The sequence below is a fragment of the Streptomyces sp. ICBB 8177 genome, from assembly GCF_003144095.1.
Classification (GTDB): Bacteria; Actinomycetota; Actinomycetes; order Streptomycetales; family Streptomycetaceae; genus Streptantibioticus_D.
Genome location: NZ_NSKH01000023.1, coordinates 531,155 through 645,909 on the forward strand (window position 1 = coordinate 531,155; position 114,755 = coordinate 645,909).

General features: G+C 73.0%; 96 protein-coding genes and 2 pseudogenes (1 of these 98 cut by a window edge). 42 read left to right on the top strand and 56 right to left on the bottom strand.

The window, feature by feature from the left end:
* Positions 1 to 172: 172 nt before the first annotated feature.
* The 4 genes from CK485_RS22795 to CK485_RS22810 all read left to right on the top strand — a co-directional run bounded on the left by CK485_RS22795 (position 173) and on the right by CK485_RS22810 (position 3,528).
* Entirely contained in the window at positions 173 to 574 is a 402-nt protein-coding gene (locus tag CK485_RS22795) for a hypothetical protein (protein ID WP_109453726.1), read from the top strand.
* Complete coding sequence (locus tag CK485_RS22800) at positions 571 to 1,026, top strand: roadblock/LC7 domain-containing protein (RefSeq protein WP_109453727.1); 456 nt, start codon at positions 571 to 573, stop codon at positions 1,024 to 1,026. The genes CK485_RS22795 and CK485_RS22800 overlap by 4 nt, the downstream gene beginning before the upstream one ends.
* 101 nt (positions 1,027 to 1,127) lie before the next feature.
* Entirely contained in the window at positions 1,128 to 1,502 is a 375-nt protein-coding gene (locus tag CK485_RS22805; protein ID WP_109454353.1) for a hypothetical protein, read from the top strand.
* A gap of 136 nt (positions 1,503 to 1,638) precedes the next feature.
* Complete coding sequence (locus tag CK485_RS22810) at positions 1,639 to 3,528, top strand: chloride channel protein (RefSeq protein WP_241968540.1); 1,890 nt, start codon at positions 1,639 to 1,641, stop codon at positions 3,526 to 3,528.
* A gap of 54 nt (positions 3,529 to 3,582) precedes the next feature.
* Here the strand turns inward: CK485_RS22810 and CK485_RS22815 are convergent, their stop codons facing one another.
* The gene (locus tag CK485_RS22815) at positions 3,583 to 4,029 is read right to left on the bottom strand and encodes a MarR family transcriptional regulator (RefSeq protein ID WP_241968601.1); all 447 of its coding nucleotides are present in this window, start codon (positions 4,027 to 4,029) and stop codon (positions 3,583 to 3,585) included.
* A gap of 206 nt (positions 4,030 to 4,235) precedes the next feature.
* Here CK485_RS22815 and CK485_RS22820 point away from each other — a divergent pair, with 206 nt between their 5' ends.
* The 5 genes from CK485_RS22820 (at position 4,236) to CK485_RS22840 (ending at position 10,561) form a co-directional block, all read left to right on the top strand.
* A complete protein-coding gene (locus CK485_RS22820; protein WP_109453729.1) occupies positions 4,236 to 4,622 on the top strand; it encodes a RidA family protein in 387 nt (128 codons plus the stop codon).
* A 46-nt stretch (positions 4,623 to 4,668) separates the two neighbouring features.
* Positions 4,669 to 5,433 carry a GNAT family N-acetyltransferase gene (locus CK485_RS22825; protein ID WP_109453730.1) on the top strand — a complete coding sequence of 255 codons (765 nt, stop codon included), beginning with the start codon at positions 4,669 to 4,671 and terminating at the stop codon, positions 5,431 to 5,433.
* 162 nt (positions 5,434 to 5,595) lie between these two features.
* Positions 5,596 to 8,385, top strand: coding sequence for a SpoIIE family protein phosphatase/ATP-binding protein (locus CK485_RS22830; protein WP_109453731.1), 2,790 nt, complete (start codon positions 5,596 to 5,598; stop codon positions 8,383 to 8,385).
* A 107-nt stretch (positions 8,386 to 8,492) separates the two neighbouring features.
* A complete protein-coding gene (locus CK485_RS22835) occupies positions 8,493 to 9,767 on the top strand; it encodes a VWA domain-containing protein (protein ID WP_109453732.1) in 1,275 nt (424 codons plus the stop codon).
* The gene (locus CK485_RS22840; protein WP_199239481.1) at positions 9,767 to 10,561 is read left to right on the top strand and encodes a hypothetical protein; all 795 of its coding nucleotides are present in this window, start codon (positions 9,767 to 9,769) and stop codon (positions 10,559 to 10,561) included. The genes CK485_RS22835 and CK485_RS22840 overlap by 1 nt, the downstream gene beginning before the upstream one ends.
* Positions 10,562 to 10,660: 99 nt before the next feature.
* Here the strand turns inward: CK485_RS22840 and CK485_RS22845 are convergent, their stop codons facing one another.
* On the bottom strand, positions 10,661 to 11,248 hold the full coding sequence (locus CK485_RS22845) for a hemerythrin domain-containing protein (RefSeq protein WP_109453733.1): 588 nt from the start codon (positions 11,246 to 11,248) through the stop codon (positions 10,661 to 10,663).
* 186 nt (positions 11,249 to 11,434) lie between these two features.
* Between CK485_RS22845 and CK485_RS22850 the strand changes: the two genes are divergently transcribed.
* Positions 11,435 to 11,758: a DUF6479 family protein gene (locus CK485_RS22850; RefSeq protein WP_109453734.1), complete on the top strand. Its 324-nt coding sequence runs from the start codon at positions 11,435 to 11,437 to the stop codon at positions 11,756 to 11,758.
* 129 nt (positions 11,759 to 11,887) lie between these two features.
* Here the strand turns inward: CK485_RS22850 and CK485_RS22855 are convergent, their stop codons facing one another.
* On the bottom strand, positions 11,888 to 12,475 hold the full coding sequence (locus tag CK485_RS22855) for an NAD(P)H-dependent oxidoreductase (protein WP_109453735.1): 588 nt from the start codon (positions 12,473 to 12,475) through the stop codon (positions 11,888 to 11,890).
* Between the two features lie 161 nt (positions 12,476 to 12,636).
* On the opposite strand from CK485_RS22855, the gene CK485_RS22860 reads away from it, so the two are divergent.
* Entirely contained in the window at positions 12,637 to 12,942 is a 306-nt protein-coding gene (locus CK485_RS22860; RefSeq protein WP_109453736.1) for a 4a-hydroxytetrahydrobiopterin dehydratase, read from the top strand.
* A gap of 307 nt (positions 12,943 to 13,249) precedes the next feature.
* On the top strand, positions 13,250 to 14,767 hold the full coding sequence (gene glpK, locus CK485_RS22865) for a glycerol kinase GlpK (RefSeq protein WP_109453737.1): 1,518 nt from the start codon (positions 13,250 to 13,252) through the stop codon (positions 14,765 to 14,767).
* 60 nt (positions 14,768 to 14,827) lie between these two features.
* Here glpK and CK485_RS22870 read toward each other — a convergent pair whose 3' ends face one another.
* From CK485_RS22870 to CK485_RS22880, 3 genes are all read right to left on the bottom strand, one after another.
* A complete protein-coding gene (locus CK485_RS22870; protein ID WP_109453738.1) occupies positions 14,828 to 16,381 on the bottom strand; it encodes a GMC family oxidoreductase N-terminal domain-containing protein in 1,554 nt (517 codons plus the stop codon).
* A 52-nt stretch (positions 16,382 to 16,433) separates the two neighbouring features.
* A complete protein-coding gene (locus CK485_RS22875; RefSeq protein ID WP_109453739.1) occupies positions 16,434 to 18,008 on the bottom strand; it encodes an amino acid permease in 1,575 nt (524 codons plus the stop codon).
* Positions 18,009 to 18,132: 124 nt separating this feature from the next.
* On the bottom strand, positions 18,133 to 19,602 hold the full coding sequence (locus tag CK485_RS22880) for an aldehyde dehydrogenase family protein (protein WP_109453740.1): 1,470 nt from the start codon (positions 19,600 to 19,602) through the stop codon (positions 18,133 to 18,135).
* 209 nt (positions 19,603 to 19,811) lie between these two features.
* Here CK485_RS22880 and CK485_RS22885 point away from each other — a divergent pair, with 209 nt between their 5' ends.
* From CK485_RS22885 to CK485_RS22895, 3 genes are all read left to right on the top strand, one after another.
* Entirely contained in the window at positions 19,812 to 21,875 is a 2,064-nt protein-coding gene (locus CK485_RS22885) for a peptidoglycan recognition family protein (protein ID WP_241968541.1), read from the top strand.
* Between the two features lie 373 nt (positions 21,876 to 22,248).
* A complete protein-coding gene (locus CK485_RS22890) occupies positions 22,249 to 23,205 on the top strand; it encodes a hypothetical protein (RefSeq protein ID WP_109453741.1) in 957 nt (318 codons plus the stop codon).
* 207 nt (positions 23,206 to 23,412) lie between these two features.
* Positions 23,413 to 24,864, top strand: a complete 1,452-nt coding sequence (locus CK485_RS22895) for an amino acid permease (RefSeq protein ID WP_109453742.1) — start codon at positions 23,413 to 23,415, stop codon at positions 24,862 to 24,864.
* Positions 24,865 to 24,925: 61 nt separating this feature from the next.
* Here CK485_RS22895 and CK485_RS22900 read toward each other — a convergent pair whose 3' ends face one another.
* A complete protein-coding gene (locus tag CK485_RS22900; RefSeq protein ID WP_241968542.1) occupies positions 24,926 to 26,626 on the bottom strand; it encodes a hypothetical protein in 1,701 nt (566 codons plus the stop codon).
* A complete protein-coding gene (locus tag CK485_RS22905) occupies positions 26,623 to 27,354 on the bottom strand; it encodes an ABC transporter ATP-binding protein (RefSeq protein WP_109453743.1) in 732 nt (243 codons plus the stop codon). Before CK485_RS22905 ends, CK485_RS22900 begins: the two co-directional genes overlap by 4 nt.
* 246 nt (positions 27,355 to 27,600) lie before the next feature.
* Between CK485_RS22905 and CK485_RS22910 the strand changes: the two genes are divergently transcribed.
* Positions 27,601 to 28,956: a chloride channel protein gene (locus tag CK485_RS22910; protein WP_109453744.1), complete on the top strand. Its 1,356-nt coding sequence runs from the start codon at positions 27,601 to 27,603 to the stop codon at positions 28,954 to 28,956.
* Here the strand turns inward: CK485_RS22910 and CK485_RS22915 are convergent.
* From CK485_RS22915 to betA, 5 genes and pseudogenes are all read right to left on the bottom strand, one after another.
* On the bottom strand, positions 28,945 to 29,592 hold the full coding sequence (locus CK485_RS22915) for a sarcosine oxidase subunit gamma family protein (RefSeq protein WP_241968543.1): 648 nt from the start codon (positions 29,590 to 29,592) through the stop codon (positions 28,945 to 28,947). The two genes, CK485_RS22910 and CK485_RS22915, sit on opposite strands and share 12 nt — an antisense overlap.
* Positions 29,582 to 32,727 (bottom strand): annotated as a pseudogene (locus tag CK485_RS22920) (sarcosine oxidase subunit delta family protein). The gene CK485_RS22915 and the pseudogene CK485_RS22920 overlap by 11 nt, the downstream one beginning before the upstream one ends.
* A gap of 14 nt (positions 32,728 to 32,741) precedes the next feature.
* Complete coding sequence (locus tag CK485_RS22925; RefSeq protein WP_109453745.1) at positions 32,742 to 33,980, bottom strand: sarcosine oxidase subunit beta family protein; 1,239 nt, start codon at positions 33,978 to 33,980, stop codon at positions 32,742 to 32,744.
* An 80-nt stretch (positions 33,981 to 34,060) separates the two neighbouring features.
* Positions 34,061 to 36,496 (bottom strand): annotated as a pseudogene (locus CK485_RS22930) (FAD-dependent oxidoreductase); the annotation flags it as partial.
* 76 nt (positions 36,497 to 36,572) lie between these two features.
* On the bottom strand, positions 36,573 to 38,252 hold the full coding sequence (betA, locus tag CK485_RS22935; protein WP_109453747.1) for a choline dehydrogenase: 1,680 nt from the start codon (positions 38,250 to 38,252) through the stop codon (positions 36,573 to 36,575).
* Between the two features lie 87 nt (positions 38,253 to 38,339).
* Here betA and CK485_RS22940 point away from each other — a divergent pair, with 87 nt between their 5' ends.
* Entirely contained in the window at positions 38,340 to 39,137 is a 798-nt protein-coding gene (locus CK485_RS22940; protein WP_109453748.1) for an IclR family transcriptional regulator, read from the top strand.
* Between the two features lie 14 nt (positions 39,138 to 39,151).
* Here CK485_RS22940 and CK485_RS22945 read toward each other — a convergent pair whose 3' ends face one another.
* Positions 39,152 to 40,297 carry an aromatic ring-hydroxylating dioxygenase subunit alpha gene (locus CK485_RS22945; RefSeq protein WP_109453749.1) on the bottom strand — a complete coding sequence of 382 codons (1,146 nt, stop codon included), beginning with the start codon at positions 40,295 to 40,297 and terminating at the stop codon, positions 39,152 to 39,154.
* Positions 40,294 to 40,659, bottom strand: coding sequence for a bifunctional 3-phenylpropionate/cinnamic acid dioxygenase ferredoxin subunit (locus CK485_RS22950; RefSeq protein WP_109453750.1), 366 nt, complete (start codon positions 40,657 to 40,659; stop codon positions 40,294 to 40,296). Before CK485_RS22950 ends, CK485_RS22945 begins: the two co-directional genes overlap by 4 nt.
* Positions 40,660 to 41,059: 400 nt before the next feature.
* On the opposite strand from CK485_RS22950, the gene CK485_RS22955 reads away from it, so the two are divergent.
* Both CK485_RS22955 and CK485_RS22960 read left to right on the top strand, forming a co-directional pair.
* A complete protein-coding gene (locus CK485_RS22955; protein ID WP_109453751.1) occupies positions 41,060 to 42,658 on the top strand; it encodes an amino acid permease in 1,599 nt (532 codons plus the stop codon).
* 165 nt (positions 42,659 to 42,823) lie between these two features.
* Positions 42,824 to 43,462 (top strand): cyclodehydratase, encoded by a 639-nt coding sequence (locus CK485_RS22960; RefSeq protein WP_109453752.1) that lies wholly within the window; start codon positions 42,824 to 42,826, stop codon positions 43,460 to 43,462.
* A gap of 79 nt (positions 43,463 to 43,541) precedes the next feature.
* Here CK485_RS22960 and CK485_RS22965 read toward each other — a convergent pair whose 3' ends face one another.
* Entirely contained in the window at positions 43,542 to 44,699 is a 1,158-nt protein-coding gene (locus CK485_RS22965) for a glycoside hydrolase family 3 N-terminal domain-containing protein (protein WP_109453753.1), read from the bottom strand.
* A gap of 317 nt (positions 44,700 to 45,016) precedes the next feature.
* On the opposite strand from CK485_RS22965, the gene CK485_RS22970 reads away from it, so the two are divergent.
* Complete coding sequence (locus CK485_RS22970) at positions 45,017 to 46,450, top strand: amidase (protein ID WP_109453754.1); 1,434 nt, start codon at positions 45,017 to 45,019, stop codon at positions 46,448 to 46,450.
* Positions 46,451 to 46,474: 24 nt separating this feature from the next.
* Here CK485_RS22970 and CK485_RS22975 read toward each other — a convergent pair whose 3' ends face one another.
* Positions 46,475 to 47,587, bottom strand: a complete 1,113-nt coding sequence (locus tag CK485_RS22975; RefSeq protein ID WP_109453755.1) for an XdhC family protein — start codon at positions 47,585 to 47,587, stop codon at positions 46,475 to 46,477.
* Between the two features lie 118 nt (positions 47,588 to 47,705).
* On the opposite strand from CK485_RS22975, the gene lpdA reads away from it, so the two are divergent.
* Complete coding sequence (gene lpdA, locus CK485_RS22980) at positions 47,706 to 49,106, top strand: dihydrolipoyl dehydrogenase (RefSeq protein ID WP_109453756.1); 1,401 nt, start codon at positions 47,706 to 47,708, stop codon at positions 49,104 to 49,106.
* Positions 49,107 to 49,164: 58 nt separating this feature from the next.
* Here the strand turns inward: lpdA and CK485_RS22985 are convergent, their stop codons facing one another.
* From CK485_RS22985 to CK485_RS23010, 6 genes are all read right to left on the bottom strand, one after another.
* Complete coding sequence (locus CK485_RS22985; RefSeq protein WP_109453757.1) at positions 49,165 to 49,638, bottom strand: nucleoside deaminase; 474 nt, start codon at positions 49,636 to 49,638, stop codon at positions 49,165 to 49,167.
* A gap of 293 nt (positions 49,639 to 49,931) precedes the next feature.
* Complete coding sequence (locus tag CK485_RS22990) at positions 49,932 to 51,227, bottom strand: glycoside hydrolase family 3 N-terminal domain-containing protein (RefSeq protein ID WP_241968544.1); 1,296 nt, start codon at positions 51,225 to 51,227, stop codon at positions 49,932 to 49,934.
* Positions 51,228 to 51,395: 168 nt separating this feature from the next.
* Complete coding sequence (locus CK485_RS22995; RefSeq protein ID WP_109453759.1) at positions 51,396 to 52,310, bottom strand: MBL fold metallo-hydrolase; 915 nt, start codon at positions 52,308 to 52,310, stop codon at positions 51,396 to 51,398.
* A gap of 137 nt (positions 52,311 to 52,447) precedes the next feature.
* Entirely contained in the window at positions 52,448 to 53,191 is a 744-nt protein-coding gene (locus CK485_RS23000; RefSeq protein ID WP_109453760.1) for a L,D-transpeptidase family protein, read from the bottom strand.
* A gap of 244 nt (positions 53,192 to 53,435) precedes the next feature.
* Positions 53,436 to 54,347 (bottom strand): helix-turn-helix transcriptional regulator, encoded by a 912-nt coding sequence (locus tag CK485_RS23005; protein WP_109453761.1) that lies wholly within the window; start codon positions 54,345 to 54,347, stop codon positions 53,436 to 53,438.
* A gap of 108 nt (positions 54,348 to 54,455) precedes the next feature.
* A complete protein-coding gene (locus CK485_RS23010) occupies positions 54,456 to 54,704 on the bottom strand; it encodes a DUF397 domain-containing protein (RefSeq protein ID WP_109453762.1) in 249 nt (82 codons plus the stop codon).
* A gap of 250 nt (positions 54,705 to 54,954) precedes the next feature.
* Between CK485_RS23010 and CK485_RS23015 the strand changes: the two genes are divergently transcribed.
* A complete protein-coding gene (locus CK485_RS23015; RefSeq protein ID WP_109453763.1) occupies positions 54,955 to 55,479 on the top strand; it encodes an ATP-binding protein in 525 nt (174 codons plus the stop codon).
* A gap of 91 nt (positions 55,480 to 55,570) precedes the next feature.
* Here the strand turns inward: CK485_RS23015 and CK485_RS23020 are convergent, their stop codons facing one another.
* From CK485_RS23020 to CK485_RS23100, 17 genes are all read right to left on the bottom strand, one after another.
* Positions 55,571 to 56,413, bottom strand: a complete 843-nt coding sequence (locus CK485_RS23020) for an SAM-dependent methyltransferase (protein ID WP_109453764.1) — start codon at positions 56,411 to 56,413, stop codon at positions 55,571 to 55,573.
* A gap of 104 nt (positions 56,414 to 56,517) precedes the next feature.
* Positions 56,518 to 57,573 carry a LacI family DNA-binding transcriptional regulator gene (locus tag CK485_RS23025; protein ID WP_109453765.1) on the bottom strand — a complete coding sequence of 352 codons (1,056 nt, stop codon included), beginning with the start codon at positions 57,571 to 57,573 and terminating at the stop codon, positions 56,518 to 56,520.
* A 77-nt stretch (positions 57,574 to 57,650) separates the two neighbouring features.
* Positions 57,651 to 59,852: a discoidin domain-containing protein gene (locus CK485_RS23030; protein ID WP_109453766.1), complete on the bottom strand. Its 2,202-nt coding sequence runs from the start codon at positions 59,850 to 59,852 to the stop codon at positions 57,651 to 57,653.
* Between the two features lie 301 nt (positions 59,853 to 60,153).
* Positions 60,154 to 62,271 carry an ABC transporter ATP-binding protein gene (locus CK485_RS23035; protein ID WP_109453767.1) on the bottom strand — a complete coding sequence of 706 codons (2,118 nt, stop codon included), beginning with the start codon at positions 62,269 to 62,271 and terminating at the stop codon, positions 60,154 to 60,156.
* A gap of 33 nt (positions 62,272 to 62,304) precedes the next feature.
* Complete coding sequence (locus CK485_RS23040) at positions 62,305 to 63,228, bottom strand: ABC transporter permease (protein WP_241968545.1); 924 nt, start codon at positions 63,226 to 63,228, stop codon at positions 62,305 to 62,307.
* 67 nt (positions 63,229 to 63,295) lie between these two features.
* A complete protein-coding gene (locus tag CK485_RS23045) occupies positions 63,296 to 64,243 on the bottom strand; it encodes an ABC transporter permease (RefSeq protein ID WP_109453768.1) in 948 nt (315 codons plus the stop codon).
* Between the two features lie 96 nt (positions 64,244 to 64,339).
* Complete coding sequence (locus CK485_RS23050) at positions 64,340 to 66,217, bottom strand: ABC transporter substrate-binding protein (protein ID WP_158288237.1); 1,878 nt, start codon at positions 66,215 to 66,217, stop codon at positions 64,340 to 64,342.
* 1,044 nt (positions 66,218 to 67,261) lie between these two features.
* Positions 67,262 to 67,918, bottom strand: a complete 657-nt coding sequence (locus CK485_RS23055; protein WP_109453770.1) for an LUD domain-containing protein — start codon at positions 67,916 to 67,918, stop codon at positions 67,262 to 67,264.
* Complete coding sequence (locus tag CK485_RS23060) at positions 67,915 to 69,402, bottom strand: lactate utilization protein B (protein ID WP_109453771.1); 1,488 nt, start codon at positions 69,400 to 69,402, stop codon at positions 67,915 to 67,917. Before CK485_RS23060 ends, CK485_RS23055 begins: the two co-directional genes overlap by 4 nt.
* On the bottom strand, positions 69,399 to 70,178 hold the full coding sequence (locus tag CK485_RS23065; protein WP_109453772.1) for a (Fe-S)-binding protein: 780 nt from the start codon (positions 70,176 to 70,178) through the stop codon (positions 69,399 to 69,401). The genes CK485_RS23060 and CK485_RS23065 overlap by 4 nt, the downstream gene beginning before the upstream one ends.
* 57 nt (positions 70,179 to 70,235) lie before the next feature.
* Entirely contained in the window at positions 70,236 to 71,537 is a 1,302-nt protein-coding gene (locus tag CK485_RS23070; RefSeq protein WP_109453773.1) for a cytochrome P450, read from the bottom strand.
* A 136-nt stretch (positions 71,538 to 71,673) separates the two neighbouring features.
* Positions 71,674 to 72,783 (bottom strand): NAD(P)-binding domain-containing protein, encoded by a 1,110-nt coding sequence (locus tag CK485_RS23075; protein ID WP_109453774.1) that lies wholly within the window; start codon positions 72,781 to 72,783, stop codon positions 71,674 to 71,676.
* A gap of 130 nt (positions 72,784 to 72,913) precedes the next feature.
* Positions 72,914 to 74,083, bottom strand: a complete 1,170-nt coding sequence (locus CK485_RS23080; RefSeq protein WP_109453775.1) for an LLM class flavin-dependent oxidoreductase — start codon at positions 74,081 to 74,083, stop codon at positions 72,914 to 72,916.
* Between the two features lie 46 nt (positions 74,084 to 74,129).
* Positions 74,130 to 75,173 (bottom strand): ABC transporter substrate-binding protein, encoded by a 1,044-nt coding sequence (locus CK485_RS23085; RefSeq protein WP_109453776.1) that lies wholly within the window; start codon positions 75,171 to 75,173, stop codon positions 74,130 to 74,132.
* A gap of 93 nt (positions 75,174 to 75,266) precedes the next feature.
* Positions 75,267 to 76,070: an ABC transporter ATP-binding protein gene (locus CK485_RS23090; RefSeq protein WP_109453777.1), complete on the bottom strand. Its 804-nt coding sequence runs from the start codon at positions 76,068 to 76,070 to the stop codon at positions 75,267 to 75,269.
* Positions 76,043 to 76,924 carry an ABC transporter permease gene (locus CK485_RS23095; protein ID WP_109453778.1) on the bottom strand — a complete coding sequence of 294 codons (882 nt, stop codon included), beginning with the start codon at positions 76,922 to 76,924 and terminating at the stop codon, positions 76,043 to 76,045. The genes CK485_RS23090 and CK485_RS23095 overlap by 28 nt, the downstream gene beginning before the upstream one ends.
* Positions 76,925 to 77,228: 304 nt before the next feature.
* Positions 77,229 to 77,804 carry an Lrp/AsnC family transcriptional regulator gene (locus CK485_RS23100; protein WP_109453779.1) on the bottom strand — a complete coding sequence of 192 codons (576 nt, stop codon included), beginning with the start codon at positions 77,802 to 77,804 and terminating at the stop codon, positions 77,229 to 77,231.
* Positions 77,805 to 78,084: 280 nt separating this feature from the next.
* Here CK485_RS23100 and CK485_RS23105 point away from each other — a divergent pair, with 280 nt between their 5' ends.
* Together CK485_RS23105 and CK485_RS23110 are read left to right on the top strand one after the other, a co-directional pair.
* On the top strand, positions 78,085 to 79,581 hold the full coding sequence (locus CK485_RS23105) for an FUSC family protein (protein ID WP_109453780.1): 1,497 nt from the start codon (positions 78,085 to 78,087) through the stop codon (positions 79,579 to 79,581).
* Between the two features lie 113 nt (positions 79,582 to 79,694).
* Positions 79,695 to 80,756 (top strand): lactonase family protein, encoded by a 1,062-nt coding sequence (locus CK485_RS23110; RefSeq protein WP_109453781.1) that lies wholly within the window; start codon positions 79,695 to 79,697, stop codon positions 80,754 to 80,756.
* Positions 80,757 to 80,846: 90 nt separating this feature from the next.
* On the opposite strand, the gene CK485_RS23115 is transcribed toward CK485_RS23110, so the two are convergent.
* From CK485_RS23115 to CK485_RS23135, 5 genes are all read right to left on the bottom strand, one after another.
* On the bottom strand, positions 80,847 to 81,749 hold the full coding sequence (locus tag CK485_RS23115) for a hypothetical protein (RefSeq protein WP_199239482.1): 903 nt from the start codon (positions 81,747 to 81,749) through the stop codon (positions 80,847 to 80,849).
* A gap of 137 nt (positions 81,750 to 81,886) precedes the next feature.
* On the bottom strand, positions 81,887 to 82,888 hold the full coding sequence (locus CK485_RS23120) for a BadF/BadG/BcrA/BcrD ATPase family protein (protein ID WP_109454359.1): 1,002 nt from the start codon (positions 82,886 to 82,888) through the stop codon (positions 81,887 to 81,889).
* A complete protein-coding gene (locus tag CK485_RS23125; protein ID WP_109453783.1) occupies positions 82,885 to 83,916 on the bottom strand; it encodes a phospholipid scramblase-related protein in 1,032 nt (343 codons plus the stop codon). The genes CK485_RS23120 and CK485_RS23125 overlap by 4 nt, the downstream gene beginning before the upstream one ends.
* A gap of 27 nt (positions 83,917 to 83,943) precedes the next feature.
* Positions 83,944 to 84,621: a uracil-DNA glycosylase gene (locus CK485_RS23130; protein WP_109453784.1), complete on the bottom strand. Its 678-nt coding sequence runs from the start codon at positions 84,619 to 84,621 to the stop codon at positions 83,944 to 83,946.
* 92 nt (positions 84,622 to 84,713) lie between these two features.
* Positions 84,714 to 85,328 carry a TetR/AcrR family transcriptional regulator gene (locus tag CK485_RS23135; protein ID WP_109453785.1) on the bottom strand — a complete coding sequence of 205 codons (615 nt, stop codon included), beginning with the start codon at positions 85,326 to 85,328 and terminating at the stop codon, positions 84,714 to 84,716.
* A 507-nt stretch (positions 85,329 to 85,835) separates the two neighbouring features.
* Between CK485_RS23135 and CK485_RS23140 the strand changes: the two genes are divergently transcribed.
* The 3 genes from CK485_RS23140 (at position 85,836) to CK485_RS23150 (ending at position 88,769) form a co-directional block, all read left to right on the top strand.
* On the top strand, positions 85,836 to 86,930 hold the full coding sequence (locus tag CK485_RS23140) for a hypothetical protein (protein WP_241968546.1): 1,095 nt from the start codon (positions 85,836 to 85,838) through the stop codon (positions 86,928 to 86,930).
* Positions 86,931 to 87,066: 136 nt separating this feature from the next.
* Positions 87,067 to 88,152: an S-(hydroxymethyl)mycothiol dehydrogenase gene (locus CK485_RS23145; RefSeq protein WP_109453786.1), complete on the top strand. Its 1,086-nt coding sequence runs from the start codon at positions 87,067 to 87,069 to the stop codon at positions 88,150 to 88,152.
* Entirely contained in the window at positions 88,149 to 88,769 is a 621-nt protein-coding gene (locus CK485_RS23150; RefSeq protein WP_109453787.1) for an MBL fold metallo-hydrolase, read from the top strand. Before CK485_RS23145 ends, CK485_RS23150 begins: the two co-directional genes overlap by 4 nt.
* Positions 88,770 to 89,038: 269 nt before the next feature.
* On the opposite strand, the gene CK485_RS23155 is transcribed toward CK485_RS23150, so the two are convergent.
* The 4 genes from CK485_RS23155 to CK485_RS23170 all read right to left on the bottom strand — a co-directional run bounded on the left by CK485_RS23155 (position 89,039) and on the right by CK485_RS23170 (position 92,665).
* Entirely contained in the window at positions 89,039 to 89,746 is a 708-nt protein-coding gene (locus CK485_RS23155; RefSeq protein WP_109453788.1) for an HAD-IA family hydrolase, read from the bottom strand.
* 99 nt (positions 89,747 to 89,845) lie between these two features.
* On the bottom strand, positions 89,846 to 90,781 hold the full coding sequence (locus CK485_RS23160) for a M56 family metallopeptidase (protein WP_109453789.1): 936 nt from the start codon (positions 90,779 to 90,781) through the stop codon (positions 89,846 to 89,848).
* A 139-nt stretch (positions 90,782 to 90,920) separates the two neighbouring features.
* Complete coding sequence (locus CK485_RS23165) at positions 90,921 to 91,571, bottom strand: DUF5134 domain-containing protein (RefSeq protein ID WP_109453790.1); 651 nt, start codon at positions 91,569 to 91,571, stop codon at positions 90,921 to 90,923.
* A gap of 206 nt (positions 91,572 to 91,777) precedes the next feature.
* Positions 91,778 to 92,665 (bottom strand): DMT family transporter, encoded by an 888-nt coding sequence (locus CK485_RS23170; RefSeq protein ID WP_109453791.1) that lies wholly within the window; start codon positions 92,663 to 92,665, stop codon positions 91,778 to 91,780.
* Here CK485_RS23170 and CK485_RS23175 point away from each other — a divergent pair.
* On the top strand, positions 92,664 to 94,118 hold the full coding sequence (locus CK485_RS23175) for a PLP-dependent aminotransferase family protein (protein WP_109453792.1): 1,455 nt from the start codon (positions 92,664 to 92,666) through the stop codon (positions 94,116 to 94,118). The two genes, CK485_RS23170 and CK485_RS23175, sit on opposite strands and share 2 nt — an antisense overlap.
* 34 nt (positions 94,119 to 94,152) lie before the next feature.
* Here CK485_RS23175 and CK485_RS23180 read toward each other — a convergent pair whose 3' ends face one another.
* A complete protein-coding gene (locus CK485_RS23180) occupies positions 94,153 to 94,539 on the bottom strand; it encodes a VOC family protein (protein WP_109453793.1) in 387 nt (128 codons plus the stop codon).
* A 55-nt stretch (positions 94,540 to 94,594) separates the two neighbouring features.
* A complete protein-coding gene (locus tag CK485_RS23185; protein ID WP_109453794.1) occupies positions 94,595 to 95,020 on the bottom strand; it encodes a CBS domain-containing protein in 426 nt (141 codons plus the stop codon).
* A 212-nt stretch (positions 95,021 to 95,232) separates the two neighbouring features.
* Here CK485_RS23185 and CK485_RS23190 point away from each other — a divergent pair, with 212 nt between their 5' ends.
* Positions 95,233 to 95,769 carry a GNAT family N-acetyltransferase gene (locus tag CK485_RS23190; RefSeq protein ID WP_109453795.1) on the top strand — a complete coding sequence of 179 codons (537 nt, stop codon included), beginning with the start codon at positions 95,233 to 95,235 and terminating at the stop codon, positions 95,767 to 95,769.
* Between the two features lie 31 nt (positions 95,770 to 95,800).
* On the opposite strand, the gene CK485_RS23195 is transcribed toward CK485_RS23190, so the two are convergent.
* Positions 95,801 to 96,487 carry a glycerophosphodiester phosphodiesterase family protein gene (locus tag CK485_RS23195; protein ID WP_109453796.1) on the bottom strand — a complete coding sequence of 229 codons (687 nt, stop codon included), beginning with the start codon at positions 96,485 to 96,487 and terminating at the stop codon, positions 95,801 to 95,803.
* A gap of 215 nt (positions 96,488 to 96,702) precedes the next feature.
* Here CK485_RS23195 and CK485_RS23200 point away from each other — a divergent pair, with 215 nt between their 5' ends.
* The 3 genes from CK485_RS23200 to CK485_RS23210 are packed head-to-tail and all read left to right on the top strand — an operon-like array spanning position 96,703 to position 99,955.
* Entirely contained in the window at positions 96,703 to 98,100 is a 1,398-nt protein-coding gene (locus CK485_RS23200; protein ID WP_109453797.1) for a DUF6421 family protein, read from the top strand.
* A 23-nt stretch (positions 98,101 to 98,123) separates the two neighbouring features.
* Entirely contained in the window at positions 98,124 to 98,882 is a 759-nt protein-coding gene (locus tag CK485_RS23205) for an SDR family NAD(P)-dependent oxidoreductase (RefSeq protein ID WP_109454361.1), read from the top strand.
* On the top strand, positions 98,861 to 99,955 hold the full coding sequence (locus CK485_RS23210) for a low specificity L-threonine aldolase (protein WP_109453798.1): 1,095 nt from the start codon (positions 98,861 to 98,863) through the stop codon (positions 99,953 to 99,955). The genes CK485_RS23205 and CK485_RS23210 overlap by 22 nt, the downstream gene beginning before the upstream one ends.
* A gap of 79 nt (positions 99,956 to 100,034) precedes the next feature.
* On the opposite strand, the gene CK485_RS23215 is transcribed toward CK485_RS23210, so the two are convergent.
* Positions 100,035 to 100,760, bottom strand: a complete 726-nt coding sequence (locus tag CK485_RS23215; protein WP_109454362.1) for a lysophospholipid acyltransferase family protein — start codon at positions 100,758 to 100,760, stop codon at positions 100,035 to 100,037.
* 362 nt (positions 100,761 to 101,122) lie between these two features.
* Between CK485_RS23215 and CK485_RS23220 the strand changes: the two genes are divergently transcribed.
* The 5 genes from CK485_RS23220 (at position 101,123) to CK485_RS23240 (ending at position 105,656) form a co-directional block, all read left to right on the top strand.
* Positions 101,123 to 101,464: a thioredoxin family protein gene (locus CK485_RS23220; protein ID WP_109453799.1), complete on the top strand. Its 342-nt coding sequence runs from the start codon at positions 101,123 to 101,125 to the stop codon at positions 101,462 to 101,464.
* Between the two features lie 261 nt (positions 101,465 to 101,725).
* The gene (locus tag CK485_RS23225) at positions 101,726 to 102,244 is read left to right on the top strand and encodes a flavin reductase family protein (RefSeq protein WP_109453800.1); all 519 of its coding nucleotides are present in this window, start codon (positions 101,726 to 101,728) and stop codon (positions 102,242 to 102,244) included.
* 189 nt (positions 102,245 to 102,433) lie between these two features.
* The gene (locus tag CK485_RS23230) at positions 102,434 to 103,219 is read left to right on the top strand and encodes an electron transfer flavoprotein subunit beta/FixA family protein (protein ID WP_109453801.1); all 786 of its coding nucleotides are present in this window, start codon (positions 102,434 to 102,436) and stop codon (positions 103,217 to 103,219) included.
* Positions 103,220 to 103,263: 44 nt separating this feature from the next.
* Positions 103,264 to 104,226 carry an electron transfer flavoprotein subunit alpha/FixB family protein gene (locus tag CK485_RS23235; RefSeq protein ID WP_109453802.1) on the top strand — a complete coding sequence of 321 codons (963 nt, stop codon included), beginning with the start codon at positions 103,264 to 103,266 and terminating at the stop codon, positions 104,224 to 104,226.
* 161 nt (positions 104,227 to 104,387) lie between these two features.
* Positions 104,388 to 105,656, top strand: coding sequence for an aldolase/citrate lyase family protein (locus CK485_RS23240; RefSeq protein ID WP_109454363.1), 1,269 nt, complete (start codon positions 104,388 to 104,390; stop codon positions 105,654 to 105,656).
* 36 nt (positions 105,657 to 105,692) lie between these two features.
* On the opposite strand, the gene CK485_RS23245 is transcribed toward CK485_RS23240, so the two are convergent.
* The gene (locus tag CK485_RS23245) at positions 105,693 to 106,682 is read right to left on the bottom strand and encodes a LacI family DNA-binding transcriptional regulator (protein WP_109453803.1); all 990 of its coding nucleotides are present in this window, start codon (positions 106,680 to 106,682) and stop codon (positions 105,693 to 105,695) included.
* A gap of 370 nt (positions 106,683 to 107,052) precedes the next feature.
* Between CK485_RS23245 and CK485_RS23250 the strand changes: the two genes are divergently transcribed.
* Both CK485_RS23250 and CK485_RS23255 read left to right on the top strand, forming a co-directional pair.
* Entirely contained in the window at positions 107,053 to 108,045 is a 993-nt protein-coding gene (locus CK485_RS23250) for an ROK family protein (RefSeq protein ID WP_109453804.1), read from the top strand.
* A 201-nt stretch (positions 108,046 to 108,246) separates the two neighbouring features.
* Complete coding sequence (locus CK485_RS23255) at positions 108,247 to 109,299, top strand: NUDIX hydrolase (protein ID WP_109453805.1); 1,053 nt, start codon at positions 108,247 to 108,249, stop codon at positions 109,297 to 109,299.
* 81 nt (positions 109,300 to 109,380) lie between these two features.
* Here CK485_RS23255 and CK485_RS23260 read toward each other — a convergent pair whose 3' ends face one another.
* Positions 109,381 to 110,754, bottom strand: coding sequence for a dipeptidase (locus tag CK485_RS23260; RefSeq protein ID WP_109453806.1), 1,374 nt, complete (start codon positions 110,752 to 110,754; stop codon positions 109,381 to 109,383).
* A gap of 142 nt (positions 110,755 to 110,896) precedes the next feature.
* Between CK485_RS23260 and CK485_RS23265 the strand changes: the two genes are divergently transcribed.
* Positions 110,897 to 112,123 carry a geranylgeranyl reductase family protein gene (locus CK485_RS23265; protein WP_109453807.1) on the top strand — a complete coding sequence of 409 codons (1,227 nt, stop codon included), beginning with the start codon at positions 110,897 to 110,899 and terminating at the stop codon, positions 112,121 to 112,123.
* A 169-nt stretch (positions 112,124 to 112,292) separates the two neighbouring features.
* Here CK485_RS23265 and CK485_RS23270 read toward each other — a convergent pair whose 3' ends face one another.
* Complete coding sequence (locus CK485_RS23270; protein WP_241968547.1) at positions 112,293 to 112,790, bottom strand: nitroreductase family deazaflavin-dependent oxidoreductase; 498 nt, start codon at positions 112,788 to 112,790, stop codon at positions 112,293 to 112,295.
* A gap of 173 nt (positions 112,791 to 112,963) precedes the next feature.
* Between CK485_RS23270 and CK485_RS23275 the strand changes: the two genes are divergently transcribed.
* Both CK485_RS23275 and CK485_RS23280 read left to right on the top strand, forming a co-directional pair.
* Positions 112,964 to 113,656, top strand: a complete 693-nt coding sequence (locus CK485_RS23275; protein WP_109453808.1) for a TetR/AcrR family transcriptional regulator — start codon at positions 112,964 to 112,966, stop codon at positions 113,654 to 113,656.
* Positions 113,657 to 113,960: 304 nt separating this feature from the next.
* Positions 113,961 to 114,755: the 5' portion of a sensor histidine kinase gene (locus CK485_RS23280; protein ID WP_109453809.1), read on the top strand. Its footprint extends 660 nt past the window's final position; only the first 795 of its 1,455 coding nucleotides appear in the window; the start codon lies at positions 113,961 to 113,963; its stop codon lies beyond the right edge, outside the window.

Here is a 114,755-nt window from a genome sequence, read left to right on the forward strand (position 1 = left end):
GATGCCTCGGCGCATATGCCCGGGCAAAAGGCCAAGAGCATAGCCATCCACGCGGCCCCGCACCGGGAAACCGGCGAACCGCCGCCGGGCGGTGGCACGTTGCGTAACCTCTTCGTCACTCGGCACCACCGGGTCCGGCCCGGTCAGGTGTGCCACGCACGGAGGGAGACGTGTGCCCGGAATCGACGAGTGCCTGCTGGAGGCGATGCTGCTGCCGGGGGCGCGCGGTGCCGCGCTGGTGGACTGGGTCAGCGGCCTGCCCATCGGCACGGTGGGGGAGTCGCCGGGCGGTGACCACGAGATCACCGCGGTCGAGACGGCGGAACTCGCCCGGCTGGCCGGCGAACACCACGTCTTCACCGCTCCGGCCGGGCCGGGCGCGGCCGCGGACGCCGACATCGCGGTGGAGGACGTGGTGGTCACCACCACCAACGGCTACCACCTGCTGCGGTTCGTCGACTCGCCACTGGACACCTGCGTCGTGGCCTACCTGTGGCTGGACCGCGACGAGGGCAACCTCGCGCTGGCCCGCATCCGCCTGCGGTCGCTGGCCGAACGGCTGGTGCTGGTATGAGACGCGTGCTGCGTCCCCGTCCGGAACGCGGGCTGCCGGTGGTGGAGGCGGCGCTGGGGGAGGAACTGCGCAGGCTGCGGGCCCGGGTCCCGTCGCTGACCGGGTCCGTGGTGGCCGCCCGCGACGGCCTGGTGCTGGCCCGTGACCTCGCCACCGGTGACGCCGACGCGGCGGCGGCGCTGACCGCCGCGGCCATGGGCGTCGCGGTCCGGATGTCCGACGACGCGGGCCACGGCGCCCTGCGCGAACTGCTGGTGCGCGGCGAGAACGGCTACGTCGCCTGCTACCTGGCGGGCTCGGCGGCCGTGCTGACGGTGCTGGCGCAGGCCCGCATCAACGTCGGACGGCTGCACCTGGAGTCGCGCGTGGCGAGCGGCCGCATCGGCCGGCTGGTCGACGCCGCCCTGCGGGAGCCCCCGGCCTCCCTTCAACTCCCTTACCGGCAGTGGTAGTCGGCATATCCGGCGACACCACTCACCCATTTCCCACCCGACACATCGCACCGCCAACGCCACGCGGCGATGACGCGTGCCAGAAAGGACCCGTGAACGACATGGCCAACGTCGAGGCTGCCCTGAAGGAAGCGATGACCGGCATCGAGGGATCCCTCGGGGTCGCGCTGGTCGACTACACGAGCGGCATGGCGCTCGGCACGCTGGGCGGCGGCAAGGACCTGGACCTGACCGTCGCCGCCGCCGGGAACACCGACGTGGTGCGGGCCAAGGTCCGCACCATGGAGATGCTGGGCCTGAAGGAGGAGATCGAGGACATCCTGATCACCCTCGACACCCAGTACCACCTGATCCGGCTGATGAAGGCGCGCGGCAGCAAGGGCCTCTTCCTCTACCTGGCGCTGGACAAGACGCGCGCCAACCTCGCCATGGCCCGCCACCAACTGCGCTCCATCGAGGGTGACCTGGAACTCTGACGCCCGGCAGCCCGGCGTTCCCCGGCGCACCTCGGCGCCGGGGGCACGCCGCTGAGGGTCCGGCTGCCGGACCGGCGGACGTCCCGCCAGGTGGACGCCCACTGGATTAAATATTGCGCTCTGCAATACTTGCATCATGGACGCAATACCCGTGGACCCCACGACCCGGCGCCGCGCGGCCCACCTGGGCGACTTCACCGTGCGGCCCAGGATGCTGCTGATCACCGGCTTGGCGCTGCTGGTCGGCGCCGCCGGAGCCGTGGCGGCCCTGGCCCTGCTGCGGCTGATCGGGCTGGTCACCAACCTCGTCTTCTACCAGCGGTGCGCCACCTCGCTGGTGGCACCCGGCCACGCGCACCACCCCTGGTGGCTGGTGCTCGGCGCGCCCGTCGTCGGCGGCCTGGTCATCGGCCTGATGGCACGCTACGGCTCGGAGAAGATCCGCGGTCACGGCATGCCCGAGGCGATCGAGGCGATCCTGACCGGCGGCAGCCGGGTCGCGCCCCGGGTGGCCCTCCTCAAGCCCGTCTCGGCGGCCATCAGCATCGGCACCGGCGGCCCCTTCGGCGCCGAGGGCCCGATCATCATGACCGGCGGGGCCATCGGCTCGATCCTCGCGCAGGGCATGAAGCTGTCCGCCGACGAACGCAAGACCCTGCTGGTCTCGGGTGCGGCGGCGGGCATGGCCGCCACCTTCAACTCCCCGGTGGCGGCCGTGCTGCTCGCCGTCGAGCTGCTGCTGTTCGAATGGCGTCCGCGCAGCTTCGTGCCGGTCGTCGGCGCGGTGGCGGTCAGCACGGTCTGCCGCGGCTTCCTGCTGGGCACCGCCCCGATCTTCCCCGTCGCCACCGCGGGGCTGAAGGTGACGGCGGGCGACACCGCGTTGTGCGTGGTGGCCGGCGTGCTCGGCGGCGCGCTGGCCGTCGCGGCGACCTGGCTGGTCTACCGCGCGGAGGACGGCTTCGCCCGGCTCCCGTTCCACTGGATGTGGTGGCCCGCGATCGGCGGCGCGATCATCGGCCTCGGCGGCCTGGTGGAGCCCAGGGCGCTGGGCGTCGGCTACGACGTCATCGACCAGCTGCTGACCGGGCGGGCGACCGTCTCCCTGATCATCGGCATTCTGGTCGTCAAGACGCTGATCTGGGCGCTGTCGCTGGGCTCCGGCACCTCAGGAGGCGTGCTGGCGCCGGTCTTCATGATCGGCGGTGGCGTCGGTGCCGCCGAGGGGCTGGTCTTCCCGCACGTCGTCCCCGGTTTCTGGGCGATGACGGGGCTCGCCGCGGTGGTCGGCGGTGTGATGCGCTCACCGCTGACCGGTGTGGTCTTCACCCTGGAGCTGACGCACGCCTGGGGAGCGTCGCTGCCGCTGCTGGTCTCCTCGACCGCCGCCTACGCGCTGTCCGCGCTGCTGCTCAAGCGGTCGGTGCTCACCGAGAAGATCGCCCGGCGCGGACTGCACCTGACCCGCGAGTACTCCGTCGATCCGCTGGAGGGCTTCTTCGTCGAGGAGGTCATGGACCGCGACCCGACCGTACTGCGCGGCGACGACAGCCTGGACGCCGCGATCGCGGCGATCCTGCGCCCCGGCGAGGCGGCGCGCGACGGCCGGCGGCTCTTCCCGGTGGACCTCGGCGGCGAGGACGCCCCGCTCGCCGTGGTCACCCGCCGCCGGCTGCTCGACGCCTCCGCCGAGGCGCCCGCGGTGAACCCGGCGGCGACCGTGCGGGACGTGAGCCGCCCGGCCGCGGTCGTGCTGCGCCCCGACGACACCCTGCGGCGCGCCGCCTACCTCTTCGCCGAGCACGGCGTCACCCAGGCCCCGGTCGTCGGCCACGGCCCCGGTGGGCGGGTCGTCGGCACGATCGCGCTGCGGCACCTGCTGTACGCGCGGCGGCACGACCTGACCGAGGAGGTCCACCGCCAGCGGCTCCTGCCCCGGCAGGGCCCCGGGCGCTCGACCGTCGTCGGCGGCTCCGGTGCTCGCCGCGCGGTGGAACCGGCGCGCCGGGAAGCCGCCGACGTCTGACGCGGCCCACGCCGCGGGTCCCGCCGCCTCCGCGGTGTTCGCGGCCCGGACGCCTCAGATGCTCCGGGCCGTGCGCTCCGCGGGCCCCGGCTCCGGGCCCGTCAACGCCTCGTCGGCCGCCCCCGCCAGCGCCCGCAGCGAGCGGACCAGGCCGGTGCGCTGGTCGGCGGGCAGACGCGAGACGATCGCGCGGATCTCCCGGCGCCGGTGGTCCATCACCCGTTCCACCAGCCCGGCGCCCTCGGGCGTCAGGCGCAGCAGGACCTCCCGGCGGTTGTCCGGGTTGACCTGGCGGTCCACCAGCGCCTGCGCCTCCAGCTTGTCCACCGTGCGCATCGCCGTCGACGGATTGACGTCCAGCGCGGTGGCGAGCGCGGCGAGCTTGACCGGGCCCTCGCCGTCCAGCACGACGAGCGTCCGCAGCTGGGGCAGCGTCAACGTGGTGTCGATGGCGGCCAGCGAACGCGCCGAGATCGCCACGAACAGCCGCGAGGCCGCCATCACGACCTCGCCGACCTCCTCCACCGCCGCGTCGTCCAGCGCCTCCCGAGGCGTCTGTCGAGGTGTCTCACGGGACGTCTGCCGGGTCGGCGGAGCATCGCGATTCGCCTGTCGCACCATGAGGCTGTTATACCGCTTTCGAACGCGCGTCCCGGCGGACGCGGAGGCCAGGGGCCCCGGGCGCCGGGCAGGTGAGGAGAGATCGCATGCGGCACGTCACCCGTCCCGACGGCATGCCCCCGGTGAACGGCTACAGCCACGTCGTGGCCGCCGCCGGCACCCTCGTCGCGGTCTCCGGCCAGGTGCCGATGGACGCGGACGGGCACGTGGTCGGCGAGGACGACGCCGCCGCGCAGGTCCGGCAGGTCTTCGCCAACCTGCGCACCGCGCTGGCCGCCGCGGAGGCGTCGCTCGCCGACGTGATCAAGCTGACGGTCTTCCTGACCGACCTGGCCGACCTGCCCGCGTTCCGCGCCGTACGCGACGAGTTCCTCGACCCCGAGCGCCTTCCGGCCTGCTCCCTGGTGCGGGTCGCCGCGCTGGTCCACCCCGCCTTCCGGGTCGAGATCGACGCGCTCGCGGTGACGCCGTGACCCCGCCACTTCCCGACCCCCGCACCGCAGTTCCTGGAGTGATCAGATGACCGACGCCCGGCACCCGCTGGACAACCCGGCGCGCTCCGCCCTTATGGGCCCGCACGCGCACCTCGCGCAGCGACGCGGCAGGGTGCTGCGGTACCCGGCCGACGTCTGCCCGTTCGTCGCGCTGCCGGACGACCCGGACGCGGCGGACTGGGCGGACGCCGCCGCGCTGGCCGGGCCGGGCGGCACCGTCGTGCTGGCCGCGGTGGACACTCCGGCGCCCTCTGACTGGCCGGAGACGTTCGCCATCGGGTGCGTCCAGCTCGTCGACGAGAGCGTGGCCGCCGAGCCCGACCCGGAGGCGGTCGTGCTCGGCCCGGCGGACGTGCCGGAGATGCTGGACCTGGTCGAGCGCACCCGCCCCGGCCCCTTCCTGCCCCGCACCGCCGAACTCGGCACGTACCTCGGCATCCGGCGCGGCGGGGTGCTCGTGGCGATGGCGGGGGAGCGGATGCGCCCGCCGGGCTGGACGGAGATCAGCGCCGTGTGCACCGACCCGGGCCACCGCGGTCAGGGCCTGGCCGCCCGCCTGATCCGGGCCGTGACGGCGGGCGTGCGCGAGCGCGGGGACCGCGCGTTCCTGCACGCCGCGGCCGACAACACCGGGGCGGTCCGGCTGTACGAGGCGCTGGGGTTCGGTCTGCGGCGCATGACGGCGTTCCGCGGGGCGCAGGTGCCGGACGACGCGACCGTACGGTGGGCGCGGCGCGCGGACGACGCGGCAGGCGGCCTGCCCGAAGGGCCTCGCGAGCCGGTCGGCTGAGTCACCCGTACAGCCCCGCCCGTCCGGCCCGTCCGGCCCGTCCGCACGGCCCCGGGCGGGTCCTGGTCGCCGCACAGGGAACGCACAGTGCGCCGGGTCCGGCCCGGCGACGTCTCACCTCCTGCGTTGGCCTGTCGCGGTCGGGCAGTGTAGACATGGCGTATGCCCCGTTTCCGGGGCCGGTCCTGGGCTCCGTCGGCCCGCCGTGCCACTGATCGGCGCCCACGGGGTCGGCCTGATCACCCGAGTCGAGCCGGCAGCCAGGACGCACGCGAGCGCCGGGTCCGGCGCCCGGACGCCGAGCGGCGCCGATGGCTGGGACTGAGCGTGCGCAGCCTGGCCGGCCAGGTCTTCGTGCTCCAAGTGGTCATCGTGCTGCTGCTCATCGCCGCCGCGGTGGGCGAACTCGTCGCGCAGTCGCACCACGACAGCACCCAGGAGGCCCGCAACCGCTCGCTCGCCGTCGCCCAGACCTTCGCCAACTCACCGGGCATCGTCGCCGCGCTGGCCTCCAAGGACCCGACCGCGATCCTCCAGCCGAAGGCCCAGCAGGTGCGGGCCACCACCGGTGTGGACTTCCTCGTCGTCACCAACACCAAGGGCATCCGCTACACCCACCCGATCCGCAACAGGATCGGCAAGAAGTTCGTCGGCGACATCTCCCAGCCACTGGCGGGCCACCCGGTCACCCAGACCGTCAACGGCACCATCGGCCGCCTGGTACAGGCGGTCGTCCCGGTCTTCGACGCCAGGGGCAAGGTCGTCGGCCTGGTCTCCGCCGGCATCACCATCAGCAAGATCAGCAACGTCACCGACCGGCAGCTGCCCATCCTGCTCAGCGGCGCGATCCTGGCGCTCGGGCTGTCCACCGCGGGCACCGCCCTGGTCAGCCGCAGGCTGCGCCGCCAGACCCACGGCCTGGGCCCGGCCGAGATGACCCGGATGTACGAGCACCACGACGCGGTGCTGCACTCGGTGCGCGAGGGTGTGCTGATCGTCGGCGAGGACGGCCGGGTGCTGCTGGCCAACGACGAGGCGCGCCGCCTGCTGGACCTGCCGCCCGACGTGGAGGGCCGCCCGCTGGACGAGCTGGGCCTGCCGGGGCAGCTGGCGGAACTGCTGCGGTCCGGCTCGGCCGTCACCGACGAGGTCTTCAGCGCCGGTCCGCGGCTGCTGGCCACCAACATCCGTTCCACCGACCGCGACGGCGGCCCGCCCGGCACCGTGGCCACCCTGCGCGACTCCACCGAGCTGCGGGCGCTGACCGGCAAGGCGGACCAGGCCCGCGGGCGGCTGCGGCTGCTGCACGACGCCAGCATGGCCATCGGCACCACCCTGGACGTGCGCCGCACCGCCGAGGAGCTGACCCGGGTGGCCGCCCCGAGCTTCGCCGACTACGTCACCGTCGACCTCGCCGAGGGCGTCCTGCTGGGCGAGGAGCCGACCCCGGGCGAGGCCATGCAACTGCGCCGGGTGGCGTCCGGCGGTGTCCGCGACGACGCGCCGCTCTACCCCGTGGGCCAGACCATCACGTTCGCCCCGAGCACCCCGCAGGCCAACAGCCTCAGGACCGGGCGCGCGGAGCTGGAACCGTCGCTGGCCGACGCCCCCGACTGGCAGGCGCAGGACCTCGAGCGCACCCGGCAGGTCATCGACTACGGCATCCACTCGCTGATCGCGGTGCCCCTGCGGGCGCGCGGCGCGGTGCTGGGGGTGGCCAACTTCTGGCGCTCCGAGCAGCCCGCCCCGTTCGAGGACGACGACCGGTCGCTCGCCGAGGAACTGGTGGCGCACGCCGCGCTGTGCGTCGACAACGCCCGCCGCTACACCCGCGAGCACGCGATGGCGGTCACCCTCCAGCACAGCCTGCTGCCACGCGGACTGCCCGAGCAGAACGCCCTGGAGGTCGCCTACCGCTACCTGCCCGCGCAGGCCGGGGTCGGCGGCGACTGGTTCGACGTCATCCCGCTGCCCGGCTCACGGGTGGCGCTGGTCGTCGGCGACGTGGTGGGCCACGGACTGCACGCCGCCGCCACCATGGGGCGGCTGCGCACCGCGGTGCACAACTTCTCCTCCCTCGACGTGCCTCCGGACGAACTCCTCGGCCACCTGGACGAGTTGGTCAACCGCATCGACCAGGAGACCCCGGCCGCCGGGGACGAGGCCGCGATCACGGGCGCCACCTGCCTGTACGCCACGTACGACCCGGCGAGCCGGCGCTGTGTCATCGCCCGCGCCGGGCACCCGCCGCCCGCGGTCGTCCACCCGGACGGCCGGGTGGAGTTCGCCGAGGTGCCCGCGGGCCCGCCGCTGGGCCTGGCCGTGCTGCCGTTCGAGACCACGGAGGTCTTCCTGGAGGAGGGCAGCCGCCTGGTGCTCTACACCGACGGCCTGGTCGAGAACCGCGACGAGGACATCGACGTGGGCCTGGAGCGGCTGCGCGGCGTGCTGGCCGAGGGCGAGCGCACCCCCGACGAGACCTGCTCCGCCGTGCTCGACTCGCTGCTGCCCGCCCACCAACGCGACGACATCGCGCTGCTGGTGGCCCGCACCCGGGTGCTCAGGCCGGACCAGATCGCGGACTGGGAGGTGCCGTCCGACCCGGCCGCGGTCGGCACGGTGCGTGCCGACGTCACCCGCAAGCTGGAGGAATGGGGCCTGGAGGACCTGGCGTTCACCACCGAGCTGATCCTCAGCGAGCTGATCACCAACGCCATCCGCTACGCCACCGGGCCGATCCGGGTGCGACTGCTGCGCGACCGCAGATTGACCTGCGAGGTCTCCGACACCAGCAGCACCGCACCGCACCTGCGGTACGCGGCGAGCACCGACGAGGGCGGGCGCGGGCTGTTCCTCGTCGCGCAGTTCGCCGAACGCTGGGGGACGCGCTACACGCCGGAGGGCAAGGTCATCTGGACCGAGCAACAGCTCGAACCCTCCTGGGAGTTCTGACCGGCGGGCGAGGCGGCAACCTTCCGGCCGCACGGAGACGCCGGCGCCAAGCGGTGCTTCACGGGCGGGATTTGGGCTGACCACCGGACCTTCAATAACATCCGGCGATGATCACAAGAAAGCGGTTGGCGGCCTGGCTGGGCACCGCCCTGCTCACCGTCGCGACCTGCGGCGCGCTGCCCGCGCCGGCGTCCGCCGACGCACCCGGTCCCCAGGCGGCTCCCAAGGTCGAACTCGTCCTGGACGTCAGCGGTTCGATGAGCACCGAGGACATCGACGGCCAGTCGCGGATGTCCGCGGCCAAGCAGGCGTTCGACGAGGTGCTGGACTCCACGCCGGCCGACACCCAGCTCGGCATCCGCACCCTCGGCGCCAACTACCCGGGCAACGACCGCCGGGTCGGCTGCCGCGACACCGCCCAGCTCTACCCCGTCGGGCCGCTGAACCGGGACCAGGCCAAGGCCGCGGTCGCCACCCTCAACCCGACCGGCTGGACCCCCATCGGCCCCGCGCTGCTGGCCGCGGCCAAGGACCTCAAGGGCGGCACCGGCAGCCACCGCATCGTCCTGATCACCGACGGCGAGGACACCTGCGGGCCCACCAACCCCTGCGAGATCGCCCGGCAGATCGCGGCGCAGGGCGTCGGCATGACCATCGACACCCTCGGCCTGATCCCCGACGCCACCACCCGCGACCAGCTCAGCTGCATCGCCGAGGCGACCGGCGGCACGTACACCACTGTGCAGCACCGCCAGCAACTGACCAACCGCGTCCAGCAGTTGGTCCAGCGCGACACCGACCCCACCGTCAACCCGGTGCCGGTGCAGGGCGGCCCCGACTGCGCCGACGCGCCCACCGTGCGGCCCGGCCTCTACAGCGACCGCGAGACGTTCTCCGAGAACCGCTGGTACAAGGTCGACGTCGACCCCGGCCGGGAAGTGCGCGCCGCGGTGAGCGTCTCCGACGACCGGGCGGTCGACCCCGACTACGGGGTGCTGCTGCGCGCGGTCACCACGCACGGGCGGGAGATCGTCCGCGACGCGGAAGCCGGCAGCGGCCGCACCGACATGGTCTCCGCCGGGGTGCGCTACCCCAAGCCGAAGACCGACTCCGGCTCCGGCGACCAGCCGACGGCCGAGACGGTGTGCCTGGAAGTCGGGAACTCCTTTTCCGCGCCGCCGTCCGTCAGGACAACCCCGGGCCTGCCCGTCGAGTTGTCCATCGGCCTGGTCGCCTCCCCGCACCAGGCGTCCGACGTCGCCTCCTTCGGGCTGGGCGACGGCTGGTGGCTGCTCGGCCTGCTCACCCTCACCGGGTTCATGGCCGGCGTGCTGTGGGGCTGGCTCTCCCGCTGGCGCGTCGCGATCTGGAGGACGAACTGATGCGTGCCGCTCGACCGACCCCGATCGCCGGAACCGGTGCCGCGCTGCTGACGGCGGCGCTGTTGGGCCTTGGCCCGGCCACCCCCGCGCTCGCCGACGACAGCGCGAGCCCGAACCCGTCCGCGAGCGCGAGCGCAGGACCGCCCACCGAGGCCGGAACCGACTTCCGTACCGCCACCGCGATCCAGCAGGGCGAACGCGCCACCGCCGACGCCTCCACCGGCGACTACCTGTACTGGGCCTTCCCCGGCGACACCGGCCAGGACATCACCGTCAAGGCCACCGTCACCTTCCCCTCGACCTCGGTCACCCACGCCGCGTCCACCTGGCAGATCGACGTCTACGACGGACTGCGCCGCCACCAGCCCTGCCGCTACGGCATGGCCTCGCGGCAGGCGGACCCCGGCGCCACCAGCGTCGAGCTGTCGTGCACGCTGCGCACCGTGCAGTCGTACGCGGACACCTGGTCGAACGACCCGCTGCGCGGCGCGTACTACATCCGGCTCACCGCGACGGACATCGCCCAGACGGACCTGGGCCTGCCGGTCCAGGCGGCCGTCGAGGCCACCGCCTCCGACGCGGGCGGCTCGGCCGCGGCCGACGGGTCGGTGACCCCGCTGGTGCCCGGGGAGTCGGCCTCCGTGGTGCCGTCCGGCGGCTGGTCGTCGACCTGGTGGTCGGCCCGCTGGCTGTGGAGCGCGGGCGGCGCCGTCCTCGCCGCCCTGGCCGGGATCGGCGGCTACGCGCTCACCCGCGGTCGCGGCAGGCCGCGCGGCATACCGCGCGAGAGGTGAGCGGCGCCGCGGTGCCGTGTCGTCGGTGAACACCTCGCGCACACGCGGGCACCGGCGGCCTCCAGGTCCGCCGGTGCCCGCTGCCGGTGATCCCTCGGGTCACGCGCGGCCGAGGCCCTCCATGGCGTCCTTCACCCGGTCCAGCAGTGAGGCGAACGGCCCGATCATCCACTGGGAAGCGGCCGAGCCGACCACCCCCGGGTGCGGGCGGGTCGGCGCGAACTTCTCCACGGTGCGCAGCCGGTGCCCCATGTGACGGCGCTGCTCGGGCGTGCACCCTTCGAGGACCTGCGGGAACTCCTCGCGTTCCTCCATCTCGGCGTGGTGCGAGACCATCCGCTCCAGCCGCCGCAGCGCCGGGTCGAACTCCAGCCGGGAGACGTCGAACACCTCCAGGTCCGCGAGCGCCCTGGTGATGTGCTCCTCCTCCTCGTTGCGGGCCTCCGTCACGTCGGATCCCACGCACTTGCAGGACGCGCGGCGCAGCACCATCTCCTCGCCCGCCTCGTGCACCGCGAGCGTGGCGCGCAGCTCGTGGAAGAGCCGCCGCTTGTCCGTCTCGTCCTCCGCCCCCAGCACGGCGCCGAACAGCTCCCGCACCCGTGCGTGCTGCTCCAGCAGGATGGCGATCACGTCGTCGTCCGGGAGCCGGTCGGCCGGTGCGCGGTCTTCGGTCGCGTGGTTCATGACACCCCAAGCCTTCCGTCATCGGCGGTGCCGGACCGCCGCCGAGCCGAGCGCGGCGCCTCGCACGCGCCTGTCCGTTCTACCGTCTGACCGGTGGAGGGCCCCCGCAAACCGGTCGCAGGCCCGGCGGATGAGCCGACCGGGGGATGTCCGAATCATCCGGACCGGGCCGGGTAAGCGCTCGGCATGAAGGCACTCAGCGTGAACCTCGCCGCGCAGGACCTGGACGGCATCTGGCCGATGCTGGTCTTCGGCGGCCTCGCGGTCATCATCCTCATCGGAGCGGTGGTGCTGGGTCTGCGCCGCCGCGAGCCCCCGGTGCCGAAGGAACCCCAGCTCAGGGCCGGTGCCTGGCACACCAGGCAGGAGTACGGCGAGCAGACGCCGCCGGACCACGGCCCCGGGCACCAGGACTCCCTGCCGCACGGACCGCAGGAGCCGCCGCAGCCGCCGCCCGAGGTGGCCCGCGGCCACCGGCGCCGTCCGCACGAGTTCCGCGACCACGCCTGAGCCGGCCCCGCGACCGCGGCCGTTCACGGGCGGCCGCGGTCGCCGTCGTCCACCGGCAATGGGGCCCGCGTCACGAAGACGGTGCCCACGGCGGCGGCCCGCACGCGAGCGTCCGCGCGGCCGCGGTGCTCAGGAAGGCGGTCGCTCCAGGGGATGTGCCTCCAGGGCCCGTGCGGTGGTCACGAGGTTCGCCGCGAGCGCCCCGGCGGCCCGGAGCGCTCTGGGGCGGTCCCTGGCCGCCTCACGCGGGTCGCCGGGCGCGTGGATCCAGGCGTGGCCCGGGATCGTGTAGCCGATGTCGGCGAGCGCGCCGCAGATCCCGCACGCGGCGTGGCGGGCGCCGTCCTCCTCACCCGTGGCGACGACCCCCGCGACCCGGTCGTACGCCAACGGGCGGCCGTCCTCACCGGTCTCGGAGCGCATCGCGGACATGCGCTCCAGCACCCGCCAGGCCAGCGACGAGGGGCGCCCCAGGCGGGCGGGCGAGGCCACGAGGAGGACGCTGGCGCCGGTCAGCAGGTCGTGCACCCCGGGCCAGGCGTCGCTGCCGCCCATGTCGGTGGCCGTGCCCGACGGCAGGCTGAGGTCGGCGGCACGGAACGCCGACACCTCGACGCCGCGTTCCCGCAGGGAGTCCGCGACCACGTCGGCCAGCGCCTCGGTGGCGGACAGCTGGGGCGTCGCCTTGAGAGTGCAGTTGATGACGACGGCGCGCATGCCCGGCGGGTACCCGGGAAACGATGGACATCACGACCGGTCGGCGCCCGGCCCGGACGCTCACCCGGGTGCCCGCCACCCCGCGCGTGAAGAGCGCGCGCGGCGGACAATGACTTCCGAAAGCTGCGGACCGCGGCGTACTGCGATTGGCAGGTGGCAACGTGACCAGGCTGCTCGACGACGATGAGGTCGCCAAGAGGATGTCCCACTACGACCTCGTGGACTGGCGGCGCGAGGGTGGCACGCTGCGCCGCACCATCGACGCCTACGACTTCCCCACGGCGGTCCACATCGTGCAGAAGATCGTGGTCGAGGCCCAGAAGCTCGACCACCACCCCGACATCGACATCCGGGGCCGGACCCTGCACTTCACCCTGAGCAGCGAGGGCGGGCTGTCCGACGCCGACGTGGAGCTGGCGCAGCGCATCGAGACCGCCGCCGGCACCCTGGCCAGGGGCCACGACTGACGCCTGGGCGCGCCGCACGGTGAACCGGTGAGGTCCGTCGCGACCAGGCAGCAGCCGGTGCAGCGCGCCCTCGACCAGGCCGCCTCCGCGGCCTCGTCGTGCCCGCCGAGCGCGCAGACCACCGTCGCGCCGGGTCGTCGTTCCTCGTCCCGCAACGGCCGGGTGGCCAACCCTCGTGGCCCGGACGATGATGGTGGTGGCTCCGTCGTGGGTGACATCAAGGCCGCCGGGCGGCGGAGTGAGCCGTTGCAAGGCAGACGGGCGGCGCACCGTCGCCCGCCTCTCGCCCCCAGGGAGGCAGCGAGCCATGGCGGACTTCGTCGGCGCGGTGGACCAAGGCACCACCAGCAGTCGCTTCATGATCTTCGACCACGATGGCAACGAGGTGGCCAAGCACCAACTCGAACACGACCAGATCCTGCCGCGCCCCGGATGGGTGGAGCACGATCCGGTGGAGATCTGGGAACGCACCAACGTCGCCATCCAGAACGCGGTGCGCGCCGCCGGCATCTCCGCCTCCGACCTGGCCGCCATCGGCATCACCAACCAGCGTGAGACCACGGTGGTGTGGGACCCGCGCACCGGGCAGCCGTACCACAACGCCATCGTGTGGCAGGACACCCGCACCGACCGCATCGTCTCCGCACTGGAGCGGGCCGGGCACGGCGACCTGATCCGGCGCCGCGCGGGCCTGCCGCCCGCCACCTACTTCTCCGGCGGCAAGCTCCAGTGGATGCTGGAGAACGTCGATGGCCTGCGCAAGGCCGCAGAGGAGGGCAACGCGCTGTTCGGCACCACGGACTCGTGGGTGCTGTGGAACCTCACCGGCGGACCCAACGGAGGCATCCACGCCACCGACGTCACCAACGCCAGCCGCACCATGCTGATGGACCTGGAGACGCTGGACTGGGACGACGAACTCCTCGGCCTGTTCGGCATCCCGCGGGCCATGCTGCCGAAGATCAACTCCTCTTCGCACCCCGAGGCGTTCGGCACCTCGCGCACCAGCCGCCCGCTGAACACCCCCGTTCCCATCACCGGTGTGCTCGGCGACCAGCAGGCCGCCACCGTGGGCCAGGTCTGCTTCGCGCGCGGCCAGGCGAAGAACACCTACGGCACCGGCAACTTCCTGCTGCTCAACACCGCGACGGAGCCGGTGCGTTCGGAACACGGACTGATCACCACGGTCTGCTACCGCTTCGGCGACGAACCGGCCGTCTACGCGCTCGAAGGCTCGATCGCGGTCACCGGCTCGGCCGTGCAGTGGCTGCGCGACCAGATGCGCGCCATCCGGGACGCCGCCGAGAGCGAGACGCTCGCCCGCACCGTGGACGACAGCGGCGGCATCTACTTCGTCCCGGCGTTCTCCGGCCTGTTCGCGCCCTACTGGCGCTCCGACGCGCGCGGCGCCATCGTGGGCCTGGCCCGCTACCACACCAACGGCCACCTGGCGCGCGCCACGCTGGAGTCCATCTGCTACCAGACCCGCGACGTGGTCGAGGCGATGGCACAGGACTCCGGTGTCCACCTCGACGTGCTGCGCGTCGACGGCGGCGTCACCGCCAACGACCTGTGCATGCAGACCCAGGCCGACATCCTCGGTGTCCCCGTCAGCCGTCCGGTCGTCGCCGAGACCACCGCACTGGGCGCCGCCTACGCGGCCGGTCTCGCGGTGGGCTTCTGGCGCACCAAGGAGGAACTGGCCGAACACTGGCACGAGTCGAAGCGCTGGGAACCGCAGTGGACCGAGGAACAGCGCGACGAGGGCTACGCGGGCTGGAAGAAGGCCGTCGAGCGCACCCTGGACTGGGTGGACGTCTCCTGAACGACCGTGGCGGGGGCGGCCAACGCCGCCCCCGCCACCGCGCGGTGCGGACCGCCGTCGTCAGGCCCGGGCGTCCTCCTTGATCATGTCGGCGCACTTCTCGCCGATCATCATCGTGGTGATGCACGGGTTGACGGTGACCAGTTCCGGCATGGCCGAGCCGTCCGCGACCCGCAGGCCGCGTACGCCGCGCACCCGCAGACGGGGGTCGAGCGGGGCGTTCGGGTCGCTGTCCGGGCCCATCTTCACGGTGCACGCCGGGTGGTAGACGGTGTTGTGCGTCGTGACGATGTAGTCGCGCAGCTCGTCGTCGGTCGTCACGTCGGGGCCCGGCGCCAGTTCCGCGCCGGCCCACTCCGCGAGCGCCGGCCGCGCCGCGATCTCGCGGGCCAGCCGCAGCCCGTACGTCATGACCCGCATGTCCTCCTCGTCGGTGAAGTAGCGCGGGTCCACCCGGGGCTTGTCACGGAAGTCGCGGGTGCGCAGCCGCACCGTGCCGCGCGAGCGCGCGTGCGTGACGTTGGGGGTCAGGCAGAACGCGTTCTCACTCGTCGGGTAGCCGCGCCGGTAGGTGTTCATGTCGAACGGCATCGAGCCGTAGTGGAACATCAGGTCCGGCCGGTCCAGACCCGGGCGGGTCGTGGTGAACAGGCCGATCTCCCACCACTGGTTGGAGCTGGTCACCATCGGCCGCTTGGCGTCCCACATGATGACGCCCTCCGGGTGGTCCTGGAGGTTCTGCCCGACCCCGGGCGCGTCCAGCACGACGTCCACACCGACCTCCCGCAGGTGGTCGGCCGGGCCGATGCCGGAGAGCATCAGCAGCTTCGGGGTGTCGATCGCGCCGCAGGAGACGACCACCTCGCGGCGGGCCCGCACCGACCGGGTGTGCACCAGGTCCGGGTCCAGGTACTCCACACCCGTGCAGCGCCGCTCCTCGTCGATCAGCAGCCGCCGGGCGCGCAGCCCGGTGCGCACCTGAAGGTTGGGCCGCTTGCCCAGGATCGGATGGAGGTAGGCGACCGAGGAGGACTGCCGGATGTTGTTCTCGTCGGAGTTGATCTGGAACCAGCCCGCGCCGTTGACCACCGTGCGGCCGGTGTTGAACGTCGTCGTGGGAATGCCCTGCTGCTCGCACGCCTGAAGCAGGGCCGCGCCGCACGGGTCCTTGGGCTCGACGGTGCGCAGCTTCACCGGGCCCGAGCGGCCGTGGTGGTCACCGGGCGCGTCGTTGGTCTCGAGCCGCTGGTAGAGCGGGTACGTGTCGTCCGCGCCCCACCCCGTACAGCCCTCCGCCGCCCAGCCGTCGAGGTCCTCGCGCGGCGCCCAGAACGCGATGCACGAGTTGTGCGAGGAGCAGCCGCCCAGCACCCGGGCGCGCGCGTGCCGCATGAAGCTGTTGCCGCTCGCCTGCGGCTCGACCGGGTAGTCCCAGTCGTAGCCGGACTCCAGCAGGCCCATCCAGCGCTCCAGCCGCAGCACGTTGTCGTCGCCCACGTCGCTCGGCCCGGCCTCCAGCACGCAGACGGTCACGTCCGGGTCCTCGCTCAGCCGCGCGGCCACCACGTTGCCCGCCGTGCCTCCGCCGACCACCACGTAGTCGAACTCCTCCACGTCACTTTCCTCCTGTAGCAGTCGGTCGTCTTCCCACGGATCGCGGGGCGGTTCAGGGCGCGCCGTGCGCCGTGTCGGGTTCACCGAACGGGCCGCCGCCCAGGGCGTGTTCGGCCAGGACACCGGTGTGCCTGCGCTGCACGAACCAGTAGTAGGCGAAGCCTCCGGCGGCGACGACGCCCACGAACAGCACGCCGCCCCAGCGCAGGTACCAGTGCTGCGGACCGGTGGCGTTGTAGACCGACGCCCTCGGCCACAGCAGGTTCACCGTCATCGCGGTGCCCCACAGCACCGCGAGCGCGTTGACCGGCAGTCCGAAGCGGCCCAGCGAGAAGCGTCCCGGGGCCGGGGTCCAGCCGCCGCGCAGCCGCTGCACCAGCATGGGCAGCGTGACCAGCAGGTAGGCCACGTAGATCATGACGATGGCGATGCTGGTGACGACCGAGAAGATCTGCGGCTGCTTGATGTTGACCACCAGGATGGCGATCGCCACCAGGCCGATCAGGCAGGTCGCCAGCACCGGCGTCCTGAACCGGGGGCTGACGCGGGCCAGATGGGTTCCGCCGGGCAGGTTGTTGTCGCGTGCCATGGCGAACGCCAGCCGCAGCCCCGCGGTCTGCACCGACAGCGCGCACACCGTGATGGCGATGACCACGCACCACAGGATCACCTGGCCCATGGTCGAGCCCAGCGTCGCCTTCACCACGTACTGCAGTCCGTGCTCGGCGAGCTGCGGGGAGCTGAGGTTCGGCGTGGCCAGCAGGGCGAACAGCAGGATCAGCCCGCCCAGGACGAACGAGGCGACCAGCGCGCGCAGGATGGCCCGCGGGGCGTTGCGCGCCGGGTCCTTGGACTCCTCACCCAGCGACGAGGCGGTGTCGAACCCGTACATCACGTACGCGGACGCCAGCGACGCGGTCAGGAACGCGCCCAGGTAGCCGAGCGTCTGGCCGTTGCCGAGTCCGTGGGTCTGCACGATCGCGCTGGGCCCGCGGGTGATGTGGGCGGCGAGCAGGACGACCAGCACCACGGCGGCGACCAGTTCGACGAACACCCCGCCGGAGTTGATGGTCGCCATCAGCTTGACGCCGAACGCGTTGACCAGGGTGGTGAAGACGATCAGGATCGTGCCCAGCAGCACGGCGTTGGCGGCGGCGTCGTACTTGCCGGTGCCGTTCCCGACGATCTGGAAGACGCTGGAGATCTGCGGCAGCGTGAGCTGGTACGCGAGCGCGACAGCGGCGAGCGAGACCATGGTCGCCACCGTCATCATCCAGCCCGCGAGCCAGCCGACGTGCGGTCCGCCCATCCGCTTGGACCAGTTGTAGACCGAACCGGCGACCGGGTAGCGGGCGGCCAGCTCGCAGAAGCACAGCGCGACCATCAGCTGGCCGAGGAACACCATCGGCCACGACCACCAGTAGGCCGGTCCGCCGAAGCTGACGCCGAAGTAGAACAGCTGGAAGGTGCCGGTGAGGATCGAGATGTAGCTGATGCCCGCGGCGAAGGTGTGGAAGTTGCCCAGGGTGCGCTTCAGCTCCGGCTTGTAGCCCAGCTCGGTGAGGGCGTCGTCGTCGGACGCCTCGGTGGGGCCGGACAGCGGGCCGGTCGGCGGATGGGGCGGCATAAACGTTTCTCCTGGGGTGGTGCGGGGTGCGGCCGCCGACGGACCGGGGCCGGGACGGATCACCCAGCCGACGAGCCCGCTCGCGGGGAGCGGGCTCGGGCCGGTACCGGTGAGGCGCGCCGGCTCATTCGAACCAGCGCTGCGGCTGGGGGCCGGTGTTGCGCCACACATGCTTGGCCTCGGTGTACTCGTGCAGGCCTGAGGGGCCGAGTTCGCGGCCCACGCCGGACTGCTTCATCCCACCCCACTCGGCCTGCGGCACGTACGGGTGGAAGTCGTTGATCCACACGGTTCCCGCCCGCAGCGCCGACGCCACTCGGCGGGCCCGCCCCTCGTCGGTGGTCCACACCGCGCCCGCCAGGCCGTACTCCGTGGCGTTGGCCAGCGCCACCGCCTCCTGCTCGTCCCGGAAGCGCTCCACGGTCAGCACCGGCCCGAACGACTCCTGCGCCACCACCGACATCCCGGCGGTGCACTCGTCCAGCACGGTCGGCGGGTAGTAGAAGCCGTTCGCGAGCGCCGGGTCGTCCGGGCGGGCGCCGCCCAGCCGCAGCACCGCGCCCTCGGCGACCCCGGCCGCCACGTACGCCTCGACCTTCTCGCGGTGCGCCGCCGAGATCAGCGGACCGGTCCTGGCCTGCGGGTCGAACGGGCCGCCCAGCCGGATCCGGGAGGCGCGCGCCACCACCTCGTCGACGAAGCGGTCGTGCAGCGAGTCCTCCACCAGCAGCCGGGCGCCCGCCGAGCAGACCTGACCGGAGTGCAGGAAGACCGCCATCAGGGCGTAGTCCACCGCGGTGTCGAAGTCGGCGTCGGCGAAGACGATGTTGGGGTTCTTGCCGCCCAGCTCCAGGGCGATCTTCTTCACCGTGGGGGCGGCGGCCGCCATGATGCGCCGCCCGGTCGCGAGTCCGCCGGTGAACGACACCATGTCCACTCGGGGGTCCTCGGTCAGCGGCGCACCGGCCTCGGCGCCGGTGCCCAGGACCAGGTTGGCCACGCCGTCCGGCAGGCCCGCCTCCTTCAGCAGCCGCATCAGCATGATCGCGGTGTGCGGGGTCAGCTCGCTCGGCTTGAGGACGAAGGTGTTGCCCGCGCCGAGTGCCGGGGCGACCTTCCAGGCGGTCTGGAGCAGCGGGTAGTTCCACGGGGTGATCAGCGTGCACACGCCGACCGGTTCGTGGACCACCCGGCTGTCGATCGCGGGGTCGCCGGTCTCCACCACGCGTTCCGCGCCTCCGGCACCCACCAGGTTGCCGAAGTAGCGGAAGCAGTTGGCGATGTCGTCCATGTCGTACTCGGACTCCACCAGCCGCTTGCCGGTGTCCAGCGACTCCGCCCTGGCCAGCGCGTCCTTGTCGCGCACCAGCAGGTCGGCAACCCGCAGCAGCAGGGCCGCGCGCTCGGCGGGGGTGGTGCGTGGCCACGGCCCGTGGTCGAAGGCCTCCCGGGCCGCCGCGACGGCCGCCGCGGCGTCCTTCGGTCCCGCCTCGTCCACCTCGGCGACCAGGGTCCCGTCGGCGGGGCAGTGGATCTTGCGGGTCCGCCCGTCCAGGGCGGCGATCCACTCGCCGCCGATGAACAGATCGGGCATGTCGTACCTCCGTCGAGCGAGCGTCCGGCCCCGGAGTCGGCACCGGCGCGCCAGCACCTGCCCGGATAGGTCCACGTCACGCCTTTTGTGATGTACAACACGTAACACGATCCGTCGTCCGATGCGCGCGGAACCCACGAGCCGGGCGCGTCCGAGCCCCACCTGACGGCCGATCAGCTGACGGATACGACCGCAACCAGGGGGTACACGTGCGCATCGCCTCTCACCGACCGGGCCACTCCTCCACCCCGCGCCGCGCCGGACCCGCCGCCCGCCGCGCGGCCCTGGCCGCCCTCGCCGGCCTCGCACTGGTCGGCGGCGGCCTGGTAGCCGGCCCGGTCACCGCCCACGCCGCGCCCGCGCACCCCGCGGGCGCCGGCGGCTCCTCCGCCCTCCAGGGCGACTTCGCCGCGGCGAGCCGCGAGTTCCACGTCCCGCTGCCGGTGCTGCTCGCCGTCTCCTACCAGGAGTCCCGCTGGGACTCCCACGCTGGCCGGTACAACACCGGTGCGGGCTACGGCCCGATGGACCTCACCGACGCCACCGCAGCCATGGTCGACGGCTCCGGCGCGGGCGCCGCGGGGCGCCGGGACACCGCCGCCATGGTCTCCGCCCCGGCCCTGCACACACTGGAGGCCGCCGCCCGGCTGGTCCACGCCTCGCCGGCCGCCCTGCGCGACGGCACGGCGGCCAACATCCGCGGCGGCGCCGCGCTGCTCGCCTCCTACGAAAAGGCGCTGACCGGCGGCACCACGACGGATCCGGCCGACTGGTACGGCGCCGTGGCGCGCTACAGCCAGGCGGGCGACGAACAGGGCGCGCGCGACTTCGCCGCCGCGGTCTACGCGCTGATGGCCGCCGGGGCGCAGCGCACCACGCAGGACGGCCAGCGGGTACGGCTGGCCGCCGAGCCCCGGCTGGTGCCGCACCGCAGGAGCGTGCCCGGGCTGCGCGCCACCCCTGCGGCGGACACGGAGGCGGACTGCCCGGCCGCCATGCACTGCTCGGTCGTCCCGGCCGCCCCCGAGGGCTACCAGCAGGCGAACCGCCCGAAGGACGGGCTGGCCATCCGCTACATCGTCGTCCACGACACCGAGAGCACCTACCAGCAGGCCATCTCCGCCTTCCAGGACCCGGCGGGCGGGGTCGCGGCCAACTACGTGATGCGCTCCTCGGACGGCGCGGTCACCCAGATGGTGCCGGACGCCGACCTCGCGTTCCACGCGGGCAACTACTGGTTCAACATGCACTCGGTCGGCATCGAGCACGAGGGCTTCGCGGCCTCCGGCGCCACCTGGTACACCGAGGCGCAGTACCGCGCCACCGCCGAACTGGTGAAGTACCTCGCCGCCCGCTACGGCGTCCCGCTGGACCGGCAGCACGTCATCGGCCACGAGAACGTGCCGGGACCGCAGTCCGCGGGGGTCGCCGGGATGCACTGGGACCCGGGGCCGTACTGGGACTGGACGCACTTCATGCGGCTGCTGGGCGTGCCCGTGCCCGAGGGCGGCTCGGGCGTCGGCCCCGTCGGCACCGCCGTCACCATCACCCCCGACTTCGCGCACAACCTCCAGACCGTGGAGGTCTGCGGCCAGCCCACCGGCGAGGCCCGGACGAAGGGCGGCAAGCACGACAAGACCACCGTCCACACCCGCCCCAAGGGCGCCGGCCACACCCGCCCCAAGGGCGCCGGGGGCGAGGCCGCCGCGCCGCCGTGCACGGCGCAGACCCAGCCGTCGAACTTCCTCTACCTGCGCACCGCGCCCGCCCCGACCGCGCCGCTGTACGCCGATCCCGCGCTGCACCCCGGCGCCGCGGCCGGCACCGACCACATCGACGACTGGGGCGACACGGTCACCGAGGGCCAGCAGTTCGTGGTGGCCGCCCGGCGGGGCGACTGGACGGCGATCTGGTACGGCGGCGCCGAGGTCTGGTTCGACAACCCGCACGGCGAGAACACCACACCGGCTCCCGACGCGGTCCTGGTGACCCCGAAGGCGTCCTCGGCGCCCGCGCCGGTCTACGGCGAGGCGTACCCGCAGCCGTCCGAGTACCCTCAGGGCCTCAAGCCGTCCACCCAGGCGCCGCTGAGCATGTACTCCGTGCCGGACGGACAGGCCTACGTGGCCTCGCCGGTGCCCTCGCGGTCGGACGACTTCTTCACCAGCCCGCCTGACACCGTCGTGAACGGCTCGGAGTGCTACTACACCGTGCAGTACGACCACCGGCTCGCCCTGCTGAACGCGGCGGACGTGACGGTACGCCGGCGCTGAACCAGGTGCGTAGGGCTGTGTGTCGGGCGGCACGGTATTCCGGATACCGCGCCGCCCGCACGTGCGTTTCCGGCGCCGCGCATTCTTGTGGCATATGCCAGACACATGTCCTCACCATTGCGAACGCCCCGTGAAGCCTTGAAGTCCGGTCCGTCGAGGCGCGGGGAATGCCCGTACGGTCGGCCGCGAGCGCCTTCAAGGCCCACATCGGAAATGATGTGCAATCAGGTATACCGGGCGACTGGTTTCACCATGAGATGAAGATGAGTAGGGTGTGCCTGACCGCCAGGTGATCAGTGGAGTCGATCCGCTGAACTCCATGGCGACTTCGTGTGCGTTCGCGTGTGATCGGTGTCGTCGGGAGGGGGGGGACATGGCCGCTGGCTCGTTCGAGGGGCAGTACGTCTGGCATCCGGCGGCCGACGACAGCCAGCTGGCCCGGGCCTGCACCGATGTGCGGGCGGGACGGTACTTCGGCGCACAGCAGGTGCTGCTGGACGCGCGGGACGACTTCGACCTGCGGGCCCACCGCTCACTGGTGCTCGCCTCCGAGGCCGCCGACTCCGACCTCGCGGAACGCTGGCTGGCGGAGGAACCCAGCGCCGAATCGGCCCTGTTGTGGGCCCGGGTGGCGATGCTGCGCGCGTTGCGGACGGCCGACGCGGGCGATCACCGGGCACCGGCGCTGACCCGCATAGCGGAGACCGCGTGCGAACGCGCCGCGGCCCTGTGGCCGCAGGACCCGACGCCCTGGGTCGCCCAACTCGCCCTGGCACGGCTCAACCGGCCCGCCGACCCCGCGCCGCAGGGGCTGCTGACCGGGCCACCGGGACCGTGGTATCTGTTCGCCCGCATCCTGCGGCTCGACCCGTGGAACCGCGAGGCGCACCACCGCTTCCTGTCCTTCTTCTTCACCCGCTACGGCGGCTCGGCCAGCGCCCGGTGGGACGTCGCCTCCTTCCTCAGCCACCGCGCCCCGGCCACCTCGGCCCTGCGCTTACTCCCGCTGGTGGCGCTGGTCGAGGAGTACAACTCGACCGCCCCGCTGGCCGACCGGACGTGGGAGCAGAGCCAGTGGCGGTCCACCGCGATGGCCATCTACCACAACTGGCTTCCCACGGTGAGCGGTTACCGCTTCACCCCGGTGCTCGACCTGGCCTACCTGGCGCACGCGCTGTTCATGGCACGGCGTGAACTGGAGGCCCGCGAGGTCTTCACCGCCATGGGGCCGTACGCCTCGCGCATGCCGTGGAGTGTGTTCGGCGCCCCGGACGAGCAGTTGACGAAGGCCAGACGCTCCTGCGGGCTCCCGGTCCCGGCCGGGACGTGACCGCCCACTCCCGATTTCCCCCGCGACTCCCCGTATTCGCCCGCGCATTCACCCCGGTGATGTCCCACGGCGACGCCCGTAACCGTCCGTCCCCCAGAAAGGTCCGCGGTTGTGTCCGAGCGCATCTCTCCATCCCGCGTTTCCCGTCCGAAAACCGGCCGGCACGCCCCGCCGGCCACCCTGGACGACGACGCGACGCTGCACGCGATGGGCTACCCGCGGAAACTCACCCGCAGATTCCGCGCGTTCGACAATTTCGCCATCTCGTTCACCATCATCAACATCATCTCCGGGATCTTCTCCTCCTTCGGCCTGGGGATGAACGCCGGAGGCCCGCGCGTCCTGGTCTTCGGCTGGATCGGCGTGGCCGTGATGGTGCTGTTCGTGGGAGCCGCGATGGGCGAGATAGCCTCCGCGTATCCGACCAGCGGCGCGCTGTACTTCTCCGCGGGCAAACTGGCCAAGCGGCACCGCGGCGCGTGGTCGTGGTACACCGGCTGGCTCAACTTCGTCGGACAGGTGGGAGGCACGGCGGCCACCGACTTCGCCGCCGCCACCTTCATCCAGGCGTTCGTCGCCATGCAGTGGCCGCACTACCACGCCACCACCCAGCGCACCGTGCTGATCACCGCCGTGATCCTGCTGCTCCAGGCCCTGGCGAACACCTACACCGTGCAACTGGTCGCCCTGCTCAACCGGATATCCGTGTGGTGGCTGCTGGTCGGCATGGTGGTGATCGTCGGGTGCCTGATCGCCGTGCCCTCGCACCACCAACCGCTCTCGTTCGTCGGCCACTTCGCCAACAACACCGGTTTCTCCTCCAGCCTGTACGCCGGAATGCTCGGACTGCTGGTGACCAGCTGGACGTTCACCGGCTTCGACGGCAGCTTCCACATGTCGGAGGAGACCGTCCAGGCCACCGTCAACGCGCCCAAGGGCATCATGCGCGCCATCGGCTACTCGGCGCTGACCGGTCTGATCCTCATGCTCGCCCTGGTCTTCGCCATCCGCGACTACGCGGGCGAGGCGTCCGACGCCGCGCCGCCGGTGCGCATCCTCGTCGACGCGCTCGGCGACGGCACCGCGAAGCTCCTGCTGCTCATCGTCATCGGCGCCATGCTCTTTTGCGGACTGGCCAACATGACCAGCAACACCCGCCAGATCTTCGCCTTCTCGCGGGACGGCGCGATGCCCGGCTCCCGCTGGTGGCACACCGTCTCGCCGCGCACCCGCACCCCCGTCAAGGCCGTCTGGCTCGCCGCCGTGTGCTCCCTGATCCTGGTGGTGCCCGGCTGGTGGTCCGACACCGCCTTCTACGCCGTGGTGTCCGTGAACGTCGTCGGGCTCTTCCTCGCCTACGCGGTGCCGATCTTCCTGCGGCTGCGGCTGGAGACCTTCGAGCCCGGCCCGTGGAACCTGGGCCGCTACGGCAAGCCGGTGGCGGGCGTCGCGGTGGTGTGGATCGTCCTGAGCAGCGTGCTGTTCATGCTCCCGCAGGCCTCGCCGATCACCGCGAAGTCCTTCAACTACGCCCCCGTGGCACTCGGCGCGGTCCTGGTCATCGCCACCGTCTGGTGGTTCGCCACCGCCCGCAGGCGCTTCAAGGGCCCGGTGAGCTACGGCACCCCCGACGAGGTCGCGGCGATGGACCTGATCTGACGCAGCGTCAAGCCAACTGCTGAAGGCGGCCGGTGCCCCCCGCGCCGGTCGCCTTCGTGTCCTATGCCGTGAGCGACCTGGCGCGGTCGGTCGTCCAGCGCAGGAGGGCTGCCGCCAGGACCGCGGCCATCACCGCCGCGGTCACCACCGAGCCCGCGGTGCCGTGGCGCAGGGCGAGGGTGAAGGGCAGGGCCATCGCGACCAGTGCCGTCAGCGAACCGGCCGCGTACCACAGCAGGAACAGCAGGGGGCCCATGCTGCCGGTGGGGGACTGCGCGGGCGACAGCAGCAGATGCTGCCTGTTCGCGCCCCGGCAGGCGTTGACCAGCCCGGCCGCGATTAGCGGCGGCACCGCCGCCGGGGCGAGGAAGGCCCGCGCCCCCGCCCCCAGCCACAGCGTCACCCCGCACACCCCGCACGCCCCCAGCAGGGCCAGCGCCCCCGGCAGGATCGCGTGCCGCAGCATCAGCGAGCGGTACGGGTACGGCGACCAGGAACCGCGCCGGGTGTCGTCGGTCTCCAGCCGCGCGGGCTCCAGCACCTGGGCGACCGCGCCGTAGGCGAAGGCCAGCGCGACCACGGTCGCCCCCACCGCCGTGCCGCCGTGCGCCCCGGCCGCCACGACCGCCGCCAGGGTGGCCAGTGCGGCGTGCACGACCGCGCGGCCCAGGCGGCCCGGGGTGCGCAGCAGCGCCAGCGCGTCCCGCCACGGCACCGCCAGCCATGCCCGGCGCGGGGCGGGCAGCCGGAAGCGGGCCGGACGTCCGCCGCCCGCCGCACCGGAGGCCACCTGGCGCGCGGTGCGCAGTTCCACCGTGAGCAGCGCGGTCATCACACCGGTCGCGGTGCGGGAGCGCTGACGTACCGTCGCCAGCGGCAGCGTGCCGGCCGCCCGGTGGGCCGCGGTGACCGCGGCGGCGACCACGACGAGCAGCAGCCCGGCAGCGACCGGTCCGCCCGGCACCGCCGCCCGCGTCGGCGACAGCGCCGCGAGCCCCGCCCAGCCCCACGGCCCCGACCACAGCTCGGCCCGCTCCAGCCAGCCCACCCGGTGCCCTGCGACCGCCAGCCCGCACTGCGCGACCAGCGCCAGGAACAGCCCCGTCGCGTACGGCGTCAGCCTGCGCGTCCAGGCCGCCACCCGGGGGCTGTGCTCGACGCCCATGCCCAGAGCGACGGCCAGCAACGGCAGTCCCGCGGCCCCCACGAGGCACCACCCGAAGGCGGCGGGCAGCCCGACCCGGCAGGTCAGACCCAGGGCGACCATCCCGATCGCCGCCGCGAGCACACCGGCCGCCGCCGAGACCGACGAGGTGATCCACAGCCACGGCCGCAGCACCCGCCCGACCCGCACCGGCTGGGCCAGCAGCCAGTCCACGCTCTCCCGGGGCGGCACCACGGGACCGCGCCACAGCGCGTCGCGCGCGCCCAGCAGCAGGCACCCCACGCCCAGGGCGCAGGCCCCGGACGGCAGCGCGGCCAGCAGCCCGGAACCGTAACCGGTGTAGTCGGCGCCCATGGACGCCTGGAGGAACAGCCCCAGACTCGGCAGCGCGCCCCACACCACGAGCAGCAGCAGGACGCAGTACAGGACGTACGCGACCTGGCCCGCGCGCTTGCGGCGGTGCGGCGCGCGCAGGTCGCGCAGCAGCCGCAGCGACTCGTCCGTCCAGTCGTCCTCGGCCGACCAGGCGGCGGCGTGGCCGTCCGCCTCGTCGGCGTTCGCGGCTCCGGCGGCCCCGCTCGTCAGGTCGTCGCTCACCGGCCGTCGCCCTCCGCGTCCCCGCCGAGCCAGGTCAGCCCGCCGGCGCCGCCGGTCAGCACCTCGTCGGGGGGGCCGTCCGCGATGAGCGCGCCGTCGCGCAGCACCAGCACCCGGTCGGCCACCGAACGCGCCAGCTCCGCGTGGTGGGTGACCAGCAGCACGCCGACCCCGCCCTCGGTCTCGGCCGCGATCAGCTCGGCCAGCCGCCTGCGCGCGTCCGGGTCGAGGCGCTGCTCGGGTTCGTCGAGCAGCAGCAGGTCACGCGGCCGCACCAGCGCGGTGGCCAGCAGCAGCGACTGCAACTGCCCGGAGGACAGCGCGGCCGGCAGCGACCGGGCGTGCTCGGTCAGCAGCCGGTCGGCGAGGACGTGGTCGATCCAGTCCTCCGCCTCGTCCACGCCGTGCGCGACGGCGACGAGTTGCAGGTGCTCGCGGACGGTCAGGTCCGGATAGCAGGCGGCGGTGTCGCCGACCACCGCGACCCGGGCGCGCACCCGCGGGTCGTTCTCGTCCATCGGCAGACCGTCGAAGGTCACCGTGCCGGTGGTCGGGGTGTCGCGGCCCGCGGCGATCCGCAGCAGGGTGGACTTGCCCGAGCCGTTGTGGCCGAGCAGCGCCACGCACTCGCCCGCCGACAGGTCGAGGTCGATCCGGTGCAGCACCTCGCGCCGCGTGTAGGTCCGGCTGACGCCGGTCAGCCGTAGTAGCGGTGCGTCCTCGGGCATGGGCCGGGCTCCTCGTCAGACCACGGGCGGAAGGGGCCGCCCGCCGTGGTCTGGCTGGGGCGGCCCGGCCATTGTCCACGGTCGGCGGACGCGGGCGGGCACCGGCCGGGGTCACACGAACGGACCGCCCGCGGCGGCGCCCCGCCGCGGGCCGTGCCAGGGTGGCCGGGAGGCTCCCCGCGGTGGACCGGTGTCCGACTGCCGGACGGGGCCTCGCGCTCACCCGGCGGCGAGGAGGCACGGCAGATGTCGCAGCCCGCACCGGACGGCACGCCGTCGCACCCCGCCGCGCCCGACCCTCGCGACTCCGTGCGCACCCGCGGCTACCTGATCGTGCTGCTGGTGGCCGCGGTCATCGGCGTTCCGGTCTCGGCCGCCGCCTACGGATTCCTGGCCCTGGTGCACGAACTCCAGGACCTCGTCTTCCACGACCTGCCGCGCGGTCTCGGCTTCCACGGCACACCGGTGTGGTGGCCGGTGCCCGCGCTCGCGCTGAGCGGCGCCCTGGTCGCGCTGACCCTGCGCCTTCTGCCCGGCACCGGAGGCCACGAGCCGGCCGACGGGATGTCCACCAAGGGCGTCTCGGCGCTGTCCGACCTGCCCGGCATCGTGATCGCCGCGATCGCCTCGCTGGCGCTGGGCGTGGTGCTGGGCCCCGAGGCGCCGCTGATCGCGCTGGGCGGCGGGCTGGCCCTGGGCGCGGTCCGCCTGACCGGCCGCGACCTGCCCGGTCAGGCGACACGGGTGGTCTCGGCGGCGGGCAGCTTCGCCGCGGTCAGCACGCTGCTGGGCTCGCCGCTGCTCGGCGCGTTCCTGCTCATGGAGGCGTCCGGCCTGGGCGGCACGATGCTGGGCGTGGTGCTGGTGCCCGGGCTGCTGGCGGCCGGCATCGGCGCGCTGATCTTCACCGGCCTCGGCTCCTGGACGGGCCTTGGCACCTATTCGCTCGCCCTCCACCACGTGCCGTCCGCCCGCACCCCGGACGCCGGACAGTTCGGCTGGGCGCTGGTCATCGGGCTGGGCGCCGCGCTTGCGGGGGCCGGGGTGCGGTGGCTCGCGCTGACGATCCGCCCGCACGTGGCCCGCCGCCGGCTGCCGCTCAGCGTGCTGGCGGGCCTGGCCGTGGCCGGGCTGACCGTCGCCTACGCGCAGGGCACCGGCCACGGCATCTCCGACGTCCTGTACTCCGGCCAGAACGCCCTCGACCCGCTGCTCGAGCACCGCGCCGGGTACACCGTCGGGGCGCTGGTGCTCCTGCTGGTCTGCAAGGCGCTCGCGTACGGGGTGTCGCTGAGCGCCTTCCGCGGCGGCCCCATCTTCCCCGCGATGTTCGTCGGCGCGGTCGGCGGCACCGCGCTGTCGCACGCGGGCGGGCTGCCGGTCACCGCGGGCTTCGCCATGGGCATCGGCGCGATGTGCGTGGCGATGCTGGGGCTGCCGATGACCTCGGTCCTGCTGGCCACGCTGCTGCTGGGCAGGCCGGGACTGACCGTGATGCCGCTGGTGATCGTCGCGGTGGTGGTCTCCTACGTGGTCTCGACCCGCCTGCGCCTGCGACAGGAGGCAGCGAGCCCACTGCAGCAGACCGCCTCACACAATTGACGCGACGTCAGGTACTACTGACCCCGCGTCAGGCACGTACTCCGTCGTCGCGTCCAGCAGCCAGTCGGCCACATACCCGGCGAACGACGAACGCGTCATCAGCCAGTATCCGGGCCGCCTTTCGTCCCGTGCCGCCAGCAGCACGCCGGCCCGCGCCAGCGTGGTCTGCGCGCAGCGGCCCGCGCCGAAGGCCCGCGGATGCAGGTCCAGGGGGCAGCCGTGCGCCAGCAGATCGCGGGAGCGGGCCCCGCCGACCAGCACGGTGGCGCGCTGCGCGGAGACGTCGGTGACCGCCGCGTACTCCCCGGCGACGGCGGTCCGCAGCCGCTCCTCCAGCCACGCCGCCGACCCGGGCCGCCCGACGACCAGCCACTCGTCGGGTCCGAGCCACAACGCCGCCAGCTCACCGCAGGTCGCCATGGTGTTGGGCTGCGCGGGCAGCGCCACGCCCAGCGTGAACCGGACCGTCTCGGCCGCGGGCCCCTTGGCGTCCAGCCGCACCGACAGCTGGGCCAGGAAGGGGAGTTCGGCCAGCCGCACCGCGCCCGCCGAGGCCCGGGTGACGGCGGCGAAGCGGCCCGCGTACGACGCCAGCGGGCTGACAGGTGCGGGGGTGCGATCGATGTCAGCCGTCACGGCGGGCTCCTTGCGGGTCGTAGAGGACGGGTTCCGCGACCGTCACCGGCACGAGGTCCGGCCCCACCGGCACGTACGCTCGCTGCCCGACGCGCTCGCGGCCGCCGCGCACCAGGGCCAGCGCGAAGGTGCGGCCCAGCACGGGGCTGCGGTAACTGGACGTGACGTGCCCGAGCATGGGAACAGGCGGTGCGGGCAGCGGGGCGTCGGCGACCACCTGCCCGCCCTCCGGCAACAGGGTGTCCCGGTCGTTCGGGAGCAGCGCCACCAGGTGCTTGCGGTCCGGGCGGGCGGTGTCGGCGCGGGCGTGCGAGCGCTTGCCGACGAAGTCTAGCTTCTTCGCCGAGACCGCCCAGCCGAGCCCCAGGTCCTGCGGCGTGACCGTGCCGTCGGTGTCCTGGCCGACGACCGGGTACCCCTTCTCCGCGCGCAGCACGTGCATCGTCTCGGTGCCGTAGGGGGTGATGCCGTAGGGTGCGCCGGCCCGTGCGATCGCCTCCCACACGTGCGGCGCGTACCACGGCGGGACGTTGACCTCGTAGGCCAGCTCGCCGGAGAAGCTGATCCGGCACACCCGCGCGGGCACGCCCGCCACCTGGGTGTCCCGCCACGTCATGAAGGGGAAGTCGGCCGCAGAGACAGGGAGTTGGGGTGCCAGCGCGGACAGGACCTCGCGTGAGCGGGGGCCGACCAGGGCGACGGTGGCCCACTGCTCGGTGACCGAGGCGCAGTGCACCCGCAGGTGCGGCCACTCCGTCTGGAGCCACTCCTCCATCCAGTCCAGCACGGCCGCAGCGTTGCCCGTGGTGGTCGTGGCCAGGAAACGGTCGTCGGCGAGCCGCAGCACCGTGCCGTCGTCGAAGACCATGCCGTCGGCGCGGCACATCACGCCGTACCGGATCCTGCCCGGCTTCAGGGTGCTGATCATGTTGGTGTAGAGCCGGTCGAGGAACACCCCGGCGTCCGGCCCCTGCACGTCGATCTTCCCCAGGGTGGAGGCGTCCATGAACGCCACGGCCTCCCGCGCCGCCCGGCACTCGCGCTCGACGGCCGCCGCCATGTCCTCCCCGCTCAACGGGTAGTACCGGGGGCGCTTCCACTGGCCGACGTTCTCGAACTCGGCCCTGAGCGCGAGGTGCCGGCCGTGCAGCGCGGTGACCCGCACCGGATCGTGCAGCGTGCCCCGGTCCCGTCCGGCGAGTGCGGCGAAGGAGACCGGCGTGTACGGCGGCCGGTACGTGGTCGTGCCCAGGGCGGACACCTCCACGCCCAGCAGGTGCGCGACCACTCCGGTGGTCAGGACGCCCGAGGTCCTGCCCTGGTCGTGCGCGGTGCCCGCGGTCGTGTAGCGCTTGACGTGTTCGACGCCGCTCAGCCCTGCGCCGGTCGCCCGCGCCAGGTCGGCCACGGTGACGTCGCGTTGCAGGTCGACGAAGTGCGTACGCGCCTCGTCCGGTCCGGGGACCAGCCACAGTGGCATCGGGGGAGCGCCGCCACCGATGTCGTCGCGATCGGCCGGCGGGGTCGGCACATCGCTCAAGTCCGCTTCCCGCCCAGGCCTGTTGGCGGCGCTCGCGCCCGCGCGCGCTCCGGCCGCCACGCACTCGGCGAGCGTGACCGCGCCCGCCGCGGACCCCACGACCTCGACCACCTGACGGCACTGTCCGGGCAGGAACGCCACCCGCGCCGGGTCGTAGCGCAACGTGCCGCCCGCCTGGCTGAACAGGTGCACCGCGGGATTCCAGCCCCCGGAGACGAGCAGCGTGTCGGCGTCGAACACCTCGGCGGGACCGGTGGGTTCGCCGTCGCGCAGCTCCCGCACCGTGACCGACGTCAGGCACGGGTCACCGCCGGTACGCGTGACGACGTGGCCGGTGCGCACCGGCAGACCCGCCTTGCGCGCCCGCCGCGCCCACGGACCAGGGTCCGGGCGGGCGTCCACGATCGCGGAGACCTCGACCCCGGCCGCCGCGAGGTCCAGGGCGGCCGGATAGCCGCTGTCGCAGGCGGTGAACGCCACCGCCCGCCGCCCCGGCGCGACTCCGAAGCGGTTGACGTACGCCCGCGCGGCCGAGGCGAGCATCACACCGGGGCGGTCGTTGCCCGCGAAGGCGATCGGGCGCTCGTGCGCGCCGGTGGCCAGGACGACCCGGCCGGCCCTGATCCGCCGGACGCGCTCGCGTGCGACGTGGGCGGGGGCGGCGGCGCCCAGGTGCGCGGTGCGGCGTTCCACCGCGAGCAGGTAGTTGTCGTCGTAGTAGCCGAAGACCGTCGTACGCCGCAGCACCCGTGCCTGCGGGAACCCGGCCAGCTCCTCGTGCGCCCGGGCCACCCACTCGTCCGCCGCGCCCCGGCCCAGCAGGTCGCCGCCCAACTCCCCGTGCTCGTCGGCGAGCACGACCCGGGCCCCGGTGCGCGCGGCGGCCAGCGCGGCGGCGAGTCCCGCCGGGCCCGCGCCGACCACCAGCACGTCGCAGTGCGTGTACACCGCGTCGTAACGCGCCGGGTCGGGCCCGCCCGGCAGCCGGCCGCGCCCCGGCAGACCGAACGCCACCAGGTCCTCGCACAGTTCCACGGTGGTCGCCGTCAGCATCGCCTCGGCGTACGGCGCCTCGACCCGCACCAGCGCGTTCGGCTCCTCGCTTCCGACGCCGAACACCCCACGCGCACGTCCGAGTTTCACACTCGTCGCCACCTGCCGCACACCACAGGCCAGCAGTGCGGAGGCGAGCGTGTCACCAGGATGGCCGGTGTACTCCACGCCGTCGAAACGGAAGGTGAGCGCACGTGAGCGGTCGATGCGCCCACCGTGCGTCAGGCGGAAAGGCTGGGCCGGGGAAGGAGTTTGATGGCTCGTCACAGGATCACCGGCCTGGACTCGCCGATGCGGTAGGCGGCGAGGATCTCGTTGGTGGCGGTGTCCCGGACGACGTTGAACCAGCGGCGGCAGGAGATCGTGTGGCACCAGCGCTCCGCGTGCGGGCCCTTCGGGTTGTCGCGGAAGAACAGATGGCGTGCCCATTCCTCGTCGGTCAGAGCCGCCGGGTCCCGCGGATACGGCACGTGTGCCTGGCCGCCGTACGTGAACTCGGCCTCGTCGCGCGGGCCGCACCAGGGACAGGGGACGAGCAGCATCGGTGTCACGCTCCTCAGTGGGCCACCGCGGCGGCGCCGTGCTCGTCCACGAGCGCGCCGGTGGTGAATCGTTCGAGGGAGAAGGGCCGGGCCAGCGGATGGGGTTCGTCGTGCGCGACGGTGTGGGCCAGGACGGCGCCCGCGCCCGGTGTCGCCTTGAATCCGCCCGTTCCCCATCCGCAGTTGAGGTAGAGGCCCGCGACCGGGGTGCGGCCGACGATGGGTGAGGCGTCCGGTGTGACGTCGACGATCCCTCCCCAGGTGCGCAGCACGTGGGCCCGGGCGAAGACCGGGAACAACTCCAGCGCGGCGGCCATCTGCCGCTCGATGACGTGGAACGCGCCGCGCTGGGTGTACGCGGTGTACGCGTCGATGCCCGCGCCCATCACCAGCTCCCCCTTGTGCGCCTGACTGACGTAGACGTGAACGGCGTTGGACATCACGACGGTCGGGTGCACCGGCTCCAGCAACTCGGAGACCAGGGCCTGCAACGGATGGCTCTGCAAGGGGAGTTCGAGACCCGCCATCGCCGCCAGCACGGAGGTGTGCCCGGCCGCGCACAGCGCCACTCGGCCCGCCGCGATCGGTCCGCGCGTGGTGCGCACCCCGGTCACCCGGCCGCCGCGCACGTCGATGCCGGTGACCTCGCAGTCCTGGACCAGGTCGACCCCGGCCGCGTCCGCCGAACGGGCCAGGCCCCAGGCCACGTGGTCGTGCTTGGCGATGCCCGCGCGCGGCTGGTAGGTGCCGCCCAGTACGGGGTGGCGGGCGTCCGGAGAGGTGTCGACGATCGGGCACACCTCGCGGACCCCGTCGGCGTCCAGCCACTCGGCGTCGATCCCGGCAAGACGGTTGGCCTCCACCCTGCGCACGCTGTCGCGCACGTCCTGGAGGCTGTGCGCGAGGTTGAGCACACCGCGCTGCGAGAACAGCAGCGGGTAGTCGAGTTCCGCCTCCAGTCCCTCCCACAGCTTCAGCGCGAACTCGTAGACGGCGGCGCTCTCGTCCCACAGGTAGTTGGACCGGATGATGGTTGTGTTGCGCGCCATGTTGCCGCCCGCGAGCCAGCCGCGCTCCAGCACGGCGACGTCGGTGATGCCATGGGTCCTGGCGAGGTAGTGCGCGGTTGCCAGGCCGTGCCCGCCGCCGCCGACGATCACCACGTCGTAGGAGCGCTTGGGATCGGGACTGCGCCACAGATGGCCGGGGTGCTCGGGAAGGTCCGCGCCGGGCGGCCGGGTGCCCGCGCTCACCGCGTCACCGCCGGCGGCGTGACCTCGCGCGGGCCGGGCGTGCGGGGATCGGGCGTGCCCGGGGCGGGCGTGCGCGGCGTACCTCGCATACGGCTCATCGACGGGTCGAACAACGGCTCCTCGGCGACCCGGGCGGCAACGTCACGGTCGAAGTAGCGGATCGTCAACTCCCGGCCCGGCTTGGACAGTTCGCTCGGCAGCCAGGCGTAGGCGATCACCTTGCCGACGGTGTGACCGAAGGCGGCGCTCGTGACGTGGCCGACGGGGCGCGATCCGTCCAGGACCGGCTCCTTGCCCATCACCACCGACGCCGGGTCGTCGACGGTCAGGCAGGTCAGCCGGCGCCGCACCCGCTCGCGTCGGCGCTCCAGCGCGGCCTGCCCGATGAACCCGCTCTTGCCCGCCCGGACCGCGAACCCGAGCCCAGCCTCGTACGGGTCGTGCTCGAAGGTCATGTCTGTGCCGAAGGCCCGGTACCCCTTCTCCAGCCGCAGGCTGTTGAACGCGCCGCGCCCGGCCGCGGTCCCACCGTGCGCCACGACCGACTCGTACAGCGTGTCCCACAGCTTCAGGCCCAGGTCGGCCGTGGTGTACAGCTCCCACCCCAGCTCTCCCACGTAGCTGAGCCGCATCGCGGTGACCGGCACGGGGCCGACGTAAGCCGGCTGCGCGCGGAAGTAGCGCAGCGCCGCGTCGGAGAAGTCACGGTCGGCCAGCGGCGCCAGCACCTCCAGGGCCCTCGGCCCCCACAGCCCCACACAGCACGTCCCGGCGGTGACGTCGCGCAGCACCACCGAACCGTCGTTCGGCAGGTGCCGGCGCAGCCAGTCCAGGTCCAGGTTGCCGCCCGCGCCGACCTGGAAGCGCTCGGGGCCGAGCCGGGCCACCGTGATGTCCCCGCGGATGCCCGCGTCCTCGTCCAGCATCAGGGTGTACGTCACCGACCCCACCGACTTGTCCATGACCCCGGTGGTCAGCCGCTCCAGGTATCCCACCGCGCCCCGGCCGGTCACCTCGATCCGCTTCAGCGACGACATGTCGTACAGCGCCACCGCCTGCCGGGTCACCATCGCCTCGGCCCCGACCACCGGCGACCAGTACCGTGCCGCCCAGTCGTTGGGCGTCGGCACCGAAGGCCCATGAAGCAGAGGCGAGTTGGACTCGTACCACTGCGGGCGCTCCCAGCCGGACGCCTCAAGGAAGACCGCGCCCAGCGCCTCCTGCCGGGGGTGGAACGGGCTGGTGCGCAACGGGCGCGGCTCGCCCGCCGGTTGCAGGGGATGGATGATGTCGTAGACCTCGGCGAAGTTGCGGCAGCCGCGGGCGGTCACGTAGGACGGCGCGAGCTGGTGCTCCTCGAAGCGGTTGACGTCGCACTCGTGCAGGTCGTACGAGGAGCAGTGGCCGTCCACCAGCCACTCGGCCATCGCCCGGCCGACGCCCGCCGAGTGCGTGACCCACACGGCCTCGGCCACCCAGAAGCCCCGCACCTCGCACGACTCGCCCAGCAGCGGCATGCCGTCCGGGGTGAACGAGAACAGTCCGTTGAGGCCCTCCTCGATCTTCGCCTCCCGCGTCGCGGGCAGCAGCGCGCGGGTCTCGGCCCACGCGTCGGCGAAGTCGTCCTCGGTGAAGCGCAGGACCGACGGCATGACCTCGGCGTCCGCGACGGAGGCGATGGCGTCGGGGGAGACCGGCATGGGGCGGTGTCCGTAACTGCCGATGCCCAGGCGGTCGAAGCGGTCCCGGAAGTACAGGTCGGCGTCCTGGTGGCGCAGGATCGGGTGAACCGCCTCGTCGGTCCGGCCTGCGAGCGCGGGCACCGGCCCGGTCCACGCCAACTGGTGGGCGAGCGGGACCAACGGCAGCTCCATGCCCACCATGCGCGCGACGCGCGGGCCCCAGATGCCCGCGCAGCACACCACGACGTCCGCCGCCATCTCCCCCCGGTCGGTGACGACACCCGTCACGCGGCCGTCGCGGGTGCGCACGTCCAGCACCTCGTGACCGGGCAGGAAGCGCACCCCGCGCGAGCGGGCCGCCCGGATCTGCGCCCGCACCGCGAGCACCGCGCCCGCCAGGCCGTCACTGGGTACGTGCAGCCCGCCCAGCACCCGCTCGCGGTCCAGCAGCGGATGCAGCGCCACGCACTCCTCGGGCCCGACGACCCGCCCCTCGACACCCCATGCGGTCAACCAGCCGTGCCTGCGGTGCAGTTCGGCCAGGCGCTCGGGAGTCGTGGCCACCTCCAGGCCACCGACCGGCAGGAAGCAGGGCCGTCCGTCGACGTCGAGCGAGCGGAACTTCGCCACCGTGTCCCTGGCCATCCCGGTCATCGCCTTGGAGGGGTTGGTCTGGAAGACCAGGCCGGGCGCGTGCGACGACGAGCCCCCGGTGGCCGGCAGCGGGCCCTGGTCCACGACCGTGACGTCGCTCCAGCCGCGCGCGGAGACCTCGTCGGCCACCGCGGCGCCGACGACTCCCGCCCCGATGATGACCACTCGCGGACCAGCCATCGCCACTCCCTTGCCCTTCCGGTGTGCGTTGCGGATGTCTCACGTCAGCCTCACTGCGTGTCCAGGTGACGCAGCGTCAGGAGGACTCCGATGCGGTGGCGTCCGGGCGGCGGTAGTACGGCTCCTGAACCGGAGGCAGCGGCTCGGCGCCCAGGATGAGGTCGGCGGTCTTCTCGGCGATCATCATCACCGGCGCGTAGATGTTGCCGTTGGTGATGTACGGCATGACCGAGGCGTCGACCACGCGCAGGCCGTCGAGGCCGTGCACCCGCAGGGTGTCCGGGTCCACGACCGCCATGTCGTCGGTGCCCATCCGGCAGGTGCACGAGGGGTGCAGCGCGGTCTCCCCCTCCCTGCGCACCCAGTCCAGGATCTCCGCGTCGCTCTCCACGCCCGGCCCCGGCGAGATCTCGCCGCCGTTGTACGGGTCGAGCGCGGGCTGTCCCAGGATGTGGCGGGCGGTGCGGACGGCCTCCACCCACTCCCGCCGGTCCTGGTCGGTGGACAGGTAGTTGAAGCGCAGCGCGGGTTTGACCCGCGGGTCGCGGCTCTTGATCCGCACGCTGCCGCGCGCGTCGGAGTACATCGGCCCGATGTGCACCTGGTAGCCGTGGCCCCCGGCCGGGGCGGAGCCGTCGTAGCGCACGGCGATCGGCAGGAAGTGGAACATCAGGTTGGGGTAGGCGACATCGTCGTTGCTGCGGGCGAAGCCGCCCGCCTCGAAGTGGTTGGTGGCGCCCGGGCCGCTGCGCAGGAAGAGCCACTGGAAGCCCACCCACGGCCGGTACCGCCACTTCAGGTACGGCTGCACGGAGACCGGCTGCTTGCAGGCGTGCTGCACGTACACCTCCAGGTGGTCCTGGAGGTTGGCGCCGACGCCCGGCAGGTCGCGGACCACCTCGATGCCCAGCGCGCTCAGGTGGGCCGCGTTGCCCACCCCCGAAAGCTGGAGCAGCTGCGGGGAGTTGATCGCGCCGCCGCACAGGATCACCTCGCCGGCGCGCACCCGCCGCACCGGGCCGCGCCCCTGCCGGAACTCCACACCGGTGGCCCGCTTCCCCTCGAACACCACCCGGGTCACCAGCGCCCGGGTGCGTACCTGGAGGTTGGGCCTGTTCATCACCGGGTGCAGGTAGGCGCGGGCGGCCGAGAGCCTGCGGCCGCGGTGCACGTTGCGGTCGAAGGCGGCGAAGCCCTCCTGGCGGTAGCCGTTGACGTCGTCGGTGAGCGGGTACCCCGCCTGCTGGACCGCGTGCAGGAACGCGGGGAAGAGCGGGTTGGTGGCGGGCCCGCGCTCCAGCACCAGCGGCCCCGACCGGCCGCGGAGGGGGTCGTCCCGGTCGGCGGCCAGACAGCTCTCCATGCGCTTGAAGTACGGCAGGCAGTGCGCGTAGTCCCACGCCTTCATGCCCGGGTCGGCCGCCCAGCGCTCGTAGTCCATGGGATTGCCGCGCTGGAAGATCATCCCGTTGATGCTGCTGGAGCCGCCCAGCACCTTGCCTCGCGCGTGGTGGATGCGCCGCCCGCCCATGTGCGGCTCGGGCTCCGACTCGTACCCCCAGTCGTAGAAGCGGCTGCCGATGGGAAAGGTGAGCGCCGCGGGCATGTGGATGAAGACGTCCCACGGGTAGTCGGAGCGGCCCGCCTCCAGGACCAGGACACGGTTGCCCGGGTCCGCGGAGAGCCGGTTCGCCAGCGCGCTGCCGGCCGAGCCGCCGCCGACGATGACGAAGTCGTAGGCCGTCTGGAGCGTCATGTGCCCTCTCGTCTCCCTCGTGTAGCGTGATGCGCATCAGGTTGCGCTGAACGCAACAAACATCCTGCGCGCGCGTATAGTTGCGCCATGACCAACCGCACCGGAGCCGCCGGGTCCGACGGGCAGGGCACCGCCGGAGTCCAGTCCGTGGACCGCGCCGTCAGCGTCCTGGAGATCCTCGCCCAGCGCGGCGAGGCCGGGGTGAGCGAGGTGGCCGCGCAGATCGACGTGCACAAGTCCACCGCGTTCCGGCTGCTGGCCGCCCTGGAGGCCCGCGACCTGGTCGAGCAGGCGGGGGAACGTGGCAAGTACCGCCTGGGGTTCGGCATCGTGCGCCTCGCGGGAGCGGTCACCGACCGCATCGACATCACGCAGGTCAGCCGCCCGGTCTGCGAGCGCCTCGCGGAGGACCTCGGCGAGACCGTCAACGTCGCGGTGCTGGAGGGGACGTACGCCGTCAACCTCTACCAGGTGCGCGGCCCCGGCGCGGTCACCGCGCACAACTGGGTCGGCCAGCTCACGCCGCTGCACGCCACCTCCAGTGGCAAGGTGCTGCTCGCGCAACTGCCCGACGAGGAGCGCGCCCGGCTGCTGTCCGAGGCCGGTCTCGAACGCTTCACCCCCGCCACCGTCACCTCGCGGGGCAAGCTGGACAAGGACCTGGCCGGCGTCCGGGAGCGCGGGTACTCCACCACCCACGAGGAGTTCGAGGTAGGGCTGAACGCGATGGCCGCGCCCGTGCGGGCCCGGGACGGCGCGGTGGTCGCCGCCCTCAGCGCCTCCGGCCCCGGCTACCGCTTCTCCGAGGAGCGGATGCGTCAGCTCGCCCCGGTCCTGCTGGAGGGGGCGCGGGAGATCAGCCATCGGCTCGGCTGGCTGGACTGAACCGCCCGCCGCCCTCATGCCTCGCCGCCCAGCCGGCCGCGCACCCACGTGTGGAAGTCGCCGATGTGGTGTTCGCTGGGCACCAGCACACCGCCCGCCTCGTACAGCCGTGACGACATCCCCGGCTGGCAGCGCTCGCAGGCGGCGAAGTCCTGCCGGTTGACGCGGTCGAACAACTCCACCGAACGGCGCAGGTCACGGCCCTCGGCGACCACCTCGGGCAGGTAGAGCCAGTCGCACTCGACCACCGTGCGATCCGGTGCGAGCGGGAACATCCGGTGCACGATGACGTGGTCCGGCACCAGGTTGACGAAGACCTGCGGCCTGATGGTGATGGCGTAGTAGCGGCGGTCCTGGTCCGGTGCCACCGTGGGAATGCGCTCCAGGCCCGCGGAGCCGTCCACCGTGAAGCCCTCGACCCCCTCGCCGAACTCGGCGCCGTGCCCCACGTAGTACTGCGCGGCGTACCCGTCCGCGAACTCCGGTAGCACCTCGGTGAGTTCGGGGTGGATGGTGGCGCAGTGGTAGCACTCCATGAAGTTCTCGACCACGAGCTTCCAGTTGGCCCGCACGTCGTAGGTGATGCGCCTGCCCACCGCGAGGCCCTCGACCGCGTACCGCTCGATCGAGGCCGCGTCCCCGAGCCGTGTCACCACCTCGCCGACCACCTGCTCCTCGAACGAGGGCGGCTCGTCGGCCAGGCAGACCCACACATACCCCAGCCACTCGCGCACCGCGACGCCCGCGAGCCCGAACGCGGTCCGGTCGACGTCCGGCATCCGCGTCAGGTTGGGCGCGGCGGTCAGCCTGCCGGTGAGGTCGTAGGTCCAGGCGTGGTACGGACACTGGAACGCCCGCCTGACCTCGCCCGACTCCTCGGCGCACAACCGGGCGCCGCGGTGCCGGCACACGTTGAGGAACGCGCGCGCCCGGCCGTCGCGGCCCCGGACCAGCAGCACCGACTCGCGGCCCACGGTGACCGTGCGGTACGCCCCCGGCACGGCCAGGTCCGTCGCCCGCACCGCGCAGAACCACATCGCCTCGAAGATGGCGCGCTGTTCCGCGGCGAAGACCTCGGGCGAGGTGTAGTGGCCGCCCGGCAGCGTCGCGACCAGGCTCCGGGGAAGCGCGGTTCGCGTCGCGGCGCGCCCCGCGTTCACGTCGCCTCCCCGAGCACGCGTCGCCGCAGCCCGCACGGCGGCAGGTTCGGCGGCGCGTCGGACAGCACCACGTACACCGTCTCCCCCTCGACCACCACCTGGTGGGTGCGGACCGGCAGCCGGGCGGGCGGCGCGTCGACGGCACCGGTGCCGAGGTCGAACTTCGAGGAGTGCAGCGGGCATTCGACCTCGCGTCCCTCCACCCAGCCGTCGGACAGCGCCGCGTCCTGATGGGTGCAGGAGTCGTCGATGGCGAACAACTCGCCGTCCTCGGTGTGGAACACCGCGACAGGGGGGTCGGTCTCCAGCCTGGCGGCCTCGCCTCGCGGCAGATCCGCGAGCCGGCACACGGGAATCATCATGACACCTCGGTGCGTATAGTGAAACGAAGTGCAGGATCCGCAACTCGGGCCAGTGTGGGGGCCGCCCCGAGGCGCGTCAAGACACGGGAACCGGTCGTGTGCGCGCACCCCCGGGTGGGCCGGACCCGCGTCCTGCCCGCCCTGGACGAACCTCAGCGGATTCCCAGGTTCGGCCCTCGCGTGCTGGGTAGCAGCCGGGCGGCGCGCGCGCCGGGGGATTCCCGGACGGACCCTTGACGTCCTGAAGGGGGATGCCCATGCTGGTCGGATTCGGTTGCGCGACAGGGAATCGTTCCGCCATGCGCAACGGAGGAGGAAGCGGTACGGACCCGGACGTCGCGGTCGTCCCCGGCCGACGCGCGCCATCCCGTAGGTGACCCCTTCCGTCATGGAGCGACGCATGAGCCAACCCGCGAATCCCGCCAACCCGAGACCGGCCACGCCTTCGTCACCGCGGACCCAGGGTCCGCCGGGCGGCGACAGCGACGACCTGGCCCGGTTCGGGTACCGCCAGGAACTGGAGCGCTCGCTCGGCTCCTTCTCCAGCTTCGCCGCCGGATTCAGCTACATCTCCATCATGACCGGCGTCTTCCAGCTCTTCGGCTTCGGATTCGCGTCCGGGGGACCGGCGTTCATCTGGTCCTGGCCGCTGGTCTTCATCGGGCAGGGCGCGGTGGCGCTGTGCTTCGCCGAGGTGGCCGGGCAGTTCCCGCTGGCCGGCGGCGTCTACCAGTGGTCCAAGCACATCGCCCGCCCGGCCACGTCGTGGATGGCGGGCTGGATCATGACCATCGGCGCGGTGGTGACCGCGGCGGCCGTGGCCGTCGCGTACCAGGTCATCCTTCCGCAGGTCTCGCTCGCCTTCCAGATCGTCGGCGGCTCGGCGGACGCGGGATTGACCTCGACGCCGAACGGAGCCAAGAACGCCATCCTGCTCGCCCTCGGTCTCGTGGTGTTCACCACGCTGGTCAACATCATCGGCGTCCGCCTGATGGCGAAGATCAACAACATCGGTGTGGCCGTGGAGTTGATCGGCGTCACCCTGCTGATCGTCATGCTGGCGATCCACATCCGGCGCGGCCCCCAGGTGGTGACGCACACCGCCGGCGCGGGCTCCGGGCAGTCGATGGGATACCTCGGCGCCTTCCTGGTGGCGTCCATCATGAGCGCCTACGTCTTCTACGGCTTCGACACCGCCGGATCGCTCGCCGAGGAGACCAGGGAACCGCGCCGGCACGCACCGCGCGCGATCCTGCGCGCGCTGACCGCCGCGTTCCTCGCCGGCGGAGCGCTGATGCTCGTCGGCATGATGGCCGTGGGCGACATCAACGCCAGGCAGCTGGGCACCCTCGGCATGCCCTACCTGGTCAAGTCGACCCTCGGCAACGGGCTCGGCAACGTCTTCCTGATGTGCTCGGCGATCGCCATCACGGTGTGTTGCCTGGCGGTGCAGACCGCGGCGATCCGACTGCTGTTCGCGATGGCGCGCGACGGGCGGCTGCCGTTCGGCGCGTCGATCGCGCGGGTGTCACCGCGGTCGAAGACACCCGTCGTGCCCGCGGTGCTCACCGGTGTGCTGACCGTCGCGCTGCTGCTGGTCAACATGGGCAACCAGCGCGTGTTCTACATCCTGACCTCGGTCGCCATCATCCTGTTCTACATCCCCTACCTGATGGTGACCGCGCCCATGCTGCTGCGCAGGCTGCGCGGCGAGTGGCCGCGCCCCGGCCACGGCCCGTACTTCAACCTCGGCCGCTGGGGTCTGCCGGTGAACGTCTTCGCCGTGCTGTACGGCGCCGCGATGACCGTCAACCTCGCCTGGCCGCGCACCGCGGTCTACGGCGACGACCACTGGTACTTCCAGTGGGGCGCGGTGGTCTTCGTCGCCGTCATCGTGGGGGTCGGCGCCGGGATCTACCTGACCCGCCGTCACAAGGAGGCGGCCGCCGCGCCGCAGGCCGGGCCCGTGGCGGACGAACTGGCGGTCCCCGGGACCTGACGGATGGTCAGGAGGAGGCGGGCGGGCGGCATCCGGACTGCCGTCCGCACCGCCGGGACGAAGACTTCGCACGCCTCTTGTTACCTCCGGTAAAGCGCCGCATCCTGTGGTCGTCCTGTCGCGCTCCCCGGCGCGGCACACCCCCACGGGACACGAGGAGCAAGCATGCGACCCCAAGCCGTTCTTGCCCGGTTCTCCCTCGTCGGCGTCGCCGCACTCGCGGCGGCCGGCCTCGCCGCGGGCCCCGCGCTCGCCGCCGACACCCCCGTCAGCCTCTCCTGCCAGGCCACCCCGCCGATCGGCGGCGCCCAGACCTTCAGCCTCGACGCGGGCGTCAACGGCACCGCGCCCGCCGGCGTGGCCTCGGGCAGCGCCTTCACGATCACCCTCGCCCCCGACGCGCTCACCGTACCGACCTCGGTCAGCGGCTACAGCGTCTCCAACATCAGCGGCATCAAACTGTCGATCCCGGTGCCCTCCGGCGCCACCCTCACCGGCGAGTCGCTGTCCGGCGGCTCCGGCGCGGGCTCCGGTGCATCCGTCGCCGTGCGGGGCAAGAACCTCGTGGTGAGCGTGCCCGGCCCGGTCTCCGGCGGCGCCACCTTCACCCTGCCGACCCTCACCCTCGACCTGACCGCGGGCGCCTCGGGCGGCAGCGTCACGACCGCCATAGCGGGCAGCGGCTACTCCGACCCCGGCCTGACCTTCAACGCGAGTGTCAGCGTCAGCTTCTTCAAGGTCAACGTCCCCACCGCCTGCTACGCCCCCTCAAGCCCCGCCCTCACCACGACCACCGTCGACTGAACCACCCGCGAACCACCGTGAACCTCCCGTGGACCCGGCACGCCCTGCCGCGCCGGGTCCACGGAACCACGCCCGCCCGTCAGCCCACCCATTCGCGCAGCGCCGTGACCCGCTCGACGGCCGCGTCGAAGGCGGCGGTCGGCAACTGCCCCGATCCCAGGGCCGATGCGAGCGCGGTCACCGCGTCGGCGCCCTGCGAGGCGTCGCGGGCCGAGCACAGCAGCAGGTCCATCCCCGCGGTCGCCGCCAGGACGGCCCGGGTCCCGGTGTCGTACGACGGGTCGATGGCGCCCGCCTCCAGCGCGTCGGTGATGGTGACGCCGGTGAAGCCCAGGCGCTGCCGCAGCTCCCGCTGGACCACCACGGACGACAGGCCCGCCGGACGGCCGGCGTCCAGCGCCGGGTAGACGGCCCAGGAGCACATCACCAGCCTCACCCCCGCGCACACCGCCGCCGTGTACGGCGCCTCGTCCACCGACCGCAGTTCGGACAGGCCCTGGGTGAGGGTGACCGGACCCTCGTCGGTGTTCTGCGACGTGGTGGCCGCCCCGAGGCCGGGGAAGTGCTTGGCGGTCGCCGCGACCCCGGTCTTCTGCTGGGCCTCGATGAACGCGTGCCCGCAGGAGGAGACGACGGCCGGGTCCATGCTGTACGAGCGCTGGTACTCGTCGATGAAGTTCCCGGCCGTGCGGTAGACGTCGAGCACCGGCGCCAGGTTGACGTTCATCCCGACACCCGCGAGGTTCTGGCCGGCCTGGGTGCCCGCGGTGGACGCCGCGCCCGCCGGGTCACCGGCCTCGCCGATCTGCTTCTCCGACTGCGCCGGCGCGCCCGGCAGCCGCCGCACCTCGCCGCCCTCCTGGTCCGTCATCAGCAGCAGCGGAAGCCTGACCGGACCGGAGACGTTCGCCTGGTTCAACTGGCCGATGACGGAGGTGATCTGGGCGTCGGAGGAGATGTTCTCGCCGAAGAAGATGACGCCGGCGACCTCCCCGGCACGGATGGCGTCCAGCAGCGCGGCGGGCGGGGTCAGCCCGGGGTAGGAGTAGACCACTCGCTGACCAGCGAGTTGACGGCTCGTCAATTCCGGTTGGCGGTGCGGCGGTCGGTGCGGGTGGTGGAGCGGTGCGGCGGCGGCGCGCTGTGCCCCGGTCGCCGCCGAGGCGGTGGCCACGGCCGCACCGGCCGCGGCGAGCAGGGTACGACGGCGCAGGGAGGACGTGCGAGGTGCGTCCATGGAGGGCCCCTTCCCGGCAGTGCTCCAAAGTGCGCGATGTTCATGACATGGCGGGCGCGGTGACCGTACGTCCGTACCCGGATGCGGGGAAGGGGATCGGACCGCCGCCGTTGGTCTACTCCTTCGGCGGTACGCGAACGCTACGGCGACGTGCGACGACGCGTGACGCCGAAGGAAACTTCCAGCCACCGAAACCGCCGCCCCCGCGCTCCACGGGGCGGCCGACGGCGTGCCGGGGCTGGTGGCCTACCGCCGAGTAGTGCGAGGATCGCGCTCATCCCGACCCGCGGGCGACCCAGTGGACGACGAGGACGACCATGGCTGAACCGCACGATCTGACCGCACGCGAGCAGGCGGAGGCGATCAGGACCGGAACCCTCTCGCCGGTGGAACTCACCGATCACTACCTCGACCGCATCGAGCGGCTGGGCGAGACCGTCGGCGCCTTCATCACCGTCACGCCCGAGGTCGCCCGCAAGCAGGCGGCCGACGCCGAGGCCGAGGCGCTCGCCGCCCGCCGCGAAGGACGCGAACTGCCGCCGCTGCACGGCGTTCCGGTGCCGGTCAAGGACCTCAACCTCGTCGCCGGGGTGCGCTGCACGCTCGGCTCCGCCGCGTACGCCGACCACGTGCCGGACGTGGACGACCACGTGGTGACCCTGCTGCGGCAGGCGGGCACCGTCATGCTCGGCAAGACCAACACCCCCGAGTTCGGCCTGCCCTGCTACACCGAGAACCGCCTCGCCCCGCCCGCCCGCACCCCGTGGGACCTGGAGCGCTCGGCGGGCGGCTCCAGCGGCGGGGCGGGCGCGGCGGTCGCCTCCGGCCTCGCCCCGCTCGCCCACGGCAGCGATGGCGGCGGATCCATCCGCATCCCGGCCTCCGTCTGCGGCCTGTTCGGCCTCAAGCCCAGCCGCGGGCGGGTCAGTTCGGGCCCGGTGCAGCACGACGTCAGCGGCCTGAGCACCTCGGGCCCGATCGCCCGCACGGTGGCCGACGCCGCCGCGCTGCTCGACGTGCTGGCCGCTCCCGTGCCGGGCGCCCCCTACGCGGCCCCGTCCCTGCCGCCCGGCGAGACCTTCGCCTCGTACGCCGCCCGCGAACCGGGGACGCTCCGGGTGGTCGGCCTGCCCGACCCGCCGGTGCCCGGGGCGCCGCTGCACCCGGACTGCCGTGCCGCATACGACGACGCGGCAGGGCTGCTGCGGGAGTTGGGACACCAGGTCGAGGAGCTCCAGCTTCCGGTGGACGACGGCATCAGGAACGCCTTCACCGCCGTGTGGGAGGTGATGTCCACCGTCCACCCGGTCGCGCCGGAGCAGGAGGAAGCGCTGATGCCGGTCACCCGGTACCTGCGCGCGGGCGGAGCCAAGGTCTCGGGGCCCGGCTTCGCCTCCGCCCTCTACACGTTCCGCGCGCTGGGCCAGCTCGTCGCCGACGCGCTGCTGAGCACGTACGACGTGATCCTCACGCCGACGCTCGCCCAGCCGCCGGCCCTCGTCGGCGGACTGCGCGACGACTCCGACCCGGCGGCGGAGTTCGAGGCGATCGCCCGCTTCACGCCGTACACCCCGCTCTACAACGCCACCGGTCAGCCCGCGGTCAGCGTGCCGTTGCACTGGACGGCCGACGGCCTGCCGATCGGCGTGATGTTCGGCGGCCGGTACGGGGACGAGGCGACGCTGCTGTCGCTGTCCGCCCAGCTGGAGGCCGCGCGGCCGTGGGCGGGACGGCGTCCGGAGATCTGGTAGCCGGGGAGGGACAGGCCGGGCGCGTCACGGCCGGCGTTCGTGCGGTGGGTGGACCGCGCCCGGAACCCGGCTGAGGGGGGCACCGCTGCCGCCCCAGCGGGTCGAGACGATCTCCGCGGCGATGGACACCGCCACCTCCTGCGGGGTCCTGCCGCCCAGGTCGAGGCCGATGGGGGAGCGCAGCCGGGCGATTTCGGCGTCACTGAGCCCGGCCTCGCGCAGCAACGCGGTCCGCTCCTCGTGGGTGCGCCTGCTGCCCATCACGCCCACGTACCCGGCCTCGGTGCGCAGCGCCACCTGAAGCAGCGGCACGTCGAACTTCGGGTCGTGGGTCAGCACGCAGATCACCGTGGCCGGGTCGACCTCGGTGCCGCGCAGGAAGCGGTGCGGCCAGTCGGCCACCACCTCGACGCCCGGCGGGAAGCGGCTCGCGGTGGCGAAGGGCGTCCGGGCGTCGCAGACGGTGACCCGGTAGCCGAGGAACTGTCCGATCGCGGCCACCGCCGCCGCGTAGTCGATCGCCCCGAACACCAGCATCCTGGGTGGCGGTGCGAAGGACTGGACGAAGACGGCCACGGCGTCCTCGCGGCGCTCGCCGTGCGGGCCGTAGTGCCGCAGCCCGGTCGCGCCGCCGGCCAGCTCGCCGCGCGCGTCAGCGGTGACGGCGATGTCGAGTCCCTTACTGCCCAGGGTTCCTGAGGTGGCGTCGGGCCAGACGGCCAGTGTCGCTCCGGTCGGCGCCGGGCCCTCGGTCACCGTGGCCAGCGCCACCGGCCCGCCGTCCCGCACCGACTCGGCGACCTCGGCCAAGCCCGGATCGGTCGCATGGGTGACCGGACGCGCCAGCACGGTGATCTCGCCGCCGCAGGTGAGCCCGGCCGCGAACGCGTCGTCGTCGCTGTAGCCGAACGTGGCGGACCGCGCCGTGCCGTCCGCCACGACCTCCTTGGCCAGCTCGAGGACGGCACCCTCGACGCAGCCTCCGGAGACGCTGCCCAGCACCTCGTCGTCCGGCCCGACCGCCATCGCCGCGCCCGGCCCGCGCGGCGCGCTGCGGCTCACCGCGACCACGGTGGCTAGGCCGAACGGCTCCCCGGCCGCGTACCAACGGCTCAGTCCGGCGAGGATCTCACGCATGGCCGCATCGTCCCGCACCCACGGCGGCCCCGCACTCCGGCGACGGCGGCCGGTGTGTGACCAGTGAGGCACTGGCCGGACCCTGCGCGGGGCCCGCCGCCGCCCTATCGTGGCACGCATGAGTGGACACTTCGACGTCGTCGTCCTTGGCGCAGGCCCCGGCGGGTACACCGCCGCGGTGCGCAGCGCCCAGCTGGGGCTCTCCGTGGCCGTGGTCGAGGAGCGGTACTGGGGCGGTGTGTGCCTGAACGTGGGGTGCATCCCCTCGAAGGCCCTGCTGCGCAACGCGGAGCTGGCCCATCTGTTCACCCGGGAGGCGAAGACCTTCGGCATCCGGGTCGAGGGCCAGGTGAGCTTCGACTACGGCGAGGCGTTCGCGCGCAGCCGCAGGGTGGCGGACGGCCGGGTCAAGGGCGTGCACTACCTGATGAAGAAGAACAAGATCACCGAATACACCGGCCGGGGCACCTTCACGGACGACCACACCCTCTCGGTGACCACCGCCGACGGCACCACCGAGACCCTCACCTTCGGCCACTGCGTCATCGCGGCCGGCGCCACCACCAAGCTGCTGCCCGGCACCTCGCTCAGCGAGCGCGTGGTCACCTACGAGGAGCAGATCCTCAGCGACACGCTGCCGCGCAGCATCGTCATCGCGGGCGCCGGCGCGATCGGTGTCGAGTTCGCGTACGTGCTGCACAACTACGGCGTCCAGGTCACGCTGGTGGAGTTCCTGGACCGCGTGGTGCCGCTGGAGGACGAGGAGGTCTCCGCCGAACTCGCCAAGCGCTACCGCAAGCTCGGCATCAACGTCCTGACCTCCACCCGCGTCGAGGCCATCGACGACTCCGGCGACCAGGTCAAGGTCCACGTCTCCACCGGCGGCCAGCGCCAGACGCTGGAGGCCGACAAGGTGCTCCAGGCGATCGGCTTCCAGCCCCGGGTCACCGGCTACGGCCTGGAGAACACCGGCGTGCGGCTGACCGAGCGCGGCGCCATCGACGTGGACGGCCGCTGCCGCACCAACGTGCCGCACATCTACGCCATCGGTGACGTCACCGCCAAGCTGATGCTGGCGCACGCCGCCGAGTCCATGGGCGTCATCGCCGCCGAGACCATCGCGGACGCGGAGACGATGGAACTGGACTACGTGATGGTCCCGCGCGCCACCTACTGCCAGCCGCAGATCGCCAGCTTCGGCTGGACCGAGGCGCAGGCGCGCGAACGCGGCTTCGACGTCCGGGTGCAGAAGTTCCCGTTCACCGCCAACGGCAAGGCGCACGGTCTCGGCGACCCGGCCGGGTTCGTGAAGATCCTCAGCGACGGCAGGTACGGCGAGCTGCTCGGCGCCCACCTGATCGGGCCCGAAGTCACCGAACTGCTGCCGGAGTTGACGCTGGCCCAGCAGTGGGACCTGACCGTCCACGAGGTGGCGCGCAACGTGCACGCCCACCCGACGCTGGGCGAGGCGGTCAAGGAGGCGATCCACGGGCTCGCCGGGCACATGATCAATATGTGATCCGCCGACAGGCGTTCCGGGGCCCGGGCGGTCAAGCCGCCCGGGCCCGTTCATCCCCTCACTCCCCGATGTCCTCGAACCACAGGTCGGGACGCGCCGCGACGAACTCCCGCATCATCGCCACGCACTCCGCGTCGTCCAGCACCGTCACCCGCACGCCGAGCCCGGCCAGCCAGTCGTGGCCGCCGTGGAAGGTGACCGCCTCCCCGACCACCACGTGACCGATGCCGAACTGCCGTACCAGACCGGAGCAGTACCAGCACGGCGAGAGCGTGGTGACCATCGTGGTGTCCCCGTAACGCCGCATCCGCCCGGCCGCCCGGAACGCGGCGGTCTCGGCATGGGTGGCCGGGTCGTCGTCCTGCACCCTGCGGTTGCGCCCGCTGCCCAGCAGCCGCCCGCCGGGGCCGAACAGGGCGGCTCCGATCGGGATGCCGCCCTCGGCCAGCCCGGCCCGCGCCTCCCGCAGCGCCACCGCGAGCATCGCGTCCGGATCGGTGTACCGCACGGCGTGTTCGGTCGTCTCGTCCATCCGTCAACGGTAGGGCCGCGCACCCGGGGGCGGCGGGCTTCACGCGGCCCGGCCGGTGCCGTGCCGGAAGTCGGAGGGGTCCGCGTGCCGCAGGGCGCGCAACGCGGAGCGCGGGCACCGTGACGACCGGGCAGTGTGCCAAAGCCGGCAGCGCGCGCCGTGCCGTGCCGTGCAGGACGCGCGCGGCGAGGCGGCGACCCGCGCCGGTGCCGACCATTACGACGTCGCCGTCCCGGTCCGCGACCGCGCACAGGGCCTCGGCGGCCGGGGCGGCAGGCCCACCCGCGCGCCGCTCACGAGCAGCTGAGCGCGCCCGCCTGCTCCTTCGCCGTCAGCACCCGCTTGACGCTCTGCTCGACCTGCGAGCGGAACGTCGCGTCGCTCCCCATCCGGCTCAGCACCGCGCTCGTCATCGGCGTGACCGTCGCCGGGTTCACGGTCAGCACGAGGTTGCCGCCCGCGGCGATGAAACGCACCGCGCGGTCCCCGGTCGGCACCGCTCGCACCTGCGCCGCGTTTCCGAGGTCGTCGGAGATGATGACGCCGTTGAACTTCAGCTCGTCGCGGATCATCCCGGTCAGCACGGTCGGCGAGAACGCGCCCTGCTGGGTCGGGTCGATGCGCTGGTAGACCGCGAGCGCCGCCATGATGAACTGCGCGCCCGCCTTGATGCCGCTCTCGTACGTGGTCAGGTAGTCGCCGGTGCGCTGGGTGGCGGTGTCGGTGACGCCCGCGGTCACGTCGGTGTTGCCGCTGGCCTGGCCGAGGCTGGGGAAGTGCTTGAGGGTGGTGAGCACCCCGGACTGCTCCATGCCGCGCACGAACGCGCTGCTCTGCCGGGCCACGGTGGAGGCGTCGCTGCCGTAGTTGCGCATCAGCTTGCCGATGGGCGCGTTGCTGTTCTGCAGGCGCGGCGGCACCACGTCGACCACCGGCGCCAGGTCCAGGTCGACGCCCGCGGAGCGCAGTTGCGAGCCCCAGGTCCCGGCGCTGGTCTGGAGCTTGGAGCTGGGCCACCCGCCCTGCGCCATGGCCGACGGGATCACCGAGAACCCGGGCCCGTTGAGCACCTGCACCTGGCCGCCCTCCTGGTCGGCGGAGACCAGCAGCCCGACCCTCTTCCCGCCGACCGTGGGCGCCGCCGCCTGGATGCGCCCGGTGAGCGACTTGGTCGACTGCACGCCCGCCGACGAACGCCCGGTGAGGATCGCCGAGCCCGCGTCGTTGTCGCTGATCGCGTTCTGCTCGGCCGTGGTCATGCCGGTCGCGGTCACCGGGGCCATGAACAGCTGGCCCACCCGCTGTTTGTCCGACATCGCCGCGTAGACATCGTTGACGCAGGCCGAGGCCTGCGCTGAGTGGCTGGGCGACCCGGACGAGGTGCTCGCGGCGGCGGTCGTCGAACGCGTGCCGGACGGCGCCCCGCTCGTGGTACCGGGAGCCGGGGTGCCGGAGGTGTGCGGGACGCTCGCGGCGCCGGACGGGTGGGACGAGGGCGAGGAGGAGCTGCCACAGCCCGCCACCGCCAGAGCGACACCGAGCGGAAGGGCGGCCAGACGCAGATTCCTGGCACGAGCGCGACCTGACACGAAGAACCAGCCACCTTGTCGAAAGATAGGACAGTAGGTACGGGCTCTCTCAGCGAAACACACGACACGGGGCCCCGCACACGGCGACGCGCGGCCGCGCACCGGATCGGGTGCCGAAAGGCGTAACGCCGCGCCGACCGGCCGCCGCCCCGGCATCCCCCTCAGGGCTCAGGCGCAGCTCGGGATCGGGCCCCCGACGATCGCGAAGGTGTCCGCGGCCAGCTGCCCCATGTCGACCGTCGTGCCCTCGAACTCCGCGTAGCAGGCGTGCAGGTTCATCACCAGGCGCTCCGGCTCGCGCAGCCCCGCGAACCGACTCGCGTCGATGGAGCGCGCGGCGTCGAGCGGCGAGAGGCCCTCCGCGTGGGCGTCGCGCGCCACGTCGAGGATCCAGCGCAGGTAGTCGGTGGTCGCCTCGACCGCCTCCAGGCCGCAGGGCTCGCCGTGACCGGGCACGATCAGACGCGGCGCCAGCTCGTCGATCTCCTCCAGGGTGCGCAGCAGCCCGGTCGGCGAGCCCTCGGCGAGCATCGGGGTGCCGCCGTTGAAGATCAGATCACCACTGATGAGGACGCGGTCGTCGGGCAGCCACGCGTACACGTCCCCGTGGGTGTGCGCGGCCCGGCCCGGGTGGCGCAGCTCGACCCGGCGCTCGCCGCTCCACAGCTGGAGCCGCTCGGCGAAGGTGACCGCGGGACCCGCGGCCCGGATGTCGCCCCACTCGGGTCCGGCGAACATCGGCAGCACGGCGTGGTAGTCCTCGCGCAGCACCCGGTCCCGGCAGTAGGGGTGCGAGACGATCGTGGCACCGGCGAACAGGTGGTTGCCGTGGGTGTGGTCGCCGTGGTGGTGGGTGGCGACCACGGTGCGCACCGGCCGGTCGGTGATCCGGGCGATCTCGGCCTGGTACGCGGCGGTACGAGCCTCGGTGGCGGCGCTGTCGATCGATATCGCCGCCTCGGGACCGTCGATCAGCACGGCGTTGTTGAGGTACCAGCCGCCGTCCGGCTGGATGTACGCGTGCACGCCGTCGGCGACGGCGACCATGCGGGGGGCGGACGGGGCGGCGGGCTGCTCGGTCATGAGGCCTTCCGGGACGCGAGGGAACGGGCGGCGCGAGTGTAGCCGCGCGCCCACCAGGTCCCGCCGGGCGCCCCCCGTTCCGTTCCGCCGGCCGGGACGGGTCCGTCACGGTCCGTCCGCCAAGCGCCGACCGCCGTCTACCGGGCCAGCCAGCTCGCGGCGCCCATCACGATCACCGGGTGGCGTGCCGGGTCCAGCGCCCGCAGCAGTTCCTTCATATGATCCTGCGTCAGGCTCACGCAACCGTGGGTGGGCCCGCCGTGGTCGACGTGGATCCAGATGCCACCGCCGCGCGAGGCGCCCATCGGCCGCTCGGTGCTCAGCGGGGACGTGCCGGGGACGTGGTTGTAGTTGATGGCGATGACGTAGTTGAACGCGCCCGCCAGCGGCTCGCCCTCGAAGCCGGCGCCGGTCGCGGTGAACCCGTAGGAGTGGGTGTAGGGCAGCTTGGTGCCCGGGTTGGCGAGCAGTCCGCCCGCGTCGGTGAGGGTGTACACCCCCTCGGGGGAGTGCAGGTCGCCCTCGTGGTGGTCGGTGGTCCAGCCGTTCAGCGCGTTGTGCGCGGGCCAGGACGCGCCGGCCCGCCAGCCGTCGGCGGTGCGCTGGTAGAGGACCACCGTGGAGTGCGGGGAGTGCTCGTCCTCGCCGGTGACCAGCACGACCTGCTGCGCGTCGGCCGGGATGCGGGCCGCGGTGCGCGGGCCGACGCCGGGCAGCCGGTCCGCCGGCGCGTGGCCGCCGTCCGGCGAGACGTTGGCGGCCGCGGTCGGGGGCTTGCCGTCGGCGGCGGTGCCGGCCCCGTGCCCTCCGCATCCGGCGAGTGCCCCCACGGCGAGCAGGGCGAAGGCGGCTGAGGTCAGCGGAGTGCGGCGCGCGGGCATTGCGTGGGGGCCTTTCGAAAGCCTCGGGGTCCGGAGCGGGCGGATCCTATGGTGTCCACCCCTGCTCACAGCTTAAGGGGCGCGCACTCGCGCCCCCGGCGCCCCACGGGCGATCTCGGCCACGCCGCTGAAGTGGCCTACACGGCACGGCCCTTCCGGCGGCCTGCGAACGGGCGTGTCGCGCCGTCGCGCACGGGTTGCCGTGCGGCGCCCGCCCGGGCGCTCCAGGGCAATCCCGTTCGGACTAGGCCTCGGCGAGCAGCCGCTTGAGGAATTCGGCGGTGTCCTTGGGCTGTTCGGCCTCCGCGGACAGCCGGTCCATCACCGACATGTAGTTGTCGACGTCGTCCAGCTTGTCCAGGTACAGGGCGCTGGTCAGCTGTTCGAGGTAGACGACGTCCGGCAGGTCCGGCTCCTGGAAGCGCAGGATGGTGATCGGGCCGCCCGCCGCCGCCAGCCCGCCGATGTCGAACGGGGCCACCTGCACGGTGACGTTCGGCAGCTCGGTGATCCGCAGCAGGTGCTCCAGCTGACCGCGCATCACCTCGCGCCCGCCCAGCGGCCTGCGCAGCGCCGCCTCGTCCACGACCGCCCACAGCCGCGGCGCGTCGGGCGCCTGGAGCAGCTGCTGGCGCTTCATGCGCAGCTCCACGCGGCGCTCGATCTCGCGCTGCGACGCGTGGCGGTACCCCAGCCTGGTGACCGCTCGGGCGTAGTCCTCGGTCTGCAACAGGCCGGGCACGAACTGGACTTCGTAGGTGCGGATCAGGGAGGCGGCCTCTTCGAGACCGATCAGCGTCTCGAACCACTGCTCCAGCACGTCGCCGTACTGCTGCCACCAGCCGGGCATCCCGGCCTGCCGGGCGAGTTCGAGGTACTGCGCGCGCTCGTCCGCGTCGTGGACCTCGTAGAGGGTGAGCAGGTCGGAGACGTCGCGTTCCTTGCAGCCGACGCGGCCGAGTTCGAGGCGGCTGATCTTCGCGTGCGAGCCGCGGATCGCCTCGCCGGCCTGCTCGCGCGTGATGCCGTTGCGCATGCGCAGCTTGCGCAGTTGGGTTCCCAGCACGATGCGCAGGACGGTCGGGCCACCGCGAGGGTGCTCCAAGTAACGCCTTATCGGCGGTTCGCTGCTGCTCGGCCGCATCATGGCGGTCATGACGACTCTCCTGAGTGACGGGGCGAGCACTCAGTCTCGCATCCACGTGGCCGGTTGGTACAGCCGTGCGTGGGGAACGAGCCGCCCCGGCCGCCGTCCGCGCGGTGGCTACCGCCCGCCGTCGCCGATCAGCGTGTCGAAGTCGCCGTCCTTGGCACCGCCGATGAACGCCTCGATCTCGGCACGGGTGTAGATGAGCGCCGGGCCCTCCGGGTGGCGGGAGTTGCGCACCGCGAAGCCGCCCTGGGGGAGCGCGGCCACCTCGACGCAGTTGCCACCGGGGTTGCTGCGGGCGCTCTTCTTCCACACCACGCCCTCGATGAGCGTGGACCGCACGCCGTTGTCGATCTGCCGCATTCCAGCCCGCTCCTTCGTCCTCGCTGACACACGACCACTCGCGCAAGTGACCTGACGCGCAGTCAACTTCGTTTGCACGTGCATCTGTGCTTACGGGTGTGTTTGCCGCTGCACTTACCGATGCACTTACTGGTGTGCTTGCCCGTGACTGTAATTGCAGATGTGCTTGCAGCGCCAGCGTCGCGCGGGAATAGTAGGGCGGGCAGGAAGACCTTCGTGACGACTGTCGAGAGGCTCCGCGGAGAGCGTGATGACTACACATCCGGTCGGCTCACCAGCACACTCCGCCGGGGACGGATCCCGCAAGCACTGGCTCGCGCTGGCCGCCGAGGGGGCGTTCCCCTCCGGCGACGAAGGCCGCGGCGCCTCGGGATTCGCCGCCTGCGCCCTCGAAGGCGAGCCCCAAGCCGTCCCGGGGGCACGGAAGTTCATCCGCTCGACGCTGGACGGCTGGGGGATGGCCGCGCTCTGCGACGACGCGGCGGTGATCGGATCCGAACTGCTGGGCAACGCCCTGCGCCACGGGCTCACCGGCCGCGGCGAGCGGCCGCTGTCACCGCACCCGATCTGGCTCGGGCTGCTGCGCAGGGGGGACACCGTGCTGTGCGCGGTCTCCGACCCCAGCTCCGAGACCCCCTGCCTGCGGGCGCCGGACGACCTGGCGACGAGCGGGCGCGGCCTGCGCGTCGTCGACCGCCTCAGCGACTCGTGGGGCTGGACCGAGCCGGACGCCGTGGGCAAGGCCGTCTGGGCGGTCGTCTCGGGCCGCGCCTGAGGGACGCTCAGCCAGTCAACGCGCCTGAATTCTGGGGGAGTTGCCCCCCTCCGGCACCAGGCGGCGGGCGCATGGACGCGAGGTCAGGCGGTCAGGGCTTGCGCGCCACGCCCGCGTACAGCGGGATGTCGGTGGGGGACAGGCTGTCCGTCCCGACGTTCACCGGATCCGGACGCCACCGGTGCACCACCTCGACGCCCGGGTCGACCAGGTCGAGGCCGTCGAAGAACCTCAGTATCTCGGCCCTCGTACGACTGTTGACGTGCGATCCCTTGGACTCGAAGTTGTCCGACACCTGCCGCAGCGCCTCCGGCTCGAAGTCGGCGGTCACATGGCTGAGCGCCAGGTAGCTCCCCGAGGGCAGCGCGTCCATGATCCGGCGGACGATCGCGTGCGGATCGCGTTCCTTCGGCAGCCAGTGCAGCACGGCGAAGAGCGTCAGCGCCGTCGGCTGCTTCAGGTCGAGGGTCGCGTTGAGCTCCGGATCGTCCAGGATGCCGGCCGGATCACCCAGATCACCGTGGATGTACGCGGTCGCGCCGTCGGGGTGGGAGGTGTGCAGGGCGCGCGAGTGCGTCAGCACGATGGGGTCGTTGTCGGCGTAGACGACGCGCGAGGACGGCGCCACCCGCTGGACCACCTCGTGCAGGTTGGGCGAGGTGGGGATGCCGGTGCCGATGTCGAGGAACTGCCGCACGCCCGCCTCGTCGGCCAGCCAGCGCACCGCGCGGTGCATGAACGCCCTGTTCTGGCGGGCCGTGGGCACCGCGCTGGGCAGCGCCGCCACGGTCTCCTCGGCTGCCGCGCGGTCGGCCGGGTAGTTGGTCTTGCCGCCCAGCAGTACGTCGTACACCCGCGCCGCGTGCGGTCTGTCGGTATGCAGGTCCACCGGCGGCCTCGGGTTCGCCTTCATCCAGTCGGCGGCCTCCGCCATCACCCGTGCTCCCTCCCGCGCGTGGCCGACCCTGTTGTCAACCCGTCAGCCAGCCTAGCCCGACCGCCGCTGTCCGGATCCGTCGTTCACCCGGTCCACACACCTCAGGACGAACGCCTGACCACGAGTTCCGGATCGAACACCCGTGAGTGTGCGGGCTGTTGGGGATCGTTGATCCGCGCCAGCAGGGAGCGGGCCATCTCGGCGGCCATCGCCTCCACCGGTTGACGGACCGTCGTCAGCTGCGGTTCGCAGGCGAGCGCCGCGCTGCTGTCGTCGAAGCCGACCACCGCGACGTCGTCCGGCACCGACCGCCCGCTGCGGTGCAGCACCGGCAGCGCCCCGAGCGCCATCAGGTCCGAGGCGATGAACACCCCGTCCAGGTCCGGCCGCCGCTGGAGCAGCGCGGTCATCGCCACCGCGCCGCCGCCCTGCGTGAAGTCGCCCTCGACGCTCACCACGTCACCCAGCCCGTTTCGGGCCGCCGCCGCGGTGAACCCGTCGAGCCGGTTGCGTCCCGAGGGCATGTCCAGCGGTCCGGTGATCGTGCCGACCCGGCGGCGGCCCCGGGCCATCAGGTGGTCGGCGGCGAGCGCGGCACCGGCGGCCTGGTCGACGTCCACCGAGCCGATGGGCAGGTCCGGCCGCGACGGGCGCCCGGCCAGCACCGCGGGCAGACAGGACGCGGCGAGCAGTTCGGGCAGCGGGTCCGCGGCGTGCTGCGAGATCAGCACCACGCCGTCCACGTGCCCCTGCCGCAGGTAGCCGACGAGCCGGTCGCAGGAGGCGTCGTCGTCGGCGAGCATCAGCATCAGCTGCACACCGGCCGGCCGCAGCACCTCCAGAAGCCCGCTGACCACCCGGCCGAAGTGCGGATCGCTGAACATCCGGCCCACGAACGGGCTGGAGACGGTCAGGTCGCGGCTCTCGGATACCACCAGCGCCACGGAGTCGGTGCGCCGGGTCACCAGGGAGCGGGCGGCCCGGTTGGGCACGTAACGCGTGGCGTCGACGGCCCGCTCGACGGCGCGGCGCAGTGCGGGGTCCACCGAAGCGGCACCGTTGATCACCCGGGAGACGGTCGCCCGCGACACCCCGGCCACGCGGGCGACGTCCTCCAGCGTGGCGGGCCGGGCCGGGGGTGTGGCGTCGCTGCTCATCGGCCCTTTATATCCGTGGCCGCGCCCCTGGCGGGAGGGGGCGCGGCCGTTCTTGACACGGGTGAAGCGTGCCGGATCTACGGGTAGTTGGTGAGGTAGACGTTGTTGGTGGTGGAATCGGCCGCCGCTCCGGCCGAGTTGATGACGTGGTCGATGGTCCCGACGCCGCCGAGCGAGACGGTCAGCAGGTCGTGGAAGCTCACCCCGGCCGCGTCCGGCGCCTGGAACGCGTGGTCGTTGACCACCGCCGGATCGACGTCGAAGTAGCAGTAGCTGCCGACGCCCCACGCCTCGTGGCTGGTCACGCCGGGGGCCACCTCGTAGGCGGGGTAGCCGTCCGTCGAGCCGTCCATCCAGGAGGCCTGGTCCGGCGGGTCGTAGGGGTTCTCGTTCTGGAAGAAGTAGGTGCGCCCGCCGTTGCCGTTCCAGAGCACCTCGGTCTTCTGGTAGTGCTCCACGGCCAGCCCGTACATCGTCACGTCGGCGCCGTTGACGATCAGGCCGGTGTCGGCGGTGTTGCTGCTCCAGCCGACGCCCGAGCCGTGGTCGGCCCGCCACAGCCACAGGTTGTCGCCGATGGTGTTGTCGGCGTTCACCACCAGGCTGTCGGTGGCCTTGCCGACGCCGTCGCCGCCGATGCGTACGTACACGTCCTCGATCGACTGCGGGTCGGAGGCGTGGCTCGCCGTCGAGCCGGGTGTTCCCATCTGCACCAGCTGCGCCGAGTCGGTGGTGCCCGCGTCGATGAGCAGGTCGTCGATCTGGGCGCCGTTCACGTCGGCGGTGCTGATGGCGGTGACGCCGCCGTCCGGGACCAGGGTGGCGAGGCCCAGGCCCAGCACGATCTGGTCGGGGTGGGTGACCTGGAGGGTCTGGTCGAGGTGGTAGACGCCGGGCGTGATCAGCAGGTCGTCACCGGCGGCGAGCGCGGCGTTCATGGTCTCGGCGCTGTCGCCCGGCCGGGTCACGTAGAAGTCGTGCATCGGCAGCGAGGTGCCGGGCGTGGTGCCGCCCGTCCAGGTGGGACCGGTGGTGTTCTGCTGGAGGGATGGCACGTACACGTGGTAGTCGCCCGAGCCGTCGACGTACAGGAACGGTTTCTCGCGCGAGTACGGGGTCTGCGCGACGGTGGTGTACGTGGGGTTGGGGAAGCTGGTCGCGGGCGCGTTCGGGTCGCCGACGAAGACCTGGTTCCACACCCCGTTGCTCCAGCTGCCGAAGTCGGTGTTGCGGGTCATCCACTGCTGCTGGGAGCCGGAGAAGATTTGGCCGCTGACCCGGGAGTCGGACAGGAAGCCGCCGGAGGACCATCCGTCACCGCTCGGGTCCAGCTTCAGCTCGCCGTGCACGTCCACCCGGCGCAGCGAGGCGCCCTGTGAGACCGCCCAGGTGTCGGTGCCGCTCGGCGGGGTGATCGACAGGTTCTCCGCCTCGCGCCAGAAGTTCTGGGTGGCGTTGCCGTTGTTCCAGCCCGCGTCGGAGGTGACGTAGCCGTTGATCTGCGTGTCGTCGGGGGACAGGCCGAGGCCGGCGATCTGGGTGTTGAAGCCGATGTTGGCCTGCACGGAGTAGGTGCCGGGCTTGAACAGCAGCGCGTCGCGCTCGGTGCCGAACTGGTTGGACTGCTGGGTGGCGAAGACCGAGTCCAGCGTGGACTGGATGCTGGAGGCGGACATCGACGGGTCGAATATCTTGACGTTGGGCCCGAAGTCGGGGGTGTCGGAGGTCGGCGGGGGAGTGCCGCCGCCGTTGCCGCCCGGGGTGCCGTAGACCTGGAACTCCCAGAGCGAGTACCCCCACTGGGTGGCCCGCTGGGTGCCGTACATCCGCACGTAGCGCCCGCTCCCGCTGACGTCGAGCGTCTGGGTGCCGCCGGTGCCGGAGGTGGTCGAGTAGAGCGTGGTCCAGTTGGTGCCGTCGGCGGAGGTCTGGATCTGGAAGGCCTTGGCGTACGCGGTCTCCCAGTTGAGGACCACGCGGTCCACGGTGACGGTCGAGCCCAGGTCGACCTGGAGCCACTGCGGGTCGCTGAAGGCGCTGGACCAGCGGGTGCCGGTGTCGCCGTCCACCGCGTCGGAGGCGGGGAACGCCGAACTCTCGGTGGACGAGGCGGTGGCGGCCCTGCCCTGCGACAGCAGCGAGTCCGCGGCCCGGGCGGGCACGGCGGGGGCGACCAGCGCGGCGGCGACCACCAGCAGCACGGCCCACAGCGCGAGCGGACCGCCGCGCCGCCAGGGGAGTTGACGTCGCGTCAGGGCGCGACCGGTTCTCAGGGGCATGCACTTCTCCTGCCGGAGGAGGGGTGGGGGTGTTTCCGTCAGAGAGCGCTCTCTCGGAGTGTCGCGACGCCGCTTCGAAGGTGTCAAGGCATGGGACACGCCCGCCTGTGCGCAGCCACGGACGGCACCGGGACGTACCGTCCCAATCGAGGCGTCACGGCCTGAGGCCGCGTCAATATCCCTACAAAACCTGCAGGGTTGACGCCCGGTGGGCCGTCAACCCTTGATGATGTTCGTCGCACATGGGGCGGTGGGGTGGCGGTACCCGGCGTACCGCCACCCCACCGCGTGCGGGGTCCCGTCAGACCGCGGCGGTGGCCTCCCCCTCCGCCTTGCCGGTCGAGGTGCCCGGGGCACCACCGGCGGCGCCGTCGGCGGGCGCGGAGCGCTCCACCGGGGTCTGCAACGGGAAGTGGCAGGCCGCGACGTGCCCGTCACCGAACAGCCGCGGCAGCGGCTCCTCCTCGGCGCACCTGTCCTGCGCGAACGGGCACCGGGTACGGAACCGGCAACCGGACGGCGGGGCCAGCGGCGAGGGCAGCTCGCCCTTGATGCCGCCACCGCGCTTGCCGCGCTCCACCTCGGGCTCCGGGATCGGGATGGCCTCCAGCAGACCGGCGGTGTACGGGTGTGCGGCCCGCTCGTAGATGTCCTGGCCGGAGCCGACCTCGACCATCTTGCCCAGGTACATCACACCGATGCGGTCGGCCAGGTACTTCACCACCGCGAGGTCGTGCGAGATGACCACGTACGACAACCCGTGCGAGGCCTGAAGGCGCTTCATCAGGTTGAGGACCTGGGCCCGGATGGAGACGTCCAGCGCGGAGACCGGCTCGTCGGCGACGATCACCTTCGGGTTGAGGGTGAGCGCCCGGGCCAGCCCGATGCGCTGCCGCTGCCCGCCGGAGAACTCGTGCGGGAACCGCTCCAGCGCGCTGGTGGGCAGGCCGACCTCGCCGAGCAGCTCCTTGACCCGGTCGTTCTGCTCCTTGGCGGTGCCGATGCCCTGGATCTGCAACGGCTCGCGCAGGATGGCCCCGACACGCATGCGCGGGTCCAGCGAGGAGTACGGGTCCTGGAACATCATCTGCAGGTCGCGGCGGTGCCGGCGCAACTCGCGGCCGCGCAGCGAGTCGATCTGGGTGCCCTCCAGCGTCACCCGCCCGCTGTCCGGCTTGTCCAGGCCGACGATCATCCGGCCCAGCGTGGTCTTGCCGCAGCCGGACTCGCCGACCAGGCCGAAGGTCTGCCCGGCGCCGAGCGAGAGCGACACCCCCGAGACCGCCTTGACGCTCACCTTGCCGCGCCGCAGCAGCCCGCCCGCGACGGGGAACTCCTTGACCAGGTCGACCACTTCGAGCAGCGCACGCGCGGCCGGTGCCTCGTCCGCTCCCGCCCCCTCCGCGGGAGCGGACTCCTGCACCGACACCGTGGCGGGCGGCAGCGCCCCGTCGACCGGGTGCCAGCAGGCGAACCGGTGCGAGTCCTCGGAACCGGTCAGCTCCGGCTCCTCGGTGCGGCAGCGGTCGGTGGCGTGCGTGCAGCGCGCCGCGAACCGGCAGCCGGCCGGGGGGTTGGACAGGTCCGGCGGCAGACCCGGAATGGTGTACAGCCGCTGGGTGTTGTCCTGCGCCAGCCGCGGGATGGAGGCCAGCAGACCCTGGGTGTAGGGGTGCCGCATACGCGCGAACAGCCGGTCGGTGGTGGTCGTCTCGGCGATACGGCCCGCGTACATCACATTGATGCGGTCGGCGTGCCCGGCGACCACACCCATGTCGTGGGTGATCAGGATCATCGACATGCCCAGGCGGTCCTTGAGGTCCGCGAGCAGCGTGAGGATCTGCGCCTGGATGGTCACGTCCAGCGCGGTCGTCGGCTCGTCGGCGATCAGCACCTTGGGCTCGCAGGCCAGCGCCATCGCGATCATCACGCGCTGCCGCAGACCGCCGGAGAGCTGGTGCGGGTAGTCGCTCAGCCGCTCCTTGGGCCGCGGCAGACCCACCAGCGCCAGCACCTCGGCGGCCCGCTCCATCGCCTCGGCCTTGCTCGCCCCGCGGTGCAGCCGCACCGGCTCGGCCACCTGGTAGCCGATGGTCTTGGTGGGGTCGAGCGAGGACATCGGGTCCTGGAAGACCATCGCGATCTCGTTGCCGCGGATGCCGCGCAGTTCGCTGTCGGGCAGCCCGACCAGTTCGCGCCCGGCGAGGCGGATGGAGGACTCCTCCAGCACCCGGCCGCCCGGCGGCAGCAGGCCCATCAGGGACAGGCCGGTCATCGACTTGCCGCAGCCGGACTCGCCGACCAGGCCCAGCGTCTCGCCCGCCTTGAGGTGGAAGGAGACGTTCTCGACCGGGCGCACCACCGAGCGGGACAGCTGGATGTGCGTGGTGAGGTTCTCGACCTCGAGCAGCGGAGCCATTGTGTTCCTCGTTTCCGTCACTGTCCGCTCCCGTCAGCGCTTGCGCAGTCGTACGTCGACGGCGTCGCGCAGTCCGTCGCCGATCAGGTTGAACGCCATCACGACCAGCACGAGGGCGATACCGACCGGGAAGACCAGCCACCAGTAGCCGTTGGACAGGTTGTCGGCCGCGTCGGCGATCTGCGAACCCCAGTCGGTGTGCGGGTAGTGCACACCGAAGTTGAGGAAGCCGAGGGCCGCGAGGGCGAGGATGGCGTCGGCGATCTGGAAGGTGATGTTGACGATCACCGTTCCCATGGCGTTGGGGATCAGGTGACGGAAGATCAGCCGGGTGCGGCTGCCGCCCATCACCCGGGCCGCGGAGACGAAGTCGCGCACCCGCAGGGTGAGCACCTCGCCGCGCACCAGGCGGGCCGGCACCAGCCAGGAGAACACCCCGAGGATCAGCGACAGGTTCCACACGTTGGAGCCGTAGCGGTGCGCGATGATCAGCACCACCAGCAGGAACGGCAGCGACAGCAGGATGTCGACCACACGCATCATGGCCGCGTCCACCACGCCGCCCAGCAGACCCGCCACCGCGCCCCACAGGGTGCCGATGACGGTGGCGATGACGGCGGCGAGCAGGCCGATCTCCAGCGAGGTCTGGCCGCCCAGCATCAGGCGGCCGAGCACGTCGAAACCGTTGGAGTCGGTGCCCAGCGGACCGTTGCCCGGAGGCTGGTCGGTGTTGAGCAGGTTCGTCGCCACCTGGTCGGTGTGGTAGACGAACGGGCCGACGAAGCAGAACAGCACGAAGAACACCAGGATGCCCACGCCGAGCAACGCCAGCTTGTTGCGGGCGAACTCACGCAGCGTCAGCTTCCAGCCGGTCTGGACCTCGACGGCGATGTCGCCCGCGTCGGTGGAGGCGGTCGCGGGGTCGGCCGGCGGCGGGGGCGGAACGATCGTGGTCACTCGGTCTCCTCCGTCGATCCCGGAGCGGGCTGCGGGGCAGGGCTGTCGAACAGCGGGTCGTCCATGGTCACACCAGCTTGATGCGCGGGTCGGACAGCGTCAGACACACGTCGGCGACCAGGTTGCCGACCACCGTGAGGATCGCGGTCAGCAGGGTGTAGGCCATCAGGACGTTGTAGTCGTCGTTGCTGAGCGCGTTGACGAACATCAGGCCGAGGCCGTTGATGTTGAACGCGTACTCGATCAGCACGTTGCCGCCGATCAGCACCGGCAGGGACAGGCCGATGAGGGTGATCATCGGCAGCGACGCGTTGCGCACCAGGTGACGGGAGAACACCAGGCGCTCGGAGAGGCCCTTGGCCCGGGCGACCTTGATGTAGTCCTGCGCCAGCACGTCCAGGGAGGAGGACCGCTGGTAGCGCGAGTAGGAGGCGACCGCGGTCGTGGCCAGTGCCACGATCGGCAGGATCAGGTCCTTGAAGTGCGCGAGCGCCCCCGAAAGCGACTGGTCCTGTGGGACGTTGGCGTCCACCCAGCCGAGGGAGAGCGCGAAGACCTGGATCAGCAGCAGCGCGACCAGGAAGACCGGCATCGAGTAGAAGACGAACGCCAGCGTGGTGGCGGAGACGTCCCCGAAGCTGTTGCGCTTGACCGCCTGGAAGATGCCCAGCGGCAGTGCCACGGCGATGGCGACGACCAGTGACGTCAAGGAGAGGAAGCCGCTGAGCGGGGCCTTCTCCTTGAAGAGCGAGTCGACGGTCTGGTTGAGCTTGTACGACCAACCGAGGTTGCCGTGCAGCAGGTTGTTCAGGTAGGTGCCGAACTGGGAGTACCACGGGCGGTCGAAACCGTTGGTGTGGTTCCACGCCTGGATGGCGGCCGGGGTGGCCTTCGGACCCAGGACGGTCTGTGCGGGCGACGGGGCGACGATGTGCAGCATCAGGAACGTCACCAGGATGATGCCGAGGACCACGATGATGGCCGTGCCCAGGCGTCGGATGAGATAGCCCGTCATGTCCGGGATCTCCTCGTGCTGTGGGAGCGGGGGCGGGGGGATGGGGACGGGCGCCGGAGCGGTGTGTGCTGTGCACCGCTCCGGCGCCCTGACGGGTTACTTGGTGAAGTACCAGTCCTGCGGGTACAGGTAGAACTGCGTCGCCGCGGCGAAGGAGTCCTTGGAGCCCGACAGCTTCGGGTTCCAGGCGTAGATGTACTCCTCGGACGGCTGGAAGATGGCCGGCAGGTCGTTGGTCTCCGCCGCCAGCTCCTTCTGGAGCGCCTGCGGGTCGCTCGACATGATCGAGTCGTTGGAGAGCTTGTCGATCTGCGGGTCGGCGAAGCCGCCCTGGTTCTGCGAGGCGCCGGTGCCGAAGAGGATCCCGTTGGTCGGGTAGTCGCCCTCGGTCTCACCGCCGAACGCGGCCATGCCCCAGTTGTTGTCGTTCTTCGGGCTCGACTGCACGTTCTCGTTCTGGATGACGTTGTTGAACGTGTCCGTCTTGAGCGTGGCGTTGATGCCGACCTGCTTCAGCTGCGAGGCGAAGGCCGTGATCATCTGCTCCTCGGACTTCACGCCGCTGGCGTAGTACAGCACGAAGTTCAGCGACTGGCCCTTGGTGATGCCCGCGCCGCACTGGGTGGCGCCGGTGCCCGGGTTCTGGCAGGTGGTGGTGCCGTTCGGCACGACCTTCCAGCCGTGGTCGCTCAGCAGCTTCTTGGCGGTGTCGATCGAGTACGGGTACGGGTTGGTCAGCGCGTTGGCCGGGGCGAACGGGCTCTTGGGCGCGACGCCCACCGGGCCGTACTGCGGGACGCCCAGACCGTCGAAGGCGCCCTTGATCTCGCCCTGCTCGTCCTGGAGGTGGGCGAACGCCTGGCGGACGTAGAGCTGGCTTATCGCCTTGTCGAAGCCGTTGGCCCCGTCCTTGAAGTTGAAGTAGATGTAGTGGAAGCCGAAGCTCGGCTCACCGAACGTCACGTAGTTCTTGGACTGGAGCCGGCCCAGCTGCGGCCAGTTGTCCGACTTGACGTAGCCGAAGTCCAGCTTGCCGCTCAGCAGGTCGTTGAACTCCGCCGTGGGCGAGGTGTACGACAGCATGTTGACGGTCTGGATGTTGGTCTTGCCCTCGCCGGTGTACTTCGGGTTGGCGGTGAAGGACGCGGCGCCCGTCGAGGTGTTGTACGACTTGAGCTTGTAGGCGCCGTCCACGACCTGCCACAGCGGGTTGCTGGCGTAGGTGCTGAGGTTCTTCGACTCCTTGGCCAGGTAGTCGTAGATCGCCTTGGCGTTGTCCGGCTTGGTGAAGTCCAGCGTCGAGCCGTTGTCCGAGGACTTCGCCCAGGCCTTCGACGGGATCGGGGTCAGCTGCACCAGCTCGGAGTTGAGCACCCACTGCGGGTTGTACGCCTTGTCGAAGGTGAACTGGACCGTCTGGTCGTCCACCGCCGTGGCGGAGGTGACGTTGTCGGGGAACTGGCCCGGCACGTAGTTGAAGCCGTTGGCCGGGCTCTCCTTCACCGCCGCCTTGAGCAGGTAGTAGAAGAACAGCACGTCATTGGCGGAGACCTTGCTGCCGTCGGGCCAGGTGTACTGGCCGTTGAGCTTGATGGTGAAGGTCTTGCCGCCGTTGGAGACGGTCGGCGCCGCGGCCGTCAGCGAGTGCGAGTAGTCGATCTCCGGGTCCGCGCCCTTGGTCTGCGCGTACAGCTGGGGCCAGCTGAGGTTCTCGAACTGCAGCGCCGTGTAGACCGAGTAGTTGGCGCCCGGGACGACCGGGAAGATCCAGTTGGGGTCGGCGCCGACGTCCTCGGCGATGTTGAGGGTCCCGCCGGGCTTCACACTGGAGGAGGCGGCCGGGATGGTGCCGTAGGCGTAGTCGCTGCCGACACCGATCTTCTTGTGGCTCGCCGAGCCGCTGCACGCCGTGAGCGCCAGCGCACAGGCGGCGAGTAGCGCCATCCCCCCGATGGCCCGCTGATTCCTGCTCATGTGCTCCCCACTTCCGAACATGACACTCGTCTGGTGACAGCCGCTGGTACGCGTGGGTCACCGGAGGGGGGACCCGTCGTCGTTCCGCCCGATGAGGGGCGGCCCCGCGAAAATGATTTGGTTCGAACGGCTTGGCGCTTCATCCTGCTGAGCTGAGCGTGTTGTGTCGACACGTGATTGATTAAAGATTGGTAACGCTCGTTCCCTTTGTCGAGGGCACCGTCGATCGATTGTCCGATTTGTGCCACCACGGACAGTGGTGACATGTGTTTCCGACGCCCCCGTATAAGCGCGCCCCGTCCCCCTCCCGTCGCCGCCGACGGGCCCGTGGCCAGGCTGGTCTGCCCTGGTGGGGTCTGTGTGCCGGGCCGGCCGCCCGTCCGCTCCTCCCCGCTGCCGGTGTACCACCGTCGGAACGCCACCATTCGCAAAGGTGTGACCATTCATTCCAACGTGGCTGTTGCCGCCGGTAATGCCTGCGTCGGTCGGCGGGTGTTTCGGGGGAGGGGTGCGTCCTTTTCCTTTGCGCGCATGGTTCGGCGGGCAGGCCCGTGTAATTCCCTGGAAAGCGCCAGGGATTGTTTCCGGTGTATTTCGAGCGAGGGTGGCGGGGCTCCGTCCGTGTCCCCTTTCCGCAGGTCGGGCGCTTGGGCTACGGGGGGTCCCGCTGGGAGGGTCGTCGTCAACCGGGCGTTCCTGACGACTCCGTGAATACCGGCGGAACAAACCCGGCGCCCGGTTGTCCGTGGCATGTCGGGAGCGGGGTCGCAAAGCGCGTCGATAAGCAGCCGTGAGCGCGATGTCCGCCCTGCCGCCAAGTTGACGTTAAGTGCGCGGATGGACACGGGACATGTGGAGGTTCTGCGAAACGCCGGACGCCGGGACGCGGCGTGCGATGGACTGGACTCAGTCGGCACCCGCCCCTACCCGAGGCGCGTTCGGAGTCGTCCGCGCGGCCGTACGCGCGGTGTGCGTGCGCCGGGAGCGGTACGGCCCTGCGGGTATACGGGCGGTGAGCGGATCCCCCCGGCGCGGGCGGGCCGGTCAGTCGTCCGTCGTGGCGATGATCACGTCGAGGACCCGCGGCCCGTGGACGCCCTCAACGCGGTCCAGCTCGATGTCACTGGTGGCGGAGGGCCCCGAGATCCAGGTCAGCGGGCGCGCCGGGTCGAGCCGTGGCAGGGCCAGGGGCACCGAGGCGACCACCTGCCCGGGCGCCCGCACCACGCAGATGTGGTGGTCGGGGATGAGACTGATACGGCGGCCGCCCTGATCGGGAGAGGCGTCCAGCACGAGGGTGCCGGTCTCCGCGACGGCGACCGCGCACCCGGTGATCACACTTCCCACGGCGTCCAGCCGGGCGTGCGTCAGCCCGGGGTCGTCGGTGACCACCTCGACGCCCTCGGCCCGCGACAGCCACGCGGGCGGCAGACCCGTCGGGACGACCACCGAACGCGACCCCTGTGCGGCCAGCAACTCGGCTACCAGAGACGGGAGTTCGTCCTGCCCGCAGTGGTGCACCCGGGCCCGGTAGTCGGCCAGGTTGGCGGCGAGCAGGTCCAGCGTGCGCGCCGGGTCGTCGTCGGTGTGCGTGGCGCGGTAGTCGCGCGGGACCGGCACGTCCTCGGGGCGCTCCGACGCGGGCACGTCGGCGAGCGCCCGGCGGACGCGGCCCAGGACGACGTCACGGCTGCCGCTCATCCCTGCCCTCCCGTCGTCGCGCGATGACGGGCCCACCAGTCGCGGAACGGCTCCGGCGGCACGGCGGGCAGGTCACGGCTGCCGCTCCACGCCCTCGCCGGCCCCGGCAGCACCCGCAGCCGTGCCGGATGCAGGCGCCGGGTGCGCGACGCCAGCCGTTCCCCGGCGCGCAGCGCCCGCGGATGGTCGAGCGTCCAGCGGGCGGCGCGCATCGCGGCCCGTTCGGCGGCGTGCCCCTTGGCGGGCTTGATGGTGACGCGGGCGCCGTGCCTGGTCACCTGGCCGCCCTCCACGACGCGTTCGCGCAGGTGCACCAGGACCTCGGGGATGTCGATGGCGACCGGGCACACCTCGTAGCACGCCCCGCACAGTGAGGACGCGTACGGCAACGAGGCGTCCAACGGATCGGTCACGCCACGCAGTTGGGGTGTGAGGATGGCGCCGATCGGCCCCGGGTACGCCGAGCCGTACGCGTGACCGCCGGCCCGCTCGTACACCGGGCAGACGTTGAGGCAGGCGGAGCAGCGGATGCAGCGCAGCGCCTGCCGTCCCACGGTGTCGGCGAGCGCGTCGCTGCGGCCGTTGTCGAGCAGCACGAGGTGGAAGTCGCGCGGCCCGTCGCCGTCGGTGGTGCCGGTCCAGGTCGTGGTGTACGGGTTCATCCGCTCGGCGGTCGAGGAACGCGGCAGCAACTGGAGGAAGACCTCCAGGTCGCGCCAGGTGGGCACGATCTTCTCGATGCCGACCACCGAGATCAGGGTGTCCGGCAGGGTCAGGCACATCCGGCCGTTGCCCTCGGACTCCAGCACGACCAGGGTCCCGGTCTCCGCGACGAGGAAGTTGGCGCCGCTGATGCCCACCTTGGCGCGCAGGAACTTCTCCCGCAGGTGCAGCCGCGCCGCCTCGGCCAGTTCCGCGGGGTCGTCGCTCAGCGCCTCCGGCGCGGGGCGGCCCCAGGAGGCCATCTCGCGGCGGAAGATGTCGCGGATCTCGCCGCGGTTGCGGTGGATCGCCGGGACCAGGATGTGCGAGGGGCGGTCGTGGCCCAACTGCACGATCAGTTCGGCCAGATCGGTCTCGTAGGCCCGGATGCCCTCGGCCTCCAGCGCGGCGTTGAGCCCCGTCTCCTGGGTGGCCATCGACTTGACCTTGACCACCTCGCGTTCACCGGTGCGCTTGACCAGACCGGCGACGATCCGGTTGGCCTCGGCGGCGTCGGCCGCCCAGTGGACGGTCCCGCCGGCCTCGGTGACGGCGGCCTCCGCCTGGAGGAGGTAGTGGTCGAGGTGGCGCAGCGTGCGGTTCTTGACGGCCGCGCCCGCCGCGCGCAGGCGCTGCCAGTCGTCGAGTTCGGCGACGGCGGCGGCCCGCTTGGCGCGGATCGTGTGGGTGGCGTGCCGCAGGTTGCCGCGCAGCCGCTGGTCGCCGGTCGCGCGCTCGGCGGCCTGGGGGAACGCGGGCATGCCCAGGTCGGTGCGGCTCATCGCCGGACACCTTCCGCCGTGCGGGACCGGGCGTCGGCCTCGGTGCGCGCCAGGATCTCCGCCAGGTGCATCACCCGCGGGCCGCTTCCTGCTCGGGCGATGGTGCCGCCGATGTGGGTCAGGCAGGAGTTGTCCGCGGCGCACAGCACCTCGGCGCCGGTGGCCACCGCGTCCGCGACCTTGTCGGCGCCCATCGCGCTGGAGACGGCGGCGTTCTTGACCGCGAACGTGCCACCGAACCCGCAGCACTCCTGAGCGCCCGTCAACTCCCGTAGTTCCAGGCCCTCGACCGCCCGCAGCAGCCGCAGCGGCCGGTCGCCCACGCGCAGCACGCGCAGGGAGTGGCAGGTGGGGTGGTAGGCCACCGAGTGCGGGAAGTACGCGCCGACGTCCGTCACCCCGAGCACGTCGACCAGGAACTCCGACAGCTCGCGGACCTTGGGCACCGCACCGGCCGCCAGGTCCGCCAGTTCGCCGCCGCGCCCCTCGGCGGCGGCGCGCTCACCGATGCGCGGGTAGTGCTCCCGCACCATCGCCGCGCACGACCCCGATGGCGTGACCACGTACTCGTAGGGCGCGAAGACCCGCGCGAAGCGGCGCAGCAGCGGCTCGGTCTCGCGCCGGTATCCGGTGTTGTACTGGATCTGGCCGCAGCAGGACTGGCCCATGGGGAAGTCCACCTGGACGCCGAGCCGCTCCAGCAGGGCCACCGTGGCCCGGCCGGTGCCGGGGAAGAGCGCGTCGTTGACGCAGGTGATGAAGAGCGCTGCGCGCACGCCGCCTCCGCCGGTCGGACCCGTCCTTCCGCCTCATCCTGCCCCACGCGCCGCCCGTCACACAGCGGGCTCGCCCAGCAGCACCGGGAGCGCTTCCGTGCTGTTGGTGACCACCGTGGGCATCGGCGTCAGGTCCGCGAGCGGCACGGCGGGGGCCAGCGCGGGAAACCGCTCGAAGAGCGCGGCGAGCGCGATCTCGGCCTGCATCCTGGCCAGCGGCGCGCCCAGGCAGAAGTGCGGACCGTGCCCGAGCGAGAGGTGCCGCGGTGCCCCGCCGGCCGGGTCGAAGCGATCCGCGCGATCGCCGTACTCCGCCGGGTCACGGCCCGCCGCCATGTACGAGGCGAGGATCGCGTCGCCCTGACGGAGCGTCACCCCGTCGACCTCCAGGTCCTCGGTGGCGTAGCGCAACGGGAAGTGCGCCACCGGCGAGTCCCAGCGCAGCGTCTCCTCGACCACCGTGCTCCACGGCAGCTCGCCGCGCACGGCGGACGAGCGCGCCGCGGGATGGGCGAAGAGCGCGCGAACGGCGTTGGTGATCAGGTTGAGCATGGTCTCGTGGCCCGCGATGAACATCAGCAGCACGGTGCCGAACAGCTCCTGCTCGCTGAGGCGCTCGCCGTCGCCGTGCCCGCCGGGGTCCGCGCCGCGCGCCGCGATGAGCGCGCTGGTGAGGTCGTCGCCCGGCTCGCGCCGCCGCAACGCGATCAGCTCGCCCAGCATCCGGTCGAGCCCCTCCCGGCGGGCCGCCGCTCTCCGAGGGTTGTCCGAGACGCGGACGAGGGCATGGGTGAGGGCGTGCAGCCGATGGCGCAGGGAGGCGGGCAGCCCGATCAGCTCGCAGATCACGTCCAGTGGCAGCGGATACGCGAACGCCTCCCTCAAATCGACGGGATCAGGCGGGAGTTGGGACATCCGGTCCAGCAGGTCGTGCGCGAGAGAGACGATCCGCGGTCGCAGGGCCTCGATCCTGCGCGGGGTGAACGCCTGCGACACCAGACCGCGCAGCCTGCGGTGGTCGGCGCCGTCCGCAGTGGTCATCGCACGCACCGCGACGATGGCGGTCAGCGGCCACTCGCCCGGAACCTCACCGCGATTCCAGGCGCCCCAGTGCCGGATGTCCTTGGAGATCCGCGGATCGGTCAGCACGGTCTGGAGCGTGCGGTACCGGGTGACCGCCCAGGCCCGCACGCCGCCCGGCAGCTCCACCGCGACCAGCGGCCCGATCGCGCGCAGCCGCTGGTTCTCACCGTGCCGGTCGCGGCCCCGCGGGTCGAGCCGGTACGCGGCCGGAGGCGCGGGAACGCCACCGGGCGCAACGGGGCAGGGGGCCGGGCGGTCGGTCCACGCACTGTCCATGTTTGCACCGCACCAGGGGGCGCGTCCGCCGTCAAGACGAGAACCGGCCTGCGGATTGGGGCGACCGGCCTGCCGGCCGGGGCGGGCTGGGGCGTTGGTGTGCGGAGTGCGGGGTGCACCGAACAAGCGCGCCCCCTCAAGCCGCGCGCCACCCCCGCCCCCCGGGCTCCGTCAACAGCGCCATGATCTCGCGGACCGCCTCGCGGCCCGCGCGGTTCGCTCCGATCGTGCTTGCCGAGCCCCCGTAGCCGATCAGATGGACGCGCGGGTCCTTGGACACCCGCGTGCCCTCCATCCGTACGCCCCCGCCCGGCTCGCGCAGCCGCAGCGGTGCGAGGTGGTCGAGAGCGGCGCGGAAGCCGGTGGCCCACAGGATCACGTCGGCCCCGACCCGCCGTCCGTCGTGCCATTCCACGCCGTCCGGCGTGACGCGGTCGAACATCGGCAGCCGCTCCAGGACCCCGGACGCGCGTGCCGCCTCGATCCGCGGCGTGAGCGGCAGGCCGGTCGCGCTGACCACGCTGGCCGGCGGCAGCCCTCGCGACACCCGCTCCTCCACCCGGGCGACGGCGGACCGTCCGCGGTCGGCGTCGAAGGGGCCGGGCACGAAGACCGGCGGTCTGCGGGTGGCCCAGGTGGTCGAGGCCGCGACGCCGGCCAGTTCCATCAGGTGCTGGGTGCCGGACGCGCCGCCGCCCACCACGATGACCCGCAGTCCCGCGAACTCCTCCGGCCCGCGGTACTGCGCGGTGTGCAACTGCCGCCCGCGGAAGGTCTCCTGACCCGGGTAGTGCGGCCAGAAGGGCCGCTCCCAGGTGCCGGTCGCGTTGACCAGCGCCCGCGTCGACCAGGTGCCCGCGTCCGTCTCGACCAGCAGCCGTCCGCCGGGTGCGCCCGGTTCCGCCTCGCGCACCGCGGAGACGTTCACCGGTCGCCGCACCCGCAGGTCGAAGGCGTCCTCGTAGGCCGCGAAGTACCGGGAGACCACCTCGGCGGCGGGGCGGTCGGCGTCCCCGTCCTCCAGCCGCATCCCGGGCAGGTCGTGGACGCGGTGCGCCTTGCCGTAGGTCAGCGTCGGCCAGCGGTACTGCCAGGCGCCCCCAGGGCCGGGGGAGTGGTCGAGGACGACGAAGTCCGACCCGGGGCGCAGTCCGGCGCGCCGCAGGAAGTAGGCGGCCGACAGCCCGGCCTGCCCCGCGCCCACGACGACCACGCCGACCTCGCCGGGCGGCGTCCCGTCCCTCACGTCGCCGCTCCCGCCAGGCTCATTCGTCACGCCGAAGTAGTTCACGATTCTACGAACGCGGGGCGCCCCCCAACCCTTCCCGAGGGCGCCCCGCTCCGCTCCGGCCCGCCTGATCGCTGGGCCGGCGCCCTCAGCGACCGCTCGCCACCAGCAGCGGCGCCGGGACGTGCGGCGGCGCCTCGGCGGCGGGGCCGGTCAGCCCGCGGGAGGCCAGTTCCGGGGTGACGCCCTCGCCGAACCAGTACGCCTCCTCCAGGTGCGGGTAGCCGGAGAGCACGAAGTGGTCGATGCCGAGTGCGTGGTATTCCTCGATCCGGTCGGCGACCTGCGTATGGCTGCCCACCAGGGCGGTCCCCGCGCCGCCGCGCACCAGACCCAGCCCGGCCCACAGGTTCGGCGCGATCTCCAACTGGTCGCGGGAGCCGCCGTGCAACGCCAGCATGCGCTGCTGGCCCACCGACTCGCTGCGGCCGAGCGCCTGCTGCGCGGCGGCCACCGTGGCGTCGTCGAGATCGTCGAGCAGCCGGTCGGCCGCGGCCCAGGCGTCGCGGGCGGAGTCCCGGGAGATGACGTGCAGCCGGATGCCGAAGCGCACCTCGCGCCCCTCGCGTTCGGCGAGCTCCCGGATCCAGGCGATCTTCTCCCGGACCTGCTCCGGCGGCTCGCCCCAGGTCAGGTAGACGTCCGCGTTGCGGGCGGCGACCGGTCCGGCCGCCGCCGAGGATCCGCCGAAGAAGATCTCCGGGAGCGGGTCGGGCGGCAGCGCGGTCAGCCCGCCGTCCACCTGGTAGTGGTCGCCGTGGAAGTCGAACGGCCCGCCGTTCCACACTCCCCGGACGATCCGCAGGAACTCGTCGGTGCGGGCGTAGCGCTGGTCGTGGTCGAGGTGGTCGCCGAAGCGCCGCTGCTCGACGGAGTCGCCGCCGGTCACCACGTTGAGCAACAGCCGCCCGCGGGTGAGGCGTTGATAGGTGGACGCCATCTGGGCCGCGAGCACCGGTGAGATCACGCCCGGCCGGAACGCGACCAGGAACTTCAGGCGCTCGGTGTGCTGGGAGAGGGCCACCGTCGTCAGCCAGGCGTCCTCGCACCAGGTGCCGGTGGGGGTGAGCACCGCCTCGAAACCGAGTCGTTCGGCGGCTTTGGCGATCTGGGCGAGGTACTCGACCTCCGGGGCGCGCACCCCGGCGCGCAGGGCGGGCCGGGGGCGGCCGGTGCCGTTGTCGGTGTAGGCGTGCCGGTCCACCAGGGTGCGGCCGTCGCCGCCGGTGGGCAGGAACCAGTGCAGGTGTACGGACATGTGGGAGGTCTCGATTCGGTCGTCGGGGGGCGGGGCCCGGGAGGCTTCAGGAGCCGGAGCCGGAGGCGGCGCGCGGCGGCGTGGTGGACGGCGGGAGCCCGGTGTTGTAGCGGGTGTCCACGAACTTCGAGAAGTCCACGGTCCCGGGGATCAGCTTCAACTGGCTGAAGGTGTTCGCGATGCGCTGCTCGGAGGCGACGGCGGCCTGGTCCACGGCGACCGTCACCGTGGTGCCCTGGGAGCGGCGCACGGCGTCCAGGGCGACCGGGTAGGACAGGCCGGTGTCCTTGGCCCACGCCTTCGCCCACTGCTCGGGGTGCTCGTCCGCCCACAACTGGGCCTTGCGCAGCCGCTGGAGGTAGTCGCCGATCGCGGTGGCCTTCGCCTTGTCGGCCAGCGCGGAGGGCGAGGCCACCTCGAAGTTGAGCCCGCTGGCGATGCCCTGGCCGGTCGCCAGGATGCGCGCGTGGTCGTTCGCGACGACCTGGGAGGTGTACGGGTCCCAGATCGCCCAGGCGTCCACCTTGTGCTGGGTGAACGCCGCCAGCGCGTCGGCGGGTTGCAGGTAGTCGAACTTCACGTCGGACGGCGACAGGCCCGCGGAGCGCAGAGCGGCCACCAGCGTGTAGTTGGACGAGCTGCCCTGCGCGACGGCGACGGACCTGCCCTTGAGGTCTTTCAGCGACTTCAGCGGTGAGCCCTGCGGCACCACGATGGCGTCGCCCGCGGACGAGGTGTGGGAGGCGGCGACCACGGTGATCTTCGAGTTCGACGCCGCCGCGAACACCGGCGGAGTGTTGCCGACGCCGCCGAGGTCCACCGCCTTGGCGTTGACCGCCTCCAGCAGCGGAGGTCCCGAGGTGAAGGTGGACCACTTGATCTTGTAGTGCAGGCCCTTGAGTTCACCGGCCGCGTCCAGCACGGCCTGCGAACCGCCCTTCTGGTCGCCGATGTCGAGCGTGACGCTGCCGGACCCGTCGGTGCGGCCACCGGAGCCGGTGAGGGAACTGTCGGCCGACGAGTTCCCGCCGCACGCGGCGGCCAGAAGGGCGAGCGGAAGGAGCAGAGCGCCAACGGCACGGGTTTTCATGGGGGTTCCGTCTCTCTGGGGGTATGGGCGATCGCTGAGCGTGAGGGTGTTCGGGAAGGTGTGGGGGCGTGAGCGGTACGCGGGGTGTGTCGGTCAGGCGGCGCGGTCGTCCGTTGCCGGAGTCGCGGCCTTGACGTCGAGCCGGTCGAGCAGTGAGGCCCGCAGCCGGGTGAACTCCGGATCCGCCACGTCACGCGGGCGGGGCAGCTGCACCCGCGTCTGGTGGGCGATGACGCCGTCGCGCATGACCAGCACCCGGTCGGCGAGCAGCAGCGCCTCCTCCACGTCGTGGGTGACCAGCAGCACGGCGCAGCCCCGCCGCCGCCAGACCTCGGCGACCTGTCGCTGGGCGTTGAGCCGGGTGAGCGCGTCGAGCGCGCCGAACGGTTCGTCGAGCAGGAGCAGATCCGGTTCGCGGACCAACGCCCGTGCCAGCGAGGCACGTTGGGCCTCGCCCCCGGAGAGCGTCTTGGGCCAGGCGTCGGCGCGGTGCTCCAAGGAGACCTCGGCCAGCGCGGCCACTGCCGCGTTCCGGTCCGGGCGTCCGGGCAGGCCGAGCAGCACGTTGCGCCACACCCGTTTCCACGGCATCAGCCTCGGCGCCTGGAACGCCACCGCACGGCGGCGCGGCACCGCGACGGTGCCGTCGATCTCCCGGTCGAGTCCGGCCAGCACCCGCAGCAGGGTGCTCTTGCCGCAACCGCTGCGACCGAGCAGCGCGACGAACTCGCCCGGCGCGACGTCGAGCCGCAGGTCGTCCAGGACCGGCCGGTCGCCGAAGCGCCGCGTGAGCCCCTCGACCCGGACCACCGCGTCCGCAACCGCCGACTCCACCGGTTCGGCCGGCTCGACGTGCTGGTGACGGGGCGTCACTTTCCCGTGAATGTCGGTCGCCATTGCAGCAGCAGCCTTTCGAGGAGACGGACGATCAGGTCGGCGATCAGGCCGAGGAAGGCGTAGACGACCAGGCAGACCACGATGACGTCGGTGCGGAAGAACTCCCGCGCCTGGTCCATCAGGAAGCCGATGCCGTTGTCCGCGTTGACGGTCTCGCCGAAGACCAGCGCCAGCCAGGCGGTGGCCAGCGCGTACCGCAGGCCGGTCATCGCCCCCGGCAGCGCACCGGGCAGCAGGACGTGGCGGATCAGGCCCCAGCGGGACAGCCCCAGCGAGGTGCCCGCTTCGATCAACTGCTCGTCCACACCCCGTATCCCGGCGTAGACGTTGAGGTAGAGGTGGAAGGCGACACCGAGCGCGATCAGGGTGATCTTGGGTGTCTCGCCGATGCCCAGCCAGATGATGAACAGCGGGATCATCCCGACGAACGGCACCGCCCGCAGCATCTGCACCGTGGCGTCGATCAGGTCCTCGCCCAGCCGGGACAGCCCCGACAGCAGCCCGAGCGCGGTCCCGATCACCGCCCCGAAGACCAGACCGATGGCGACGCGGCGCAGCGAGACCGCCATGGCGGACGGCAGCGTGCCGTCCGAGGTCAGGTCCCAGGCGGTACGGGCGATGGTGGCGGGCGACGCGAGGATGCCGGACCCCAGGACTCCGGTGGCGCTGAAGACCTCCCACAGCGCGAGCAGCAGCACCGGGCCGCTGGTGCGCCGCAGCCAGCGGGGGACGGAGCGCCGCCTGGTGGCGACGGAGACCACGGGCTCGAGATCGACGCCCTGGCGGTCGGTGGATATGGGGGATATGTCGGAACGTTCGGAGTGTGGCGTGGGCAGCGCGGTGCCGGCGCTCATGAAAGGGCTCCTGACGGAGGGCAAGGGGGTGCGCGCACCGGCGCGTACGCGGGCGCGGAACTCAGCGGCGACGGGCCGTGAGGAGGAAGAAGAGGGAAAAGGGCGTCAGCGGCCGCGACGACACGCGGAAGAGGCCACCCGCAGCAGGTCGATGTGCCCGCGCGTGGTGAGAAGGGCTGAACGCGACATGCGCCAGAACGTAGCGACGCGCGCTGAGCCGGGTCAATGGGTGTCTCGTCAGGCGGACGGCGCGTCTTGGGCCAGGGATGGCCCTGCGGACTGTCCCGGACCGTCGCCGGGGTGGTCAGTGCCGCGGCCGTGAGCGCGGGCCCGGATCCTCCCCGGACACCGCTCCCGGTTCCGCCGCCGGGTCCGCGGCCGTCGTGCCCGGGGCAGCCGTGCGGGACGCCGCCGCGTTCGCGGCGACCGCGCCGACCAGCGGCAGCATGCGCGAGCGCACACGTTCGCGCAGGACGACCTCCGTGCGCGTGCGGACCACGCCGGGCATCCGGATGACCAACTGGATCACGTCCTCCAGGTGCGTGTTGTCGCGGGCGGCCACCCGGGTCAGCAGGTCGCCGCCGCCGGTGACGGAGAACGCCTCGATGATCTCCGGCACCGCGGCGAGCCGTTCACCGACGTCGTCCAGGTGGCCCTGGGTCACCTCGATGTGCACGAACGCCAGCACCGGGTGGCCCAGCGCGGCGGGCGACAGCCGGGGCCCGTAGCCGGTGATCACCCCGTCACGCTCCAGCCGGTCCAGCCGTGCCTGTAGCGTCCCGCGCGCCACGCCGAGGATGCGCGCGTACTCCCGAACGCTGGTGCGGGGCTGCTCCAGCAGCAGCCGCAGGATCCTGGCGTCCAGCACGTCCACAGCCATGGGCCAGCGGCCTCCTCGCGGTCGATGGGAACCAGGATCGACTGTACCAATGGCTCAGTCGGTCGGCGGTCACTTGAGCCGCTGACCCAGTGGGTGCTTTCCTGGGGGCGTCGATGGCGTTGCGCAGGGCCCACGGTCGGGACGGCGACGGAGCCGCCCGCGCCCCGCGGCGCTACAGGCGTACCCGCGCGACCGCCCCCCACCGGCCGCCTTCGGGACGCGCCCGTTCCACGTGTCCGTACACCGCTCGTGATCCCGGGGGAACCCACCGTTGAAGAGGATGTTCGTCGCGCCCGACCCGGGGCGCGCCCGGCTGCGGGCCGGCCTGCGCGCCGTCGTCGGCATCGGCCTGGCCTGCGCCGTCGACCTGCTCGCCGGACTGCCGCTGACCGCCGTCGTGGCGGGCGGACTGGCCGCGCTGCTCGCCCTCTTCACCGTCGCCGACCCGGGCGTCGGCAGGCAGGCGCTCACCACCGCGCTGCTTCCCGTCGTCGGCTATCCCGTGCTCGCGCTCGCCGCGGTCCTCGACCCGTACCCGCCCGCCCGGGACGCGGCCTTCCTGGCGGTGGTCTTCGCCGGTGTCTACGCCCGCCGGTGGGGGCCGCGCGGACACGCACTCGGGGTCTTCGCGTTCATGATGTTCTTCACGGCGCAGTTCGTGAAGGCGCAGGCCGGGCAGCTTCCCGAACTGGTCGTCGCGCTGAGCCTGGGGCTCGCCTGCGCCGCCGTGGTGCGCTTCGGCCTCTGGTGCTACGAGCGCGGGCTGCCGCTGCCGCCCGTCGTCACCCACGAGGAGCCCGGCGGGCTGCGCAGGCCCACCACCCGGCAGGCCTTCCAGGCACTGGCCGCCGCCGCCTTCGCGCTGGGCGTCGGTGAACTGGTCTCCGGCGCCCGCTGGTACTGGGCGGTCGCCGCGGCCTGGTGGGTCTTCGTCAACACCGCCTCCCGGGGCGAGACGCTGGTGCGCGGCTTCCGCCGGTTCCTCGGCACCGTGCTCGGCATGGTGGCGGGTCTCGCCGTCGCGCTGCCGGTGGGCGGCGCGCCGGTACCGACCGCCGTGCTGCTGGCGGTTTGCGTCTTCGGCATCTTCTACGCCGCGCCGGTCTCGTACAGCTGGATGATGTTCTTCGTGACGCTGCTGGCCGGACTGCTGTACGGGCTGATGGGGGTGCTGACCCCGGCGCTGCTGGTGCTGCGGGTCGAGGAGACGCTGGCGGGGGCGCTCGGGGCGGCGCTGGCGGTGGCGCTGGTGCTGCCGGTCACCACGCACGCGGCCACCGACGCCTGGATCCGGCGCGCGCTGCACGCGGTACGCGACGCCACCACCGCGGTCGGCGCCCGCACGCCGCTGGAGCCGCACATCGCCCGGCTCGACCTGCTGCTGGGCCGGGTCCGGCTGTCGGTCGCCCCGCTGGTCCACCCGCTCAGCCCGCTGCGCGTGCGCAAGGAACGCGCGCGGCGGGTGCTGGCGCTGCTGGACGACTGCGCTCATCAGGTACGCGGTCTCGCGGCCGTGGTCGCGGAGCACGGCGACCTGGCGCACGGCGCCCACCCGGCGCACCACGAGCGGCTGCGCGCCGCCTGCGCCCGCGTCGAGGAGGCCGTCGCCCGCCTCGTCACCCCGCACGGGCCCGGTCAGGCCACGCGGTACGCCGTGGACCCGGTGCGCGAGGCGGCCGGCGACCCGGTGCTCGGCCACCTGCACGCCCTGGAGCGCAGCCTGACCGCCCTGCACGCCCCGCTGCGCGCCGACGAACGCGAGCCCGTCGCCGCGTAGCCGCGCCCCCGGGCAGGCCGGCGGCACGCCCGCCCCGGAGCACCCGCGCCGGGCGGCCCGTACTAGCGTCTGGCGTACGGGACCACGCGAGGGCGAAGGGGACGGGAGCCGCGGTGAGCGAGAGCACGACGGGCACACTCAGGGCGTACATCGGATCGTTCACCTCGGCGGGCGGGCACGGGGTCCTCGCGGCCCGCGTCGACCCGGTGACCGGCGCGCTGACCGCGACACACGCCACCGCCGCCGTGCCCGATCCCTCGTACCTCACGCTGTCGCCCGACCGCGCGACGCTCTACGCGGTCAGCGAGCGTGAACCGGACGGCGCCGCCGCCGCGTTCACCCTGCACGACCCGGACGCGCCCGAGCCCGTCAGTACCCCGGTCCCGGTCGGTGGGGCCTCTCCGACCCACCTGTGCGTCGCAGACGGCCATCTGCTCACCGCCAACTACGGCTCCGGGAGCGTCAGTGTGCTCCCCCTGACGGAGGACCGCGCCGCCCCCGGCGCGCCCCGGCACGTCCTGCGCCACGAGGGCTCGGGCCCCGACCCGGACCGCCAGGAGGGCCCGCACGCGCACGCCGTGCTGCCCGACCCGGGCGGGCGGTGGGTGCTCACCGTCGACCTGGGCACCGACGCGGTGCGGGTGTGCGCGCTGGACCCCGCCACCGGACGGCTCACCGTCCACCGCACCCTGGACCTGCCGCCCGGCACCGGCCCTCGTCACCTCACCTTCCACCCGCGCGGCCACCGCGCCTACCTGGTCGGCGAGTTGGCGTCCACGGTGACGGCGCTGGCCTGGGACGCGGACGCGGGGAGCCTGACGGTCTCGGACTCGGCGGCCACCGTGCCGGGGAACGCGGGCGGCGAGGCCAACTACCCGTCCGAGGCCGTCGTCTCTCTTGACGGCCGCTTCCTGTGGGTCGCCAACCGGGGCCACGACAGCATCGCGGTTTTCACCCTGCGCGGGGACGGCGATCGCGTGGAGTTGACGGACACCGTGTCGTGCGGTGGCCGCTGGCCGCGCGACCTGGCGCTCGGCCCGACCGGCCGCCACCTCTACGCGGCCAACGAGCGCTCCGGTGACGTCACCTGGTTCGAGATCGACGCGGCCACCGCGGTCCCGCGCCGCGCGGGCTCGTTGCCCGCCCCCGCGGCCTCCTGTGTGACCTTCGCCTGAAGGATCGCCGAAGGCCGAAGGCCGAAGGGCCGCCGCACGCCACGGTGCGGTGGCGTACGGCGGCCCTCCAGGTCCTTCGGGCGGGCGCGGTCAGTGCTGCGGCGCGCCCTGCGGCTGCTGCGGCGCGATGCCCAGCAGCGCCGCGTACTTCGACAGCACCAGCTTGCCGACCGCCGGGTACGCGCCCAGCGGTTCCGCGGTGGCGACGCCCGCCTGCTCCGCGACGGCGGCGAGCAGGCCCTCGGGCAACTCGGGACCGATGACGCACGGCGCCAGCGCCAGCCGCTGCGACCCGGCGGCGCGCAACTGCTCGGCGGTCGCCGCGACAGCGCCCTCCACGTCCAGCCCGGCCGCCAGCACCGGCACCGCGAGGCGGGCGGCGAGCAGCAGCCCCGTCACGCCCGCCGCCTGCACGGCCTCCTCGCCGCCCACGGTGGCCAGGACGATGCCGTCCGCCGCCGTCGCCACGGTGAACAGCCGCGCCCGGTCGGCGCGCGCGAGCCCCACCTCGGACAGCCGCACGTGCAGCGCCTCGGCGAGCAGCGGGTGCGGGCCGAGCACGTCGGTCACCTCGGCCATGACGCCGCTGTCCGCGACCGCCTGCCCGATCCGGTCGAGCACCGCCGCCTCGGGGCCGGCCAGCAGCGGCACGACGACCGCCACCGGCCCCTGGCCCTCGCGCTCCTCGGTGGCCGAGGCTGCCAGCACGTCGGTGAGCACCGGGAAGTCCCGTGGGTCCAGCCCCTCGACCCCGTCGGCGGCGTCCAGGTAACCGACCCGGGCGTCCAGACCGGACAGTTCGGACCGCGCGATGCTGATGACCTCGTCGACCAGCGAACGCGTCGCGGCCGTGGGGGTGCCGGGTATCGCCAGCACGAGCGCGGGCGCGCCCTGCGGGGCGGCCAGCGGCTCGGGACGCCGGTGCCGTCCGGGCTGTCGGGGGCGCGGCATGCGTACGGGCAGGCCAGGTGCGGGGCCAGTGGCTGAGCTCATGGCCTCGCATGCTAACGGTTCCCCGGGGCCGGGCGCTCCCTCGGGTGCGGTGCCCGACCACAGCGTCCCGGTGTATCCGGTTTTATCGGCTGTAGCCTCTCATCTGCGTAAACACCCGGCGCGAGGGCGGGAGCCGGTCACGCCCGCGCACGGTGCACGGTCAGCAGCGCGGGGTCCTCCTCGAGCGCCGGGCCCCCCTCGGCGAGCGCCGCGGCGATCCGCAGCGCACCCTGGAGCGGACCGGCCTCGGCGGTCACCAGCCGTACGCCGGGCAGCAGTTGGGCGGCCAGCTCCCGGACCGGAGCGAGCAGCGGTTCACCGATGCGGGTCAGCCCGCCGGTCAGCGCCACGTGACCGCCGCCCGGGCGGACCGCGGAGGCCGCCTCCACGATGTGACGGGCGGCCTCCCGCAGGATCCGCGCCGCGACCGGGTCGCCCTGCGCCGCGCACTCGGCGACCCGGGGCGCGAACGACGCCAGCACCGCGGGCCGGTCACTCCTCGGATACAGCTGTCCCGGCATGTGGGACGCCGGTCCGAACTCCGCCTCCAGGCACGCCAGCAGCGGCGCCGAGCCGCCCGGCCTGCCGTCGTACGCGCGCAGCGCAGACTCCAGCCCGGCACGCCCGATCCACGCGCCGCCCCCGCAGTCGCCGAGCAGGTGCCCCCAGCCGTCGGCGCGCCGCCACCCGGTGCCGTCCAGCGCGGTGCCCAGCGCGATCAGGCCGGTACCCGCCGCGACCACGGCGCCCGGGCGCACCCCGAGCGCGCCCGCGTACGCGGTCACCGCGTCCGCCGCGAGCGCCAGCCGCCGCACACCGACCGCCGAGCGCAGCGCCTCCGGCAGCCGTTCCCGCAGGTCGTCGCCGAGGGACGCCATCCCGGCGGCGCCGACGCAGGCGGTGACCACCTCGCCCGCGCCCGCGTTCGCCGTCAACCGGCCTACGAGAGGGTCCAGTTCGGCGAGGAACGCGGCGGCGTCGATGCCACGGGAGCCGGTGGGCACCGGACGCGCTCCGGCGCACGTCAGCACCGGGCCGGCGCCGTCCGCGCGCGCCAGTGCGCACCGCAGGCCCGAGCCGCCGGAGTCGACCCCGAGGACCCAGCCGGACGCCGGGGCCGGGTCCGGCCGCCCGGTCAGCGGCTGTCCTGCTTGAGCGCGGTGTCCACGGTCAGCGCGGAGGCGACCACCATGCTCAGCAGCGGGTCGGCCAGCGGCCGGTGGATCTGCAGCACGTAGTTGTCGGCCGTGGTGAAGACGGCCTTGGCGAAGCCCTCCCACGTCTTGGTGATCCGGGCGATCTCGGTGTCGGTGTGGTCGACGATCGCGAAGTTCCAGGCCCGCCAGTTCTCCGCCTTGATGGCGCCGATCTGCTGACCGCCCACCATGAAGCCGAAGTTGATCTTGCCGATGGCGTTCTGCTGGACGATCTCGCCGAGCTGGGTGCCGTCCGGACGCTGCACCAGCACCTTGGACTTGATGAACTTCGCCGGGCGGGTGAGCATCAGCACCGGCTGGCCGAAGGCGTCGCGCACCTCCAGCTTGTGCGTCATGAACTGGTCGTAGCTGGACAGGAAGCGCACGACCTTCTTGGCCGCGCTCTGGCCCACCTCGACGACCGCGCCGAGCTGGCGGCCGGACTGGTCGAAGACGCTGTACTCGTTGCTCACCTCGATGAGCTTCGCCTTCTGGTTGACCACCAGCACCGGTTCGGTGAACAGCGTGCCACCGCCGCCCTGCACAGGGCCGACGCCCGCCTGCTGCTGGACCTGCCACTGGATGCGGCCCGCGTCGGGCGCCGAGCCGACGTTCAGCTCCCAGGGGTTCTCCTTCTCCTGGGGAACGCCGCCCTGCGGGGCGTACGCCTGTTGCGGGTGACCCTGCTGCGGAAAGCCCTGCATCCGCGGCTGCTGCGCCTGCTGGGGGAAGCCCTGTTGCGGCGCCTGCGCCGGAGCCTGCGGCATGTGCGCCGGAGCCTGCGGGGCCTGGGGCTGCGGCGGGACCGACGGCTGCGGGGCCTGCGCCTGGGCGGTCGCCTGCCGCGCCCCGGGCTGGGTACCCGCGTGCGTGTGCTCGGTCCACTGCGAACCGTCCCACCAGCGCAGCAGATTGGGCGTGCCGTGCGGATCCGCGTACCAGCCGGCGGGGATATTCGAATGCGTGGTCACGCCCGGCAGACTATCGCGCGGCCCCGGTCAGGGCAGGCGCCAGTCCACCGGTGCCGCGCCCTGCGCCACCAGCATCTCGTTGGCCCGGCTGAAGGGACGTGAGCCGAAGAACCCGCGGTCCGCCGACATCGGCGACGGGTGCGCGGACTCGATCGCGGGCAACGCGCCCAGCAGCGGCCGCAGATTGCGCGCGTCCCGGCCCCACAGGACCGACACCAGCGGGGTGCCCCGGGCGGCCAGCGCGCGGATGGCCTGCTCGGTCACCTCCTCCCAGCCCTTGCCCCGGTGCGCGGCGGGCCTGCGGGGCGCGGTGGTCAGAGCCCTGTTGAGGAGCAGCACGCCGTTGCGCGTCCACGGCGTCAGGTCCCCGTTGGACGGGGGCGGGTGGCCGAGGTCGGTGCCGTACTCGCGGAAGATGTTGATCAGGCTGCCGGGCAGCGGACGCACCTCGGGGGCGACCGAGAAACTGAGCCCCACCGCGTGTCCCGGGGTGGGGTACGGGTCCTGGCCGACGATCAGCACCCGCACCTCGTCGAACGGCTGCTGGAACGCGCGCAGCACGTTGGCGCCGGACGGCAGATAGGTGCGTCCGGCGGCGATCTCGGTGCGCAGGAAGTCGCCCATCGCGGCGATCCGGTCGGCGACCGGCTCCAGCGCCTTGGCCCAGCCGGTCTCTACGATCTCGCTCAAAGGTCGTGCAGCCACGGCCGGTCACTCTACTGGCTCAGCGGTCCGCCCCGGCCATCGTCCCGTTCCGTGCGGACACCGCGCGACCCCGGCGGTGGCGTCGCGCCGGCTCAGCGCGGCGCCGGCTCCTCGCCCTGCGGCGGAGTCCCCAACTCCCAGTCCAGCCCGTACCGTTGGAACAATTCCGCGCGCAGGCTGCCCAGCGGCATCGGCGCGCCCGGCAGCAGCAGGGCGACGACCGCGCCCATCAGCAGCGCGCGCAGCAGCCGGTAGTCCCGCTCCGGCTGCTCGGACCCGTAGCGCGTGACCGTGTCCTCCAGCAGGAACGCCAGCCGCTGCTGCTCGGGGCACTGGATGAAGCCCTCGGCCTGGAGGATGCCCGCCATGTGCATGCGCATCAGGGTGGTGTGGCTGCGGGTGAGCCCGAGGACGGCGTCGATCGCCCGGGCCATCCGCTCGCGCCCGTCGGTGGTGGCCGGCTCCCGCTCCAGCGCCTCGGAGAGCGTCATGTGCATCAGGCGGTGCACCGCCGACTGCACGAGAGGACGTTTTCCGGGGAAGTAGTACGACACCAGCCCACGCGCCGCACCGGCCCGGTCGGCGATGTCCGCCAAGGTCGTGGCCTCGTAGCCGCGCTCACCGACCAGTTCCACCGTCGCCTGGAGCAGCCGCTCGCGGGAACGGCGCCGCAATTCTTCATTGACCGATGCGCTTCGCGGGGACATGCTGTAACTCCTGCGTTGACTGGCTGCGAGCCAATATACTCAGCGCAGCACCCCATGGCCCTGTCGGCATGGGGCCCAGGGGGCGCGGCACGGTGCCGGGCGACGCGGGGGATCGTCCGGCACCGCCGTCGCGGCCGGGAGGCGGGCGACGCGGCCGGGGGCCGGCGGGCGGACCGCCTCGTGCCCACCGCGCCGGAATCACGTCCGCGATGAGGCCGCCGCACGATCACGTCCGCGATGAGGCCGCCGCACGTTCACGTCCGCGATGACGCCGCCGTCGGCGTGCCGGGTACGTCGTCGCGCGTGCCGGGATCGCCGCGCTGACGCCTGCCGGGGGCGTCCGGCCGGGATCGTCCCCTTGACGCGCACCGCGATCGTCGGGCGGACCGCGTATCGGGCCGGGCACGGCCGGGCCAGGTCACAGCGTGTTCCCGCTCCGGGTGCCGCACTCGGCGGCGAGGAGCAGACTGGGCGGCGGCGGAACGTACCGCACCGAGGAGCGTCACGATGCCCGGCACGCCCGATGCCCGCACCGGACTTGACGGCCGCGACGGCCGCGACGGCCGCACCGGACTTGATGGCCGCACCGGCCGCGACGGCCGCGCCGGCCCCGATCGTCGCGCCGTCCTGCTGGGCGCCGCGGGTGTCCTGCTGGGCGCGGCAGGGTGCTCCGGCGGCGGGGGCTCCGCCTCGCCCACGCCCGCCTCGTCCACGAGCCGCGCGCCGTCGTCCGCCGCTCCGACCGCCACCGGCTCCGCCCCGAGCGCCCTCCCGCACACCACCCCCTGGCAGCCCAGTCGCGCCGACATCGACCCTCAGGTCAAGCTGCGCGCGGCCCAGTTGATCGAGGCGCTCGGCGCGTGGCCGCCCGGCGGCGGGGGGCAGGCGAAGGCACGCGTCCGGGCCGCCGCGCAGGGCGTGCCGGGCTCTTTGGCCGCGCAGGCCGGGCCGCTGCTGCCGGACGCGGACGCCGCCGCGCTCCAGGTCGTCTTCGCCCAGTACGGCGGCATCCTCACCGACTCGGCCAGCGTGCTGGTGGTCTGCGACCAGTGGACCCGTGACGGGGGCGGGCCCGTGCACGCGGGCGGCACGACCGTCGATGTACGGCTCAGCGCCGCCTCCCCGAAGTGGAAGGTGACCGCGCTGCACCCGGCCGACCCCGGCACGCCCGCAGCGACCCTGCCCGACGAGGCCCACCGGGTCCTGGCCGACCGCGCCATCCAACTGCCGCCCGCCGCCCGGGCCGACGTGCTCAGCGGCAACGTCCACGTCAGCGCGTTGAAGGGCATGCTCACGCTCGCCGGCACGTACCGGATCGACATCAGCGTCGTGCGCTCAGGCCACCCGATCGACGTCTTCGGCACCGACCGGCCCAGCGACCACCCCAAGGGCCGCGCGTTCGACGTGTGGCGGATCAACGGGCGGGCCGTGGTCGACCCGGCCACACCGCGTTCCCTCATCGAGGGCTTCATGCGGGCCGCCGCGGCGGCCGGTTCGTACAACGTGGGCGGGCCGATCCAGTTGAGCGGCGGCGCGACCGTCAACCAGTTCTTCTCCGACAACACCCACCACGACCACGTGCACGTGGGATTCGACAGCTGATCCGGACGGGGAAGGGGCCCGTCGGGCCCGCGGTGTGCGAGAGTCGCGAACGACCGGCGTGGAACACCGGTCACCGCAGCGGCGGTACGGCTCGCCAGAGCCGCTCCGCCCCACGACGAACGACAGGAGTGCGGCGATGCAGCAGGTGCGTGCCGTGGTGGCCAAGGCGAAGAACGCGCCCGTGTCCATCGAGACGATCAACGTGCCCGACCCGGGGCCCGGCGAGGCGGTGGTGAAGGTGCAGGCGTGCGGCGTCTGCCACACCGACCTGCACTACCGCGAGGGCGGCATCAACGACGAGTTCCCCTTCCTGCTCGGCCACGAGGCCGCGGGCGTCGTGGAGTCGGTCGGCGAGGGCGTGGACACCGTGGCACCGGGCGACTTCGTGATCCTCAACTGGCGTGCGGTCTGCGGCCGTTGCCGTGCCTGCGAACGCGGCGAGCCGTGGTACTGCTTCGACACCCACAACGCGGCGCGGAAGATGACGCTTCAGGACGGCACCGAGCTGACGCCTGCGCTGGGCATCGGCGCGTTCGCGGAGAAGACCCTGGTGCACGCGGGACAGTGCACCAAGGTGGACCCGCAGGCCTCCCCGGCGGCGGCCGGCCTGCTCGGCTGCGGGGTGATGGCCGGGATCGGCGCCGCGATCAACACCGGCGCGGTCGGCCGCGGCAGGTCGGTGGCGGTCATCGGCTGCGGCGGCGTGGGCAACGCGGCGATCGCCGGGTCCGCCCTGGCCGGGGCGAGCCGGATCATCGCCGTCGACCTCGACGACCGCAAGCTGCGGCTGGCCGAGAAGATGGGCGCCACCCACACCGTCAACAGCCGCGAGACCGACCCGGTCGAGGAGATCAGGCGGCTCACCGGCGGCTTCGGCGCGGACGTGGTGATCGACGCGGTCGGCCGCCCCGAGACCTACCAACAGGCCTTCTACGCCCGCGACCTGGCCGGCACCGTCGTCCTGGTCGGCGTGCCCACGCCGGACATGAAGCTGCCCGACATCCCGCTCATCGACGTCTTCGGCCGTGGCGGCGCGCTCAAGTCCAGCTGGTACGGCGACTGCCTGCCCTCGCGCGACTTCCCGATGCTCATCGACCTGTACCGGCAGGGCAGGCTGGACCTGGACGCGTTCGTCTCCGAGCGCATCGGCCTCGACGACATCGAGGCCGCGTTCGACCGGATGCGCGAGGGTGACGTGCTGCGTTCGGTGGTGGTCCTGTGAGCGCGGCCGGACCCGCCCGCGTCGATCACGCCGTCGTCTCCGGCACGTTCAGCCTGGACGGCGAGACGTTCGACGTCGACAACAACATCTGGGTGATCGGCGACGACTCCGAGTGCGTGGTGATCGACGCGCCGCACGACGCCGACGCGATCGCCCGCGTGGTGGGGGACCGCAGGCTGAGGGCCATCCTGTGCACCCACGCCCACGACGACCACGTCAGGGTCGCGCCCGCGCTGCGGTCCCGCACCGGCGCGCCGATCCACCTGCACCCGGGGGACCGGCCGGTGTGGGAGCTGACCCACCCCGGCGACACGTGGGACGCCGACCTCGCGGACGGCGACGTCGTCGAGGTCGGCGCGAGCCGGCTGCGGGTGCTGCACACGCCGGGGCACACGCCCGGCGCGGTGTGCTTCCACGACGAGGCTGCGGGTGTGCTGTTCACCGGCGACACCCTCTTCCACGGCGGCCCCGGCGCGACGGGCCGCTCCTTCAGCGACCACGGCACGATCGTCGACTCCATCCGCGAGCGGCTCTTCGCGCTGCCCGACGAGACCGTGGTCCACACCGGCCACGGCGAGGACACCACCATCGGGGCCGAGCGCGCCAGGGGAGTGTGAGCGGGCCGGGGCCCGTCACCGTCCGCCCGCCCCGGCACGACGCCGGGGCGGGCGCCGCCGTACGGCGACCGCAGGCGGCGCACCCGGCCGTTTCCGATTCCGGTGCCGGGAGCCCGAAATATGTTCAGGCGGTTTCGAAATCCCAGGAACCTACCGTCCGGCCCGTACGTCATACGGGGTGAGGCCCTGCGGCATCCCCCCGTCCGCAGGGCCTCGCTACGTCTTGCGGCGCGGCGCTCCGGCGGAAGCCCTCGGGCAGACCGCTGCGGTCACCCGCCGAGACGGCCGACCAGGTCAAGGACCGGGCGCAGGCCGTCCGGGCGGCGGTCCACCGGCAGGTGTTCGACCTGGTGGAACGCGCAGCCGATCGCCGTCGCCCCGCCGTCCGCCTCGGCGCTGTCGCCCACCATCAGGACCTCCTGCGGCGCCAGCCCCAGCCGCTCGCACCCGATCCGGAAGATCTTCGGGTCGGGCTTTTGGACCCCTTCTTCGTAACTGAGCACCACCGCGTGCACGTCGCGGTCCACCCCGTACGCGCGCAGCACCGGGCGCAGGTCCCAGCCGATGTTGCTCAGCACCCCGGTGCGCACTCCGCGCTCGCGCAGCGCCGCCAGCACCCCGGCGGTGTCGGCGTACGGCCGCCAGGCCCGCGGCGACATGTGGCGCTCGTAGAGCACGTCGTACAACTGCGGCCACGGCAGAGCGACTTCACGGGCCAGGGCCACGAAGGCGGTCCGGTGCCGGTCCGCGTCCAGATCGCGTACCTCCCACGCCGCGCGCAGGTGGTCGGGAACGGCGCGCGGCGGCAGCCCGCCCGGCAGCGCCCCGGCCTCCTCCAGCAGGCGCGCGTACCGCTCGACGTCCTCCTCGGGCGCGGTGACGTCCGCTTCCGCGAGCGCGCCGCGCAGCCAGGTCACGGTCGGCTCCACACGGAAGGTGGTCCCGGAGAAGTCGAAGAGACATCCCTTGATCGTCATGTCCTTCAGGGTCCCCGGGCGCAGCGCTCCCCGGCAACCACCTTCCGGCCGTACTCCACCGCAAGCCGAGCGCGCCACGCGAAAGCCGGGGGCCGGGTCCTACGACAGCGCGCCGATGCCCGGGCCGAACGCGACCAGCAGCGGGACCACCGGCAGCAGCAGTGCCACCGCCGTCATCTGGAGGCGGCGCGCCCTGGTCAGCCGGGGGCCGGGCGCCAGCAGGCGGTCGACCCGCACCGGCACCGTCGCGGGCGTCGGACAGGGGCCGAACACGCCTCGGTCCTCGTTGAGTCCGACCAGCGCCAGCGCCGTCGTCATCCGCCCGAACCTGCGCGACGCCACGTCGTCCGCCGCCAACTCGACGAGCCGGTGCACCTGTTGACAAAAGCCGTCGAACACCGGCACCTGCGGGAAGCCCGCAGCCAGCCCGTGCGCACAGGCCAGCAGCCAGTCGTGGCGCGCTCTGGCGTGCCCCAACTCGTGCGCGAGCACGGCGTCCAACTGCCTGCCCTTGAGCCGGCGCAACGCCGCCGTGGTGATCACCAGCCGGGGCCGCGCCCCCGCCAGCCACCACGCGTCGGCGCGCTCGCTCTCCAGCACCACCAGGCGCTCGTACGACAGGTCCGGCTCGCCGGGCAGCCTCGGCGACCTGGCCAGCAGCTCGGTCCGCCGCCTGCGCCGCTCCGCCCGGGCGCCGCGCACCTCACGTGTCAGCATCGCCGCCGTCCACGCGCCGCCGCACGCCAGCAGCCCGGCGAGCGCGCCCGCCCAGGGACCGTACGCGGGCAGCCCGTAGGCGGCGACCACGCCGCGCGGCGCGAAGGCGAAGACGTGCCAGCGCACGGCGCTGGACGCGGCGGAGGCGCACAGGGCCATGGCGGTCACACAGCACAGCAGGACGGCGGCGACCACGCACTGCCACACCCACAGCGCGAGCACCGGTTCGCGGTCAGGCCACTGCGCGCGGACCAGCAGACGGGGCGCCAGGGCGGCCGTCAGTGCGCCGAGCATCAGCAGCACGAACGGGACCGTCATGGCGCTCACATTAAGGGGCGTACCCGGCGCGCGGGCCCGGGCGTCCCGCCGAAGTGACGCACGCCTCACGCCCCCGCGACCGAATCCGCACCCGGCGCCCGGCGTGCACGCCCCCGCCGGCTCCGCCCCCGTCCGCGGATCACATCGTGAGCAGCATCGCGAACATGCCGATGCCCAGCGACACCCGGCAGGCCGCCGCGAGTTCCGGCGCACGCAGCACCGCCCCCGGCACGCCGCCCGTCACGACCGCGGACCCGCTGCCGCCCACGGCACCGGACCCGGCCGGTGCCGCCCCCACGGCTGGAAGCATGCGCAACGCCGCCCACACCGCGTAGAGCCCGAAGTAGACCAGCAGCACCCCCGTGAGGACCGGCACTCCGAGCGAGCCACCGTCCATGCCGGTCATCCCGGCCATGCCGCTCGTCCCGGCCGACCCCGCTCCCGAGGGTGTCAGCCCCATGGCCACCGCCATGTAGACCATGGCCGCCGAGCCCACCGCGAGATGCACGTGGTGCGCCGGATGGTGCTCGCGTATCAGGAGCGACAGCGACCACAGCGTCATGGCGCCGAAGACGGCCGTGAACAGCGGTGGCCCCCAAGGGCGTTGGTCCAGCGCCGGGGCGGGAAGCGCCATCAGCGCCATGCCGAGCCCCTTGACCCCCTCCGCCCTGGCCACCTGGCGCTCGCCGGACGCCGACGCGTACGCCCGCCGGGACCGCAGCAGACAGGAGATCCCGGTGGCCGCGCCCAGCAGCACCACGAGCCAGCCGACCAGCGGCGGACCGCCCATGACCCCTCCCTCGTCGGACCCACCCCGTCCGGAGGTTTCCCCTCGCGGGGGGCGCACAATCTGGTGCACGGGGGTACGGAAGGTGCTCAGGCCTTCCGTGCCGAAGCCCTACGCGGTCAGGCCCTGCGCGCTCAGGCCTTCCGTGCTCAGGCCCTGCGCGCTCAAGACCTCCGCGCTCAGGCCCTGGGCGCTCAAGACCTCCGCGCTCAGGCCTTCTGGGTGACCGCCACGCAGACCAGCACGGCCAGAGCGGTCAGCGCGGTCGCGGGACTGAGGTGTTCGCCGAGCAGCAGTGCGGACCACACCAACGTCAGCAGCGGCTGGGCGAGTTGGAGCTGACTGGCGCGGGCGATCCCGATCGTGGCCATGCCCCGGTACCACACCACCATCCCGCCGAACTGCGAGACGGCCGCCAGGTATCCCAGCCCCAGCACCGCCTGCCCGCCGAGCCGCACGGGCTCCACCGCCAGCGCCACCGCCGCGCCGGGCAGCGTGACCGGCAGTGAACCGACGAGCGCCCAGCCGATCACCTGCCAGCCGGGCATCGTGGCGGCCAGCCTGCCGCCCGCCACGTACCCGGCCGCGCACACCCCGAGCGAGGCGAACAGCAGCACGTCGCCCCCGGTCGCCCTGCCGTGGCTCTGCGCCAGCGTGAACGCGACGACGGCGGCCGTGCCCGCCAGCGCGGCGGCCCAGAAGGCGACCGAGTGCCGCGTGCGGGCGACCAGGGAACCCACGGCGGCGGTGGCCAGCGGCAGAGCCCCCACCACCACGGCCGCGTGCGAGGTCCGCGTGGTGCGCAGCGCCAGCGTCGTCAGCAGCGGGAACCCGATGATCACCCCGAGCGCGACCACGGCCAGCGCGGGCCACAGGCGTCGCTCGGGCACCGGTGCCCTTCCGGCCAGCAGGAATCCGCCGGCCAGCGCGGTCGCGAGCAGCGCCCGCAGGGTCACGGTGGTCCAGGGGCCGAAGCCGGTCAGCGACCAGTCGGTGGCCGGGAAGGTGAGGGAGAAGATCGCCACGCCCAGAGCGGCGAGCGCGGTCCCGCCGACCGCTATCGACGGCCGGGCGATAGCGCTATTGTGTGCTGTCATGAACAACGGTAGCAGTGCGGCCACCAGCTCCGCATCCGTCGCGGAGTCGCTGCGGGAGCAGCTGAAGCGCTACTCGCCAGGAGAGAAGCTGCCGTCGAGCCGGGTGCTCGTCGAACGGTTCGGGGTCAGCCCGGTCACCGTCTCCCGGGCGCTGGCCGCGCTGGCCGCCGAGGGCCTGGTCGTCACCCGCCCCGGCGCCGGCACCTACGCCGCCCGCCCCGTCGCGCACCACGCCGCCGCCCGGACCGCCGACACCTCGTGGCAGCAGATCGCGCTCAGCGCCGAGTCGGCCGGGGACGCCGCGCCCCGCGTGGTGGACGCCTCCGGGGTGACCGCCACCCTCGCCCTCCCCTCGCCCGGCGTCATCGCGCTCAACGCGGGCTACCTGCATCCGGCACTCCAGCCGGAGCGGGCGCTGGCCACCGCGCTGACCCGCGCCGCCCGGCGGCCCGGCGCGTGGGAACGGCCGCCGCTGGAGGGGCTGACGGCGCTGCGGTCGTGGTTCGCGCGCGAGGCGGGCGGGGTGACGGCGGCGCAGGTGCTGGTCACGGCGGGCGGCCAGGCCGCGCTGACCACCGCGCTGCACGCCCTGGCCGCCCCCGGCTCGCCCCTGCTGGTCGAGTCGCCGACCTATCCCGGTGCGCTCGCCGTCGCCCGCGCAGCCGGGCTGCGGCCCGTACCGGTCCCGCTCGACGCGGACGGCGTGCGGCCCGACCTGCTCGCTGACGCCTTCGCGGCGACCGGGGCGCGGGTGTTCTTCTGCCAGCCGCTGTTCCAGAACCCCACCGGCGCCGTGCTGTCGGCCGAACGACGCCGCCAGGTGCTGGACATCGCCCGCGCCGCCGGGGCGTTCGTGGTCGAGGACGACTTCGCGCGGCGCCTGGGCCACGGCGGCCCGCTCCCGCCGCCGCTGGTCGCCGACGACGTCGACGGCACCGTCGTCCACCTCACGTCACTGACGAAGCCGACCTCGCCCAGTCTGCGGGTGGGTGCCCTGATCGCCCGGGGCCCGGTGCTGGAGCGGCTGCGCGCGATCCAGGTGGTCGACAGCTTCTTCGTGCCCCGCCCGCTCCAGGAGGCCGCTCTCGAACTGGTCGGTGCCCCCGCCTGGCCGCGTCATCTGCGCGCGGTGGCCACGGGCCTGAGGGAACGCAGGGACGCGCTGCTCACCGCGCTCCACCGCGATCTGCCGCACCTCGTGCCCACCCAAGTTCCGGACGGCGGCTACCAGTTGTGGCTGCGCCTGCCCGACGGGGCCGACGAGACCGCGCTCGCCGCCGCCGCGCTGCGGGCGGGGGTCGCCGTCGCCCCCGGCCGCCCGTACTTCGCCGCCGAGGCCCCCGCGCCGTACATCCGCGTGAGCTTCGCCGACACCTCGGGCGCGGACGAACTGGCCGAAGGCGTGAGGAGGTTGGCGTCCGCCTGCGCGGAGGCGGGGGCCGGGCCCGGCTGACGCCCTGCCAAGGGCGACCGGCGGAAAGGGCCTCTCAGGGCCGGTAGCGCATCGGGTGGTCCTCGGGCACCTCGACGACGCAGACGCGAACGGCATCCGGGTCCTCGATCCACATCTCGATCAACCCCCACGGCTCGCGCCGCGGCTCGCGGACCACCTTCACCCCGCGTCCGCGCAGCCGCTCGTGCGCCGCCTCGATGTCCGGCACCTGGAGCCACAGCGAGATGCCGGGCGCGGGCGGCGTGTCCGACCGGCCGGAGACCTCCAGGTAACCGCCGCCGAGGAAGAAGACCGTGCCGCGCTGCGGCCCCTCGCCGAACTCGCGGAAGACCGCGAGCCCCAGATCGTCCCGGTAGAAGGCGCGGGAGCGCTCTAGGTCGGTGGGCCGCAGGAGCATCCTGCTGCTCAGTACGTTGACCATGCGCCGGACGATACGCGGGGTGCGACCGGTGCGCGACCACGCGTGAGCGGCGTCGCTACGCCGGTGAGCCCGCGTAGATGCGCTCCGCCCAGGCGCCGATCTGCTCCTCCGACAGGTGCTGGGCGAGGTCCGCCTCGCTGATCATGCCGACCAGCCGCTTGTTCTCGATCACCGGGAGCCGGCGGATGCGGTGGTCCTCCATCTCCCGCAGCACCTCGTCCACGTCGGCGTCCGCGTCGATCCAGCGGGGCGTGCCCTGCGCCAGCTCCCCCGCGGTGACCCTGGACGGGTCGCGTCCGGTGGCCACGCAGCCGATGACGATGTCGCGGTCGGTGAGGATGCCGCACAGGCGCTCGTTCTCGTCGCTGATCGGCAGCGCCCCGACCCCCAGGTCGCGCATCAGCTGCGCCGCCCGGTCCAGCATCACCCCTTCGGGGATCCAGGCCGCGCCCGGGTGCATGATGTCCCGCGCCGTGGTCATGGCACACACCTCCGTGTCCCTGGTCGGTGCCGTCCCTCCCATCGTCCGCCGGGCACCGCACGGCCGCTACCGGCGGCGGACCGGCCTCGTACCGCCGCCCGCGACAGGCATACGCTCGATGCCGGCAACCACACCGGGGCGATCGGGCGGGACGGGACCAGACAGGATCCGGCCGGACCGGCCCCGGCCAGGCACGAGAGGACCCCGCCGTCATGAGCACCACCGCCCAGCCCCTCTTCCGCGCGGCCACCGAGGCCGACGTGCCCGCGCTCGTGGCGCTCATCGAGTCGGCGTACCGGGGAGAGTCCAGCCGGGGCGGCTGGACCACGGAGGCGGACCTGCTGAAGGGACGGCGTACCGACCCCGAAGGCGTCCTCACGGTCATCCGGCGCGAGGGCAGCCGCATGGTCGTGGCCGAGCGGGGCGGCGAACTGACCGCCTGCTGCCAGCTGGAACGGCGCGAGGACCACGCCTACTTCGGGATGTTCGCGGTCCGCCCGCAGCGGCAGGGAGGCGGCCTGGGCAAGCAGGTGCTGGCCGAGGCGGAGCGCCTCGCGCGCGAGGAGTGGCGCGCGGGCGAGATGCGGATGACGGTGATCTCGGCCCGCGAGGACCTCATCGCGTGGTACGAGCGCCGCGGCTACCAGCGCACCGGCCGGATGTCGCCGTTCCCCTACGGCGACGAGCGCTTCGGGGTGCCGCAGCGCGACGACCTGGAGTTCGAGCTGCTGGTCAAGGAACTGGGCTGAGCGCCCGGGGCCAGCGCCGGCCCCGGGCGCATCAGGCCCGCGCCGCCCGCCGCTTGGTGTCCGGGACGTCCGTCACCCAGCCCACCAGGCCGAGCGCCCGGGCCAGCGCCAGGTCCCGATCGGTGTTGACGGTCCAGGCCATCACGTCGATGCCGGCCGCCTGGCAGCGCTCGACGGTGCGCAGGTTCAGCTCCGGCAGCTCCAGGCTCACCAGCCGCGCGCCGACCGCTTTCGCGCGGTCCGGGAAGTCCGGTCCCGTCGCCTCGGCGACCAGCACGGTCGTGGCGTCCGGCAGCAGGTCTCGGATCTCGCGCAGCGCCTCGTCGTGGAAGGAGAGGACCGACACCCGCTCCAGCAGGTTCCGCTCGCGCAGCACGCCGGCCAGCACCCGCGCCGCCGCCACGTCCTTGATCTCGGCCTGGATCGGCAGGCCGGGCCCGACCGCGTCGAGCACCTCCTCGAAGACCGGGACCCGCTCGCCCAGCCCCGCGTCGAGCGTGCGCAGCTCGTCCAGGGTGAGGTCGGCGACGGCGCCGCGGCCGTCGGTGGTGCGGTCCACGGTCTCGTCGTGCATGACGACGAGCGCGCCGTCCTTGCTCAGGTGCAGGTCGAGCTCGATGCCGTCCAGCCCCTCGCGCTCCGCGCGCAGGAAGGAACGCAGGGTGTTCTCCGGCTCGGCGGCCATGACACCGCGGTGGCCGATGGTGAAGGAAGTCACCTCGGCAGCCTAGTGTGCCGCCTGTTGCCGGGCATGGAACGGGCGGTTGCGGGGACCCGTACGGACACAGAAACCTTCGCCCCGCGGCGATCGCACAGGAAAAACATCGGTACGCACCCGGCTGCGCAGGATAAATGTTCGTAACGTCTCTTGTGCGGGCGAAGGTGGCCTGAATACGGTGTCTTAACGCAAGGTTCTCCGGTGGAGGAGGGGCAATGAGGGAAAAACTTCTGTCCGTGGCGACTGGCGAGGCCGCCGGAGGGCCCGAGGGCATAGTGAGCCGCCCGGCCTGGGGTGTGCTCAAGGAGGCGGTCGAGACGATCCGCCCGTGGCAGTCCAAGGACGGCTCGATCGACTTCGCCGCCGAGGGCGCGCCGGGCAAGGCGGACGTCGACGCCGAGCTGGAGCGCGTGATCGCCTCGGTCGAGGAGCTGGCCCCGCTGGTCCCGCACGACGCGGAGTACCACCGCGCCCTCGTCGCCGACCTGCGCCGCTGGGCCGAGGACGGCTACGGCGTGCCGGACTTCCTGGACTCCCTGCTGGCCTTCCAGCCCGCCGCCGAGCGCCGCGACGGCCTGGAGCACCTGGTCGTCTTCGCGATGTACACCCAGAACGGCAACCCGGACCGCAACCTGGAGGCGGTCGCGCTGCGCGTGGTCTGGCCGGAGTGGCTGTCCGAGCTGGAGCGCACCCGGTACGACAACCCGATGTTCGTGCCGATCACCTTCCAGGACTTCACCAGCGGCTACGACACCAACTCCGCCGTCCTCTTCCCGGAGACCGTGGCCGTCCGTGAGGTGCCGGAACGTTTCACCTGGGGTGGCATCTTCTGCGACCGCGAGGCCGCCCGCTTCCGCCGGGTCACCCAGGCCGCCGTCGACACCCTCGGCCTCGACCTGCCCGAGGACGCCGCCCGGCTCGTCGCCGACCAGGAGCTCGCGCAGCAGACCTTCGTGCTGTGGGACATGATCCACGACCGCACCCACAGCCACGGCGACCTGCCGTTCGACCCCTTCATGATCAAGCAGCGCGCGCCGTTCTGGATGTACGGCCTGGAGGAACTGCGCTGCGACCTGACCGCCTTCAAGGAGGCCGTCAAGCTGGAGGCCGACGGCTACGAGCAGGGCCGCAACGTCCAGTACGCGATCCTCTTCGACCGCCTCTTCCGCTTCCCCGTCACCGGCGACCGGGTCCGCAACTACGACGGCCTGGGCGGGCAGCTGCTCTTCGCCTACCTCCACAAGCACGACGCCGTGCGCTGGACGGACAACACCCTGCGCATCGACTGGGCCCGGGCGACCGAGGTCACCAACCAGCTGTGCGCCGAGATCGAGAAGCTGTACCGGGACGGCATCGACCGGCCCAAACTCAACCACTGGTTCGCCGCGTACGACCTGGTCTCCACCTACCTCTCGCCGCACCCGGGCTCGCGCTGGGCCAAGGGGCCGGACGCGCTCGACCTGACCCTGCCGCCGCGCAAGCTCGTCGACGACGTGCTGGCCGACGAGTTTCCGCTCAGCATGTTCTACGAGGCCCTCGCCAAGAAGCTGCGCACCGTGATCGCCTCCACCAAGGGCATCACCGCCGCCGGCGCCGGGCAGGAGGCCGCGTGACCCACGACGAGGAGGCGAAGGCCATGACGGACGCAGGCGCTGCGGGATCGCTCCGGGGCTCGGTGATCGCGGTGGCCGGAGCGGGCGGTCCGGCGGGCAGGGCGACCCTGCGCCGCCTCGCCGAGGCGGGGGCCCACGTGGTGGCCGCCGACGCGCAGCCCGAGCGGCTGGCCGAATCGGTGGACGCGGCCCGTTACGCGGGCGGCGGCGCCGACATCACCGGCGACATCGTCGACCTGCTGGACCCGGAGGCGACCCGCGAGTGGGCCGCCCGCACCGAGAAGCAGTTCGGCCGCGTGGACGGCCTGGTCCACCTGGTCGGCGGCTGGCGTGGCGCGGCCACGTTCACCGACACCGACCTGGGCGACTGGACGTTCCTCAACGACCTGCTGATCCGCACCGTCCAGCACACCTCGCTGGCCTTCCACGACGCGCTGCTGCGCAGCCCGAACGGACGGTACGTGCTGATCAGCCAGTCCGGCGCGACCAGGCCGACCGCGGGCAACGCCGCCTACGCCGCCGCAAAGGCCGCCGCCGAGACCTGGACGCTGGCGCTCGCCGACTCCTTCCGCAAGGCGGGCGGAGAGCAGGGCCCGACCGCCGCGGCCTCCGTCATCGTCATCAAGGCCCTGGTGCACGACGAGATGCGCGCCCAGAAGCCCAACGCCAAGTTCGCCGGATTCACCGACGTCGCCGACCTGGCCCAGGCCATCGCCGGCGTGTGGGGTCGGCCCGCTCAGGAAGTGAACGGTGACCGCCTGTGGCTGACGCCCCGCCCGTGACCGACCAGCCCGCCACCGACGCGGTACGCCACCACGACCCGCAGTACCGGGGATTCGCCAGCGACAACTACGCGGGCGCGCATCCCGAGGTGCTGGCCGCGCTCGCCGTCGCCAACGGCGGCCACCAGATCGCGTACGGCGAGGACGACTACACCGCGCACCTGCAGGAGGTCATCCGCCGCCACCTCGGCCCGCGCGCCGAGGCGTTCCCGGTCTTCAACGGCACCGGCGCCAACGTCGTCGCCCTCCAGGCGGTCACCGAGCGCTGGGGCGCGGTGGTGTGCGCGAAGTCGGCGCACATCAACGTGGACGAGTGCGGCGCGCCGGAACGCGTGGGCGGACTGAAGCTGCTCACCGTGCCGACGCCGGACGGCAAACTCACCCCCGAGCTGCTGGACTCCGAGGCCTGGGGCTTCGACGACGAGCACCGCGCCCAGCCGCAGGTCGTCTCGATCGCCCAGACCACGGAACTGGGCACCTGCTACACGCCCGAGGAGATCAGGGCGCTGTGCGACCGCGCCCACGAGCACGGCATGGCCGTTCACATGGACGGCGCCCGCCTCGCCAACGCGGCCGCCACGCTGGACCTGCCGCTCGCCGCGTTCACCACCGACGCAGGGGTGGACATCCTCAGCTTCGGCGGTACGAAGAACGGACTGGTCTTCGGTGAGTGCGTGGTCGTGCTCGCCCCGGAGCGGGTCCGCGCGATGAAGCACCTGCGCAAGCTGTCGATGCAGCTGGCCTCGAAGATGCGCTTCGTCAGCGTGCAGTTCGAGGCGCTGCTCGCCGGGGACCTGTGGCTGCGCTCGGCCCGGCACGCCAACGCCATGGCGACGCGCCTCGCGGACGCGGTGCGAGGCATCGAGGGCGTCACCGTGGTCCGGCCGGTCCAGGCCAACCAGGTGTTCGCCGTCCTGCCGCGCGAGGTGACCGAACGGCTCCAGAAGCGCTACCGCTTCTACGTGTGGAACGAGGCGACCGGGGAGGTGCGGTGGATGTGCTGCTTCGACACCACCGAGGCCGACGTGGACGCCTTCGCCGCGGCCGTCGCGGAGGAGATGGCGACGCGCTGAGCACGCCGTACTCAGCCGTAGTCATGGGAGGGGCCGGGCGACTCGCCGTCGCCCGGCCCCTCCCATGAGTCCTCGGCCGTCAGCCGTCCAGCGCCGCCGCTTCCTGCGGGGTCGGGGCCGTGCCGCCCAGATGGGCCGGGAGCCACCAGGAGTCCCGTTCGCCCGCCGGGCGCGCCGGATAGGCGTTCTGCGCGGCCTCCAGCAGCTCCTGCACCCGGCAGCGCAGCCGCTCGGTCAGGCTCTCCGCCTGCTCCTGCGGCTCCGGGGTGAGCGGCGCGCCGACGCGCAGCGTGACGGGGAAGCGGTGACGGCCAAGGCGGCGCGGGTGGCCCTTGGTCCACATCCGCTGGGTGCCCCACAACGCCATCGGCAGCAGCGGCACGCCCGCCTCCTGCGCCAGCCGCGCGGCGCCGGACTTGAAGGCCTTGAGCGTGAACGAGCGCGAGATGGTCGCCTCGGGGAAGACCCCGACGACCTCGCCGCAGCGCAGCGCCCGCAGCGCGTTGTCGTACGCGTGCACGCCCTGGGCGCGGTCGACCGGGATGTGCTTCATCGCCCGCATCAGCGGACCGGACACCTTGTGCCGGAAGACCGACTCCTTCGCCATGAACCGCACCAGTCGCTTCGCCGGGCGGGCGGCCAGGCCGCAGAAGACGAAGTCCAGGTAGCTGATGTGATTGCTCACCAGTACCGCGCCGCCCTCACGGGGCACGTGCTCGGTGCCCGCGATGTCGAAGCGCAGGCCCTGCACCTGGAACATGGTCCGGGCGAAGCCGATGACCGGCGGGTACACGAGTTCTGCCACGTCGGGGGACACCTTCTGGTTCGGGGGCGGCGTGAGCCGGGGGCACGACCGGAAGTTACGTTCCCGTAGCCTCGGCCGTCGCGAGATGGTCCCCTGACAACGCGCCGCTTGTCACCTCCGGTGCCCGTGGACCCGCGAGATTCTTGTCACGTCCCCGCGTACGGCCCGGGCGCGTCCACGCCTCCGGTGCCGCGCTGCGTAACCTGCCTACGCAGGGAAACCGTGATTCCTTCAGGCGCCGCCGTTCGGACCTGGGGAATCATCGCGAACCGGGGAGCGCTGCACCGCGTGGTGCGGATCGAATCGGGCCCGGATGACGGAGCGGGCTTGCCCGGCTGGTCCACCGGCCGCGGGAGGAAAGGATGCGGGTGCGCGAGAGGGACGCCGCCGCGGTGCGGCTGACGGCCGACGAGATCGGCGGGCCGCTGGGCGAGCGGGCGACGCTGGTGCAGTTCTCCAGCGCGTTCTGCGCGCCGTGCCGGGCGACCCGCAGGACGCTGGCCGAGGTGGCCGCGATGGTGGACGGCGTCACGCACGTCGAGATCGACGCCGAGCGGGAGTTGGAGCTGGTGCGCAGGCTGGGGATTCTCAAGACGCCCACCGTGCTGGTGCTCGACGCGGCGGGCTCGGTCGTCCGGCGCGCCGCGGGCCTGCCGCGCAAGGCCGACGTGATCGCCGCGCTGGGCACGGCGGTCGACGCCTGACCTGGGCCGCCGGGCGTGACCCGGCTCCTGGGCGCCGGGCGTGACCCCGGTCCCAAAAGGCCGGATCGCCTTGACGCCGCGCGGCCCGAATCGTCAGTCTGACGTTATGTCGAGGGATCCCCTTCTCCGCCGGAGTGCCTGCGCCGGGCCCGGCCGCCTGACGAGCGCGCGCTTTCGGGGCCGTTGACCATTCCTGACGACAGCTCAGCCCCGGTGCGCCCCGTTTCCGGACCGACCGCCGCAGAAGGACCACGCGATTCCATGACCGCCTCGCCCGACCTCGACGCAGTCCTCGGCGAACCCACCGGCTTCGACCCCGGCGTCTTCCGCTCGGTCTTCCGCCGTCACGCCGCGGGTGTCGCCGTGGTCACCGCGGCGGGCGCGCGGCCGGTCGGCTTCACCGCGACCTCGCTCACCTCCGTCGCCGTCGAGCCGCCGCTGCTGTCGTTCGGCATCAGCGTCTCCTCCTCCAGTTGGCCCACCGTGGCCGAGGCAGAGCACGTCGGCGTGCACGTGCTCGGCGAACACCAGGAGGAACTGGCGGGCACCTTCGCGCGCAGCGGCGCCGACCGGTTCGCCGCGCCCACCTCCTGGCGTGTCGGGCCGCACGGCGTGCCGCTGCTGGACGGGGTGTCCGCGTGGCTGGTGTGCCGGGTGGCCGCCCGGGTGCCGGCGGGCGACCACCGGATAGTCGTCGCCGAGGCGGTCGCGGGCGACCCCGCGGGGCCCGGCCGCCCCCTCCTGTACCACCAGGGCCGATTCACCGCGCTGCGGCACTGACCGCCCCGCCCGCCGCACGTCGGCAAGGTCACAGTTTCCCCGCTTGCGGTGCGGGAACGAGACGAGTGTACTGACGAGTAACATTCAGTCGGGGCGCCATGGCGCTCCGGACGGATCCGGCACCGTGCAGGCGCCTATGCTGCCTACACATGGCAGTTGACGAGTCGAGCAGTAGGTAGGAGAGCAGGCGTGAGCTTGAGGATCGTTGTCTGTGTGAAGTACGTGCCCGACGCCACCGGCGACCGGCACTTCGCCGAGGACCTGACCACTGACCGCGACGCCGTGGACGGCCTGCTGTCGGAGCTGGACGAGTACGCGGTCGAGCAGGCCCTGCAGATCGCCGAGGCGGCCGACGACGCCGAGATCACGGTGCTCACCGTCGGCCCCGAGGACGCCAAGGACGCGCTGCGCAAGGCGCTGTCGATGGGCGCCGACAAGGGCGTGCACGTCGAGGACGACGACCTGCACGGCACCGACGTCGTGGGCACCTCGCTGGTGCTGGCCAAGGCCGTCGCGCACGTCGGGTACGACCTGGTGCTGTGCGGTATGGCCTCCACCGACGGCACGATGGGCGTGCTCCCCGCCATCCTGGCCGAGCGCCTCGGCGTGCCGCAGGTGACGCTGCTGTCGGAGGTCTCGGTGGCGGACGGCACCGTGACCGGCCGCCGCGACGGCGACGCGGCGAGCGAGCAGCTCCAGGCGCAGCTGCCGGCCGTGGTCTCGGTGACCGACCAGTCGGGTGAGGCGCGCTACCCGTCGTTCAAGGGCATCATGGCGGCGAAGAAGAAGCCGGTCGAGTCGCTGGACCTGTCCGACCTGGGCATCGACGCGGACGAGGTCGGCCTCGGCGGCGCTTGGACCAAGGTCGAGGACGCGGCCAAGCGTCCGGAGCGCACCGCCGGCACGATCGTGAAGGACGAGGGCGAGGGCGGCAAGCAGCTGGCCGAGTTCTTGGTCAGCCAGAAGTTCATCTGATCGCACCCGCCCCCTCGCACACCATTCCGTAGGAGAACGTTCCCATGGCTGAAGTCCTCGTCTATGTCGACCACGTGGACGGTGCCGTCCGCAAGCCGACCCTCGAACTGCTGACCCTCGCCCGCCGCGTCGGCGAGCCGGTCGCCGTCGCCCTGGGCAACGGCGCCGCCGACACCGCCGCCACGCTCGCCGAGCACGGAGCCGTCAAGGTGCTGACCGCCGACGCGCCGGAGTTCGCCGAGTACCTGGTGGTGCCGAAGGTGGACGCGCTGCAGGCCGCGTACGAGGCCGTCTCCCCGGCCGCCGTGCTGGTGCCGTCGTCCGCCGAGGGCAAGGAGATCGCCGCCCGCCTCGCGGTGCGCATCGGCTCCGGCATCATCACCGACGCGGTGGACCTGGAGGCCGGCGCCGAGGGCCCGGTCGCCACGCAGTCGGTGTTCGCCGCCGCGTTCACCACCAGGTCGCGGGTCTCCAAGGGCACGCCGGTCATCACCGTCAAGCCCAACTCGGCCCCGGTGGAGGCCGCTCCGGCCGCCGGTGCGGTCGAGGCGCTGTCGGTCACCTTCGGCGACGCCGCCAAGGGCACCAAGATCGTCTCGCGTACCCCGCGCGAGTCCTCCGGCCGCCCGGAGCTGACCGAGGCCGCGATCGTGGTCTCCGGTGGCCGCGGCGTCAACGGCGCGGAGAACTTCCACGTCATCGAGGAGCTGGCCGACTCGCTCGGCGCGGCCGTGGGTGCCTCGCGCGCCGCGGTGGACGCCGGCTGGTACCCGCACAGCAACCAGGTGGGCCAGACCGGCAAGTCGGTCTCCCCGCAGCTGTACATCGCCAACGGCATCTCCGGTGCCATCCAGCACCGGGCCGGCATGCAGACCTCGAAGACCATCGTGGCCGTCAACAAGGACCCCGAGGCGCCGATCTTCGACCTGGTCGACTACGGCGTCGTGGGCGACCTGTTCCAGGTCGTCCCGCAGCTGACCGAGGAGGTCAAGGCCCGCAAGGGCTGACCCCGCCGCGTCGCAACGGCCCCCGTACGCTCCGGGCGTACCGGGGCCGTCGGCGTCCCCGGGGTGTTGACCTGGTGGTTGGCCCGCGGCTAGCGTCACTTCAACGGTTTGTTGAAGTTGTCGCGCGGGTGCCGGTCGCACCGGCGCCGTCGTCGTTCGGGCTGGGGAGAGTGCAGATGCGTACATCGCTGTCGGACGCGGTGCGTGGGGACGTCGGTGCCTCGCTGGCGGACGTCGACGCGGAACTCGCCCGCCGCTACCCCGGTGACCCCGGCACCCGGCAGCCCGTGCACACCGTCTACGTCCCCGGCGACGCCTTCGCCGCCGACACGGCCCGCTCCTGGGGCGACCGGGCGCTCGCCGCCCTCGACGCCCACGCCCCCGACGCCGCCGCGCTGGCCGCGGTGCTCGGGCTGCCGGCGGAGCTGGCGGAGCCGGTGCACGACCGGGTGCGCGCCAAGCTGGAACGCGAACCGGTGGAGGACCTGCGCGTCGACTTCGAGGACGGCTACGGCGTACGGGCCGACGCCGAGGAGGACGAGGCCGTGCTGCGCGCCGCCGAGCTGATCGCCGCCGCGGTCGCGGACGGCAGCGCGCCCCCGTACATCGGCGTCAGGACCAAGTGCATGGAGGCGGCCGTCCGGGACCGCGGCATCCGCACCCTGGACCTCTTCCTCACCGCGCTGCACCGCTCGGGCGGACTGCCCGAGGGGCTGGTGCTGACGCTGCCGAAGGTGACGTACCCGCAGCAGGTCACCGCGTACGTGCGGCTGCTGGAGGAGTTCGAGAAGTCCTTCGGGCTGACGCCGGGGCGCATCGGGTTCGAGATCCAGATCGAGACCACCCAGGCCATCCTGGGCGCGGACGGCCGGGCCACCGTGGCACGGCTGATCGACGCCGCCGAGGGACGCGCCACCGGTCTGCACTACGGCACGTTCGACTACAGCGCGTCCTGCGGGGTGAGCGCCGCCTACCAGTCCATGGACCACCCGGCCGCCGACCACGCCAAGGCGGTCATGCAGGTCGCCGCCGCCGGGACCGGGGTGCGGCTGTCGGACGGCTCGACGAACGTGCTGCCGGTCGGCCCGACCGAACGGGTGCACGAGGCCTGGCGACTGCACCACGGACTGGTCCGGCGCTCGCTGGCCCGCGCCTACTACCAGGGCTGGGACATGCACCCCGGCCACCTGCCGACCCGCTACGCGGCCGTCTACGCCTTCTACCGCGAGGGGCTGGACGCGGCGGCGGCCCGGCTCGCCGCCTACGTGGGCCGCGCGGGCGGCGACGTGATGGACGAGCCCGCCACCGCCAAGGCGCTCAGCGGCTACCTGCTGCGCGGGCTGGACTGCGGCGCGCTGGACGCGGCGGAGGTCGGGCGGGGGACCGGGCTGGACCGCGCGGGGCTGGAACGGCTGGCGGGGCGCGGGTAGTCGGCCCGGATCAGTCCGGCGGGAGCCGTACGCGGGTCAGGCCGACGGCGGGGGTATCTCACCGGAGCCGCGCGCGATCAGGCGGCCGGGCAGCTCCACCCGGCGCGGCGGTTCCGCGATGCCGTCGAGGCGGCGGAAGAGCAGTTCCGCCGCCGTGCGGCCCAGCCGGACCGGGTCCTGGGCTATCACGGTGACGCCCGGGCGCAGCAGGTCGGCCAGCTCGAAGTCGTCGAACCCGACCAGCGCGACCGCGTCGCGGCGGTCGGCCAGCACCCGTACGGCGGTGACGGTCACCCGGTTGTTGCCGGAGAAGACCGCGGTGACCGGCGCGGGCCCGGACAGCATCCGGTCCAGCTCGGAGCACACCCGCTCGGGTGAGGTCGGGCCCATCGACACCCAGCCCTCGGCCACCGGCAGCCCGGCCGAGGCCATCGCCTCGCGGTATCCGCGCACCCGCTCGTCGGCGGTGTAGATGCCCTCGGTGTCGCCGATGAAGCCGATGGCGCGGTGGCCGTGGGCGATCAGATGGGCCACCGCCTCGCGGGCGCCGCCCGCGTTGTCGGTGAGCACCGTGTCCACGTCGATGCGGCCGGCCGGGCGGTCCACGAAGACGGTGGCGACGCCCGCCGCGATCTCCGGCTCCAGGTAGCGGTGGTCCTCGCTCGCCGGGACGATGACCAGTCCGTCCACCCGCCGGGCGCACAGCGCGAGCGCCAGCTCCTGCTCGCGTTCGGGGACCTCGGCGCTGGAACCGGCGAACAGCAGGCTGCCGTTGGCCCGCGCGACCTCCTCCACGGCCCGGCTGAGCGGAGAGTAGAACGGGTCGGCGAGGTCTTCCAGGACCAGCCCGATGCTGGCGGTACGCCCCTTGCGCAGCACCCGCGCGCTGTCGTTGCGCCGGAATCCCAGCGCCTCGATGGCGGCGCGTACCCGCGACTCGGTCTCCAGCGTCACCCCGGGCTCGCCGTTGACCACACGGGAGACGGTCTTGAGCCCGACGCCCGCGCGCGCGGCGACGTCCTTCATCGTCGGGCGGCTGCCGTAACGTACGGGCGGTGTGGGGCGCGAGTCGGCGGGAAATTCGGGCACGGGCGGGTGATCCTGTCATCGGGTGCGGCGCCTGTCGTCGCAGGACAACGTGAGCCTAGGGGCTGGACAACGTTGTCAACAAAGGGGAACACTACTCTCGGCTCTCCGCTGCCCAACGAACAGGCGGGGAGGGGGACACGCACCTCGGCTCGAATCCCGGACGAATACCGTCGAACCGCTCCAACCGAACCGCTTAAACCGAACCACCCAACGGAACCGTTCCAACCGAACCGCCGCAGTCGAACCGGCGGTGGGAGAACACGCCGCACCGCCCACTGACCGCCGCTACGAGGGAGACACCGAACCGATGCAGAGCGAAGGCGCCGCAGTGCGACCGGCGACCGCCGAGGCCCCCGCGGGCGGCAGGCTGGTCGCGGCACTGGACATCGGCGGTACGAAGATCGCCGGAGCGCTGGTGGACGGCGACGGGCGGTTGCCGGCCAGGGCGCTGCGGCCGACCCCGGCGACGCAGGACGGCGCGACGGTGATGGCGGCCGTCGCCGAGGTGCTGGGCGAGCTGACCGCCGACCCCGCCTGGGTCCGGGTGGCCGCGGTCGGCATCGGCAGCGCGGGACCGGTCGACGCCTCCCACGGCACCGTCAGTCCGGTGAACGTGCCCGGATGGCGCGGCTTCCCGCTGGTGGAGCGGGTGCGCGAGGTGACGGGACCGCTGCCGGTCACCCTCACCGGCGACGGTGTGGCGATCGCCGCCGCCGAACACTGGCAGGGCGCGGCACGGGGGTACGACAACGCGCTGTGCATGGTGGTCTCCACCGGCGTCGGCGGCGGCTTCGTGCTGGGCGGCGCCCTGCACCCCGGGCCGACCGGCAACGCGGGCCACATCGGCCACATCAGCGTGGACCTGGACGGCCCGTCCTGCCCGTGCGGTGCGCGCGGCTGTGTCGAACGCCTGGCCAGCGGTCCCAACATCGCCCGCCGCGCCCTCGAAGGCGGCTGGCGCCCGCAGGCCGGCCAGGAGCCGACGGCCGAGGCGGTGGCCGCCGCGGCACGCGCCGGCGACCCGGTGGCCGCGGCGTCCTTCGCCCGCGCCGCGCAGGCCCTGGCGGCGGGGATCGCGGCGGCGGCGACCCTGGTCGAGATCGAGGTGGCGGTGATCGGCGGGGGAGTGGCGGGCGCGGGCGAGGTGCTGTTCGCCCCACTCCGCGACCACCTGCGCGAGTACGCAACGCTCTCCTTCGCCTCCGGCGTCCGCGTGCTGCCCGCCCAACTCGGCACGGACGCGGGCCTGGTGGGCGCGGCCGCGGCGGCGTTCGGCGGGGCGCTGCGGGCGCGGGGCTGACGGGCGCGCGCCGGGGCGTGCTCCCGGACTCCGGCGCGCCGGAGTCCGGGAGCGGGCGCGCGCGGGGGCGCGTCGGCCTATGCCAGAGGCGCGTAGTGGACTGGCCGAGGCGTGCCCTCCCGGGTCCCGCGGGCGTTTGCGCTCCCGTGCGCCCCGGGCACAGACAATGGGTCGAACGGGGGCAACGGAGGAGGGGGCACCGTGATCGTCTGGCTGAACGGCCCGTGCGGCGCGGGCAAGACGAGCGCCGCGCGTGAACTGCTCGACCTGATACCCGGAAGCACCCTGTACGACCCGGAGATCGTCGGCCAGGGGCTGCGGTCGATGCTCCCGGACAAACGGCTCGCCGAGGTCGGCGACCAGCAGGACCTGCCGTCCTGGCGCCGTCTGGTGGTGGACACCGCCGCCGCGCTGCTGATGGAGACGCCGGGGCCGCTGCTGGTGCCGCTGACCCTGCTTCGGCAGGAGTACCGCGACGAGATCTTCGGCGCGCTGGCCGCCCGGGGCATCCCGGTGCGCCACGTCCTGCTGCACGCTGATGAAACGATCCTGCGTACGCGGGTCGCGCAGGACCGCGCGGACCTCGCGCCGGACGCCGACCACGACGCTCCCACGGGCGACTGGCGCCCGGACCCGGTCGGCAACTACGCCTCCGCGCTGCCCTGGCTGTCCCGGGACGCCCACGTCATCGACACCGGCTCCCGCACGCCGCGCGAGGTCGCCGAACTGGTCGCCGCCGCACTGCGGGACGGCTCCGGCTCCTGCGGGATCGTTCAGACCCCGGAACCGACCGGCGCGACCCTGGCGGCCGGCGTGCTCTTCTTCGACGAGCGCGACCGGGTCCTTCTGGTCGACCCCACCTACAAGCCCGGCTGGGAGTTCCCCGGCGGCATAGTGGAGCCGGGCGAACCCCCGAGCAGCGCTGCGGTGCGGGAGGTCGCCGAGGAACTGGGAATCGTCCTCGCCGCAGGGCGGCCCCTGCGGCTGCTGGTGATCGACTGGGAGCCGCCCCGGCGCCCGCGCTTCGGCGGACTGCGGCTGCTGTTCGACGGCGGACGGCTGCCCTCGGCCGAGGCCGACCGCCTCCTGCTGCCCGCCGCCGAACTGCGCGCCTGCCGCTTCGTGACCGAACAGGAGGCGGCGACCCTGCTGCCCCCGGAGCGCTACGCCCGCCTGCACTGGGCGCTGCGAGCCCGCATCGAGGGCTGTCCGGTCAACCTGGAGGCGGGCGAACCCGTCCCGGCGCGGGACTAGCCACTCCGCCGCCGCGTGCCCCCGCACGCGGCGGCCGTGCGGCCTCCCGGCGGCGAGTGCCACCGCATACCCGTCGCGGCGTCAGCTCCGCTTGTCCGCCGCGTAGTTGAGCAGGAACAGCGCCTCCGCGATCGACAGCCGCCGCAGTTCCTCCGGCGACACGCTCTCGTTGACCGCGTGGATCTGCGCCTCCGGCTCGCTCAGACCGATCAGCAGGATCTCCGCCTCCGGGTAGAGCGAGGCCAGGGTGTTGCACAGCGGGATCGAGCCACCCTGCCCGGCGATCTGCATCTCCTGGCCGTCGTAGGCGTCCCGCAGCGCCCGCGCCATCGCGGCGTAGGCGGGGCTGGTGGTGTCCGCGCGGAACGGCTGGCCCTGCCCGCGCGGCGTCACCTCCACCCGCGCGCCCCACGGAGCCGCCGCCTCCAGGTGCGCGACGAGCGCCTTCTGCGCCTGCTCGGCGTCCACGCCCGGCGGCACCCGCAGGCTCACCAGCGCCTTGGCCCCCGCCTGCACCGACGGAGTGGCGCCGACCACCGGCGGGCAGTCGATGCCCAGCACCGTCACCGCGGGCCGCGCCCAGATGCGGTCGGCGACAGTGCCGCCACCCACCAGGCCGACACCGTCGAGCACCTTGGCGTCCGAGCGGAACAGCCCCTCCTCGTACTGCAGGCCCTCCCACGTCGCGTCACCCGCGAGGCCGTCCACCGTGGTCGCGCCCGACTCGTCGCGCAGCGAGTCGAGTATCCGGATCAGCGCCGCCAGCGCGTCCGGCGCGGCGCCGCCGAACTGTCCGGAGTGCAGATTGCCCTCCAGCGTCTCCACGGCCACCTCGACCAGCGTCATCCCGCGCAGCGTCGCGGTCACCGTCGGCAGCCCGACCCGGAAGTTGCCGGTGTCGCCGATCACGATCGCGTCCGCGGCCAGCAACCGCGGGTGCTGCTCGGCGTACCGCTCCAGGCCGCCGGTGCCCTGCTCCTCCGAGCCCTCGGCGATCACCTTCACCGACACCGGCACACCGCCGTTGGCCCGCAGCGCCCGCAGCGCGGTCAGGTGCATCAGCAGCCCGCCCTTGCAGTCCGCCGCGCCCCGGCCGTACCAGCGGCCGTCCCGCTCGGTCAGCTCGAACGGCGGCGACGCCCAGGCCGCCTCGTCCAGCGGCGGCTGCACGTCGTAGTGCGCGTACAGCAGCACCGTCGGCGCGCCCTCGGGCCCGGGCAGGTAGCCGTAGACGGACTGCGTGCCGTCCGGCGTGTCCAGCAGCGCCACGTCCTCGAAGCCCTCGGCCCGCAGCGCCTCGGCCACCCAGCGAGCCGCCTTCTCGCACTCCTCGCGCGGGAACTGCCGGGGGTCGGCCACCGAGCGGTACGAGACCAGCTCCGCCAACTCGGCCCTGGCGCGGGGCATCAGACCGGCGACGGCTTCGGTGAGCGCGGGAAGTGGCTCCTGTGACATGGACGCTCCTTGTGGGTGCGACGGGTCGTACGGGTGTTTCGTCCGCGCGGGACGTGCTGCGATGGTCCCACAGCGAACCACCGCCGGGCTCCGCCATAGGATGCGGTGAAGGCCTCATGGACGAGCGGGAGCGAAAACACACGTGAGCAGCGACAACGCGGCGCGCAGCGGCGGGCCTGAGGAGAGCGCGGACACGGCGGTCTGGGACGTCGTCGTGGTCGGCGCGGGGCCCGCGGGGGCCAGTGCCGCGCACGCGGCGGCCTCGGCCGGTCGGCGCGTCCTGCTCCTGGAGAAGGCCGAGTTGCCCCGGTACAAGACCTGCGGCGGCGGCATCATCGGCCCCTCCCGGGACGCCCTGCCGGAGGGCTTCGAGCTTCCGCTGCGCGACCGCGTGCACGCCGTGACCTTCAGCCTCAACGGCAAGCTGTCGCGCACCCGCCGTTCCCGGCGCATGCTCTTCGGCCTGATCAACCGGCCCGAGTTCGACGCGGGCCTGGTCGAGGCGGCCAGGCTGGCCGGTGCCGAGGTGCGCACCGGCGCCACCGTCTCCCGCGTAGAGCAGCACGGACCGGCCGTGCCCGACCGCCGAACGGTGGCCGTCGTGCTGGCGTCCGGCGAGACCGTCCTGGCCCGCGCCGTCGTCGGGGCGGACGGCAGCGCCAGCCGGATCGGGGCGCACGTCGGCGTCAAGCTCGACCAGGTGGACCTCGGGCTGGAGGCGGAGATCCCGGTGCCGCCCTCGGTGGCCGAGGACTGGGCGGGGCGGGTGCTGATCGACTGGGGCCCGCTGCCCGGAAGCTACGGGTGGGTCTTCCCCAAGGGCGACTCCCTCACGGTCGGTGTGATCTCGGCGCGCGGCCAGGGCGCCGCGACCAAGCGCTACTTCGAGGACTTCACCGCGCGGCTCGGCCTGTCCGGGTTCGAACCGAGCGTCTCCTCCGGCCACTTGACCCGCTGCCGCGCCGAGGACTCCCCCCTGTCCCGCGGCCGGGTCCTGGTCTGCGGGGACGCCGCGGGCCTGCTGGAGCCCTGGACCCGGGAGGGCATCTCCTACGCGCTGCGCTCCGGCCGGATGGCGGGGGAGTGGGCGGTGCGGATCGCCGAGGCGCAGGACGCGGTGGACGCGCGGCGCCAGGCGCTCAACTACGCGTTCGCGGTCAAGGCGGGACTGGGCGTGGAGATGGCGGTCGGGCGCAAGATGCTCGCGCTGTTCGAGCGGCGGCCCGGACTGCTGCACGCGGTGCTGACCTCGTTCCGTCCGGCGTGGAACGCCTTCGTGAAGATCACTCGGGGCTCGACGACACTGGGCGAGCTGGTGCGCGACCACCCGGTGGCCGGCCGGGCGCTGTCCAGCGTGGGCAACTCCTGACGCGGCGGGCTCGAACGGCGGGTCCCGGACGGCGGGGTTGGAACGCAGGGCTCCGCGTCGAGCCTCGCTCACGGCTCGCGGCTTCGTGTGGCGGTCGCGGGGTCCGGGGCCCGAGCGGCGGAACCGGGGGAGGAGACCCGGCGGTGGGGCCGGGGCCGGGAGGCGGGCGTCAGGCGTGCGCGTCTTGGTCGTCCGCCCGAGTGATCTCGAATATGGGGTGCTTCGGGGCGATCTCGCGCAGCTGCTCGTCGGTGGAGTCCGGGCCGACGCCGTCGAAGAAGACCCCCACTTCGGCCTTCCAGCGCTTGAGATAGGCACGCAGCACCGCGGGCTTGTCGTCGTCGGGGACCTCGACCGCTGTGAAGCGCTCCACCGAGCGGCCGAGCCACAGCTCACCGCCGCCCGCGGCCCTCATGTTGTGCGTCCACTGGACGTGGCCCCGGGGCGCTACGAGGTAGCGCCGGCCGTCCAGGGTCAGTGGGTTGACGGGGGTGCGGCGCCACTCGCCGGACTTGCGGCCCCGGACCGCCAGGACGCGGGATCCCCACACACTGACGCCGTGCCGGGTCAGCCATCCGACGGCGCGGTTGAAGACGTTGACGGTGAACCACCCGGGCTTGAGCACGTGCTGAGCCTGGGGCATGGGGGACGCGGTGTTCGCGGACATGGCGGGCCTCCTCTTCCATGACGTCTTCTCCTCGACGTCCTCGTGACGTTCCATGTTCCATGAAGTGAGAGCGGTGCTCTCGCTTGTGATCAGTGTGGCACCCCTTGCCCTCAAAAAGCAAGAGCGGTGCTCTCGTTCTTGGTCGCCGCTCCGAACCGTGGCAGACTGTTCTCATGAGCGTGATCAAAGGAGCCAGGGAACGGGCCCGCGTCGAGGTGACCGCGGCCATCAAAGAAGAGGCCGGGCGTCAGCTGGCCGCCGAAGGGGCGGCACGGCTGTCGCTGCGCGCGGTCGCCCGGGAGCTGGGCATGGCCTCCTCCGCGCTCTACCGCTACTTCCCGAGCCGTGACGACCTGCTGACCGCGTTGATCATCGACGCGTACGACTCGTTGGGCGAGTCGGCCGAGGCCGCGCTCGCGGAGTCCAAGGACGCCGTCGCGGCCGAGCGCTGGACCGCCGTCTGCCGCGCGGTGCGGAAGTGGGCGCTGGAGCATCCGCACGAGTACACGCTGCTGTACGGCTCGCCCGTGCCCGGCTACCACGCCCCCCAGGACACCGTCGCCCCCGCCGCCCGGGTCGGGTTGGCCCTGGCCGCGGTGGCGCGGGACGCCCAGGCGTCGGGCGAACTGAGGTCCCCCGCGGCCGAGGCCCTGCCGGAGCGGGTGCGGACGGACGTCGAACGGATAGCCGCCGACCTGGGGACCGACCTGCCAGAGCCCGCCGTCGCCGGACTCACCGCAGCGTGGTCGCAGCTCTTCGGGCTCGTGGGCTTCGAGGTCTTCGGCCACTTCCACAACGTCGTCGAGGCCCGTGACGAGTTCTTCGACCACTCCTGCGCGGCGCTGGCCCACCAGGTGGGCCTGTAGGCGCATCGACCGGTTCCCATGGCCGCCGGTGCCCACGGTCCGACCGTGCCCCCGCTCGACGGTGCCTCCTCCGGCCGCGTGACGCCCTGACCCCGTGGCGTGCTGGCCTCGTGGCGCCCAGGGCTCGACGGTGCCTCCACCCCGGTTGCGGCCCCGGCCCAGACCGCCCGCGATTCGCCGCGCCCCGGACATCCGCGCCGCCGCGCCCTGAGCGCCCCGCGCCCGCGGCCTACTGCGCCAGGAGTACGCGCACGCACCGCGCCGGTGGGACGCCGCGAGGCGTGCGCCGGTCTAGCGTGGCGTCATGAGCCAGGGAGCGGGAGAACCGGGAGAGCGGGGGGCCGACGCGAACGGGCCCCGGGCGGGCGGCAACAGGCCCGGCGACACCGGTCCCGTCTGGTGCGGTCCGCTCCGGGACGGCCCGTCGCGACGGTGGTGGGGCGGCGGAGGCGGCGGCTCGGCGCGGCTGCCGTGGCGCGCCGCGCTGGTCGTCGCGTTCGTCCAGGTGGTCGGCTCGACCGAGGCGCAAGGCCATCAGACTGAACGCGTGCACCTCGACGCGCCGGGCTATGTGCTGCTGCTCCTCGGCCCCGCGCTGCTGCCGTTCCGGCTGAGGCGGCCCACCGCCGTCGTGTACGCGACGGCTGCCGTGACGCTCGGCTACCTGGCCGCCGGGTATCCGTACGGACCGTTCTTCCTGAGCTTCGCGGTGGCCTTCGGCTCGGCGGTCTACGCGGGCGAGCGGCGGCACGCCTGGGCCGCCGCGGTCGCGCTCTACGGCGGCCATCTGCTGCTCAGCCACTGGCTCTACCGCTGGTTGCCGCCGTCCGGCGACGCGGGTGCGGGGTGGGTGTCGGAGTCCGCGTTCGCCGCCTGGCTGCTGGCGTTCGGAGCCGCCGTCGAACTCGGCCGGGTGCGCCGCGAGCAGTTCGCCCGCAACCGCCGGGAGCGGGCCGAGGCCGAAGCCCGCCGGGCCGACGAGGAACGCCTGCGCATCGCCCGTGAGCTGCACGACGTCGTGGCGCACAGTCTGTCGGTCATCAGCGTGCAGGCGGGGGTGGGTCTCGCGCTCATCGACGAACGCCCCGAGCAGGCGCGT

Coding starts and splice junctions, on each gene's coding strand:
- CK485_RS23020 (WP_109453764.1), bottom strand. CDS start 56,413: ATGGCGGAGGCCGCCGACTGGATGAAGGCGAACCCGAGGCCGCCGGTG.
- CK485_RS23200 (WP_109453797.1), top strand. CDS start 96,703: ATGAGGGAAAAACTTCTGTCCGTGGCGACTGGCGAGGCCGCCGGAGGG.
- CK485_RS23050 (WP_158288237.1), bottom strand. CDS start 66,217: ATGAGCAGGAATCAGCGGGCCATCGGGGGGATGGCGCTACTCGCCGCC.
- CK485_RS22910 (WP_109453744.1), top strand. CDS start 27,601: ATGTCGCAGCCCGCACCGGACGGCACGCCGTCGCACCCCGCCGCGCCC.
- CK485_RS23100 (WP_109453779.1), bottom strand. CDS start 77,804: ATGGCTGTGGACGTGCTGGACGCCAGGATCCTGCGGCTGCTGCTGGAG.
- CK485_RS23085 (WP_109453776.1), bottom strand. CDS start 75,173: ATGAAAACCCGTGCCGTTGGCGCTCTGCTCCTTCCGCTCGCCCTTCTG.
- glpK (WP_109453737.1), top strand. CDS start 13,250: ATGGCGGACTTCGTCGGCGCGGTGGACCAAGGCACCACCAGCAGTCGC.
- CK485_RS22985 (WP_109453757.1), bottom strand. CDS start 49,638: ATGGACGAGACGACCGAACACGCCGTGCGGTACACCGATCCGGACGCG.
- CK485_RS23220 (WP_109453799.1), top strand. CDS start 101,123: ATGCGGGTGCGCGAGAGGGACGCCGCCGCGGTGCGGCTGACGGCCGAC.
- CK485_RS22850 (WP_109453734.1), top strand. CDS start 11,435: ATGAAGGCACTCAGCGTGAACCTCGCCGCGCAGGACCTGGACGGCATC.
- CK485_RS22845 (WP_109453733.1), bottom strand. CDS start 11,248: ATGAACCACGCGACCGAAGACCGCGCACCGGCCGACCGGCTCCCGGAC.
- CK485_RS22880 (WP_109453740.1), bottom strand. CDS start 19,602: ATGCCCGATCTGTTCATCGGCGGCGAGTGGATCGCCGCCCTGGACGGG.
- CK485_RS22890 (WP_109453741.1), top strand. CDS start 22,249: ATGGCCGCTGGCTCGTTCGAGGGGCAGTACGTCTGGCATCCGGCGGCC.
- CK485_RS23010 (WP_109453762.1), bottom strand. CDS start 54,704: ATGCGGCAGATCGACAACGGCGTGCGGTCCACGCTCATCGAGGGCGTG.
- CK485_RS23185 (WP_109453794.1), bottom strand. CDS start 95,020: ATGACCACGGCGCGGGACATCATGCACCCGGGCGCGGCCTGGATCCCC.
- CK485_RS22810 (WP_241968540.1), top strand. CDS start 1,639: ATGGACGCAATACCCGTGGACCCCACGACCCGGCGCCGCGCGGCCCAC.
- CK485_RS23225 (WP_109453800.1), top strand. CDS start 101,726: ATGACCGCCTCGCCCGACCTCGACGCAGTCCTCGGCGAACCCACCGGC.
- CK485_RS23160 (WP_109453789.1), bottom strand. CDS start 90,781: ATGACGGTCCCGTTCGTGCTGCTGATGCTCGGCGCACTGACGGCCGCC.
- CK485_RS22835 (WP_109453732.1), top strand. CDS start 8,493: ATGATCACAAGAAAGCGGTTGGCGGCCTGGCTGGGCACCGCCCTGCTC.
- CK485_RS23190 (WP_109453795.1), top strand. CDS start 95,233: ATGAGCACCACCGCCCAGCCCCTCTTCCGCGCGGCCACCGAGGCCGAC.
- CK485_RS23115 (WP_199239482.1), bottom strand. CDS start 81,749: ATGAGCTCAGCCACTGGCCCCGCACCTGGCCTGCCCGTACGCATGCCG.
- CK485_RS22970 (WP_109453754.1), top strand. CDS start 45,017: ATGGCTGAACCGCACGATCTGACCGCACGCGAGCAGGCGGAGGCGATC.
- CK485_RS23205 (WP_109454361.1), top strand. CDS start 98,124: ATGACGGACGCAGGCGCTGCGGGATCGCTCCGGGGCTCGGTGATCGCG.
- CK485_RS23070 (WP_109453773.1), bottom strand. CDS start 71,537: ATGGACAGTGCGTGGACCGACCGCCCGGCCCCCTGCCCCGTTGCGCCC.
- CK485_RS23180 (WP_109453793.1), bottom strand. CDS start 94,539: ATGGTCAACGTACTGAGCAGCAGGATGCTCCTGCGGCCCACCGACCTA.
- CK485_RS22840 (WP_199239481.1), top strand. CDS start 9,767: ATGCGTGCCGCTCGACCGACCCCGATCGCCGGAACCGGTGCCGCGCTG.
- CK485_RS23105 (WP_109453780.1), top strand. CDS start 78,085: ATGTTCGTCGCGCCCGACCCGGGGCGCGCCCGGCTGCGGGCCGGCCTG.
- CK485_RS22830 (WP_109453731.1), top strand. CDS start 5,596: ATGCCCCGTTTCCGGGGCCGGTCCTGGGCTCCGTCGGCCCGCCGTGCC.
- CK485_RS22875 (WP_109453739.1), bottom strand. CDS start 18,008: ATGCCGCCCCATCCGCCGACCGGCCCGCTGTCCGGCCCCACCGAGGCG.
- CK485_RS22965 (WP_109453753.1), bottom strand. CDS start 44,699: ATGGACGCACCTCGCACGTCCTCCCTGCGCCGTCGTACCCTGCTCGCC.
- CK485_RS22995 (WP_109453759.1), bottom strand. CDS start 52,310: ATGACCGAGCAGCCCGCCGCCCCGTCCGCCCCCCGCATGGTCGCCGTC.
- CK485_RS23005 (WP_109453761.1), bottom strand. CDS start 54,347: ATGACCGCCATGATGCGGCCGAGCAGCAGCGAACCGCCGATAAGGCGT.
- CK485_RS23025 (WP_109453765.1), bottom strand. CDS start 57,573: ATGAGCAGCGACGCCACACCCCCGGCCCGGCCCGCCACGCTGGAGGAC.
- CK485_RS23170 (WP_109453791.1), bottom strand. CDS start 92,665: ATGACAGCACACAATAGCGCTATCGCCCGGCCGTCGATAGCGGTCGGC.
- CK485_RS23140 (WP_241968546.1), top strand. CDS start 85,836: ATGCCCGGCACGCCCGATGCCCGCACCGGACTTGACGGCCGCGACGGC.
- CK485_RS23135 (WP_109453785.1), bottom strand. CDS start 85,328: ATGTCCCCGCGAAGCGCATCGGTCAATGAAGAATTGCGGCGCCGTTCC.
- CK485_RS22955 (WP_109453751.1), top strand. CDS start 41,060: ATGAGCCAACCCGCGAATCCCGCCAACCCGAGACCGGCCACGCCTTCG.
- CK485_RS22960 (WP_109453752.1), top strand. CDS start 42,824: ATGCGACCCCAAGCCGTTCTTGCCCGGTTCTCCCTCGTCGGCGTCGCC.
- betA (WP_109453747.1), bottom strand. CDS start 38,252: ATGACGCTCCAGACGGCCTACGACTTCGTCATCGTCGGCGGCGGCTCG.
- CK485_RS22950 (WP_109453750.1), bottom strand. CDS start 40,659: ATGATGATTCCCGTGTGCCGGCTCGCGGATCTGCCGCGAGGCGAGGCC.
- CK485_RS23260 (WP_109453806.1), bottom strand. CDS start 110,754: ATGTCACAGGAGCCACTTCCCGCGCTCACCGAAGCCGTCGCCGGTCTG.
- CK485_RS23035 (WP_109453767.1), bottom strand. CDS start 62,271: ATGGCTCCGCTGCTCGAGGTCGAGAACCTCACCACGCACATCCAGCTG.
- CK485_RS22825 (WP_109453730.1), top strand. CDS start 4,669: ATGACCGACGCCCGGCACCCGCTGGACAACCCGGCGCGCTCCGCCCTT.
- CK485_RS23090 (WP_109453777.1), bottom strand. CDS start 76,070: ATGGCGACCGACATTCACGGGAAAGTGACGCCCCGTCACCAGCACGTC.
- lpdA (WP_109453756.1), top strand. CDS start 47,706: ATGAGTGGACACTTCGACGTCGTCGTCCTTGGCGCAGGCCCCGGCGGG.
- CK485_RS23245 (WP_109453803.1), bottom strand. CDS start 106,682: ATGAAGGACGTCGCCGCGCGCGCGGGCGTCGGGCTCAAGACCGTCTCC.
- CK485_RS23155 (WP_109453788.1), bottom strand. CDS start 89,746: ATGACGATCAAGGGATGTCTCTTCGACTTCTCCGGGACCACCTTCCGT.
- CK485_RS23060 (WP_109453771.1), bottom strand. CDS start 69,402: ATGAGCCGCACCGACCTGGGCATGCCCGCGTTCCCCCAGGCCGCCGAG.
- CK485_RS23275 (WP_109453808.1), top strand. CDS start 112,964: ATGAGCGTGATCAAAGGAGCCAGGGAACGGGCCCGCGTCGAGGTGACC.
- CK485_RS23080 (WP_109453775.1), bottom strand. CDS start 74,083: ATGTCCGTACACCTGCACTGGTTCCTGCCCACCGGCGGCGACGGCCGC.
- CK485_RS22940 (WP_109453748.1), top strand. CDS start 38,340: ATGACCAACCGCACCGGAGCCGCCGGGTCCGACGGGCAGGGCACCGCC.
- CK485_RS23250 (WP_109453804.1), top strand. CDS start 107,053: ATGCAGAGCGAAGGCGCCGCAGTGCGACCGGCGACCGCCGAGGCCCCC.
- CK485_RS23045 (WP_109453768.1), bottom strand. CDS start 64,243: ATGACGGGCTATCTCATCCGACGCCTGGGCACGGCCATCATCGTGGTC.
- CK485_RS23000 (WP_109453760.1), bottom strand. CDS start 53,191: ATGCCCGCGCGCCGCACTCCGCTGACCTCAGCCGCCTTCGCCCTGCTC.
- CK485_RS23145 (WP_109453786.1), top strand. CDS start 87,067: ATGCAGCAGGTGCGTGCCGTGGTGGCCAAGGCGAAGAACGCGCCCGTG.
- CK485_RS22895 (WP_109453742.1), top strand. CDS start 23,413: ATGGGCTACCCGCGGAAACTCACCCGCAGATTCCGCGCGTTCGACAAT.
- CK485_RS22800 (WP_109453727.1), top strand. CDS start 571: ATGAGACGCGTGCTGCGTCCCCGTCCGGAACGCGGGCTGCCGGTGGTG.
- CK485_RS22975 (WP_109453755.1), bottom strand. CDS start 47,587: ATGCGTGAGATCCTCGCCGGACTGAGCCGTTGGTACGCGGCCGGGGAG.
- CK485_RS23270 (WP_241968547.1), bottom strand. CDS start 112,790: ATGTCCGCGAACACCGCGTCCCCCATGCCCCAGGCTCAGCACGTGCTC.
- CK485_RS23095 (WP_109453778.1), bottom strand. CDS start 76,924: ATGAGCGCCGGCACCGCGCTGCCCACGCCACACTCCGAACGTTCCGAC.
- CK485_RS22815 (WP_241968601.1), bottom strand. CDS start 4,029: ATGGCGGCCTCGCGGCTGTTCGTGGCGATCTCGGCGCGTTCGCTGGCC.
- CK485_RS22805 (WP_109454353.1), top strand. CDS start 1,128: ATGGCCAACGTCGAGGCTGCCCTGAAGGAAGCGATGACCGGCATCGAG.
- CK485_RS23165 (WP_109453790.1), bottom strand. CDS start 91,571: ATGGGCGGTCCGCCGCTGGTCGGCTGGCTCGTGGTGCTGCTGGGCGCG.
- CK485_RS23055 (WP_109453770.1), bottom strand. CDS start 67,918: ATGAGCGGCAGCCGTGACGTCGTCCTGGGCCGCGTCCGCCGGGCGCTC.
- CK485_RS22905 (WP_109453743.1), bottom strand. CDS start 27,354: ATGCCCGAGGACGCACCGCTACTACGGCTGACCGGCGTCAGCCGGACC.
- CK485_RS23015 (WP_109453763.1), top strand. CDS start 54,955: ATGACTACACATCCGGTCGGCTCACCAGCACACTCCGCCGGGGACGGA.
- CK485_RS23235 (WP_109453802.1), top strand. CDS start 103,264: ATGGCTGAAGTCCTCGTCTATGTCGACCACGTGGACGGTGCCGTCCGC.
- CK485_RS22820 (WP_109453729.1), top strand. CDS start 4,236: ATGCGGCACGTCACCCGTCCCGACGGCATGCCCCCGGTGAACGGCTAC.
- CK485_RS23175 (WP_109453792.1), top strand. CDS start 92,664: ATGAACAACGGTAGCAGTGCGGCCACCAGCTCCGCATCCGTCGCGGAG.
- CK485_RS22855 (WP_109453735.1), bottom strand. CDS start 12,475: ATGCGCGCCGTCGTCATCAACTGCACTCTCAAGGCGACGCCCCAGCTG.
- CK485_RS23030 (WP_109453766.1), bottom strand. CDS start 59,852: ATGCCCCTGAGAACCGGTCGCGCCCTGACGCGACGTCAACTCCCCTGG.